Origin of the sequence: Lactobacillus apis, assembly GCF_003150935.1 — a bacterium.
GTDB lineage: Bacteria > Bacillota > Bacilli > Lactobacillales > Lactobacillaceae > Lactobacillus > Lactobacillus apis.
In genome coordinates this window covers 1-115,343 of record NZ_CP029476.1, presented here as the reverse complement: position 1 = coordinate 115,343, position 115,343 = coordinate 1, and the positions used below count along the sequence as shown (strand labels likewise).

General features: G+C 37.6%; 97 protein-coding genes, 4 tRNA genes and 3 rRNA genes (1 of these 104 running past the window's edge). 37 read left to right on the top strand and 67 right to left on the bottom strand.

Annotation, left to right across the window (positions count from 1 at the left end; all coding sequences use genetic code 11):
• Window positions 1–680: the 5' portion of a helix-turn-helix domain-containing protein gene (locus DKL56_RS00520; RefSeq protein WP_239440583.1), read on the bottom strand. Its footprint begins 259 nt before the window's first position; 680 of the gene's 939 nt are visible here — the first part of the coding sequence; its start codon is at window positions 678–680; the stop codon falls past the left edge of the window.
• Between the two features lie 304 nt (window positions 681–984).
• Here DKL56_RS00520 and DKL56_RS00515 point away from each other — a divergent pair, with 304 nt between their 5' ends.
• On the top strand, window positions 985–2,340 hold the full coding sequence (locus DKL56_RS00515) for an ATP-binding cassette domain-containing protein (protein ID WP_109715013.1): 1,356 nt from the start codon (window positions 985–987) through the stop codon (window positions 2,338–2,340).
• 8 nt (window positions 2,341–2,348) lie between these two features.
• Window positions 2,349–3,002 carry an energy-coupling factor transporter transmembrane component T family protein gene (locus DKL56_RS00510; protein ID WP_109715012.1) on the top strand — a complete coding sequence of 218 codons (654 nt, stop codon included), beginning with the start codon at window positions 2,349–2,351 and terminating at the stop codon, window positions 3,000–3,002.
• A 41-nt stretch (window positions 3,003–3,043) separates the two neighbouring features.
• Here the strand turns inward: DKL56_RS00510 and DKL56_RS00505 are convergent, their stop codons facing one another.
• From DKL56_RS00505 to yycF, 10 genes are all read right to left on the bottom strand, one after another.
• Window positions 3,044–4,624 (bottom strand): ATP-binding cassette domain-containing protein, encoded by a 1,581-nt coding sequence (locus DKL56_RS00505; RefSeq protein WP_109715011.1) that lies wholly within the window; start codon window positions 4,622–4,624, stop codon window positions 3,044–3,046.
• Window positions 4,614–6,212 carry an ATP-binding cassette domain-containing protein gene (locus DKL56_RS00500; RefSeq protein WP_109715010.1) on the bottom strand — a complete coding sequence of 533 codons (1,599 nt, stop codon included), beginning with the start codon at window positions 6,210–6,212 and terminating at the stop codon, window positions 4,614–4,616. Before DKL56_RS00500 ends, DKL56_RS00505 begins: the two co-directional genes overlap by 11 nt.
• 249 nt (window positions 6,213–6,461) lie before the next feature.
• A complete protein-coding gene (locus tag DKL56_RS00495; RefSeq protein WP_420812392.1) occupies window positions 6,462–7,877 on the bottom strand; it encodes a glycoside hydrolase family 32 protein in 1,416 nt (471 codons plus the stop codon).
• Between the two features lie 127 nt (window positions 7,878–8,004).
• Window positions 8,005–8,484, bottom strand: coding sequence for a 23S rRNA (pseudouridine(1915)-N(3))-methyltransferase RlmH (gene rlmH / locus DKL56_RS00490; RefSeq protein WP_074426100.1), 480 nt, complete (start codon window positions 8,482–8,484; stop codon window positions 8,005–8,007).
• 490 nt (window positions 8,485–8,974) lie between these two features.
• A complete protein-coding gene (locus tag DKL56_RS00485; RefSeq protein WP_109715008.1) occupies window positions 8,975–10,189 on the bottom strand; it encodes a S1C family serine protease in 1,215 nt (404 codons plus the stop codon).
• Between the two features lie 57 nt (window positions 10,190–10,246).
• Window positions 10,247–11,044, bottom strand: a complete 798-nt coding sequence (locus DKL56_RS00480; protein WP_074426102.1) for an MBL fold metallo-hydrolase — start codon at window positions 11,042–11,044, stop codon at window positions 10,247–10,249.
• Window positions 11,045–11,059: 15 nt separating this feature from the next.
• Complete coding sequence (locus DKL56_RS00475; protein WP_046305830.1) at window positions 11,060–11,881, bottom strand: two-component system regulatory protein YycI; 822 nt, start codon at window positions 11,879–11,881, stop codon at window positions 11,060–11,062.
• 1 nt (window position 11,882) lies between these two features.
• Complete coding sequence (locus DKL56_RS00470) at window positions 11,883–13,202, bottom strand: hypothetical protein (RefSeq protein WP_109715007.1); 1,320 nt, start codon at window positions 13,200–13,202, stop codon at window positions 11,883–11,885.
• Window positions 13,192–15,048: a cell wall metabolism sensor histidine kinase WalK gene (gene walK / locus DKL56_RS00465; RefSeq protein WP_074426126.1), complete on the bottom strand. Its 1,857-nt coding sequence runs from the start codon at window positions 15,046–15,048 to the stop codon at window positions 13,192–13,194. Before walK ends, DKL56_RS00470 begins: the two co-directional genes overlap by 11 nt.
• Before the next feature lie 63 nt (window positions 15,049–15,111).
• On the bottom strand, window positions 15,112–15,828 hold the full coding sequence (gene yycF, locus DKL56_RS00460) for a response regulator YycF (protein ID WP_046305826.1): 717 nt from the start codon (window positions 15,826–15,828) through the stop codon (window positions 15,112–15,114).
• Between the two features lie 137 nt (window positions 15,829–15,965).
• On the opposite strand from yycF, the gene DKL56_RS00455 reads away from it, so the two are divergent.
• The 14 genes from DKL56_RS00455 (at window position 15,966) to DKL56_RS00390 (ending at window position 27,519) form a co-directional block, all read left to right on the top strand.
• Window positions 15,966–16,038 (top strand) — tRNA-Lys (locus DKL56_RS00455).
• Window positions 16,039–16,428: 390 nt separating this feature from the next.
• Window positions 16,429–16,504, top strand: a tRNA-Lys gene (locus DKL56_RS00450).
• Window positions 16,505–16,699: 195 nt separating this feature from the next.
• A complete protein-coding gene (locus DKL56_RS00445) occupies window positions 16,700–17,023 on the top strand; it encodes a PadR family transcriptional regulator (RefSeq protein WP_109715006.1) in 324 nt (107 codons plus the stop codon).
• Window positions 17,007–17,630 carry a DUF1700 domain-containing protein gene (locus tag DKL56_RS00440; RefSeq protein ID WP_109715005.1) on the top strand — a complete coding sequence of 208 codons (624 nt, stop codon included), beginning with the start codon at window positions 17,007–17,009 and terminating at the stop codon, window positions 17,628–17,630. The genes DKL56_RS00445 and DKL56_RS00440 overlap by 17 nt, the downstream gene beginning before the upstream one ends.
• 2 nt (window positions 17,631–17,632) lie before the next feature.
• Window positions 17,633–18,490: a DUF4097 family beta strand repeat-containing protein gene (locus tag DKL56_RS00435; protein WP_109715004.1), complete on the top strand. Its 858-nt coding sequence runs from the start codon at window positions 17,633–17,635 to the stop codon at window positions 18,488–18,490.
• A gap of 22 nt (window positions 18,491–18,512) precedes the next feature.
• Window positions 18,513–19,421 carry a DUF4097 family beta strand repeat-containing protein gene (locus DKL56_RS00430; protein ID WP_109715003.1) on the top strand — a complete coding sequence of 303 codons (909 nt, stop codon included), beginning with the start codon at window positions 18,513–18,515 and terminating at the stop codon, window positions 19,419–19,421.
• Window positions 19,422–19,561: 140 nt separating this feature from the next.
• Window positions 19,562–20,284 carry a DUF4097 family beta strand repeat-containing protein gene (locus DKL56_RS00425; RefSeq protein WP_109715002.1) on the top strand — a complete coding sequence of 241 codons (723 nt, stop codon included), beginning with the start codon at window positions 19,562–19,564 and terminating at the stop codon, window positions 20,282–20,284.
• A gap of 359 nt (window positions 20,285–20,643) precedes the next feature.
• The gene (locus DKL56_RS00420) at window positions 20,644–21,810 is read left to right on the top strand and encodes an SLAP domain-containing protein (RefSeq protein WP_109715001.1); all 1,167 of its coding nucleotides are present in this window, start codon (window positions 20,644–20,646) and stop codon (window positions 21,808–21,810) included.
• A gap of 488 nt (window positions 21,811–22,298) precedes the next feature.
• Window positions 22,299–23,060 carry a lysophospholipid acyltransferase family protein gene (locus DKL56_RS00415; protein WP_109715000.1) on the top strand — a complete coding sequence of 254 codons (762 nt, stop codon included), beginning with the start codon at window positions 22,299–22,301 and terminating at the stop codon, window positions 23,058–23,060.
• A 15-nt stretch (window positions 23,061–23,075) separates the two neighbouring features.
• A complete protein-coding gene (locus DKL56_RS00410; RefSeq protein ID WP_109714999.1) occupies window positions 23,076–23,921 on the top strand; it encodes a glycosyltransferase in 846 nt (281 codons plus the stop codon).
• 24 nt (window positions 23,922–23,945) lie between these two features.
• Complete coding sequence (locus DKL56_RS00405; protein ID WP_109714998.1) at window positions 23,946–24,893, top strand: glycosyltransferase family 8 protein; 948 nt, start codon at window positions 23,946–23,948, stop codon at window positions 24,891–24,893.
• Window positions 24,890–25,777: a lysophospholipid acyltransferase family protein gene (locus DKL56_RS00400; protein WP_109714997.1), complete on the top strand. Its 888-nt coding sequence runs from the start codon at window positions 24,890–24,892 to the stop codon at window positions 25,775–25,777. Before DKL56_RS00405 ends, DKL56_RS00400 begins: the two co-directional genes overlap by 4 nt.
• Before the next feature lie 73 nt (window positions 25,778–25,850).
• Window positions 25,851–26,081 carry a cytochrome b5 domain-containing protein gene (locus DKL56_RS00395; RefSeq protein WP_109714996.1) on the top strand — a complete coding sequence of 77 codons (231 nt, stop codon included), beginning with the start codon at window positions 25,851–25,853 and terminating at the stop codon, window positions 26,079–26,081.
• A gap of 250 nt (window positions 26,082–26,331) precedes the next feature.
• Window positions 26,332–27,519 (top strand): metal-dependent hydrolase family protein, encoded by a 1,188-nt coding sequence (locus DKL56_RS00390; protein WP_109714995.1) that lies wholly within the window; start codon window positions 26,332–26,334, stop codon window positions 27,517–27,519.
• Window positions 27,520–27,614: 95 nt separating this feature from the next.
• Here DKL56_RS00390 and DKL56_RS00385 read toward each other — a convergent pair whose 3' ends face one another.
• Window positions 27,615–28,961, bottom strand: a complete 1,347-nt coding sequence (locus DKL56_RS00385; RefSeq protein WP_109714994.1) for a uracil-xanthine permease family protein — start codon at window positions 28,959–28,961, stop codon at window positions 27,615–27,617.
• The gene (locus tag DKL56_RS00380; RefSeq protein WP_109714993.1) at window positions 28,945–30,339 is read right to left on the bottom strand and encodes an amidohydrolase family protein; all 1,395 of its coding nucleotides are present in this window, start codon (window positions 30,337–30,339) and stop codon (window positions 28,945–28,947) included. Before DKL56_RS00380 ends, DKL56_RS00385 begins: the two co-directional genes overlap by 17 nt.
• Window positions 30,340–30,498: 159 nt before the next feature.
• Between DKL56_RS00380 and citG the strand changes: the two genes are divergently transcribed.
• The gene (citG, locus tag DKL56_RS00375) at window positions 30,499–31,323 is read left to right on the top strand and encodes a triphosphoribosyl-dephospho-CoA synthase CitG (RefSeq protein ID WP_109714992.1); all 825 of its coding nucleotides are present in this window, start codon (window positions 30,499–30,501) and stop codon (window positions 31,321–31,323) included.
• Between the two features lie 70 nt (window positions 31,324–31,393).
• Here the strand turns inward: citG and DKL56_RS00370 are convergent, their stop codons facing one another.
• Window positions 31,394–33,274 (bottom strand): flavocytochrome c, encoded by a 1,881-nt coding sequence (locus DKL56_RS00370; protein ID WP_109714991.1) that lies wholly within the window; start codon window positions 33,272–33,274, stop codon window positions 31,394–31,396.
• Between the two features lie 118 nt (window positions 33,275–33,392).
• Here DKL56_RS00370 and DKL56_RS00365 point away from each other — a divergent pair, with 118 nt between their 5' ends.
• Window positions 33,393–34,319, top strand: coding sequence for a LysR family transcriptional regulator (locus DKL56_RS00365; protein WP_109714990.1), 927 nt, complete (start codon window positions 33,393–33,395; stop codon window positions 34,317–34,319).
• Between the two features lie 54 nt (window positions 34,320–34,373).
• Here DKL56_RS00365 and DKL56_RS00360 read toward each other — a convergent pair.
• The 4 genes from DKL56_RS00360 to DKL56_RS00345 form a co-directional block, all read right to left on the bottom strand.
• Window positions 34,374–34,446 (bottom strand) — tRNA-Asn (locus tag DKL56_RS00360).
• An 11-nt stretch (window positions 34,447–34,457) separates the two neighbouring features.
• Window positions 34,458–34,574 (bottom strand): 5S ribosomal RNA (rrf, locus tag DKL56_RS00355).
• 86 nt (window positions 34,575–34,660) lie between these two features.
• Window positions 34,661–37,568 (bottom strand): 23S ribosomal RNA (locus DKL56_RS00350).
• 222 nt (window positions 37,569–37,790) lie between these two features.
• Window positions 37,791–39,356, bottom strand: a 16S ribosomal RNA gene (locus DKL56_RS00345).
• The 16S, 23S and 5S rRNA genes sit together here with 1 tRNA gene alongside, the layout of an rRNA operon.
• Window positions 39,357–39,936: 580 nt before the next feature.
• Between DKL56_RS00345 and DKL56_RS00340 the strand changes: the two genes are divergently transcribed.
• Entirely contained in the window at window positions 39,937–41,064 is a 1,128-nt protein-coding gene (locus DKL56_RS00340; protein WP_109714989.1) for a serine hydrolase domain-containing protein, read from the top strand.
• Window positions 41,065–41,110: 46 nt separating this feature from the next.
• Here the strand turns inward: DKL56_RS00340 and DKL56_RS00335 are convergent, their stop codons facing one another.
• Window positions 41,111–43,960, bottom strand: a complete 2,850-nt coding sequence (locus DKL56_RS00335; RefSeq protein ID WP_109714988.1) for a DEAD/DEAH box helicase — start codon at window positions 43,958–43,960, stop codon at window positions 41,111–41,113.
• An 82-nt stretch (window positions 43,961–44,042) separates the two neighbouring features.
• Window positions 44,043–44,870 (bottom strand): exodeoxyribonuclease III, encoded by an 828-nt coding sequence (locus DKL56_RS00330; RefSeq protein WP_109714987.1) that lies wholly within the window; start codon window positions 44,868–44,870, stop codon window positions 44,043–44,045.
• A gap of 325 nt (window positions 44,871–45,195) precedes the next feature.
• Here DKL56_RS00330 and DKL56_RS00325 point away from each other — a divergent pair, with 325 nt between their 5' ends.
• Both DKL56_RS00325 and DKL56_RS00320 read left to right on the top strand, forming a co-directional pair.
• Entirely contained in the window at window positions 45,196–46,206 is a 1,011-nt protein-coding gene (locus tag DKL56_RS00325) for a D-2-hydroxyacid dehydrogenase (protein WP_074426426.1), read from the top strand.
• A gap of 383 nt (window positions 46,207–46,589) precedes the next feature.
• Window positions 46,590–48,167, top strand: coding sequence for an ATP-binding cassette domain-containing protein (locus tag DKL56_RS00320; RefSeq protein ID WP_109714986.1), 1,578 nt, complete (start codon window positions 46,590–46,592; stop codon window positions 48,165–48,167).
• Window positions 48,168–48,253: 86 nt separating this feature from the next.
• Here DKL56_RS00320 and proC read toward each other — a convergent pair whose 3' ends face one another.
• The 3 genes from proC to DKL56_RS00305 form a co-directional block, all read right to left on the bottom strand.
• A complete protein-coding gene (proC, locus tag DKL56_RS00315; RefSeq protein WP_109714985.1) occupies window positions 48,254–49,018 on the bottom strand; it encodes a pyrroline-5-carboxylate reductase in 765 nt (254 codons plus the stop codon).
• A gap of 24 nt (window positions 49,019–49,042) precedes the next feature.
• Entirely contained in the window at window positions 49,043–49,906 is an 864-nt protein-coding gene (locus tag DKL56_RS00310; RefSeq protein ID WP_109714984.1) for an aldo/keto reductase, read from the bottom strand.
• Window positions 49,907–49,971: 65 nt separating this feature from the next.
• Window positions 49,972–50,679 carry a YjjG family noncanonical pyrimidine nucleotidase gene (locus tag DKL56_RS00305; RefSeq protein ID WP_109714983.1) on the bottom strand — a complete coding sequence of 236 codons (708 nt, stop codon included), beginning with the start codon at window positions 50,677–50,679 and terminating at the stop codon, window positions 49,972–49,974.
• A gap of 181 nt (window positions 50,680–50,860) precedes the next feature.
• On the opposite strand from DKL56_RS00305, the gene DKL56_RS00300 reads away from it, so the two are divergent.
• The 5 genes from DKL56_RS00300 to DKL56_RS00280 all read left to right on the top strand — a co-directional run bounded on the left by DKL56_RS00300 (window position 50,861) and on the right by DKL56_RS00280 (window position 55,022).
• Window positions 50,861–51,046: a hypothetical protein gene (locus tag DKL56_RS00300; protein ID WP_046305789.1), complete on the top strand. Its 186-nt coding sequence runs from the start codon at window positions 50,861–50,863 to the stop codon at window positions 51,044–51,046.
• 253 nt (window positions 51,047–51,299) lie between these two features.
• Window positions 51,300–53,534 carry a ribonucleoside-triphosphate reductase, adenosylcobalamin-dependent gene (gene nrdJ / locus DKL56_RS00295; protein WP_109714982.1) on the top strand — a complete coding sequence of 745 codons (2,235 nt, stop codon included), beginning with the start codon at window positions 51,300–51,302 and terminating at the stop codon, window positions 53,532–53,534.
• Window positions 53,535–53,568: 34 nt separating this feature from the next.
• On the top strand, window positions 53,569–53,958 hold the full coding sequence (locus DKL56_RS00290; RefSeq protein WP_109714981.1) for a DUF4430 domain-containing protein: 390 nt from the start codon (window positions 53,569–53,571) through the stop codon (window positions 53,956–53,958).
• A 9-nt stretch (window positions 53,959–53,967) separates the two neighbouring features.
• Window positions 53,968–54,483, top strand: a complete 516-nt coding sequence (locus DKL56_RS00285; protein WP_074426419.1) for an ECF transporter S component — start codon at window positions 53,968–53,970, stop codon at window positions 54,481–54,483.
• Entirely contained in the window at window positions 54,480–55,022 is a 543-nt protein-coding gene (locus DKL56_RS00280) for a cob(I)yrinic acid a,c-diamide adenosyltransferase (RefSeq protein ID WP_109714980.1), read from the top strand. Before DKL56_RS00285 ends, DKL56_RS00280 begins: the two co-directional genes overlap by 4 nt.
• A 79-nt stretch (window positions 55,023–55,101) precedes the next feature.
• Here the strand turns inward: DKL56_RS00280 and DKL56_RS00275 are convergent, their stop codons facing one another.
• Complete coding sequence (locus DKL56_RS00275) at window positions 55,102–55,965, bottom strand: NAD(P)-dependent oxidoreductase (RefSeq protein WP_109714979.1); 864 nt, start codon at window positions 55,963–55,965, stop codon at window positions 55,102–55,104.
• Between the two features lie 63 nt (window positions 55,966–56,028).
• On the bottom strand, window positions 56,029–56,877 hold the full coding sequence (locus DKL56_RS00270) for a helix-turn-helix domain-containing protein (protein ID WP_109714978.1): 849 nt from the start codon (window positions 56,875–56,877) through the stop codon (window positions 56,029–56,031).
• A 187-nt stretch (window positions 56,878–57,064) separates the two neighbouring features.
• On the opposite strand from DKL56_RS00270, the gene DKL56_RS00265 reads away from it, so the two are divergent.
• Entirely contained in the window at window positions 57,065–58,810 is a 1,746-nt protein-coding gene (locus tag DKL56_RS00265; protein WP_109714977.1) for a 1-deoxy-D-xylulose-5-phosphate synthase, read from the top strand.
• A 29-nt stretch (window positions 58,811–58,839) separates the two neighbouring features.
• Window positions 58,840–59,703: an alpha/beta hydrolase gene (locus DKL56_RS00260; protein WP_109714976.1), complete on the top strand. Its 864-nt coding sequence runs from the start codon at window positions 58,840–58,842 to the stop codon at window positions 59,701–59,703.
• 3 nt (window positions 59,704–59,706) lie between these two features.
• Here DKL56_RS00260 and DKL56_RS00255 read toward each other — a convergent pair whose 3' ends face one another.
• Complete coding sequence (locus tag DKL56_RS00255) at window positions 59,707–60,060, bottom strand: MerR family transcriptional regulator (protein WP_046305774.1); 354 nt, start codon at window positions 60,058–60,060, stop codon at window positions 59,707–59,709.
• Window positions 60,061–60,282: 222 nt separating this feature from the next.
• Here DKL56_RS00255 and DKL56_RS00250 point away from each other — a divergent pair, with 222 nt between their 5' ends.
• Complete coding sequence (locus tag DKL56_RS00250; protein WP_109714975.1) at window positions 60,283–61,170, top strand: LysR family transcriptional regulator; 888 nt, start codon at window positions 60,283–60,285, stop codon at window positions 61,168–61,170.
• Between the two features lie 19 nt (window positions 61,171–61,189).
• On the top strand, window positions 61,190–61,876 hold the full coding sequence (locus DKL56_RS00245; protein WP_109714974.1) for a carboxymuconolactone decarboxylase family protein: 687 nt from the start codon (window positions 61,190–61,192) through the stop codon (window positions 61,874–61,876).
• A 184-nt stretch (window positions 61,877–62,060) separates the two neighbouring features.
• On the opposite strand, the gene DKL56_RS00240 is transcribed toward DKL56_RS00245, so the two are convergent.
• The 8 genes from DKL56_RS00240 to DKL56_RS00205 form a co-directional block, all read right to left on the bottom strand.
• On the bottom strand, window positions 62,061–62,840 hold the full coding sequence (locus DKL56_RS00240) for an ABC transporter permease (protein WP_162542489.1): 780 nt from the start codon (window positions 62,838–62,840) through the stop codon (window positions 62,061–62,063).
• A complete protein-coding gene (locus DKL56_RS00235) occupies window positions 62,840–63,610 on the bottom strand; it encodes an ABC transporter permease (protein WP_109714972.1) in 771 nt (256 codons plus the stop codon). The genes DKL56_RS00240 and DKL56_RS00235 overlap by 1 nt, the downstream gene beginning before the upstream one ends.
• Window positions 63,610–64,554, bottom strand: a complete 945-nt coding sequence (locus tag DKL56_RS00230) for an ABC transporter ATP-binding protein (protein ID WP_109714971.1) — start codon at window positions 64,552–64,554, stop codon at window positions 63,610–63,612. The genes DKL56_RS00235 and DKL56_RS00230 overlap by 1 nt, the downstream gene beginning before the upstream one ends.
• 171 nt (window positions 64,555–64,725) lie before the next feature.
• Entirely contained in the window at window positions 64,726–65,619 is an 894-nt protein-coding gene (locus tag DKL56_RS00225) for an EamA family transporter (protein WP_162542488.1), read from the bottom strand.
• A 156-nt stretch (window positions 65,620–65,775) separates the two neighbouring features.
• The gene (locus tag DKL56_RS00220; protein ID WP_109714969.1) at window positions 65,776–66,999 is read right to left on the bottom strand and encodes an ABC transporter permease; all 1,224 of its coding nucleotides are present in this window, start codon (window positions 66,997–66,999) and stop codon (window positions 65,776–65,778) included.
• Window positions 66,992–67,888, bottom strand: a complete 897-nt coding sequence (locus DKL56_RS00215; protein ID WP_109714968.1) for an ABC transporter ATP-binding protein — start codon at window positions 67,886–67,888, stop codon at window positions 66,992–66,994. Before DKL56_RS00215 ends, DKL56_RS00220 begins: the two co-directional genes overlap by 8 nt.
• A gap of 212 nt (window positions 67,889–68,100) precedes the next feature.
• Entirely contained in the window at window positions 68,101–68,778 is a 678-nt protein-coding gene (locus DKL56_RS00210; RefSeq protein ID WP_109714967.1) for an SDR family oxidoreductase, read from the bottom strand.
• Window positions 68,779–68,914: 136 nt separating this feature from the next.
• Complete coding sequence (locus DKL56_RS00205; RefSeq protein WP_109714966.1) at window positions 68,915–70,900, bottom strand: PTS sugar transporter subunit IIABC; 1,986 nt, start codon at window positions 70,898–70,900, stop codon at window positions 68,915–68,917.
• Between the two features lie 200 nt (window positions 70,901–71,100).
• On the opposite strand from DKL56_RS00205, the gene treR reads away from it, so the two are divergent.
• Window positions 71,101–71,832, top strand: a complete 732-nt coding sequence (gene treR / locus DKL56_RS00200) for a trehalose operon repressor (RefSeq protein ID WP_162542487.1) — start codon at window positions 71,101–71,103, stop codon at window positions 71,830–71,832.
• Complete coding sequence (treC, locus tag DKL56_RS00195; protein ID WP_109714964.1) at window positions 71,829–73,481, top strand: alpha,alpha-phosphotrehalase; 1,653 nt, start codon at window positions 71,829–71,831, stop codon at window positions 73,479–73,481. Before treR ends, treC begins: the two co-directional genes overlap by 4 nt.
• A gap of 450 nt (window positions 73,482–73,931) precedes the next feature.
• Here the strand turns inward: treC and DKL56_RS00190 are convergent, their stop codons facing one another.
• The 3 genes from DKL56_RS00190 to DKL56_RS00180 form a co-directional block, all read right to left on the bottom strand.
• Window positions 73,932–74,246, bottom strand: a complete 315-nt coding sequence (locus DKL56_RS00190; protein WP_109714963.1) for a MazG-like family protein — start codon at window positions 74,244–74,246, stop codon at window positions 73,932–73,934.
• A 21-nt stretch (window positions 74,247–74,267) separates the two neighbouring features.
• Complete coding sequence (locus DKL56_RS00185; protein ID WP_162542486.1) at window positions 74,268–74,552, bottom strand: DUF2087 domain-containing protein; 285 nt, start codon at window positions 74,550–74,552, stop codon at window positions 74,268–74,270.
• A gap of 133 nt (window positions 74,553–74,685) precedes the next feature.
• Window positions 74,686–75,300 (bottom strand): Type 1 glutamine amidotransferase-like domain-containing protein, encoded by a 615-nt coding sequence (locus DKL56_RS00180; RefSeq protein WP_109714961.1) that lies wholly within the window; start codon window positions 75,298–75,300, stop codon window positions 74,686–74,688.
• A gap of 237 nt (window positions 75,301–75,537) precedes the next feature.
• Here DKL56_RS00180 and DKL56_RS00175 point away from each other — a divergent pair, with 237 nt between their 5' ends.
• Complete coding sequence (locus DKL56_RS00175) at window positions 75,538–77,718, top strand: BspA family leucine-rich repeat surface protein (RefSeq protein ID WP_162542485.1); 2,181 nt, start codon at window positions 75,538–75,540, stop codon at window positions 77,716–77,718.
• 185 nt (window positions 77,719–77,903) lie between these two features.
• Here DKL56_RS00175 and DKL56_RS00170 read toward each other — a convergent pair whose 3' ends face one another.
• The 3 genes from DKL56_RS00170 to DKL56_RS00160 all read right to left on the bottom strand — a co-directional run bounded on the left by DKL56_RS00170 (window position 77,904) and on the right by DKL56_RS00160 (window position 82,051).
• Window positions 77,904–78,875, bottom strand: a complete 972-nt coding sequence (locus DKL56_RS00170; protein WP_109714959.1) for an amidohydrolase family protein — start codon at window positions 78,873–78,875, stop codon at window positions 77,904–77,906.
• Between the two features lie 189 nt (window positions 78,876–79,064).
• Window positions 79,065–81,011, bottom strand: a complete 1,947-nt coding sequence (locus DKL56_RS00165) for a M13-type metalloendopeptidase (RefSeq protein WP_109714958.1) — start codon at window positions 81,009–81,011, stop codon at window positions 79,065–79,067.
• Between the two features lie 182 nt (window positions 81,012–81,193).
• Window positions 81,194–82,051, bottom strand: a complete 858-nt coding sequence (locus tag DKL56_RS00160; RefSeq protein WP_109714957.1) for a helix-turn-helix domain-containing protein — start codon at window positions 82,049–82,051, stop codon at window positions 81,194–81,196.
• Between the two features lie 125 nt (window positions 82,052–82,176).
• Between DKL56_RS00160 and DKL56_RS00155 the strand changes: the two genes are divergently transcribed.
• Window positions 82,177–83,433, top strand: coding sequence for an MFS transporter (locus DKL56_RS00155; protein ID WP_109714956.1), 1,257 nt, complete (start codon window positions 82,177–82,179; stop codon window positions 83,431–83,433).
• Between the two features lie 44 nt (window positions 83,434–83,477).
• Here the strand turns inward: DKL56_RS00155 and DKL56_RS00150 are convergent, their stop codons facing one another.
• The 7 genes from DKL56_RS00150 to DKL56_RS00120 all read right to left on the bottom strand — a co-directional run bounded on the left by DKL56_RS00150 (window position 83,478) and on the right by DKL56_RS00120 (window position 90,301).
• The gene (locus DKL56_RS00150; protein WP_162542484.1) at window positions 83,478–83,723 is read right to left on the bottom strand and encodes a hypothetical protein; all 246 of its coding nucleotides are present in this window, start codon (window positions 83,721–83,723) and stop codon (window positions 83,478–83,480) included.
• Between the two features lie 224 nt (window positions 83,724–83,947).
• A complete protein-coding gene (locus tag DKL56_RS00145) occupies window positions 83,948–85,414 on the bottom strand; it encodes a DUF4874 domain-containing protein (protein ID WP_162542483.1) in 1,467 nt (488 codons plus the stop codon).
• A 14-nt stretch (window positions 85,415–85,428) separates the two neighbouring features.
• Window positions 85,429–86,856 carry a DUF4874 domain-containing protein gene (locus DKL56_RS00140; protein ID WP_109714953.1) on the bottom strand — a complete coding sequence of 476 codons (1,428 nt, stop codon included), beginning with the start codon at window positions 86,854–86,856 and terminating at the stop codon, window positions 85,429–85,431.
• Between the two features lie 14 nt (window positions 86,857–86,870).
• A complete protein-coding gene (locus tag DKL56_RS00135; RefSeq protein WP_074426136.1) occupies window positions 86,871–87,881 on the bottom strand; it encodes a LacI family DNA-binding transcriptional regulator in 1,011 nt (336 codons plus the stop codon).
• A 272-nt stretch (window positions 87,882–88,153) separates the two neighbouring features.
• Window positions 88,154–88,987, bottom strand: coding sequence for a PTS system mannose/fructose/sorbose family transporter subunit IID (locus DKL56_RS00130; RefSeq protein WP_074426137.1), 834 nt, complete (start codon window positions 88,985–88,987; stop codon window positions 88,154–88,156).
• Window positions 88,977–89,807: a PTS mannose/fructose/sorbose/N-acetylgalactosamine transporter subunit IIC gene (locus tag DKL56_RS00125; RefSeq protein ID WP_109714952.1), complete on the bottom strand. Its 831-nt coding sequence runs from the start codon at window positions 89,805–89,807 to the stop codon at window positions 88,977–88,979. Before DKL56_RS00125 ends, DKL56_RS00130 begins: the two co-directional genes overlap by 11 nt.
• 2 nt (window positions 89,808–89,809) lie before the next feature.
• Entirely contained in the window at window positions 89,810–90,301 is a 492-nt protein-coding gene (locus DKL56_RS00120) for a PTS sugar transporter subunit IIB (protein WP_074426139.1), read from the bottom strand.
• 165 nt (window positions 90,302–90,466) lie between these two features.
• On the opposite strand from DKL56_RS00120, the gene DKL56_RS00115 reads away from it, so the two are divergent.
• Window positions 90,467–90,862 carry a hypothetical protein gene (locus DKL56_RS00115; protein WP_109714951.1) on the top strand — a complete coding sequence of 132 codons (396 nt, stop codon included), beginning with the start codon at window positions 90,467–90,469 and terminating at the stop codon, window positions 90,860–90,862.
• An 85-nt stretch (window positions 90,863–90,947) separates the two neighbouring features.
• Here DKL56_RS00115 and DKL56_RS00110 read toward each other — a convergent pair whose 3' ends face one another.
• The 5 genes from DKL56_RS00110 to DKL56_RS00090 all read right to left on the bottom strand — a co-directional run bounded on the left by DKL56_RS00110 (window position 90,948) and on the right by DKL56_RS00090 (window position 95,051).
• Window positions 90,948–91,904: an NAD(P)-dependent oxidoreductase gene (locus tag DKL56_RS00110; protein ID WP_109714950.1), complete on the bottom strand. Its 957-nt coding sequence runs from the start codon at window positions 91,902–91,904 to the stop codon at window positions 90,948–90,950.
• Window positions 91,905–92,147: 243 nt separating this feature from the next.
• Window positions 92,148–92,864, bottom strand: a complete 717-nt coding sequence (locus tag DKL56_RS00105) for a MurR/RpiR family transcriptional regulator (protein ID WP_074426142.1) — start codon at window positions 92,862–92,864, stop codon at window positions 92,148–92,150.
• Window positions 92,865–92,882: 18 nt separating this feature from the next.
• Window positions 92,883–94,181, bottom strand: a complete 1,299-nt coding sequence (gene celB, locus DKL56_RS00100; protein WP_109714949.1) for a PTS cellobiose transporter subunit IIC — start codon at window positions 94,179–94,181, stop codon at window positions 92,883–92,885.
• A gap of 363 nt (window positions 94,182–94,544) precedes the next feature.
• Window positions 94,545–94,617 (bottom strand) — tRNA-Thr (locus DKL56_RS00095).
• A gap of 233 nt (window positions 94,618–94,850) precedes the next feature.
• Window positions 94,851–95,051 carry an immunity protein gene (locus DKL56_RS00090; protein ID WP_109714948.1) on the bottom strand — a complete coding sequence of 67 codons (201 nt, stop codon included), beginning with the start codon at window positions 95,049–95,051 and terminating at the stop codon, window positions 94,851–94,853.
• Between the two features lie 241 nt (window positions 95,052–95,292).
• Here DKL56_RS00090 and DKL56_RS00085 point away from each other — a divergent pair, with 241 nt between their 5' ends.
• Together DKL56_RS00085 and DKL56_RS00080 are read left to right on the top strand one after the other, a co-directional pair.
• Entirely contained in the window at window positions 95,293–95,994 is a 702-nt protein-coding gene (locus tag DKL56_RS00085; RefSeq protein ID WP_046305725.1) for an MgtC/SapB family protein, read from the top strand.
• A gap of 119 nt (window positions 95,995–96,113) precedes the next feature.
• On the top strand, window positions 96,114–97,313 hold the full coding sequence (locus tag DKL56_RS00080) for a DUF2974 domain-containing protein (RefSeq protein ID WP_109714947.1): 1,200 nt from the start codon (window positions 96,114–96,116) through the stop codon (window positions 97,311–97,313).
• A gap of 70 nt (window positions 97,314–97,383) precedes the next feature.
• Here DKL56_RS00080 and DKL56_RS00075 read toward each other — a convergent pair whose 3' ends face one another.
• The 15 genes from DKL56_RS00075 to dnaA form a co-directional block, all read right to left on the bottom strand.
• Window positions 97,384–97,542, bottom strand: coding sequence for a YtxH domain-containing protein (locus DKL56_RS00075; protein WP_101138738.1), 159 nt, complete (start codon window positions 97,540–97,542; stop codon window positions 97,384–97,386).
• 157 nt (window positions 97,543–97,699) lie between these two features.
• Window positions 97,700–99,085 carry a replicative DNA helicase gene (gene dnaB, locus DKL56_RS00070; RefSeq protein ID WP_074426146.1) on the bottom strand — a complete coding sequence of 462 codons (1,386 nt, stop codon included), beginning with the start codon at window positions 99,083–99,085 and terminating at the stop codon, window positions 97,700–97,702.
• A 39-nt stretch (window positions 99,086–99,124) separates the two neighbouring features.
• Window positions 99,125–99,580, bottom strand: a complete 456-nt coding sequence (gene rplI, locus DKL56_RS00065; protein ID WP_109714946.1) for a 50S ribosomal protein L9 — start codon at window positions 99,578–99,580, stop codon at window positions 99,125–99,127.
• A gap of 14 nt (window positions 99,581–99,594) precedes the next feature.
• The gene (locus DKL56_RS00060) at window positions 99,595–101,616 is read right to left on the bottom strand and encodes a DHH family phosphoesterase (RefSeq protein ID WP_109714945.1); all 2,022 of its coding nucleotides are present in this window, start codon (window positions 101,614–101,616) and stop codon (window positions 99,595–99,597) included.
• A 157-nt stretch (window positions 101,617–101,773) separates the two neighbouring features.
• Complete coding sequence (locus DKL56_RS00055) at window positions 101,774–102,406, bottom strand: ABC transporter ATP-binding protein (RefSeq protein ID WP_109714944.1); 633 nt, start codon at window positions 102,404–102,406, stop codon at window positions 101,774–101,776.
• Window positions 102,403–104,502 carry a hypothetical protein gene (locus DKL56_RS00050; protein ID WP_109714943.1) on the bottom strand — a complete coding sequence of 700 codons (2,100 nt, stop codon included), beginning with the start codon at window positions 104,500–104,502 and terminating at the stop codon, window positions 102,403–102,405. Before DKL56_RS00050 ends, DKL56_RS00055 begins: the two co-directional genes overlap by 4 nt.
• 347 nt (window positions 104,503–104,849) lie before the next feature.
• Complete coding sequence (gene rpsR / locus DKL56_RS00045; protein WP_046305698.1) at window positions 104,850–105,089, bottom strand: 30S ribosomal protein S18; 240 nt, start codon at window positions 105,087–105,089, stop codon at window positions 104,850–104,852.
• Between the two features lie 22 nt (window positions 105,090–105,111).
• Window positions 105,112–105,633 carry a single-stranded DNA-binding protein gene (gene ssb, locus DKL56_RS00040; RefSeq protein ID WP_109714942.1) on the bottom strand — a complete coding sequence of 174 codons (522 nt, stop codon included), beginning with the start codon at window positions 105,631–105,633 and terminating at the stop codon, window positions 105,112–105,114.
• Between the two features lie 52 nt (window positions 105,634–105,685).
• On the bottom strand, window positions 105,686–105,979 hold the full coding sequence (gene rpsF, locus DKL56_RS00035; protein WP_074426152.1) for a 30S ribosomal protein S6: 294 nt from the start codon (window positions 105,977–105,979) through the stop codon (window positions 105,686–105,688).
• Between the two features lie 200 nt (window positions 105,980–106,179).
• Window positions 106,180–108,675, bottom strand: a complete 2,496-nt coding sequence (gyrA, locus tag DKL56_RS00030) for a DNA gyrase subunit A (RefSeq protein ID WP_109714941.1) — start codon at window positions 108,673–108,675, stop codon at window positions 106,180–106,182.
• A 9-nt stretch (window positions 108,676–108,684) separates the two neighbouring features.
• Window positions 108,685–110,649: a DNA topoisomerase (ATP-hydrolyzing) subunit B gene (gyrB, locus tag DKL56_RS00025; RefSeq protein ID WP_109714940.1), complete on the bottom strand. Its 1,965-nt coding sequence runs from the start codon at window positions 110,647–110,649 to the stop codon at window positions 108,685–108,687.
• Entirely contained in the window at window positions 110,633–111,778 is a 1,146-nt protein-coding gene (gene recF, locus DKL56_RS00020; RefSeq protein ID WP_109714939.1) for a DNA replication/repair protein RecF, read from the bottom strand. The genes gyrB and recF overlap by 17 nt, the downstream gene beginning before the upstream one ends.
• 5 nt (window positions 111,779–111,783) lie before the next feature.
• Window positions 111,784–112,005 (bottom strand): S4 domain-containing protein YaaA, encoded by a 222-nt coding sequence (gene yaaA / locus DKL56_RS00015; RefSeq protein ID WP_074426251.1) that lies wholly within the window; start codon window positions 112,003–112,005, stop codon window positions 111,784–111,786.
• A gap of 217 nt (window positions 112,006–112,222) precedes the next feature.
• Window positions 112,223–113,353, bottom strand: a complete 1,131-nt coding sequence (dnaN, locus tag DKL56_RS00010) for a DNA polymerase III subunit beta (RefSeq protein ID WP_109714938.1) — start codon at window positions 113,351–113,353, stop codon at window positions 112,223–112,225.
• A gap of 175 nt (window positions 113,354–113,528) precedes the next feature.
• Window positions 113,529–114,896, bottom strand: coding sequence for a chromosomal replication initiator protein DnaA (gene dnaA / locus DKL56_RS00005; protein ID WP_109714937.1), 1,368 nt, complete (start codon window positions 114,894–114,896; stop codon window positions 113,529–113,531).
• Window positions 114,897–115,343: the final 447 nt, after the last annotated feature.

The following is a 115,343-nucleotide window of genomic DNA, read 5'->3' as shown; positions in this document are numbered from 1 at the left end:
AAATGTTTGGCTGCTTCATTCAAAGTAGCATCGGCAAAGTTCTCATCAATGTATTGTTCCAAGGCTGTTTGTGCAAATTTAGGTGCTGCAGTCGGCGCCTTTTCAAAGTCCTTGTTTCTAAGTGCTGCTACAAATAAGATACTAAGCTCGGCAAGCACCATGTTTTCAACAAAAAGATCCTGATTAAGATATTCATCGATAATCTTTTTCATTATTTGTGCAGAGCGCGACATTGCTGAACAGTTCAGATTTAATAGTCTATTTGTTGTCATTAGCTTACTGATGTGATCAATTACAGCTTTTTCTTGCTCACTAAAGTACTGTTTCTTTTTTAGAGTAAATTGTTCGGACAGCCTTTGACTAAGTTCTATTTTAACTAGTAAATCTTTTTTGCCCTGCTTTTCCACTTCATATTCACTCTTTTTTTGCAAAAGAATAATATTACCAGCAGAAATCGTGAACGCCTGACCGTTAATTTTGGTTTTTGTAGTCCCAACAGCTTCATAAAGAATCGTTAGTCCTGTTGTTTGATAACGATGGACCCCGCCGTTATGATTTTCGAGGTTAATTGTAAACAAGTCAAAGTCATTACTGCCTGGACTCAATCTTATTTCATTGGAATCAGAAGTAGTTGCATCAATTACACTTGTTAAATACTGTTCCTGTTTTACCGTTGCCATAGTTATCACCCGCCTATTAGTATCTTTTTTTCATAATTTTATTATATCGTAATTTTTAGCACTAAGTTGGACTTGAACTATCATTTTTAACAAAAACCCGTATGCTTTTTTCACTTCTTGCTGCAATCTAGACAAGTACTAGGTTCTTTTTGTATAATAATCATGAATATACTAAAGGGGTGCCGTTAGGCTGAGAACATACCCATTGAACCTGCTTTGGACAATGCCAGCGAAGGGAAACTAATTATTTTGCGCCGTTGAACATCATTGTTCAATGGCTTTTTATTTATCTTGGTAAGAAAAATTGATCAGAACAAACCAGCTCTCATTTTCATATGACGAGCAACAGCAAATACTTAATAACATTACACTCGAAATTCCAACCGGCAAATTTTCACTACTCATTGGGCCTACTGGCTGTGGTAAGTCCACTTTATTAAAAATTTTAGCCGGACTTTATCCTAAATATGCTGGTAAAGTTAGCGGAACAGTTGAATTAGATGGATTACGTTCCGCGATGATGTTTCAAAATGCCGGTGAGCAGTTCACTATGGCAACACCACGAGAAGAAATAATTTTCGCTCTCGAAAATTTACAACTAAGTCGTGATCAATATCTAGAGCGGCTCAACGATGCAACAAAATTTACGCAAATTGAACAGTTGCTAGATCAGAAAATAACGACACTATCGGGTGGTGAGCAACAACGAGTTGCACTAGCTGTCTTAGTCGCAATGGATGTTGATTTGTTTTTACTTGATGAGCCGTTTGCTAGCTGCGATCCTGAAGCACGTCAATTTTTAATTACTAAATTGGCGCATTTAAGGGATAAAGGAAAAACGATTATTTTAACTGACCATGTTTTGACCGGCTATGAAAACATTTGTGACTACTTGTTTCAATTTAAACGTGATAATGTCACGCTGCTAGATGAAGCAAGTAAAAATGAGTTATTACATGATAGTCAACAGGAACACACTTATACTTTTGCCCTTCCTGAAAATGAAACACCATGTTTTGTTTTAACTAATGCTCAAGTTGAACAAAATCGTATTCTGTTAAAGCAAGACCATCTAAACATCATTGCTGGCAAAACAACACTAATTACCGGTGCCAACGGTGTTGGCAAGACTTCATTATTTAATGTTCTGACTAAAATGCTCCCATACAGAGGAAGTGTTACCTACGACAAGCGTGAGATCCGTAACCAGACGACAAGAAAATACTTACTAGAGGTTGGGCAAATTTTTCAAACCGCAACCGACCAATTTATTGCCGTTTCGGTTGAAGACGAAATCAAGCTCAGTCTGAAGCAAGCAAAAGATAGCTACTTTACAGAAGAAAAAATAGCCGAAATGTTGGATTATCTAGACTTAAGTCAAACCAAAGATCAAGTTGTCTATTCTCTTTCAGGCGGTCAACAAAAGAAGTTGCAGATTTTATTAATGTTAATTTCCAGCCAAAAAGTGTTACTGATTGATGAGCCATTGAGTGGCTTAGATCATGAATCGGCACAAAAAGTCATGAACTTATTGCATGAGAGTCAGAAACAGCGTCACCAAACGTTGCTTATTATCAGTCATGAATTAACTAATCTTGCCGACTGGTGTGACTACCATTTAGTTTTTAGTAATCATTATTTAACATACAGTAATAAGTGAGGTAAAAGATGAATCCTAGTTTCAAATTTCTTTTAGCACTGATCATTTCAATTGAGTTATCGCTTAAAACTAGTTTAACAACTAACTTATTGGTAATTGTTTTTGCCGTTGTCTATTTACTTACGCAAAAAATCAAATTTAAAAGTCTATTATTTACCCTGCTTACGCCATTAATTGCGGCATTCACCATTTTTGCGACTCTTTACTGGTTTGCCCCGCAGCCTAACCTCGAAAATGCACTCAGTCTATCTAGCCGTATTTATGTCTACACACTAACAATCTGTTGCGTATCGATCAAAACAACTGCAGAAGAATTAGCCCGTTCACTCGAACAGAATTTTCATTTACCAAGTAAGTTTGCTTATGGTGTCTTGGCTGCATTAAATATCATCCCCCAAATGAAACGAGCAGTTAAGCAAATTCGCATTGCTGGAATGATGCGCGGAGTTTACCTCAGTTTTTGGTCACCTGTTTTATACTTCAAAGCCATCTTGGTAGCGCTGAATTCAGCTGAAAATCTGGCGCAAGGAATGGAATCTCATGGCTACGTCGAAGGTGCGAAACGCTCGGTGATTGTTGCAGTGCCACTTAAAACCAGTGATTGGCTATGGAGTGGCGTCATCTTAATATTAGTCAACCTTGCACTGTTTACCTTAAAGTAACAAAAATAGTTCCATCAAGTTAATACTTTTTGGAACTATTTTTATTTACTCAAATGAATTTCTCGATCAAACATGCTGTTCATATGTTCATTGAAGTTATGTGCAATGAAAATAACGGTGTTGGGCTTCTGCAATAGTTGTTGCAAGATTTCCAGTGTTGCTGTTTGATCAATCGCGCTGGTTCCCTCGTCAATTAATAAAATATTACTATCATGGACCTGTGCACGTGCCAAAATGATTTTTTGTCTTTGACCACCGGAAATATTCAGCTTTTGCAGATTAATTTCAGTATTAAGCCCTTGTGCAAAAGATGATGTATCAGTGAGCCCTATATTTTGCCCTACTATTTCAGCCAGGCCATCCAGCTGATCGTTAAACATTGTAATATTACTTTTAATAGTGCTTGGGAACAAAATAGGATCCTGTGCAATATAACCGATCTTAGTAAGATCAGGTTCAATAATTTCACCTGCTTGATTCATAAACTCAAGTTGCCCAGAGCTAGGCGCAAGAAAGTTTAGAATCAATTTAAATAAGGTTGATTTACCTGCTCCACTATCACCAGTAAGTAAAATTTTCTCACCATACTTGACCTCAATATCTGGAAATTTTAGGGCTTCACCATTTTGAAATTTCACTGCTAAGTCTTTTGTCCTGAAGGCGTAGGGACTTTCATGAATTTCAGTTTCACTATGCTCTCTTACAGGTAAAGTTTCCACGGTAATCTTGTCTCTTAATGAACTAGTGCCCTTAATTAAGCCTAGATAAAATGGTAAATATTCAATTCCAGTAGACATGTACGTACTAAAATTACCGATAACAGCAATCGCACCGAAAGGAGCCATATGCCCTTTAATTAGCACCCCTGTCCATATAAATAAGGCAAAAATCATTATTTGCGAAATACTCCCAGTAATAATTGATAAGACTTGCTGTTTCGCAGTTTGGTTTAGTTTTGCCTCCTCCAACTTTTTTGCACCTACATGCATCACCTTCATTAAGTGTTCGCCCGCTGCATAACGTTGCAATTCGGTAATTCCACTGAGCCATTTTTCAATCAAATCTAAATATTGACTATTTTTAAGCGACACATTCTCCATTGCCTTTTGAATTGGCTTATCAATTAGTTTAGGCAAAAATATTGAGCATAAGACTGTTAGTAGAGTTATCACTAACAGCGTCCAATTAATCGTCAACAATGCAATTACGGAAAAAATAATATAGCCAAGAAAATTGCAGATAGTTGGTAGCAAGTTAAAGTACTGATCATTTGCCATGTTCAAATCATTTGTCAGTTGATTCTCAACTTCAGCGACTTGATACGTTCTTTTTTCATCATAAAGATGCCTAAGAATCTTGCCCCTTAATTGCTGATTAAATTCCCTAATATGAGTAGCTAGTAGATAGTTGGACACCATATCAAAAAAGTTGGAGAGCAAGTAGCCCAGTAATGAGGCAAGCAGGATTATTAGCCAAGCCTTTTTATTATGGTCTCGTAAAGTGTTAATTTCCAACATATTAAGGTAAGCAGCAGCAATTAAGACAAAGGGCTGCATTAGACTTGAAAAGGCAATTACCCACACCCGTAAGCGATTCGTCCGATAAAATGTTTTAAAATTCATCTTTTTCCTCTTTGTTGCTTACTAATTTAATTTCTTTATCAAACATTGCCTTAACTTTATCGTTCAAATTATGAGCAATTACTACAATCGTTTTGTCAGAAGTAGTCAGCTCGTGCATGATTTTCTCTGTAGCAGCACTATCAATTGCACTCGTAGCCTCATCTAACAGAACAATGTCATTTTTAAAGATTTCTTCCCTTGCCAAAATAATTTTTTGCCGTTGACCACCAGAAAGGTTGCCTTGATCTAAGTCAACTTCAGTATTGATCCCTAGCGGAAAACTGGCCACATCTGATGTTAGTTGAACTTTGTTAAGAACGCCTGGTACCTGATCTAAAAGTTGCTTTTTGAACATCGTAATATTGTCAGCAATCGTACCAGGAAATACTCTGGGATCTTGTGCTAAATAGCCAATTTCATTTGGAGCAGGTGAAAATTGCTTGCCTTCTTCCGTTTTAAAAATAATTTCACCGTGATACGGTTTAATTTCACCTAAAATTGCTTTAAACAAGCTGGACTTACCGGTGCCACTATCACCGGTTAGCAAAACTTTTTCACCCTTGCTGATAACAAAGTCGGGATAGTGTAGCTCCTTTTTTGGCCCATATTTCAGCGCCAAATCGTGGATTTCAATTTTATTAATCGAACTGTTTGAAACAGGTTTGCTCTGCACTTTTTCGGTCAATTGCTTAGTCTGATGATTGACGCTCTGCGTGGATCTAATTTTGACTGTAGCAGCCGTGATAGCCATAACTGCAGAAAAAACATTGTATGCAAAGGCTGTAGACGATAACACTGCACCAATTTTGATATATCCAGCAAAAAACAAAACACCCGCCAGAAAAGCAATTGAGATTTGACCAGCTGTATTGCCAACACCATTTATTGCACTAGAGTACATCTCTACTTCGGTCCGTTTCACTTTAGACTTTTCTAACTTGTCTGAATATTTACTCAACTCCCTGTTTAGCATTGACCACGAATTATACCGTCGCAATTCATTTAAACCAGCAATCCAATCGCCGATTACGGTCAAAAGTTTTTCGTTTTGTTGGGAGACTTGCATATTTGCTTTAGCAGTCCGCTTTGCCATAACCTTAGGCAAATATAAGTCAAGAAAAATGAAGAAAGCCGTCACTATGGCAAAAATCCAGTTAAGGTTAAAGAGTGCTCCCACAGACATTAAAATAATGAATAGGTTACTCAAAATCTCAATCCAAGGTAGTGCATATTTACTGGTTAGTAAATCAAGGTTACTTTGTAACTGGTTTTGCATCTTCGCGGTAGTCAAATTGTTGGTTACATAAAAGTGCTTAACCATTTTGGTTCTTATTTCATCTACATATTCTTGAATTTGTTTATTAAATAAATAAGTAGCGATTGGCAAAATAAAAAAGCCAGAAATAGTAGGAATTAGTTCAATTACCTGCCAGTAAATAAAGCCGCCTAGGTTACCACTTCCCAAGTTGTTGATGGCGTATTGATAAATATATAGATCAAGCGTTCCAGTAACAGCGTATACGAAGTACAGCAAAATCACACAAAGAGCGCGCTTATTATTGACTTTAATCAATCCTGATAACGTCATCGTGTTGCCTTTCTAATAAAATTAAATATTTATTAAATAAAAATAATACTATAGAAGAATCTGCTGTTTGTAAATAGATCTTGGCTACTTATTTTTTAAACGCAACAATATTCCATCATGCTGCCCTGAGAAATTGCACCTGAATTAAGGCTACACTAAAAGGCCTGATGCCGATTGAGTATCGACACCAAGCCTTAGTAAATAATCATCAATATTGTTGATTCAATTTTTAGACCAATAAGCTTAATACTATTTGCTTAAATTATACGCAGTTATTTGAGTCATAACTGGCTTATCTGCAGTTAAAACTATCCTTGGTTCATTCTTAGTATAGTAGCGTTCTGAAAAGACTAATTCCCCATCATTTATAAAGAACTCAACCGAGCTTGTATCGATAAAAATGCGGAGTTTAAGTTCATCACTTGTATTCACCTGGCCAAAGCGCTTAGCGTCATTGGGCTCTTTATCGCTGCGCTTTATAACGACTTCATTTGTAGCACTATTAAAAGTGAGCGTTAAGATGTTGCCCGCGCTTTCTTTCAAAGTAAATACTAGCTGCTTACCTTTCCAATTTTCTAATGAAAAGTTTAACAGTAGTTCTACATGTTGGGCGTCAAAAACATTGATCTGTTCATTTTCCACAGCAAGTTTCTGGTCCACTTCTTTTTTCTGCCGCAATGCTATTAGTTCTTCCACCGGTGTCATCAGCAAGCGATTATCTTTTAACTTCAGTTCACGCGGCAAAGTTAATGCTCCTGACCACCCGTCTGCTTGCTCGGGAAAGTTTGAATGCCACATGTCCATCCAGCCAAATAAAATTTGCCTGTTATCTGGCGTGCGCATTGTTTGTGCAGCATAAAAATCATGTCCATGATCTAGTTCGGTAAAGCAGCCATGTTCAAAGCGATTATTTTGATAATCCATCTGGCCAACAAAATAACCTGTTTGGTGGCAATTTAAGTACTTTTTACCGGCTGACTCGATGCCTTGTGGTGAGCAAAGCAAAATATCCTTACCATTTAAAGAAAAGAGGTCAGGGCACTCCCACATATATCCTTCTTCAGCAACATTTGTGGCTTCAGCGATTGGCCCTAAATATTGCCAATGGTATAAGTCATTTGACTGGTAGGTCAAGACTCGTCCCAGTCCTTCTTTATTTTGACTTCCTATTACCAAATAAAATTTGTCGTTATGGCGCCACACTTTAGGGTCACGAAAGTGTTCCGAGTTATCAACAGGAGCAGACTCAATAACCGGGTTATGGTCATACTTTTTAAAATGCACACCGTCTTCACTAAAGGCCACATTTTGCGTTTGACAGAATTGCTCGTGCTTATTGTCACAGTAGCGATTTCCGGTATAAATAAGAAAGAGACGACCATCTTTTTCGATTGCACTTCCTGAATAGCAGCCGTCACAGTCTGGTTCGCTGTCAGGAGCAAGCGCAATTGGTAATTCTTCCCAATGCACTAAGTCCTTACTGCGATAGTGTCCCCAATGCATTGGTCCCCATTCAGCTGAGTAAGGATGATATTGATAAAAAATATGATAGTAGCCCTTAAAATAAGAAAAGCCATTTGGATCATTCAACCAACCTGCAGGCGTTGAAATGTGATAATTTAAGCGATAACGCTCGTTTGTTACTTGGACTGCTTTTTTCATCATTTACTCCTTTCAACCGAATAAATTCATTCACCGTCATTAAAACAGAACTTTATTAATTAAACAAATAAAAAGGGAACAAAATAATTTGTTCCCTTTTAACGTAGCAATATCCCTAACTCAGCTAATACTACTTATGATAAGGACTGCCATTATTAATCATAAACCCGCGGTAAATTTGCTCAATCAGCACGACGCGCATTAGCTGGTGTGGCAGAGTTAATTTGCCAAAGCTAATCAAATCATCCGCACGCTTATTCACAGCCTGACTTGTTCCGAGACTACCACCAATTACAAAAGTTACATCCGAATGACCATAAAGAGCCAAGTCACTCAGTTCTTTTGCAAAGTCCTCACTAGTACGTTCCTTACCCTTAATTGCAGTTACATAAACGTACTCACGCTCCTTTATTTTGCTTAAAATTCTGTCACCTTCAAGCTCCTTGACTTGCTCCTGCTGTGCCTCACTGAGCTTCTCAGGTGCCTTCTCGTCTGGAACTTGCACAATTTCTATTTTTGCAAAGCGACTCAGTCTTTTTTGATATTCCGCAATTGCGTCCTTGAAATACTTTTCCTTTAATTTGCCTACGCATACAATCTTAATATTCATGATTCCTATTTTATCCCCTAATTCGCATTGTTTCCACCTAGTTTTTCCACACCTGTGAATAAACTTTTTCTATATTTTGTGCCTCTTTTGCAAAAGGGACCGATACCTAGTGCTACTTAAAAAAATTTGGCTCGGTTTGTCAAATTTACTCACATTTTGCCTTTTGATAATTATTATTCACAAACTTTAGGCTCTAAACGCTGTTGCACCGGTTTGAACAGTTGTTTGTTTTAACTACTTAGTGTTATTGTTTACACACAAGTCACAGGTTATGCACAGTGATCTTACAACTATTACCCCATATTTATGCACAATCCACAAAGTTTTCCACAGTTATCAACAAGTTTTTGCAAAATAGTTTTTTCTTGACAGCCTAAAAAGTCGAACTATTTAGTGTTTCGCAATTATTTTGTTAGCAAAAAGGCTATACCAGCAATTAAAATCGCTTAATATAGCCTTTTTTATCTCTAATTAATGAATATTCTCAAAACTAGTTGGATTCAAGTTTTGCACGTAAATTAATTTCTTTTCCACCACGGTTAACGGTTAAAGTGACCGTATCACCAATTTTGTGATTATACAAAATGGTGTGTAACGATGCCACATCTGAGACTGTTTTGTTGTCAACCTTAATTATTACATCGCCAACTTTAATTCCTGCATGTGCGGCAGAGCTATTCTTATTCACAGTTGCGACATATATTCCGTCCTTTAAATTGGACTTAATATTGAGGTGTTTGCGATAACTTGAAGGTATTCCTTGAAGAGCAATGACCTTAACGCCAAGTTGTGGTCTAACGATCTTACCCTTTTTAACAAGTTGGTTAACAATGTTGACTACTTCGTTTGAAGGAATTGCAAATCCCATTCCTTCAACTGAAGTACCATCACTTGATTGCGAAAGTTTCATTGAGTTAATCCCAATCACTTGCCCAGCAGAGTTAACTAGCGCACCACCTGAATTACCTGGGTTGATTGCGGCATCCGTTTGAATAACTGTTTGTTGGTTAGCAGAAGAGGTTGTAATGCTACGTGCAGGCGCTGAAATGATCCCCTGCGTAACCGTTGAGGCATATTCACTGCCCAGCGGTGATCCAACTGCAATAACTGTTTGTCCAGCCTGAAGGGTCTTAGAATCGCCAAATTCAGCAGTCTGGGTGACGTAGCCGGCATCGATTGCTAAAACTGCCAAGTCAGTTGTTGCGTCAGTTCCAACAATTCGCGCGTCTACCGTTTTACCATTAGACAACATTACCTTTACCTTGTCACTACCTGAAACAACGTGGTTGTTAGTGACGATATAGCCTTTATTCCCCGTTTTCATGTAAATAACGCCGGAACCTTCACTATAGGTTTGGAGCTTGCCACGCTCTTTTTTACCATCATCTTGGTCATCGCCAAAAATATCAAAAATTGAGTTACTACTACTACTTGATTGGCGCTTTAAGTTAATGACAGAAACAACAGCTCCTTTAACATCATTATATGCAGGAGTCATTGTGCCACTTGTTTTAGCACTATTTTTCGAAGTCTTTGAACTACTAGAAGTAATACTTGTTTGTGCATCATTACTATTTAAATTGGCATTATTCATCTGATCAATGGCAAAGTAAGAAGCTCCACCACCAATTAGTCCCGCAACAACGCCAACGATAGCCGTCTTAACTAAACCATTTTGTCTATGTCTAGGGTTTCGATTGTCCATTTTTTAATCTCCTTTAAGTATTTAATCTAGTATACTGAAAATTGTTATTCAATAACCTTAAATTTGTTCTAAATTCGTCGGTTTATCTGCGTCGGTCATGATGAGCTGAACATCGGATGGCAAAGGAGCATCGCCATTTATTAAAATCTGCTTAGCAGCATCATATGCTAGCTTGGCTGTGTTGTTATGTTGACTGCGGTGTGCCATGTAAATACGCTTTGTCTTGCTTGAAACAACATCTAAGAGTGCCATGGCAGCATCCTCATTCGACAAGTGACCAACATCAGACAAAATACGCTGTTTTAGATTCCAAGAATATGGTCCATTACGTAGCATCATATCATCGTAGTTGAATTCCATCATATATGCATCAGCGTCGGAAATGACATCCTTCACCTTACTAGAAACATAACCCGTATCTGTTAAAAAAGCCATTCTTTTGCCACCACTAGTGAAAACATAATACTGTGGTTCAGCAGCATCATGACTAGTTGCAAATGCAGTTACATCAAGGTCACCAAACGTCTTTGTTTGCCCCGGCTCAATAACATTTATTTGTTCGACCGGAATTTGACCAATTTTCTGTGACTCAGTCAAATATGACCAAGTTCCACTATTAGAAAAAGCAGCAATTTGGGGATAGCGTCTCATTAAGACACCTAACCCTTTACTATGGTCTGAATGATCGTGACTCAAAAAAACCATATCAATCTCTTTGATGTCAACTCCAACATCTGCCAGTAATGACGCAATCTTTTTTCCTGACAAACCTGCATCCATTAAAACTTTATGCTGCGGTGTTTCAATCAGGCTGGTATTGCCTGTTGAACCGCTAGCTAAAACAGAAACGCGCACACGTTTTTTTCCTTTCTAATTTTTCTGCACATTATACGATCCACTCTGTAAAATCTGTGCCGTAAACGCATTGACGCGTTTAACCGTAACATTTTTAGTCGTTTTGTTTTCTACTAGAATTAACCAAGTTGGCAACAAAATGGTACTACCCCGAACCTCAGTTAACTTGGAATAACCCAGTTTAACTTGAATCACACGTGAATTATTGGCAATTTCACGATCCGTATACATTGCTTTAACTGCGTGCCATGCACTAATAATTAGCTGCGGTTCGCGCACGGAACTAACTGGTCCCATATAAGAAATTGTATAGTTAGTGATTTGACCATTGTGGACGTTAATAGTTAATTGGGCATCACTATCATAAATTTGCCCATAGCTGGTTTTTTGAATGTAACAATATGCGCCTTCACCCGACATGCTGGCGTCATAAGTAAAGTCCTTACCATAAGGAACATTAGCGGGATCGTCTTTAAACTGTTCTAACTGCTCCAAAATCTTTTTATGGCTACCGTTTAAAAGCACCGCTGTCTTCGGCGTACCCGTCAGCGAATTATCGCTCTTAGAGTAGTGCGTTGATACCTGTGTCAAACTATTTGCTGTATGTGAAAGATGATCACGGTTTTTAGCAGCTAAATAGTAGCCTGATTGTTGCTTATGCGAGAGATGAACTGGAATATCTATCCCATCTGCACGCATTTCCGCACGAATACTAGTAGAAGCATTACCGGCTGTGGTACTCAAGCTAATTGGTGAACGCCAAATCTCAATTCCAAGATACAAATCGATTAATAAGAAAACAATGAAGAAGAGCCATTCAATTCTTTTTCTGTCCATCTTACTTCTTTGCCTCCTGTCTCGCTAAGCTAGCGATATCTGTCTGCTTCCATTCCTCGACACTCTTCCACTGATCATAAGCTTTGACGAAGTAGACAGGGATCAAGTTAACCAAGTTGTCGTGGCTGCTGTCTTTTTCTACCCTAAAAGCGACAATAACGCGCTGAATTTCCGCTTTCTTTAAGCCGTTATTTACGAGTTGCTGAACAACTTCATCCGTTGGCTCCAGTGTCCGCGTTTGACCATCGAACGGAATCGGTATTTGCAAATCTAGATTGTTAAAAGCAACTTCTACAGTATCCTGCGTCAATTTTGTACTAATTTGCGGATCATGCTGGCCCATAAAAACTGGCATCCCTTCAATATAGTTACTGTAGCAAGTAATTTCATTTGAAGAGTCAAAATATCTTAAATCCTGTTCACTCAAGCCCAGTTTATGTACCAGCTCAATACTATTTAGTAAGCGATCGTTGACCGTCATTTCCTTTTGCTTTTCATAACGGGTATAAAGTAAATCATTACGTTCACTTGCTGCACTTGGCACACGTAACTTCGTGTAGTAGTTAAGTGAATAAGTTGTCCAGCCCTTTTTGCTAGCACGTGAAGTTACATTTGTTGTACCTAGCAAACGCGAAACAAAATAAGAGTCGGTCTGCTTAGTCGTTAAGTAGCTGTATACACGCCAATTTTCTTGTTTTGTGTAAAAAGTTTCGTAGCTATCTTTCGTGCGCACGAATTTAATTGGCTTTTTGCCTTTGATATTATCGGCATAATCACGAAGACGACTAAAATCAGCGTTAATTAAGTTAATACGATAGATCGTTGTTGTTTTATCATTACCAAGATAAAGGGAATCATTACTTGCTGAAACAAAAGCACGTCGAAACTTTTTATCCTTATTTGTTAGCTCTCTTTTAGTAAACAAATTAACGCTAATTTCGTTAGGAAAAGTTAATTGCAAATAGCCCGGATTATTGAGCATCTTTTCATAAGATTTTTGATCTGAACTAATTGTTTTAATTCCTTCGAACTTAACGTTTTTAAGTTCTTTGGCAAATTCCAAGGGTAAGTTCTTTTTGGCATCATATAAACGATTTGGTTGTCCATTTTCAAAGCCATACGAGCTGGTTGGTACATACAAATTATCAAATATCCGCCCGCGCTGGCTATGTGCATGTTGAGTAACATTGCTAGTCTGATCGATGCGACTAAAATATTGGTCATTTGTCATAATGAAGGTCCACAAGACAATCGAGAGCACAAAGACAATGACCGTTCCTAGTGACAACAGTAGATCACCGATTTTGAATTTAGACTTCATCCCAATCATCCCCCTCACTCATTGGTTCATATGGCAAGGAAATGTAAAAAGTTGAGCCCTTACCTTCACTACTGTTAGCCCAAATCTTACCATGATGCTCATTAACAATTTCTTTAGCAATGGCAAGGCCAAGACCTGTTCCGCCTTGCTCACGTGATCTTGCCTTATCAACCCGATAAAAGCGATCAAAAATCTTACCAAGATCCTCACGCGGAATCCCCAGTCCTTGGTCACTGATACTGAGAACAATTTTTTGTTGCTCCTGTCTTAATTTAACAGTAATTACACCACCATCAGGCGAATACTTAATTGCGTTGTTCATAATATTATCGATGACCTGCGCAAATTTATCAGTATCAATTTCAACCCACAGAGCCTGTGATCCAAGCTTCCGTTTAATGGTATATTTTTTCTTACCTTCTTTTGCATCTGTTTTCACGATCATATCAAAACGATCTAAAATATGAGCCACAAAATCATTGAAGTTAACCCATTCCACGTCAATCTTTGAAACACCACGGTCCATTCGTGACAGACTTAGCAGCTCATTAATCATCCGTATCATACGCTCAGTTTCTTCTTGGGTAACCTGTAAAAATTGCGGTGCAATGTCAGGATCTTTCCATGCGCCCTCATTTAACGTTTCAATGTAAGCATGTAAACTAGTTAGCGGCGTGCGCAACTCATGCGAAACATTGGAAACAAATTGCTTTTGTGAATTTTCATTTTTTTGCTGTTCCGTAATATCGTGTAAAACACAAACACTACCTGAAACAAAGCCCGTTACTCGCTTAATAAGGGAGAAACTCGCATGCAAAATTACCTCGTCACGCGTTCCTTTATTAATAGTAATAACCTCACCTTTTTGACTGGCAATTAAATCTTGCGAAGTTTCATCTAATCCTAGAACGGAAGCGATAGGTTTATTAATAATTTCTGCTTCAGTTGTGTTTAAAAAGCTAAGTGCCATTTGGTTAACGACATTAACGTTGCCGTGACGATCAGTTGCTAGCACGCCATCACTCATGTGGGACAAAACGCTATCTAATCGTCGCTGCTCACTTTCGGATTCTTCTTGCGATCGTTCAATTCGAACCGATAACGTATTAAAAGCCTGGCCCAATTGACCCAACTCATCATTTGAATAGATCTTAACCTGGCTCGAATAATCACCATCAGCGATATTAAGCGCTTGACTCTGCATTTCTTCAATTGGCTTCGTAATCGCATGCGAAACAACCAGCGATAAAACGGCACCCATTACCGCGGCAATCAACGATGTTACTAGGAACATCAAAGAAATATTCCGGAGATCATTAAAGACACCCTGCATTGAGGCACGGACATAAATTGCGCCAACAGTGTTAGCGGAGCCGTTCCCCGCATTAAGCGGCGTCACTTGAATCATGTAGTCACCATGATCACTAACTACCTTAGTTGCTTGCCTGCCAGTTGAAGTTACTTGCTTGACCAAAGTGTTATTTACACGCTGCCCTATCCGGTTTTTATCATTAATATTAGAAACTGCACGAATAATGTCTTTATTGTCGACTACAATAATTTCACTAATGGTACCAATTCCGTTACTGTAATCACTAACAATCCGGTTAAGGTTACTATCAGTGTGCTTATCATCTTTTAACAGCTGCGTAGACAACTGATTACTGACAATTGGCAGCACCTGAATTGAAGATTGAAAGTTTTCAATACTATTTTGTTCCAATTGCCTTGTAAAATAGGCACCAATTACTTCAATCGTAGCAATAATCATCGCCATAAAGACAGCGGCTAAAGTAGTATTAATCGAAATCGTTAAATGTTTGAACTTATTTTTTAATTTTTTCATATTCATAGAAAGCTAAATATAAAAAGAAAGCCGCGCATAAAGTAGTTCTGCGGGCTTTCTTCATTATTCCTCAGTAGGCTGTTTTACATAGTAGCCAACACCACGACGAGTCACTAAAATCTGCGGTTGGATTGGGTTATCTTCTATTTTTTCACGTAGACGGTGAACAGTTACATCAACAGTGCGGACATCACCAAAATAGTCGTAGCCCCAAACTGTTTGTAACAAGTGCTCACGTGTCATTACTTGGTCCATATGCTGAGCTAAATAGTAGAGTAACTCGAATTCACGGTGAGTAAGTTCGATTTTCTTACCCTCTTTTTCTACTATATAAGCATCTGGCATAATCACTAAGTTACCAATTGTAATATTTTTTGTAGAAGTATCTTCATTAGTACTTTCTACTTTTTCAGCGATATTGCGGCGACGCAAATTAGCCTTAACCCGAGCAACAAGTTCGCGGTTAGAAAACGGCTTGGTAACATAGTCATCCGCACCCATTTCTAAGCCGAGCACCTTATCGATCTCCGTGTCTTTGGCTGTAACCATGATAATTGGCAAATCATGAGTTTGCCGAACTTCACGTGCAACATCTAAGCCATCCTTTTTAGGCAGCATTAAATCCAAAATCATTAAATCTGGATCATATTCATCTACTTTTTTAATGGCTTCTTCTCCATCATAGGCAGTGTCGACGTCGAAGCCCTCCTTGGTCAGATTAAACTTAATAATATCTGATATTGGTTTTTCGTCATCGACAACGAGAATTTTCTTTGGCATCGAAAGCCTCCTTTGCTTACCATTATACTGTTTTTTCCCTTATTAGCCAAAAAAGTCACAAAAACTTAATAAAAAGTCTTGCATTTTAACCAATTTAATAGCATAATAGTCCCCGTCGGCTGTACAAGACAGCATTTGGGTGGCTAGCTCAGTTGGTAGAGCAACGGACTCTTAATCCGTGGGTCCAGGGTTCGAGCCCCTGGCCACCCATCATAAAGGAAAAAGCAACAATTGCACAGAATTGTTGCTTTTTTGTTTTCTAATAAACGGACTATGCCGCACTTTTTAACACGGTCAAATATCCAGCCAAATAGTAATTGGGCTATAGTTAAACTTAGTTTTTAATTACATACTTACCTTTATTTGTGTGTAGTTTGCGGCAATAGTCCTGACTTATTGCTGCTTTTAGCAGCTGCATTATCTTATTACCTTTGCCAAGTGCTAGTCAATTTTTTAGCTTACGCATTTCAGCAAGTTAAGACACTCAGTTATTACATACAAAAAAATAGGTCAATTAGCGCAAAATTCATAATTATTTTTGCTAAACCCCTTGTCAAAGTATGAAATAGTTGCTATTATATTTAACTGTCGGTAAGACATGGGTGGCTAGCTCAGTTGGTAGAGCAACGGACTCTTAATCCGTGGGTCCAGGGTTCGAGCCCCTGGCCACCCACCATAATGGAAATGGCACTGCAAGTAGTCGGTGCTTTTTTTATTTTCTTTTTTAATTAAACAAGTATCAGACGGCTAATTAACTTAGTCGTCTTTTTGTTTTCAGTCTTTTTATAGCATAGTAGTAATTTATGCTTGCCTACGAATCAATACTAAATTAGAATATTATATAGCATATAATATAAGGAGGGAGCAAAGCATGGCAATCCAAATACCAACACGTTTATTGGATGGTGCTGTTTTAGCTTTTTTAAAGCAAGATGACTTGTATGGCTACGCTTTGACACAAAACGTTCAAAAAGTTTTCGATATCTCCGAATCAACCATTTATCCGGTATTACGGCGCTTAAAGAAAAATAATTATTTAACAACTTACGATGAACCATACCAAGGGCGTAACAGGCGCTACTATCACATCACTGATGATGGCATTGAATTACTCCAAACAATCCAAGATGAGTGGCAGGGTTTTAGTACAAATGTTGATCAAGTGTTAGGAGGACAAAATGACCAAAGTAATTGATGATTATATTTTTGAGCTGGAACAAGACCTAAGCGGCTTACCAGAAAAAGAGCGTCAAGACGTGCTCGAATTTTATCGTGAATTTTTACTTGATGGCGATTTTGTCAGGCGCTCAACCATTGAACAAGAGCTAGGTACACCAAAACAGTTATCAATTAAAATACTAGCCGACTATTCAACCAATAGCGATTCTGCTTCAGTTAAAGCAACGGCGCCTCGGTCAAATTTAAAAGCAATTTGGTATATCCTGCTAGGAATTTGTGCCGCCCCTATCGGTATCCCGCTAATTTTATTGATTTTTGCCTTCCTTGCCGTTTGTTTAGCTTTTTTAGTAACCTTAGCAGTTATCGTCTTCACATTCTTCCTTAAACAAGGCTTTCTCCTAGTTAAGGCCATTGCTCTTCTGTTCACGGGTAATTGGGCCGCTGGTAGCCTTTATTTAGGACAAGCACTAATCGCAATCGGGATTGTTCTTTTACTTTTACCGTGGCTTGTCAAGCTTGTCGATTTTCTTATTGCCAAATGTACAACAGCAATGCGTAATTTAGGGAAAAATGTTTTAAAGAAAAACTATTTTCAGACCAATAAAAATCATAAAGAGAATTAAAAATGAAGAAGCTTTATAAAATTGGCGGGTTACTTATCATCATTGGGCTATTTTTATTTGGCATAAGCAAAGTAGTAACCAGTCATTCACCTCAGCCTACACCAGCTCGTCGACAGCAACGGCAAAGTAGGAGTCAGGGTCACACTTTTAACGTGAATGAGTTTGATCGAATTCAGCTAAAATGTTATCGCCCTGATATCAGAATTGCAACGGGGAAAAATTTTCAAATTACAATTAGTGGCAGTCATGGTGCAGACATTAAGAAAATAAAAGCTAAAGTTAAAGATCAGCAATTAACTATTTATGACCAACCCGAGCATCATTATAATGACGGCTTTTACCAAGTTAACATTTTCGTTCCTAAGAGATCCTCCCTGAAAAAAGTGGCCGGTTTCTGTGACGCTGGAGACATGCAACTAACAAACTTAGACTTGTCTACCATGGAACTAAAAATAAACGACGGCGATTTAGTTATCAATGATGCCAAAACAAACAACTTACAAGCTCAGGTAAACGACGGTGATTTTAAAATAGTCGATTCAACTATCCTAGCTAGCAAGCTAAAAGTAGCTGACGGCGACTTAGCAATTGCCAACAGCAAACTTCAAACTGCCACTAAGCTAGCTGATGGTGACATTAAAATCAGACGTTCAGAATTTACCAATGATAGCTCATTCAAGTTATACGATGGTGAGTTCTTAATGACTGACTCACCTAAAATTAGCTACGTACTTTCGACTAGCTCTGACGAGAATATCCGCTTTTTTAATAAATACTATTCAGGACGCTTTTCTCAAAAAGTTAAAAATAAACCTGCTCTTCACGTTAATAGCACAGATGGAAGTATTTTAATCCATTAAATTTTATAAGGAGCCCTTTATAATGAAAAAAATCTACGTAATTGGTATTACTGTTCTTACATTAGGTCTTGCCTTACTCATTATTGGCAAGGTAAATCATGGTGAGCAAGAGGCCGACCTTGCCAATTCAGGAAAAAGGTCTTCAATGATTGAGCGTGCTAGCAATTTCTTCACTCATGGTGAGCAAAGTACCCATAAAGTAAAGACTGTTACTAAAATCACGCAAGTTAAGCCCTTTTCTAGCATTAAACTCAACGTCGATCAACCAGATGTGCAAATTGCTCACGGTGAAAAATTCCAAGTCACGGTTGTCGGCCACAACCCTAAAAAAGTTGGAATAGAAGTCACAGACCATCAATTAATTATTACTGACAATGGTTCATATGATGATGACTATCGCATAGCAATCACTGTTCCAAAAAATAAGGACCTAGAAAATATTGATGGCTCTTGTTCTGAAGGCGATTTTAGTCTACGTGATCTGACTATTGGCAAAGTTGATTTACAGCTTCAAGACGGCGACGTCACTGTTAATAATGTTAAAACCAAAAACGCTAACTTCTATCTCGATGACGGTGACATGATGCTTACCGATTCATCTCTTTCTCAAAGTATCCTCAACTTAAATTCTGGCGACCTAACTGTCACAAATTGTCACCTTAAGACAACTGCTTCACTTGATGATGGTGACGTTAGCATCAACAACTCAAAAATTATTGATGACTGTTTATTTAACTTAAATGATGGTGATTTTCAGGCAAGCCAAATTTCTAAAACCAGCTGCCGTCTTTCAATTGCCTCATACGACGACGATGATGATGAAAATATCAACTATCATGGCCATAGTTACAGAAAGTACTTTAGCGAAATCATCAAGGGTACTCCACTTCTTAAAGTAGTCTGCTCAGATGGCGGAATTAAAATTAACTAAGGGTGTTTTTCACCAAGTCAAAGTCTTGCACTAGTTTTTTATACTTGTACAAGGCTTTTTTATATTGCTCAACCACTGCTTTCAATGCTATGATTAATTAAAATAATAATTAAATTAAAATTAAATAGAGGTATTCACCTATGAGCAACTGGTTTGAACACGGAAACAATTCTCAAAATAGCAATTTTAAATCTTACCATATTGATTTACCCTCATTCATCAATATTAAGGCTAGCCTTTATCTTTTTAGTGTTAATATCCATGCAGGTACAGACTATCAGGCAACAGTTTATGATAAAGATCAAAGTCGAATCAGTTTTAGTGTTGAAGACCAAACACTACTTATTAAAGAAAAAGATGAAAATAGAAAGCAGAAAAATATCCATCTGTCAGACATCCCTAAGTTAATTATTACTATTCCTAATGGGACTTCACTTGATTCTGTCAAAATCGGAAATAATGTAAGTGATATTAACTTAGCCGGTTTTAGTATGCAGCAACTTGACTTGTACTTATCTGCTGGATCATTACAGCTAACAGAAATTACCGTAAAAGACCGTGCTAAAGTCAATCTTGAAGCTGGCAGCTTAAACATTTCACACTGTAAGACAAACTTGAATGCAACACTTTCTGCTGGATCGGTTAAAATAGAGCAATTACGCGGAAACAATCACTTTGAACTAGCCGCTGGCTCATTAAAAGCAACTACTGATGATGATCAAGAAACAGAGTATAATCTCACAACTGTGGTAGGTTCGATTAATTATCATGGCCACAGAAAGCTGCACCATTTTTATCGAGAAGGTGCGGGCAAAGATTACTTAACGGTCCAAAGCGCAGTAGGATCAATCAAGATTATATAAAAAGAAGTCTTACTTTAACAAAAACAAGTTAAAGTAAGACTTTTTTATGTCTAAAAATTAGCGTTGGACATCAATGACAAATGAATTAATGTCTCCACGGTACTTGATGTATGTGTGCATAAGATTACCATATCATGCAGAAAAGCCGTGTAAAAAATAGAGCTACGCTCAGTTTCACTGTTTTTACTAAATTTCAATTGAACTAATATTATCTTTTCCAAATCGCTTTTTAGTGAATTAATAACTTTTACATTCTAATCAAGCTATATACCTTGATACAATTGTGTTTCCAAACTATACAGGTTATTATAAGCATATTGGATATGAGTGTATAAGTTATTATCTAACAGGTGTTGAAAATGAAAAAAATAAACAGAAAAGTGCTGACTAGCATTGCAGGTATTGTGCTACTAAGTATTGGCTCTGTTAGCTTGAGCAGTGAGAGCAGTTCGATAGCTTCAGTGCAAAAATTAAATGCAGCTACTACAAAGGTACAGCTTAAAAGCAATGCATATGTATATACTAAGCGAGGCGTTCGGAAACGTGTAAAAAGCCTAAAAAAGGGACGAATTCTCAATGCATATAGCTTAGTGACAATTAAAGGGAAAAAATACTATAACATAGGTAAAGGACGCTATATTAAAAAGACAAACGTGCAAAAAACCAGTAGTAACACAGCTAGTTCAGCCTTTTTAATTCAGTTAACGAAAACGTCTCCAATATATGACGCAAATGGCAGGTCAACGAGGAATACTTTCAAAAAGGGTCTAGTCATAGCTGTAAAAGACAAAAAGCTAATCAATGGTGGTCAATTCTATGCTCTAAAGGGTAATAAGTACATTAGTGCAAGCGACGCAATTGTTCTTGGAGAAACTACACCTATTAAACCAGGAAATAGTAATGATAAGGACAATAACCAACTTGAAGATACCGCAAGCAGACGTGATAAGCCAACGCAAAAAGAAATAGATAAGTTGTTAGCAGATAACAGTGACAAATTAGGATATGCCGTATATTTTTCGGATAGTGAACTTGCGCAAATTCGAACATCTTTGTGGCAAAAAATTCAAAATTATAGAAGTTCCAATGGATATGCTCCGTATAAATCTAGCTCCGAATTAGATACATTTATTGCAAAAGTATCTTCTTCTACTGATAATATGTTTTTGTATTCAGAAGATATTAATAATGGAGACGTAGCCCAGTATCTGCCAACTTTAGCAAGTAATGGAATGAGCGCTGTTCAAGCAGTAGACCATTACAAGTATTATGGTAATTATCTTGGAGCTCCAGCAGTTTTTAATATCAAAGACCGCAATCCTGAGCATGTTGCTACAGAAATCTTTAATAGTTTGAAAAATGACCCATTTTATGAATGTAAAATTTTAGGTTTATTTGATGAAAGAGCCTATGGTGCACTTGGTTTAAACTATAACTGGGACGGAGAACGTTCTACAGTGGGCTTAGTCTTTATCGAAGTAGCTGGAACAAGTTCTGATTGGACGAATTACTATAACGCTAATTAAAATAGTTAAGAAGGCATTACTTATAAGTAATGCCTTTTGTCTATAAGAACAATCTGGTTACCGATTAGTGGCTACATTAATTCTGTCATTAAGTTTGGTAACAGGAGACAATTTTATTTCTCTATAATTCCTCGCACAAAACTTAGATTGTACTTCACTAGTTTCATTAGCACATAAGTTAGTATGATCAATCAAATGCGCAAAGTCGTCAATTGTATATTTAATTGTTCCCAACTTTATGTTATTACATATTATGATTTTGATACACCTATATTCTGGCTACTAAATAGAAACCAATTACTACTTTCAAACCATGTACTTTAAAATTTCAGCAACATGTTTTAAGCGTCTACTAAATAATAAAAGTAACTAGCTAGTTATATTTTGATTAAACTCAGTGATAACTTTTTTATAAAATATTAACATCTTTTTATTCTTACAAGATTCATGATAAAATTGTTTAATATTGTTATTGAAAGAAGGGTTTCATGGGTAAGCATACATACTACTACCAACACGAAACTGATGATTTAGTCGATAGCCATAATCAGAGTTATCAATTGCCTGATGACTATTCAATTTTTCCTACTTCTCGCATGGGTAAAATTTGGTCGGTCATTGTGCGTCCACTCGCACATCTAGTTAGCTTTGTTTACATTCGCCTAATCCTCAATGCCCGTATTGAAGGCAAACAGAAGCTGACAACAGCTGGCAACCAAGGCTTTTTTCTTTATGGCAACCATACCCAAGCATTTGGTGATGCAGTTTTGCCCCTAAGCATTATTGATGCTAAGCGCTACTACGCAATTGGAGCTCAGGCAAATTGGGGCATCCCAATATTAGGAAAACTCGTTTTGCCTTATTTTGGTCTGCCAATCGGTGAAAACCTTGACCAATCAGGTAAATTAATTCGTGCTGTTTCCACTGTTATTAAAACCGGTAAGGTCGTAGTCATTTATCCCGAAGCTCATGTTTGGCCCTACTACACCAAAATTAGGCCATTCTCTTCTACTAGTATGCACTTTCCGATTGCTGCAAATGCTCCTAGCTTTTGCATGACGACGACCTATTCAAAGCCTAAACATGGCTCTAGACCCAAAATCACTGTTTTTATTGACGGTCCTTTTTACCCAGATACTAATCTTGATAAAAAAGAGCAGCAACAAAAACTGCATGACCAGATCTTTTCTGCGATGCAAAAACGTGCAGAAAAAAGTAACTACGAATACTGCACGTATCACAAAATTTAGTTTAAGGAGTTCAACATGAATATTCTTTTTTGCGGCGATCACAACGCTGAAAATGGCATTCTTATTGCTATTCTTTCTTTATTAAAAAATAGCGGCTCAGAAGAACTCCATATTTATATTCTGACAATGTACACTCAAAGCTTTAAAAAGAAGTTTAGTCCGTTCAGTAAGCATGCGGCAGACTATTTAAAGTCACTCCTAGTTAAGCAGAATCCCAATAGCACTTTAAAATTAATGGACTGTACGGGCCTGTTTGTCAGAGAACCATTGGTAGCAAACATGAGCACGCGCTTCACGCCCTATGCAATGTTGCGCCTCTATGCTGATGAAATACCACAGCTACCAGACAAAATTCTTTATCTTGACGCTGATGTAATCGTCAGACAAAGCCTTGCCGAGTTTTACCATCAAGACCTAACAGATACTGAATTTGTTGGCGTACTCGATTACTGGGGACGTTTCTTTTTCCATAATCTGCACCAGCATCGCGCCTTCGACTATGTCAATTCAGGGGTTCTTCTACTTAATTTGCCAGAAATTAGAAAAACTAACTTGTTTGCTAAGATCAGACACCTCTTGCAAACCAGAACGGTTCTAATGCCAGACCAAACTGCACTTAATCGCTTTGCGAGCGAAAAGAAGCTTGCACCACGGCGCTATAACGAGCAATACAAATTGCAACCTGATACGGTAATTCAGCATTTTACAACTAGTTTCCGCTTTTGGCCCGTTTTTCACACCCAAACAGTCAAACCGTGGCAAGTTGATCAGGTTCACGACGTGCTGAAATTGCATGAATACGATGACATTTTGACAGAGTACCTTGACACCAAAGATAACTTGGTTAAAGATAAAGACTAAATTTTTAAAATGGAGAAATTATAAATGACAATTCCAGTTTTTTACGCAATCAGCGATGACTTCACTAAATATGCCGCTGTTTCACTAAATTCATTAGTAAAACATGCAGACTCTCAAAAGGACTATACTGTTTACTTCCTGAGCCAAGACCTCTCTGCTGAGCACAAGCAAGATTTGACTGATCTAGGTTCAGACAACGTCCATATCGAATTTTTCAAAATTAATGATGAAATTGTTGCGCCTATTCAAAACAGAAGCGAAAACTATTTACGTGCTGATTTCTTCACCATGTCAATTTTTTACCGTCTCTTTATTCCTGACCTATTTCCACAATATGACAAGGCTATTTATATCGACAGCGATACCATTGTCAACGATGATATCGGTAAGTTATATGACACAGAATTAGGCAATCACCTTTTTGGTGCATGCACAGATACATCCATTCAATTTGTTCCCAAAATGATTGCTTATATTAAAGATGTTTTGGCACTTGATCCTAAAAAGTACATTAACTCTGGAATGTTAGTTCTTAACTGTAAGGCATTTCGTGATGAAAAATTCATTGAGCATTTTATGGATCTGCTTGAAACATACCATTTCGATTGCATTGCGCCAGACCAAGACTACCTCAACGAAATGGGTGACGAGCGTATTCTGCACCTTGATTCTAAATGGGATGCGATGCCAAACGAAAATACAGCTCCGCTTGCTAATCCAAGTTTAATTCACTACAACCTGTTCTTTAAACCATGGCGTTTTACCAATGTTCAATACGAAAAATACTTCTGGGACAGTGCAAAAGAAACCAAGTTTTATTCTGAATTGAAAGCAGAACTTGATAATTATACTGAGGAGCAGCGTGAGCAAGACCGTGGCAAGCTTGACCACATGTTGGCCAAGGAAGACAAAACGGTTAGGGACCCGAACAACTGGGCACAGGTTAAAAAGCGAGGATCAGTTAGCTTATGATTATCGGCGACGATCGAGTAAGAGTAATTAAGAACATTGAAAAAGCTGTTACCAAAGGGGATTGGAGTGCCAAAGTAGAAGTTGGTGATCCGGTTTTATCATTGGATGAACGTAAAAATCTAGTTAATAACTTTTGGGCTGAACAAAGCACTTTTAAAGGCAAAGCTAACGACAAGCTGGGCCACCTTTTATTCAATACTTTAGCTAGGGTTCTAACTTCCGACACTACTTTCACTGGTCTGGAAAATCTCAATAATCTCCCTGACGGTGGAGCAATCATCACAGCTAACCATTTCAATCAAATTGACTCTCTTCCGATTAAGCACTTAGCCAATAAAACTCACCATCACATGGCAATTGCAATTGAGGACACCAACCTTAAACTTCCTGGCATCTTAAGTTACCTGATGAATTACGTTGGCACCATTCCACTAATCAAAAGCCCAAGCTACATTGGTACTGAATTTCCCAAGCATCTTCATGATGAGTTAGCAAAAAATAATTGGGTTTTGATTTTCCCTGAACAAGAAATGTGGTGGAACTATCGCAAGCCACGCAAACTTCAACGTGGTGCATATTATTTTGCCGCTCAACAAAATGTCCCGATTGTCTCAACTTTTGTTGAAATTCAAGAAAAAGATAAATTGGAAAAAGATCATCCTAATTTTTATCAAACTAAGTATATTGTTCACGTTTTACCAACAATTTACCCAGATGTTAAATTAAGTGCTAATGAAAATTCTAAAAAGATGCTTGCTCAGGACTATCAACAAAAAGTTAAGGCCTTCGAGGAAGCTTATCACCGCCAATTAGACCCAACTTTCACTCCATGGGACATTGCTGGTTGGCGCTATGACTATCAAAATAGCAAAGCAAAGAAATAGACTTAATTGTTTTTAAGGATTATCATATAGTAATAAACTAAATTATTTTAGTTCTAGAAAAGGGGTTTTTCTGATGGAGAAATTTACAAAAGAATCATTGGCAAAATTTGATGGTAAAAATGGTAATCTAGCATACGTCGCAATTGACGGCGTCGTTTACGATGTAACTGGTAACCCACACTGGGCTGAAGGTGAACACCACGGCAATTTAGCTGGTCAAGATTTGACTGTTGCAATTGGCCAATCACCTCACGGTAAAAGTGTTTTAGGCAACTTAAAAGAAGTTGGTACCTACGAAGGTTAATCTTCTATTAGGTTCAAATTTTAAAAAGTAAAAAGAACACAATTTTCGCAAAGAAAGTTGTGTTTTTTTGTTATGGCAAATTGTAAAGTTTAATCAAACTTCTTATTCATATAAGTTTGACTCACGCATGCGGATAACACCATATATCCACATATTTTTAAAATTATAATTAAAATAAAATTGACATATTATTAAATAGTTATTACAATGTGCAATTATAGCGCAGTTACTAATGAAAAGGAGATAGATTATGACGAAAACACTTTTTGCTAATTTTTCATTATTTGATGGCACCAAAAATGAAATCCAAGATAACGCTTGGTTATTAGTTGATAACGTCACCGGTAAAATCACAGAAGTTGGAACGGCTAACCCACCTACAGCCGATGAGAAAGTCGATTTAGCTGGCAAATACGTTATGCCAGGCTTAATCAATTGCCACACACATGTGACTATGAACCCCAATCCCAGTGATGGCGACACTATAGCCAATGTAGTTGCCTCAACCGTGCGTGGTGTTAAAAATTTACATACGCTTTTGAAATCAGGCGTTACTTATATTCGTGAGTGCGGGAGCATTTTTGATATTGATATTACCTTAAGTAAGCTAATCGACGCTGATCTAATTGAAAAAACTCCCGAGATTTTACCTTCGGGGCGTCCTTACTCAATGACTGGCGGTCACGGTGACTTCCCTAACTTTGGCCATTTGGTTGATTCTCCAGACGAAATGCGCAAAGCTGTTCGTCAAGGACAAAAAATTGGTGCCAAAGCAATTAAAGTTATGGCTACTGGTGGCGTCATGACCGAAAATGACTTCATGGATGATCCACAATTAAGTACAGAAGAAATCAAAGCTGCTGTCGAAGAAGCCCATCATAAAGGTAATATTGTTGCTGCCCATGCCGAAGGTAATCCGGGTATCATGAACGCAATTAAAGCAAATGTTGACTCTATCGAGCATGGTTTTTACGTTAATGACGAAGAAATTGATTTAATGCTTGCACAAAAAACCTACCTAACGCCAACAATTGTCGCTGATTGGGCCATTCCAAAATTTGGTGAGGGCCTTTTACCTGATTGGGAAATTAAAAAAGCCGCTGATGCACTAGACGATTTATGCAAAAATATCGCTCACGCTCATGATCGCGGTGTTGCAATCACTTTAGGGACAGATGCTGGGACACCGTTTAACGACTTTTCAATGACTCCAGTAGAACTGCAACTAATGGTCAAAATCGGCTTTAGTGATTATGATGCACTAATGACTTCATGCCAAAATTCTGCCAAGCTACTAAAAATTGATAATGAATATGGTACTCTTGAGCCAGATAAGTATGCTGACTTCTTAGTTTTAGATGATAATCCATTGGAAAGCGTTAAAGCCGTCCAACAGGAAGACAAAGCTGTTTATAAAAAGGGCCAACGTGCTTACTAATTACTAATAATTAAAAACCTTCTAGTTTGAACAAATGTGTTCGGTTCTAGAAGGTTTTTTATCGTAAAAATTAATCAACTGTTAAATAATTTATACTATTTTTGGACACTGGCTTTTTCTTCAGCCCTGCCAAAATGCGTATTAAATGCTAAATTCAAAACAATTGCTGCCAAAGCGCCAATCGTAATCGGTGACTTCAAGAAGTATTGCAAGAATAATGGTGCTTGAGCAATTACTTTAGCTGGAATAAGAACTAAAGCAAAAGTTAATACCATTGGAACTCCTACCACGTAAATTTGGTTACCGTTAGCTTCAGGAATAGACTTTAAGCCATTCAGCATAATAATCACACAGATAATCGCAAAAATTCCACCAATTACAGGACTCGGAATAGCTGCTAAAAAGGCTGAAAGCTTACCAACAAAACCTAAGACAACAAACCAAATTCCGACTGATAAAAATACTTTACGGCTAGCCACCCCAGTAATTGATACAACCCCTGCATTTGTGGAATAGCCTGTCATAGGCGTGCTTCCCAGTAAAGCGGCAACTAAACAACTTAGACCTTCACCAACTAGACCACGATCCCATTGTTTTTTCGTGATTTCGATTCCTGTTACATTGCTCATCGCAAACCAGGTACCCATTGTTTCGGTTGTTAGAACTATGTAAATAATTACAAAGGTAAGAATTGCGCTGAGAGAAAACTTAACACCATAATGCAAAATCGTAAATTGTGGCCATGAGAACCAGGCAGCTTTTTGTACGCTCTCCCAGCTGAACATGTGCATACTTGCCGCTGCAACGGTCCCAACGAACATCGCAATAACAATCGAACCTGCTTTTAACATGTTCTTTAGACGACCAGCATAATTGCTAAGAATGAGCACAATTAGTAATGACCCCATTGTAATTCCAGCTAAAGCAATATTTCGATTTAAATTACCGCTAGCTTGAAAGATATTGTCATTGAGTGCTGAAGGCATGAGTGAGAGGCCCACACAAGCAATAATTGTACCACCGACTACTGGTGGTACCAGCTTATTAACAACCTTCTGATAAACGCCACTTAAACCCAGCAGTACTACAAGCAAGGCACCAACAATTGTTGCCCCTAGAACCGTTGCCATTCCGCCATTAGGACCACCATTAGCCAAATAAACGCCAACTACTGCACCAACTGGTACATAAGAAGGTCCCTGAGACATTGGCATTTTCATCAAAAGTCCTGTTTGGATTAACGTGCCGATTCCACAAGCTAAAAATGCAACTTGTAAAAACCCTGTTTTTTGTGCAGCTCCCATTGATAATAAGCCTGCGATGATTAATGGTGGCACATAGACGTCCATTGCCAAAACATGCTGCAGACCCAATAGGCCAGCTTCTAGAGTAGGAACATTATCATCTGGACCGTAAATTAATCCATTATCTTTCGTCTGCATTATTTTTCTCCTTGCTTGCAGCTACTTGGCCTTGTACCATGACCTGATCAATATTTTCTTTAGTGGTTTGATAAAGCAACTTTTCAAAGCGCATTTGTGGACTTTCATCTTGAAAGGCAGTCCAATTTTGATGAACAACTTGTAAGTCGGCATAACAGCCAGCTTTGATTTCTCCTGTAGGCAGTTGTAAGCTCAAAGCTCCTCCAACCGTAGCCAGATAAAAAGCATTTTTCATCGACAATATATCGTCTTTGGTACCGCGAACCTGCGGATCCAATTCAGCATCAACTCCCTCGTAGCGCTGGTGTGAAGAGACCACTGCTTGGCGGATGTTTTGATAAATGCTTGGACTATAGCCACCAGAAATATCGGTTCCTAAACCAATCTTATTACCATTTTGTAAGATTTGTTTAGCAGGTAAAACGGCATTGCCAAAGTAGACGTTTGAAATTGGACAATGCGCCAGCCCAACCTCTTTTTCTCTAAATAAAGCTATATCATCATCATTTAATAAAGTGCCATGCGCCATTACGGACTTATCTGTCAATAACCCAAACTGATCTAAAACTTCAGCATCTCGTTTATTGTAATGTTCTAACGCATAGCCATTTTCCCAATCGCTCTCACTACAATGAGATTGCACTTGAAGATCATACTTCTGCGCCAATTGCCCTAATCCAAGCAGTGCCTCATCTGTACAGCTTGGCAAAAAACGTGGCGTAATAACAGGTGTAGCTGGAATAGTCTCATTTTCATTTAGCTCAAAAACAGCCTTGATAAAAGATTCAGTTTCAGTTAGCGCTTGTGCAGCAGTTTGGTCACGATAATTTTCAGGCGTTTGCTCAGGATTATCCATCACAACTTTGCCGACAAATCCACGCTGGTGGTACTTTAAACAAGCCTTGACCAATTCCAAGTTACCAGAATTGTGAACTGAACCAAAATAAAGAGCGGTGGTGGTTCCCTGAGCCAGTAGTTCCTGAACTAAATCCTCATAGACTTTTTGCGCAAAATCCGAACTTTTATATTTTTCCTCTAATGGAAAAGTATAAACGTTGAGCCAGTCTTCCAGTGGTAAATCCAATGCTACTCCCGCATTGGGCCATTGTGGTGCATGAATATGTAAGTCAATAAAACCTGGTAAAATTACTTGATCATCGTCTAGTTTTAGTAAGCAGTCTCCCTTACTTGCTGTATCTTTAACTTCTTGATAGTTAGCATCCCCTGACTGAATAATTTCAGCAATATAGCCCTGACTATCAATACAAATTAGAGCTTTTTCTTGATACTCAATCTCATCTGGACTGATTGCAGTATAATAATTTCCTTGAATAACAGTTGAAAAATTAATGGTTCTCTCCTCCTTAATATCGAACATTTTTGTTATGTTATAGTTTTAATATTCGCATATTTATTGTAACAAACTAACTTAGCAGAGGACAACTTTATTTTCAAAAGTTATTCATTACTATAAACCAAGTGGCGTATACTGATTGTGACAAAACATTAAACTTTAAGAAATACAGTAAAATCTACTATGACTAATTCAATTACTCAAAATGCCCTTCGGGCGCTTTTATACGAAGTTGTTACACAACCTAAACCAGGTCTCGTCGATCCCTTAAGCCAGGGACCGCATCCCGATATGAATATTTATACTTTTATTGATAGTAGCTTGAGCTTAGAGCACTATTTTTCTGAAGCAGTTGAGATCGGTCAAACCTTTCAGTCAACTGATTTAACGCAAATGTTTCAGCAATTGAGACAACAAGGTATTTTGGCTGAAAAAGAGATGTACACCGCTACTAAAGGAATAAATACTCATAAAGGTGCTATTTTTTCTTTAGGTATTTTTGTTTGTGCTGAAAGTTACAGTAAGAAAAATCAAACTGAAATATTTACTACAATTAAACGGATGTGTCATGGCTTAGTAGAGCACGATCTAATTAGCAACAATAAACTGCAAACTGCAGGCGAAAAAGAATACCAGCAATATGGTACAGGCGGTGCGCGCCAACAGGCTGAACAAGGCTACCCTATCATTAGCGATATCGCCTTACCTTTTTTAAAAAATAGTTCTGGTAGTTTACAAGTGCGTCTTCTAGACACATTGATGAAAATTGCCACAATTACTGTTGATAGCAATTTAATCAAGCGAGCGGGTAATTATGATGCTGTTAAATGGCTTCAGAAACGCGCTCTTAGGTATTTAGAACTGGGAGGCTATGATTCTCCATTAGGTAAAAAAGAACTCTTAAAATTAAACCAGGAGTGCTTGGAAAAGAACTATAGTTTAGGAGGCTGTGCCGACCTATTAATTGTGACTATCTTTTTGGGTTTAGAAAAAGGCTACATTGTCTAGAACAAAAAAATACTAGCTAATCTATTTAGATTAACTAGTATTTTTCGTTTAAGTAAAAATCACAATATGATTAATGGTGTGATGCACCACTTACTGCATCAGTATCTTCAATTTCACTGCATGCTGTATCGGCAGCAATACGACCAAAGGTAAAGATATCAGCCAAGGAGTTACCGCCAAGACGGTTACCAGCGTGCAATCCACCGGCAACTTCACCGGCCGCATATAAGCCAGGAATCACTTGATCTTTTTCATTAAGTACTTGTGCCTTTGGATTAATCTTTAAACCACCCATTGTGTGATGAATTGCTGGTTTACGTGGTGTTGCATAAAATGGTGCAACTTCACACTTAAGGTTGAATGCACTTTTACCAAATTCTGGATCATTTCCGGCATCAACATATGAATTATATTTCTTAATAGTATTAACTAATGTATCTGGATTCATGCCAGCTTTTTCAGCTAATTCTTCTAATGTATCAGCTTTTAGAAGAGTGCCTGCCTTAACTTGAGCTTCGAGTGATTCTTCTGTGGTATTGTAGGCTGTCTTTTTAATTTTATCGTCTGCAATTAAGTAAAATAGGGTTCCATTAGCAATCGCAGCTTTGGCAAGGGTGTCACGTTCTGCAAACTCGTTAACAAAACGTTCACCTTTTTGGTTAACCATAATAAAGTTTTCTGGTGGTGTTTGAATTCCAGTAAACAATTCACCTGTCTTAGGATCTGAAACTGGCATCAATTGAATAAAGCCCATACCAACTAAGTCTGCACCTGCTTCTTTACCTAAGGCGATACCATCACCGGTAATTGCTGGCGAGTTAGTTGTCGCAATATCATCATCAATGTGTTCCCAGTATGTATTGTACTTTTGCACCATTTTGGTATTTGCACCAAAACCACCAGAAGTCAAAATAACCTTCTGCGCATGAATAGTGATCTTATTGCCGTTACTACCTTGTGCAACGACACCAGTCACTTCACCATTTTCAATGATTAAATGTGTTGCCCTTGTTTCAGTTAAAACTGTAGCACCATGGTCTTCAATCCAATCACCTAAAACATGAATAAAGGCATAACCCATTGGCTCAACAGGCTTGTGACCACGACGCCACAATGCCCCAACTGGCATTGTCACGTCTGAACGATCAAATTTAACACCTAAATCTGTTAGCCACTTAACTGAATCAAGTACATTGTTAACAAGTTCAGTAACTAAAGCATAGTTACCGTGAATTTCATTGCCATTTAAGTCTGTTCTTTTACCACCTAAATAAGTTTGAATTTCGTGTAGTAAAACTGAATCAAACAAGTAGTCGGCGCCAGATTCAACATATTCATTAATTTGTTGTTGTAGTTTCTTAAAATCTTCCTGATATTCAGGATCAATTTCTTCAATTGGAGTTTGAGCAAGCTTTTCAAGACTTTCTTTTTCACCAGAAAGGGCTTTAAATTGATTTTGCCATTCTGGCTCAGCCGCATTAAGTGGACCACCTGCTCTTGTAGTATTACCACCAATTTGAGGATACTTTTCAAGCACAACAACTTTTTTGTTATTTTGAATTGTTCGTGCTGCTGCAGTTAAGCCTGCACCACCAGCACCAATTACAACAACATCGGTATTATATTCCTCATCTTGTCCTGCATCTGCACTAGGCTTAGGACGATTAGCCCATTCTTCTGGATCGCCGCCGGCCTCTTTGATTGCTTGACTGACGCCATCAACAAGGCCATGACTTGAAATTGTGGCACCACTGACAGCATCTACGTTTAAAGTTTGATTATTGATAATTTGTTCTGGTAAACGTTTAAAAACTTCGTCTGCTACACCCTTGGTTTCACCACTTGAATCGACTGTTATTTCTTCAATCCGATCTTGTGAAAGTGTAACTTTCATTGGCATAAAACTTGAGCCATGTCCCTTAGCTTCTACAGCATATGTACCTGGTTTCATTTCGAGTTATTCCTCCTTATTTACATCTTTAATAACTAAATTTTACTAGCTTTCAATATTTAGTTGAAATACTTTTATAGCAAGTAAGCTATAATAAAAATGTTATCGGAGAAAGAATATGAAAGATCCAGAAATTTTAATCCATTATCTTGACGTTTTATTAAAGAAAAGTAATTTTACGCGCGCAGCACGTGAACTCTATATTTCTCAACCTTATTTAACCCAACTAATTAAACGGATTGAGCGCAAGCTAGGTACTAAAATACTAAATAGAGATGTTGCACCCTATACTTTAACCAAAGCTGGCGTAATCTATTATAAGTATCTTGAAACAGCTATTACTAATAACCAAAAGCTAGAAGATAAACTTACACCTTATACTGATCCGAACAAAGAAATCGTTCGAATAGGGATACTGGAGAGCCTAGGCACCTTTTTATTGCCGGAACTCTTACCTGAATTTCTTGCTCAAAATCCTAACATCAAGGTTCAACTAACAGAGACTTACCCTAGAAAAAGTGAAGCTCAACTTCTAGCTGAACAAGTAGATTGCTACATTGGCCAAACACCTGAATCACTAAGCAGTGGGCTAGATTTTTATGTTAATGGTGGTGAAAACTACTACATTATTATTTCGCCAAAATCAAAGTACTTTAAAAAAGGGCGCTTTATCCTTGAACCAGATGAATATGATATCAAAACAATTATCAAGGAACCTTTTGTTGTCAGTTCTTCAAATTCCGCTATTCGTCACCAAGTTAATGGTGTATTTCAAAAATTTCATGTCAAACCAAATATTGTATTAGAAACTAATAGTATTCTAACCGCAACTAACTTAGCCATTAAAGGAGTTGGCTTAACTATTTCAGCCGCAAGTATAATCAAGCGTATGAACCAAACACCAATTAACCTTTTACCCTTAAATGAAAACATCATTACCGTTAAGTACTTTATTGCAGTAAAGAAAGGGATTAAACAAAAAGAAGGTGTCAAAAAACTAATTGCGAAGTTTATGGAAAAGAGTATTCAGCCAAATATCCGATAAATATGAATACAACAAAAAAGAGGATCAATTAAGATCCTCTTTTCTTGTACTTTGCTCCGGCTGTCAGACTCGAACTGACGACATCTTGATTAACAGTCAAGCGCTCTACCAACTGAGCTAAGCCGGAATATTAAAAAAGCACGGCAGCGTCCTACCCTCGCAGGCAGTCTCCCACCAACTACTCTCGGCGTGAAGAAGCTTAACTGCTGTGTTCGGCATGGTTACAGGTGTTTCCTTCTTGCTATTGCCACCGTACTTTTTTCCTTTGAGCTTTTACACTCAAAACTAAATATAATCCTCTTTGAAAAACCTATCCGCTCTCTTCCAGATCGCTCAAGCTTGTGGTCAAGTCCTCGACTGATTAGTACTAGTCCGCTCCAAACCTCACGGCTCTTCCACTCCTAGCCTATCTACCTCTTAGTCTTTGAGGTGTCTTACTACTTTCGTATGGGAAATCTCATCTTGAGGGGGGCTTCGCACTTAGATGCTTTCAGCGCTTATCCCTTCCATACTTAGCTACCCAGCTATGCCTTTGGCAAGACAACTGGTACACCAGCGGTATGTCCATCCCGGTCCTCTCGTACTAAGGACAGCTCCTCTCAAATTTCCAACGCCCACGACGGATAGGGACCGAACTGTCTCACGACGTTCTGAACCCAGCTCGCGTGCCGCTTTAATGGGCGAACAGCCCAACCCTTGGGACCTACTTCAGCCCCAGGATGCGACGAGCCGACATCGAGGTGCCAAACCTCCCCGTCGATGTGAACTCTTGGGGGAGATAAGCCTGTTATCCCCAGGGTAGCTTTTATCCGTTGAGTGATGGCCCTTCCATGCGGTACCACCAGATCACTAAGCCCGACTTTCGTCCCTGCTCGAGTTGTCGCTCTCGCAGTCAAGCTCCCTTATACCTTTACACTCTGTGAATGATTTCCAACCATTCTGAGGGAACCTTTGGGCGCCTCCGTTACTCTTTAGGAGGCGACCGCCCCAGTCAAACTGCCCATCAGACACTGTCCCATACCTCGCTTAGAGGTCCTGGTTAGAGCAGCCATCAAACAAGGGTAGTATCCCAACATTGCCTCTGATAACACTGGCGTGCTATCTTCTCTGGCTCCTACCTATCCTGTACATGTTTAACAGCTACTCAATATCAAATTGCAGTAAAGCTCCATGGGGTCTTTCCGTCCTGTCGCGGGTAACCCGCATCTTCACGGGTATTATAATTTCACCGAGTCTCTCGTTGAGACAGTGCCCAAATCATTACACCTTTCGTGCAGGTCGGAACTTACCCGACAAGGAATTTCGCTACCTTAGGACCGTTATAGTTACGGCCGCCGTTTACTGGGGCTTCAGTTCGTTGCTTCGCTTACGCTAACAACTCTCCTTAACCTTCCAGCACCGGGCAGGTGTCAGCCCCTATACGTCGTCTTTCGACTTTGCAGAGACCTGTGTTTTTGATAAACAGTTGTTTGGGCCTATTCACTGCGGCTGGCTTTTACACCAGCACCCCTTCTCCCGAAGTTACGGGGCTATTTTGCCGAGTTCCTTAACGAGAGTTCTCTCGCTCACCTTAGTGTTCTCCACTCGACTACCTGTGTCGGTTTGCGGTACGGGTACGTTAGCTCTCACTAGAAGCTTTTCTTGGCAGTGTGACTCTTGAACCTTCGCTACTTTAATTTCGCTCCTCATCACAACTTGTGCTTTCTAGATAGAAGCATTTAACTCTTATCTACACTTATTGCTTAAACATGGATATCCAGCACCATGCGTTCTTTGCCTCCTGCGTCCCTCCTTCGCTATTAACGATCTAACGCAGTACAGGAATTTCTACCTGTTGTCCATCGACTACGCCTTTCGGCCTCGCCTTAGGTCCCGACTTACCCTGGGCGGACGAGCCTGCCCCAGGAAACCTTAGTCTTTCGGCGGATAGGATTCTCACCTATCTTGCGCTACTCATACCGGCATTCTCACTTCTAAGCGCTCCACTTATCCTCTCGATTAAGCTTCGCCGCACTTAGAACGCTCTCCTACCACGTGTATTACTACACATCCACAGTTTCGGTACTATGCTTAGCCCCGGTAAATTTTCGGCGCAGCGTCACTCGACTAGTGAGCTATTACGCACTCTTTTAATGATGGCTGCTTCTAAGCCAACATCCTAGTTGTCTACGCAACTCCACATCCTTTTCCACTTAGCATAGATTTTGGGACCTTAACTGGTGATCTGGGCTGTTTCCCTTTCGACTACGGATCTTATCACTCGCAGTCTGACTCCAGTGCTTTGATATATGGTATTCGCAGTTTATCTGAACTCAGTAACCCTTGATGGGCCCCTCATCCAAACAGAGCTCTACCTCCATTATCATCCTCGCACCAGGCTAGCCCTAAAGCTATTTCGGAGAGAACCAGCTATCTCCAAGTTCGTTTGGAATTTCACCGCTACCCACAACTCATCCCCGCAATTTTTAACTTACGTGGGTTCGGTCCTCCAGTGCGTTTTACCGCACCTTCAACCTGGTCATGGGTAGGTCACTTGGTTTCGGGTCTACATCAACTAACTATCTCGCCCTCTTCAGACTCGCTTTCGCTCCGGCTCCGTCTTTTCTGACTTAACCTCGCTAATTAACGTAACTCGCCGGTTCATTCTACAAAAGGCACGCCATCACCCTTTAATGGGCTTTGACTACTTGTAGGCACACGGTTTCAGGTTCTCTTTCACTCCCCTTCCGGGGTTCTTTTCACCTTTCCCTCACGGTACTGGTTCACTATCGGTCACAATTTAGTATTTAGCCTTGCGAGATGGTCCTCGCTGCTTCAATCGGGATTCCTCGTGTCCCGACCTACTCAGGATTCTGCTCGGCGTCTCTTGGATTTCGCTTACGGGGCTCTCACCCTCTCTGGCTTACCTTCCCAGATAATTCTGCTATCCGCCTTACTACCTTCTTGCAGTCCTACAACCCCATATGATAAATCATATGGTTTGGGCTCTTTCCGTTTCGCTCGCCGCTACTTGGGAAATCGATTTTTCTTTCTCTTCCTGCAGCTACTTAGATGTTTCAGTTCACTGCGTCTTGCCCTATATACCTATCTATTCAATATATAGTAATGCATCGCTGCATTGGGTTCCCCCATTCGGAAATCTCCGGATCATTGCGTACTTACTGCTCCCCGAAGCCTTTCGTGGTTCGTCACGTCCTTCTTCGCCTTATTGTGCCTAGGCATTCACCGTGCGCCCTTCTTTTCTTGACCTTTCCTTAAGTCATTCGTTCTTTTCGAACTCTCTCGGTCGCTCTTGCAATCTGTTCTCTTTGATTGTTTCTCGGTTTTTCTTGGATTATATTCAGTTTTCAATGTACTAACTCTTTTGAGGTACTACCCTCAAAACTAAACAATGTTCTCGCTACTCATGTGCTTCCTGCTTTACAAGACTTCTGCTAGTATCTCTACTCTCCGTCTTGCTTGCTTCCTTAGAAAGGAGGTGATCCAGCCGCAGGTTCTCCTACGGCTACCTTGTTACGACTTCACCCTAATCATCTGTCCTACCTTAGACGGCTGACTCCTTTACAGGTTATCTCACCGGCTTTGGGTATTACAAACTCTCATGGTGTGACGGGCGGTGTGTACAAGGCCCGGGAACGTATTCACCGCGGCATGCTGATCCGCGATTACTAGCGATTCCAGCTTCATGCACTCGAGTTGCAGAGTGCAATCCGAACTGAGATTAGCTTTAAGAGATTCGCTTGCCTTCACAGGTTCGCTCCTCGTTGTACTAACCATTGTAGCACGTGTGTAGCCCAGGTCATAAGGGGCATGATGACTTGACGTCGTCCCCACCTTCCTCCGGTTTGTCACCGGCAGTCTCATTAGAGTGCCCAACTTAATGCTGGCAACTAATAATAAGGGTTGCGCTCGTTGCGGGACTTAACCCAACATCTCACGACACGAGCTGACGACAGCCATGCACCACCTGTCTTAGTGTTCCCGAAGGAAACACCCTATCTCTAGGGTTGGCACTAGATGTCAAGACCTGGTAAGGTTCTTCGCGTTGCTTCGAATTAAACCACATGCTCCACCGCTTGTGCGGGCCCCCGTCAATTCCTTTGAGTTTTAACCTTGCGGTCGTACTCCCCAGGCGGAGTGCTTAATGCGTTAGCTGCAGCACTGAGAGGCGGAAACCTCCCAACACTTAGCACTCATCGTTTACGGCATGGACTACCAGGGTATCTAATCCTGTTCGCTACCCATGCTTTCGAACCTCAGCGTCAGTTACAGACCAGAGAGCCGCCTTCGCCACTGGTGTTCTTCCATATATCTACGCATTTCACCGCTACACATGGAGTTCCACTCTCCTCTTCTGCACTCAAGAAAAACAGTTTCAGTTGCCGTTCCTCGGTTAAGCCGAGGGCTTTCACAGCTGACTTGTTCTCCCGCCTGCGTTCGCTTTACGCCCAATAAATCCGGACAACGCTTGCCACCTACGTATTACCGCGGCTGCTGGCACGTAGTTAGCCGTGACTTTCTGGTTGATTACCGTCAAACATAGATCAGTTACTACCCATGTCCTTCTTCACCAACAACAGAGCTTTACGATCCGAAAACCTTCTTCACTCACGCGGCGTTGCTCCATCAGACTTGCGTCCATTGTGGAAGATTCCCTACTGCTGCCTCCCGTAGGAGTTTGGGCCGTGTCTCAGTCCCAATGTGGCCGATCAGTCTCTCAACTCGGCTATGCATCATTGCCTTGGTAAGCCGTTACCTTACCAACTAGCTAATGCACCGCGGGCCCATCCTTTAGTGACAGCTCGAAAGCCGCCTTTCATAGCTTGAGCATGCGCTCTTACTTCTTATTTGGTATTAGCACCTGTTTCCAAGTGGTATCCCAAGCTAAAGGGCAGGTTGCCCACGTGTTACTCACCCATCCGCCGCTCGCGCTATTAAATTCCTACCGAAGTATTCCTTTAACTTTGCTCGCTCGACTTGCATGTATTAGGCACGCCGCCAGCGTTCGTCCTGAGCCAGGATCAAACTCTCATTTTTAAATGTTTGTTTGAATGTTTGCTCATTCGTTCCAAGATTTGCATCTCGGATTTATTTGCTTGCGAAATTGACTTCGCTCTTTTGTTTTGGGTTCTTTAAACCCGCACATTTTTGCGAAAACATTGTTCAGTTTTCAAGGTACTACCCGCTACTTATTGCAGCGCCTTAGATATTTAATCAGAACTTGTTCTCTTTGTCAAGAACTTTTTTCTAACATTTATCTTCGACTTGCCTTAGCAGCGTTTGTCATCTTACTAAACCTGCTAACTTTTGTCAACTGGTTTTGCTCGATTTTTTTGTCGTTCAATCGCTTGAGCTGTTGTGCCCTGTGTCCTGACGACAGTTATTAATACTAGCAACTATTTCTCTTTTTGGCAAGTACTTTTTGCTATTTTTTTGTAGCACTTAAAAAAACCATATGCTCGTAGTGGTTTCCCAACTCTTGCAAATATTACATTGTTGCTTTAATAGTTTTAAACTTTATCCGCTTTGTTAACGAAAATTAACCTTTTTCACATATCTTTGTTAAAGCGAACGTTCTATAATACATCTTAATAACTGTAAGGGAGAATATTATATCTTGAAACGTAAATTTATCGCTTTGGCTGCAGCATTAGTTATTGGTGCTTCTGCGTCAACTGCTCTTTCTACTACTTCGGTTAGCGCGGCACCTACAACTAACAGTCAAACCGAAATGTACAATTTTGTTAGGAATACTTTTAAAAAGCATCATGTTCGTGGCATCGTAACCGTGGTAAAAGATGGTGTGCCACAAACAATTAGTTATGGCTATGCTTGGTACGGCAAGCGCATCGGTAATGGCAGTAAAAATGTTACCTATCCGTCCGCTTCATTACAAAAAGTAGTCACTGCCGCAATGATTGTTCAACTAATTAATGAAACCAAAAATACGGATCAATCTTTTACCCAAAACACAAAGATTTCACGTTGGTATCCTAATTTAAAAAATGCTAACAATATTACAGTTGGCAATCTAATGTCACATACTTCTGGTATTACGGCTACGCAAACCGAAATTGATCGGGGTGTTGTTTATTCCGAAGCAGATTCAATTGACTGGGTTGTTAAAAATATCAACGCTTCTAAAGCAGATAGTGTAGGTAATTATCATTACAATAATAGTAACTACATTTTGCTTGCTGGCATCATTCGCCAAGTTACCGGAAAGTCTTATGAAGATAACTTTGAAAGCCGCATCGTTAAAAAACTTAACTTGCAAAGAACATACCTTTACCAAGGCATCCCTAAGGGAATAACAGATCCCATTTCTTACTATTCAAATGGTGGCAAGAACTACCAGCAATCTAGTTACGTTAAAGCCAGTCTTGCCTCCCAAATTCCTGGTGCCGGTAACTTATTTACCACAACAGACGAATATTACAAAATACAGGTTGGTCTAAGTGACGGTAGTATCCTAAGTAAGGATGATTTTTATTACTTAACTCACTTGAAGAGTAAAGTTACCGATTACTGCGGCGGAATGTATTTAAGGAATAAAGAAACTCTCAAATCCGCTTATGGTAGTTTATATGGGCTTCACTTTGGCACCTGGGTTCAGTTAACAACCGATAATCAAAACGGCATTGTCATGTTTTTAAATCAGACTAATGATGTTGAAAACGACGAAAAAGATGTAGGCTACGAAATCCTTCAGCACATCAAGCCTAATACATTTGTTTCAAGATAAATTATCTATTTAAAAAAGCTTCTTTAATCATAAAGAAGCTTTTTTCTTATTCTTCAAATAGTAGTTCATACATTTTGGCTTCAAGTGGATGTTTAAGTAGCAAGTTCATCCCAACCGCAGCCTTTTTCTTTGGACCTAACTGCTCTTCTTTAACGGTTCTTTTTTGAATTTCCGCTTGGCCAAGATAGAAAAATTGTTTACCAATTGCATCGCTTTTCTTAACAAATAGGTGAAGCTTCATTTCGGGTGTATTCAATAATCTCTGAACTTCATCAGAATCTATATGACGTGGCGAACGCGTGTACCATCTTAAGCTGCGACCGTCTTCTAGAGTATTGTTGTACACAGCATTCCGCTTTTTTGATGAGTCTTTTTTATAAGTAATAAAAATCGGCGTTTCATCTTTATCAACACGATAACCGTACATTGGTGCAGAAACATCCTTCGGCCAATTAAGCAGCCTACAAGCATCTTTTCGATCATATTGCTCGTAAAGCGTGAATTGCTTTTGGTTATCATACTTTTGGTTAAGCGCCAAACCAGTTTTAACAACATCGGTAAACAATTGCTTAAACTGCTGGTTATGATTAAGTGCTTCCTCTAATTGCGGCGCTAGTTGATAAGTGAATAAATCTGGTCGTTCAATAAGTGCTTGATCACCATATTGCTCTTTCTTGGTAGTCTTTCCTTGCTTAATATCAAAGAAATTCAACGTCAAAATATCATCAACTGAGTTTAAAACGGCAGAATTAACATACGCACCATAATCGCGCAGCACCTGCTCGTACTCAGTTTGGCTGACTGACTTGTCTGTCAATAATTGTTTGAGCAGTAGCAGTTCATGCGGTCTTTTTCCATTCAGCAATTCTTTCGTTACAAACGATAAAACGGCACTCTCATATTCAGTCAACTTTATCGGCTCACCCATTTTAGCTAAAAACTCACCGTAATGAGCCAAAGCGTGGTTGTTAGCAAAAACTTCAGGCGAAGTCGAGCCATAACGATAAAAATCATATAAAAGCGGCGGTCTACCCGTTTTTTCTTTTAGCTCAATATAAGACTGACGCAGTTCCTTTATGCTATCGAGCTTTATTCGGTCGAGCGATGCTAATATTTTGCTGGAAGCAACTTGCGTAAAGTTAATTGTTGAAACATCAATAAATCCAGGCAAAGTACTCTCTTCGCGTACACGGTCAATGTCTCTACTGTCGTCTTGATTCAAAGAAATCGGAATTAGGTAATTATTTTTATAGTTACCAATAAAATCAATGACGGTTACATAGTCTTTTCCAGGATACTTACGTAGACCTCGGCCAAGCTGCTGAATAAACACAATACTTGATTGCGTATTACGCAGCATCACAATCTGATTCAGTGCTGGAATGTCAATTCCCTCGTTAAAGAGATCAACTGTAATAATATATTCAATTTTTCCCTCTTCGAGTTGGCGCACGACTTGCAGTCTTCTTTTTTCACTATCTTCATTAGTCAGCGCAATTGCTGGATGTCCTTTAGCTGAAAAAATTTCTGCTAGCTCGCGTGCTTCTTCTTGTCTACTGCAAAAAACCAATCCCTTAGCTTGGTCACCGCAGTAGCCATAATAATCAATTTGCTTTAAGATGTAGTCCACTCGTTTTGGCGCTAATAAACGGCGGAGATTGGCCGTTTCATCAATGCTTTCGCCATCGACTTCGTAATCCTCAACCCCAACATAATGAAACGGTGCAAGCATTTTTTCTTCTAATGCCCCACGCAAGCGAATTTCATAGGCTAAATTGTAATCGAACAGCTGATATACATCCTGGTTATCCATACGCTCAGGGGTTGCAGTCATTCCCAGCCAAAACTTAGGCGTGAATTTATCAAAAACACGTTGGTAACTCGGTGCAGCCGCTCTATGTGCCTCGTCAATTAAAATGTAATCAAATTCAGTTGCCTGCAAATTATCCAGTACTTCTGGTTGGCTCAACGTTTGAACTGTTGCAAAAGTATATTGGCAATTTAAATCATGCTTATGACCTGTCAATAACCCATAATTTTTTCGTTCCCCGCCAATAACCTGATAAAAGCTATCTAGTGCCTTTTTAGCAATTTGTTCACGGTGCACTACATACAAAAATTTATGTGGTTTAAAATTACGCACAGCAAAAGCACCCAAATAAGTTTTACCTGTTCCAGTCGCTGAAACAATTAACCCTTTATTTTTACCCTCTTCAACTAAACCATCTAATTCCTGTAACGCAGCCTTTTGCATTTGATTTGGCTCAATTGGTTGACTAGAAGCTACTTTTTGGGATTTTCTTGACTGATATTGAGTAGGTTTTACCCAATTATCTTCATAATTTTTCAGCCATTCCAGTGATAGCGGCTGACTCTCTTGACTTAACTTTTTCAGTTCAGTTGCAAGCTGTTCCGCTAATGCAGCATTTTCCTTGGAGCTGACTTTTAACGCCCATTCATAATTACTGAGTAATGCCGAACGAGTAAAGTTTGCACTACCAATGACAACTGTTTGCCAATTTTCATGCTGGAAAAGGTAGCCTTTGGCATGAAATCCCCTTGGAGAAGCAACTTTTACCGTTAAATTCTCAATTTTTAAGAGCTCATGGAAAACTTTTGGATCGTTGAATGCAAGATAATCACCCGTAATTAAGGTACCCGAGACACCCTTTTTAGCTAAATCAGCCATTACTACTTTGAATGGCACAAGCATATCTTGCGTGATAAATGCAACCGCCCACGTAAAGCCTTGGCAGCTCAAAAGTTCTTGCCTGATAGTTAACCAGATATTAGAGCCTTTTGTATTCTGCAAAAGCTGGGGATTGAGCAGTTCATGCCCCGGATACGTTTGATCATATAAGCCATTAAGAATCGCATCTTGCAACGGTTTAGTCATCTAATTTCCTCAAAACCTTCTATATGTAATAAATAAAAAGAAAAAGAAATCCAAATTCATGGATTTCTTTTAATCATATGTTTTACAAATCAATATCCAGCAAAATTGGACAATGATCGGCACGTGCGCCAGTATCCATCATCTCTGAACGCTTTACCTTGTCAGCAATTCTGTTACTTGTAATCCAGTAGTCTATTCTCCAGCCAGAATTATTGGCTTTGGCAGTTCTAATTCTTTGGGCCCACCATGAATAAACACCTTCAACATTACCATTAATTTCTCTAAAAGTATCAGTGAAGCCAGCATTAAGCAATTTAGTAAAGCCTGCACGCTCTTCATCGGTAAAGCCAGCAGAATGATGGTTATTATCTGGATGCTTCAAATCAATTTCTTCATGCGCACAATTATAGTCGCCACTTGCCAAAACTGGTTTTTTATCATCTAAAGTTTTTAGGTATTCAGTATATTTTTCGTCCCAAATTTGACGCTCTTGTAATCTTTTCAGACCATTACCAGAGTTTGGTGTATAAACTTGGGTAACAAAATACTCTGGAAACTCTAATGTAATAATGCGACCTTCTTGGTCCATTGGCTCTGGAGCACCAATTTCTGGAAAAGTCACTTCGGGCTTAAGTCCCTTTTTGTATAGATACATTGTTCCGGCATAGCCTTTACGTGCTGGCTCTTCTGAAGAACGCCACACTATTTCATATTCAGGAAATTCCGTTGCTAAAACTTCTAAGTGCTTTTTAGTTGGACCAGTTGCACGCAATTTAGTTTCTTGAATTGCAATAATGTCTGCATCCTGATCATGTATTTTTGCCAAAACTTTGCGTGTTTCCTCAGCTCTTGAAGAGGTCCCCGTTAAAGCGGCATTCAATGAATCAATATTCCATGAAATTAAGATCATTTTTTTCTCCTTTTAAAACCGTCTTCTACATTATATAGTTTTTTATGACTGGCACAAAGATTCATTGAAAAATTTACCTAATATTATTAATAGTTGCACTATTTACATAAAAGAAAAATTGTTACCAATTTCACGACTTTTAGAAAAACTTATTTAAATGAGTATTCTAGCTTAATTAGTTGGTACTCAATAAATGTAAGCGCTTATTGAAAAATCAACTTTTTTCGAAAATTATCTTTTTCACATTTTTATATTTTTAATTCAGTTAGCACAAGTGTATAATAGCACAAGAGAAAGTAATAACGATTTTTGGAGGTTAGATTTTATGACTAAAATTTATGCTTATGCGATTCGTAAAGACGAAGAGCCTTATGTTCGCGAGTGGAGCGACGCTCACAGAGATGTTGATGTTGAATACACTGATCAACTTTTAACACCTGAAACTGCTGAATTAGCTAAGGGTGCTGACGGTGTTGTTACTTACCAACAATTAGACTACAAAGCTGACACAATTGAAGCTTTAGACAGACTTGGTATTCGTAACTGGTCAATCCGTAACGTTGGTATCGACAACATTGACTTAAAGAAGGCTAAGGAACTTGGCTTTAAGTTAACTAATGTTCCTGTATACTCACCAGATGCTATTGCTGAACATGCAGCTATTCAAGCAGCTAGAGTTTTACGTCAAGATAAAGCTATGGACGAAAAGCTTGCTAAGCATGATTTACGTTGGGCTCCTACAATTGGTCGTGAAGTTCGTGACCAAACTGTTGGTGTTGTTGGTACTGGACATATTGGTCAAGTATTCATGAAAATTATGGAAGGCTTTGGCGCAAAAGTTATTGCCTACGATATTTTCCAAAACCCTATTCTTAAGAAGAAGGGCTACTATGTAGATACTTTAGATGAACTTTACGCTCAATCTGATGTAATTTCACTTCACGTACCTGATGTTCCTGAAAATATCCACATGATTAACGACGAATCAATCAAGAAGATGAAAGATGACGTTGTTATTGTTAACGTATCACGTGGTCCTCTTGTTGATACTGATGCAGTTATTCGTGGCCTTGATTCAGGTAAGATCTTCGGCTTCGTAATGGATACTTATGAAGGTGAAGTTGGTATTTTCAACGAAGACTTCTCTAATAAAGAATTACCTGACAAGCGTTTAGCTGACTTAATCGCTCGTCCAAATGTTTTGGTAACTCCTCACACAGCATTCTACACAACACACGCTGTTCGTAACATGGTTATCAACTCATTTGACAACAACTTGAAGTTAATCAAGGGCGAAACTCCTGACACTCCAGTTGATTTGGATAAAGAATTTTAATTTCATAAAAACTTATTTCCCTTCTTAAACACATTTAATGATTTGACTTTAATAAAAAGGCACCGATTTTACTTACTCGGTGCCTTTTTTGTCTTTCATTATTAAGTAATCTTGCTAAGAGCAGTTAAAAACAGTAAGTACATTATATAAAATTAAAAAATATTTAATTTTTAATATAAAGAATGGTATTATATTAAAATGATGAATTTATTATCAGCTTTAAAGAAGGTACTTTTAATTATCGGAAAGATTTCTACAATAATTTAGAACAACTTATTCTTCTTCTCCTAATCACTGGATAGGAGCTAGTGAATACCGAAATTTAATTATTAGTTAATGATTTAAAATAAGCAATTACTACTAATACTAGGCAAGGAGAAATTATGATTGTTAGATATTATAATAAATGGAAGCTTGCAGCGCTTGTGGTACTTGGCATAATTGCTAGCACACAAAATATCGTGATGGCTTACGTGTTAGAAACTATGACAAATGCATTAGCGGATAAAAACTTGCATGCACTTCCTCACATGTTTTTAGTTGCCCTAATTTTATTCTTAATCGTTTTAGTAGCTGAGTTAGGCTACAATTATTTAAAAAATAATGCTGTTCAGGAAGTCAATACCCGTTTGCGAACCAAAATTCTCGCAGGAATGTTAGAAACGTCTAAAGAAGATAATGCTTCAGCTTTAGGTTTTTTAACCAATGATTTTAAATTGTTAGAAACTAACCGATTTAATGCCGAAATTAATATTGCCTTTTATTTTGTGACAGTTGTGATTTCATTAATTTACGCATTATATATTAATACGATTTTGACGATATTTTTTCTAATCGGTTCTGCTCTTCCAATACTAGCTTCAGGTTTATTACAAAAGCCGATACGTAAAGCTTCAAATCAGTGGACCGAAGCTAATAGTAGGTATGTTAGTCAAATAAAAAACTTCTTAGCAGGAACCGATTCATTAAAGCTATATCACAAGCAAGCTAATGCTGTTGCTTCAAATTTACCCAAAGTTTCAAAATTAGAAGAAGCTCTGTGTAAGATGAATTTGCTGAGTAATAATATTCAAACAATTGTCGGCTTTGTAGGAATTTATGGTACGTTTGTTATTCCAGCCTATTTAGGTGGGTTAATGGTATTACACGGACAAACAACGATGGGTGTCCTATTTGCAATTGTTCAGTTAGCAAATTCGTTTATTAAACCAATTATGCAAATTTTAGAAGAACGCAATCATTTATCTACGACTAAAGATATTGTGAAAAAGGTTAATTATTATTTAGACCTGGCAGATACCAAAGAGTTATCAGTCAACTGCACTTTCACTAAACAAGCAAGTTGGCAAAATATCTGTTTAGAAAGGGACAAAAAACAACTTTTCGGTGGACTTAATTTAACTATTAAACCTGGAGAAAAGATAGCAGTTATTGGACCTTCTGGTAGTGGTAAGTCCACTTTGCTGTATTTTATGATGTCTAATAAATTCGGAACAGCAGCAAATATTTTAATTGATAATCAAAAAGTAAAAGCTGATCAAATATCTAATCTATTTGCATATTCCAGTCAATCACCTGTTATTTTTGCTGATACACTTTGGTTCAATTTAACGTTAGGTGAAAAACTACCTGTGGATGAAGTTGAGCAAGTTTGCAAGCAATTAGAGTTAGATACCATGGTAGAAGAGAAAGGCTTTGATTACCAATTAGGGGATAACGCCGACAAGCTATCTGGTGGGCAATTAGCGCGAATTGAATTAGCAAGAGCAATTTTATCAAAACGTCCAATTTTGTTACTTGATGAAATCAACGCTTCGCTTGATCAAGCCACTTCAGCCGCAATTCATCAAATATTATTGGATTCAAATTTAACCTTTGTAGAAGTAATTCATCACTATCAAGTTGCTGATTTAGACAAGTATGACCAGGTAATCAATTTAGCAGATTACCAAGATAAGTAAACAATAGACAAAATAAAAAGGCACCGATTTTACTTACTCGGTGCCTTTTATTTTGTCTTCCTATAATTAAGTGATCTTGCTAATTTTTACTTAGCCGAAGCATTAAGTGCCTGAATTAATGTTCCACGAAAACCCTTTTCTTCTAACTTATTAACGCCTCTGATGGTAGAGCCACCAGGAGTAGTAACCTCATCTTTTAATTCTTCAGGCAACTTACCACTAGTTAATGCTAATTTAGCAGTCCCTAAAAGCATTTTTTCAATGATTTGGTAGGATTCTGCTCGTTTTACCCCATTTTGAACAGCGGCGTCGCTCAATGCCTCAATCATTAAATCAACATATGCTGGAGTACAACCTGCAACAATACCATAAATGCCTAATAAGTTGGCCGGTACAACGTAAACATCACCCATTTGTTCAAAAAGAGCTTTTACAGTCTTGATTACTTCAGGCTTTTCACCTGCAGCAAAACTAATTGCTGTAATTCCTTCACCGATTTGAACTGGTGTATTTGGAACAATTTTGACAAAAGAAGAGCCATTAGGTAACTCATGGTTTACCTTTTCTAAATCACCACCACCAGTGGATAAGATAATGCCATGGTATTTTTGACCAAGTTCTTCAAAAATAGTTTCCACTACTGAACCGCCCACTGCAACAATGACAGCTTGGCATTCTTTAAAGTCTGCATAGTCATTAATTAAATTCAAGTGCAATTCAGCTGCAACTTTTTCGGCTGATGGATGTCCACCACCAAAAACATAAATATCTTGGTTAGCGATATCTCCTTGCAATAAGCCCAAAATAATTGCTTTACCTATTTTACCGGTACCTATGAATCCTATTTTCATTGCTCTTCACCTTAATTGTTAACTTTAGAAGTTTGTTTTATCAGGATCAGTTGCAAGGTCAGCAGCACCATGCAACCCGTCCAAAGTCTTCATATCTTCTTCATCGATTACAAAATCAAAAATATCTACATTTTCTTTTATTCTATCAGTATGAACAGATTTTGGAAGTGGTGCAAACTGATGTTGAAATGACCAACGTAAGAGTACTTGAGCAGGAGTTTTACCATAATGCTCAGCCACTTCACTAACAGTTTTATTTCCAATTAAGCCGCCTGTTCCTAATGGACTATATGCTTCACTTAAAATGTTAAGTTCATTATTATATGAAACAACGTCTTCTTGCATATCACTCGGATTTAAGTAGATTTGATTGACAGCTGGACGAATAGAAGCGGTTTTTAGTAATTCATCCATGTGCTCACGTCTAAAGTTTGAAACCCCAATCGCACGAAGCTTTCCTGCCTTGTACTGATCTTCCATTGCGCGCCAACTCTCTGCGTTTAATTCTGCCCAGTGATCACGCACTGCTTTTGGATTTGGCCAGTGAATTAAGTACAGATCAAGATAATCTAACCCTAGTTTTTCTAAACTTTCGTCAATTGCTTGAATTGTTTCCTGATAGCCATGCTTATCATTCCACAATTTAGTTGTAACAAATAAGTCATAACGGTTAATACCACTTTCCTTAATGCCCTTACCGACACTCTCTTCGTTGCCATAAGCAGCAGCAGTATCAATCAAACGGTACCCCGCATTAATTGCATCAATAACGGAGTTTTTAGCAACATCACCGTCTGGTGTTTGCCAAGTTCCGAAACCTATAGTAGGCATCTTAGCTCCGTTATTTAAAAAATATCTATCATTTAAAGAACTAATTTTGACAGTCATTATTTTCACCTCTGTTATATTATATCGAATAATATATATGCTGCCACATCAAATTTAACAAATTGCTAATTAATTCTTTCAAAGTTATTTTTTAACAGTTTCACGAATTCGGGATATGTTTTCACTTCGCACAAAGGATGTAAATTCATGTTATTTTTTCTTCTGCGATGGTTGTACCAGACACTGCTAAAACCATAGTTTTCTGCACCTAAAATGTCTGATTGTAAACCATCTCCAAAAAATACTGTTTCTTCAGGACCATATTCCGCCCGGTCAAAAAAGTAATCAAAAATTCGAGCATCAGGTTTTGAATAACCTGCTTCTTCAGAAGTAATAATTAAATTAAAATAGTTCTTAATTCCAGCTAGCTCTAAGCGGTGGCGCTGCATATAGGCTTCACCATTACTTAAAATGGTTAACTCGTACCCACTCTTTTTGGCAAAGCGAAGCGTATCTTCTACACCAGGTAGCAACTTATAAGCTTGACTGAAGTATGAACGATATTCATCCATAATGGCAAGTCCATCAACATTAATATGATAGTTTTCTTTGATAAAATTATGAAAAACCATTTCACTCAATTGATCATATGTTAATGCACCAGTTTCAAGCTGACGCCATAAACTTTGATTATATGAGTGGTAACGGCGCTGCAAGTCCTCTGTTAGTGGCCAGTGATGCGCGTTAAAAAGGCGATGGAGCGCGAAATTCTCCGTATCCGCGAAATCGATTAGTGTGTCATCTACATCAAAAATAATTTGTCTAAAACGCAAGTATTTTTCATCCTTTCCAATTATTTCCCGGGAAATAAATACTGCTACGGAAAAATATTATACCAGTAAATTACTCATAAAAAACATAATTATCTTTTTGTTAAATTTAGGTAAAACTCATTTTAAGTAACTGCGCTTGAGGTATAATTGCTTACCAAATAAATCAGGAGGAAATACTAGTATGCTTACTTTATTACTAATTTTTGCATTGATCTGGGCACTGGCTAAACTAGGTGTTGGGATAATTAAAATTTTATTATTTATACTGGCATGCGGTTTAATCTTCATTTTCTTTATTCATTTACTAATTCCTTTTGCTATTTTGGGAGGAATACTTCTCCTGCTCTTCACAGCAATTGGTCGTTAACTCTTTTTTATTAGTCTTTTTGAAGCACAATAAGCTTTTTTTAGTTTATTGTGCTTTTTCGATACGCTGATTGCTATATGATTTTTTTGAAAATCTTTTTCTCCTACTGCCGCCTTAAATCATCTTTTTTTGTTCGGATTTGACTGCTGCATATCCGCTGGTAAATACAAGATATTGTGTTATAGTCTTTTTAGACACCATACATGATGTGTATGTGAAACAAAGTGTTATTTTATGAGGAGATATTTTGTATATGAAAAATGCAAGAATAAGCTTGGATCAGGCTTATATTGATCAAGTGAAACAAAATGTTTCGCCTCACTGGGGAGAACTTGGCTGGGTCACGTACAAGCGGACTTATGCACGCTGGCTTCCTGAATATAATCGCGCTGAAGAATGGGACGAAACAGTTAAGCGTGTTGTGGAAGGCAACATTAACCTTGATCCACGCTTAACTGATTCGCCTTCTGAAGATGTGGTTGAGGAACTGACAGACGAAGCTAAGCGTTTATTCAAGCTTATTTATGGCCTTGCTTCCACTCCGTCTGGACGGAACTTGTGGGTTTCTGGGACTGATTACCAAAGACGTAATGGTGATTCCTTAAACAATTGCTGGTTTATTGCTATCAAACCACAGAAATATGGTGATAGTCATATCGTGCCTGACTATTTGGACAAAAATCAAGAAGCTCTTTCAATGCCATTTTCTTTCGTCTTTGACCAATTGATGAAAGGTGGCGGCGTTGGCTTTTCCGTCGTTCAGGACAATATCCAAAAAATTCCCTCAGTTGACAATAAAATCGATTTAACGATTGTAATCGACAAGGCTAGTGCTTCTTATGACGACTCCGTTAAGCTTGGAGCAACTGATAAAAGTGAGTGGGTAAAGCAAAATCAGAATTCGGATGACTATATCTATTACGATTTACCTGACACCCGTGAAGGTTGGGTTTTAGCTAATGCTCGTTTAATTGATATGCACTTTAAGGAGACCAATCCTGAAAATAAACAGAAGTTGGTTTTAGACATCAGTGGCATTCGGCCTTACGGTGCAAAAATTCACGGTTTCGGTGGTACTGCTTCTGGTCCAATGCCATTGGTGGAAATGCTGTTTGAGATTAACGACATTATCAATAACCGTGTTGGTACAAAAATCACCTCAGTTGATGGTACAGACATTTGCAACTTAATCGGTAAAACTGTTGTTGCAGGAAATGTTAGACGGTCCGCTGAATTAGCATTAGGCTCTAACGATGATCAAGATTTCATCACAATGAAGCAAGATAAAGATAAGCTATATCATCACCGTTGGGCTTCAAACAATAGTGTTGCGATTGACGCTAAATTCGATGGATACGAACCAATTGCCGCTGGTATTAGAGAAAACGGTGAACCTGGTGTTGTTAACTTAGACTTGTCACGTAATTACGGCCGTATTATTGATGGCTATCAAGAGGGCATTGATGGTGAAGTTGAAGGAACAAACCCATGCGGTGAAATTTCACTAGCCAATGGTGAGCCATGTAACTTATTTGAAGTTTTTCCTTACATTGCTGAAGAACAAGGTTGGGACTTAAAAGAGGTCTTCAAACTGGCTACCCGTTATACCAAGCGTGTAACTTTTAGTGAATACGACTGGGAAGTTTCCCGCAACATCATCTACAAGAACAGACGAATCGGTGTTTCAATGTCAGGTATCCAAGATTGGCTCTTAAATGATTTAGGTCATCGGGTTGTTACCGGCTTTGAAGACAGTATCGACGAAGAGACAGGCGCAAAAATTAAAAAGCCAATTTATGATCCTAAGGGAATCAAAATGGTCGAAGAAGCATATCAAGCAGTAATTGATGCCGATCAAGACTACAGTAAGGCTTTAAATTGCAATCCTTCTATCAAACACACCACTGTTAAACCATCTGGTACTGTTGCTAAACTTGCAGGTGCTTCTGAAGGTATGCACTTCCACTACGCTGGCTATCTAATTCAAAGAATCAGATTCCAAGCCTCAGATCCTTTACTCAAGGCCCTTGATGCTTGTGGTTACTACTCAGAACCAGATATCTATTCACCAAATACTATTTGTGTAGAATTTCCATTAAGAGCAGCTCATGCAGACAGCAAAAACTTTGCTTCTGCAGGTACTGTTTCAATTGAAGAACAGTTTGCAACTCAAGCATTTTTACAAACCTACTGGTCCGATAATGCGGTTAGTTGTACTGTCACTTTCCAAAGCAATGAAGGTGACAAGATCACCTCTTTATTTAAGCAATATCGTAACGTCATCAAGTCAACGTCTCTTCTGCCTTACTATGGTGGGTCTTTGGAGCAAGCACCAAAAGAACCAATTGATAAGGAAACATATGAGGAGCGCAAAGCCAAAATATCTGGCGATGTTGCTACTGTCTTTGCTGAACAACATGATGATCAAAAAGACATCGAGCTAGTTGATCAAACCGATTGTGAATCGGGCGCTTGTCCAGTTAAATAATCTAAATTTATGTATTAAAAATAGGAGTTTTATCATGAAAAAAAATAAATTATCAGTTCTTGCCGGAATCGCTACTATCTTTACTTTCACTATTGCCGGTTATGGCAGCACCCAAAATGTTCAACAAGTTGATGCTGCTAGCAAAGTTCGCGTTACTTATACCCTTAAAGTAAATAATAAAAACTACAAGACTAAAAGCGTAAAAGTGCCTAAGCACTCAACTGTTATGCAAGGTCTTAAGAAGCTTTGGAAAGTAAAGAGTACTGATGGCTTCATCACTTCAATCGATGGTAAGAGTCAAAATAAAGCTAAAAAGGTTTACTGGACTTACACTATCAACGGCAAATTTGCTTCTAAAGGTGCTGCAGAGCAAAAAGTAGCTAACAAGGATAAGGTTAAATTTACTTTAGCAAAGATGGACTAATCAGCCATCATGCATGATTCAACCAAGAAATTAGCACTGCTTGCTATTTTAACTGCCATGTGCGTAGCCTTACGCATTTTTAAAATTATTCCAGTTCCAAACGTTCAGCCAGTCACTGATATTTTGGTAATCGTAACGTTAAACATGGGCTTTACTTTCGGCTTTGCCCTAGCCATTTTGACCATGGTGGTCTCTAACATTTACTTAGGCTTCGGCATTTGGACCATCTCACAGGTCTTAGCCTATGGCGGCTGCGTTTTAACTGTTGCATTACTGGCAAAATTTACGCCATTAAAAAAGCACTTTACTTATCAATTAGTCGTTGCTGTCTTTTTAGGTTGGGAATACGGCTGTTTCGTAGACTTCGGGATGTCGATTTTTGGTGGCTTTAATGCATTTCTAGCCTACTGGGCTGGAAGCTTAGTTTTTGATACTTACCATGCAGTTGGCAACTTAGTCTTCTACCCCATTCTATATAAACCACTTAATGTTGCATTAGATCACTACAAACGGAGGCTTTTATGACCATCAAAATTTATACCAAAGTCGGCGACCAAGGTTACACCAAGCAAGTCACCGGCAAAATGGTACCTAAGTATGACCTACAAATTGAAGCACTTGGTGACATCGACGAACTAGATTCTTATTTAGGTGTTGTAATTGCTAACTTATCCGATCAGTGTCAAGAATTGCTTAACCCACTGCAAGATCGACAACGTGATTTATATGAATTAGAAAGCGACATTGTTGTTAAAAGACACGAAGAAATAACGGCTACTACAGTCGAATTCCTTGAACAACAAATAGACGAGCTTAATCAAAAAATTCCAAAAACTACCCACTTTATTTTGCCAGGCGGTTCGATTACCGCGACCCATTTGCATTATGCTCGTACGGTTGCTAGGAGAGCAGAACGTGCAATGGCTAAATTAAACGATGAACAGCAAAAATTAGCCCCTGCTTGTTTAAAATACATTAATCGTTTATCAGACTACCTTTTCATTTTGGCACGCTATGCTAATGTTTTAGACGGCGTAGAAGAAGTCAAAAGTAAAATCAATTAACTTAAAATTCACTTATACTTACTCATAAAAAAGAGCAGTTCCAAATCTGAAACTGTTCTTTTTGTTTTTGAACTAAATATTAGTTCCACCATAATTTAATCAAACCCTGTGTGCCCAAGTCACCTAGACCACGCTCATCAACCAAGGTTTCATACAATTTTTCCGCCTCTTTAGTAGCTGGCAACTCAAGATCCATTTCTTTGGCAGTTTCCAAGGCAATGCGCAAGTCTTTTAAGAAGTGCTTGCTGAAAAAGCCAGGTGTGTAATCATCCTTCAAGATACGTGGACCATAATTGCTCAAACTCCAATTAGCAGCACTACCTGCTCCAACTGTCTCTAGTACAGATTCAAGATCCAAACCTGCTTTTTTGGCATAGACGAGCATTTCACACATTCCAGTCATTGTTCCAGCAATCATAATTTGATTGGCCATTTTTGTATTCTGACCTGCTCCTGCAGCACCAAAGTAATGCACGGTTTTGCCAAAGTCTTTAAAAACTGGTTCCAAATCTTGATAAGCTGCTTCATCGCCACCAACCATAATTGTCAAAGTGCCATTTTTGGCACCTAAATCTCCACCTGAAACCGGTGCGTCCAAAACTTTTGCTCCTTGTTGCTCTCCTTCACGGAAAATACGCTGAGCTAATGCAGGCTTTGAAGTGGTCATATCAACTAGATATTTGTCCTTAACAGCGGCCTGAAAAATACCTTCATCACCGAAATAAACTTTTTCAACATCAGCTGGAAAGCCAACCATCGTAAAGATTAATTCGGCATTCTCAGCAACTTTTTTAGGGCTCTCACACCAAGTTGCACCCTGAGCAACTAAGTTATCAGTCTTACTCTTGGTTCTGTTATAAACCACTAAATCATGACCAGCCTTTAACAGATTAAGGCAAATTGCGTTACCCATTACACCTGTTCCAATAAAACCTATTTTCATAAAATCATCCCTTCTATGCTCAAGCTTAACTATTTTATTCTTATCTTAGCACTATTATTCATTTTACTGATATTCGTTAAAAAAACGTTCTGCTTCTTTACCATATTCAGGCATTCCTAGTAAGTCGAAATTTTTGATTGCCCATTGGCATTTAGCCACATACTCTTCTTGATGGTCAAAGTGCTCGTTAATCATGTTTTCTAAAAAGACCAGCATGTTCTTATAAAAGAATAGTTTTGGCACTGTTCTGATATGTTCGGCAGCTTGAACAAAATATCCAGTTTCGTCATAGGCTCCTTGCTCAATACACACAATCAAGATATTGATAATAACACCTAAGAGCTCCTCCTGTTTCCGCGTTTCTGTTGTACCTTTTAATTTTTCTGCTACCTTTTTGCCAATCTTCAAGTTGCTTTTTAAATCATAAATTGGGATAAAGTTAATGTACATACGTAGAGTTTTTTCATCAAAATCATCTTGTTCAAAAAGCCAATTCCTTAACTGCGCTTTTTTCGTATCACTCAATTCGGCTACATTATTCAGCGTATCAGCCAAATTAAAATCGATCAGTAGCAGTAATTTGTCCTTATTCTCAATATCGCTATTCTCCACGTATTGGCGAATCTCTTCAATTTTTTTAGGATTGTTTTGATAATATGCTCGATTTACTTCTTCTTCAATTTCATTAAATGCAACATTCCGCGCTTGTTGATTTTCATCTAATTGATTAAAAAATTCCCACGGCTTAACGTGATTAATTCGCAAAATTGCAATCAAATCCTCTGCTGTTATACGATGCAGGTTTTTCTCAACCTTTGAATAATAAGAGGGCGTAACCACTCCCGCAGCCCATTCTTTTTGCGTTTTCAATTGCTTAACGCGAAACTTCTTCAGTAATTCACCAATTGTCATCTTCAATTCCTTAAATGTGTCACATTATTATTTCCATCATTATAATAATTATAGTTTAAATCGAATAAAGTTAACTTTTAATTATAAAAATTAATTTTACATTTGACTTAGAGCTAACTTTAAGTATTAAACTTTTATACAGTTACTGGAATAAGCTGGCTGACTAGCACAGCAAGGAGGCACTTATATGAACAAACATGAAGATTTTTTGTTAAATAAAATTACGGGACCAAAAGATGTTAAAAAATTGAGCATCCCCGAAATGGAAAAATTAGCTCAAGAAATCAGGACATTAATCGTTGAAAAAGATGCAGCTGAAGGTGGTCACTTAGGGCCAGATCTCGGTATTATAGAAGCTACCATTGCCTACCACTATGTGTTTGATGCTCCAAAAGATAAACTGGTTTGGGACATTTCCCATCAAACATATCCACATAAAATGTTAACTGGACGGGCCAAAGCTTGGCTCGACCCTGACCATTATGAAGATGTAACACCATATTCAAATCCTGACGAAAGTCCATATGATTACTATGCTGTTGGGCACACCTCAACCTCAGTCGCTCTGGCTACTGGAATGGCAAAGGCACGTGACTTAATGGGACAACACGAAAATATTATGGCTTTAATTGGTGACGGCTCACTGACAGGTGGCTTGGCTTTTGAAGGGCTAAACAATGCAGCGATTGAGCCACACAACTTAGTGGTTGTAGTTAATGATAACCAATGGTCAATTGATAAAAACGTTGGTGGCGTGGTAACCTCACTGAAAAAGCTGCGTGATTCTAACGGCCAAACAGCAGAAAACCCGTTTAAGGCAATGGGCTTTGACTATCGCTACGTTGCAGACGGTAATGATCTCTCTGCCATGATAGATGCTTTTAAAGCTGTTAAAGATGTTGATCATCCTATTTTATTGCACATTAATACGCTTAAGGGAAAAGGCTACGAGCCTGCAGTCAAAGACGAAGAAGCACATCACTGGGTCTCACCATTTAATTTGGAAGACGATCAGCCTCTTGCCGCTGAAAACCAAAAACCTACATCCAAGTCGGTTGCACTTGACGTTATTAAAGAACAAATTGATGCAGGTCAAAAAATCATGGCCATTAATGCCGCTATTCCTGGTGTCTTTAATTTAGATGAATTTAAAAATGAATATCCAGCTAATTACACTGACGTTGGTATTGCCGAGCAAGAGTCAGTTGCTTTTGCGACTGGTTTTGCCAAAGAAGGCGGTATTCCGGTTTTGATGGAAAATTCAACCTTCTTACAACGTGCTTTTGATCAATTATCACACGATACTGCTGCCAATGACTTACCGGTGGTAATGCTTGTAGCAGGTGGCACTATTTCTAGTCAATCGAAAACTCACCTTGGTATTTTTGATCAGGTAATGATTTCTAATTTGCCTAACTGGATTTACTTAGCACCAACAACTTTGGCTGAAGAAAAGGCAATGCTTGAATGGGCCATCAAGCAAAAGAAGCATCCCGTTGCAATTAAAGTTCCTGGCGATGTTCCAGAAACTGATCACCAAACTGTTATTACCGACTACTCCACCATTAACTACCAAGTTAAGCCGGGTAAGGAAGTAGCAGTTATTGGACTAGGCGCTTTTTATCAATTGGGTGAAAAAGTAGCAAATAACCTCGGTGCCACTCTTGTTAACCCACTTTCAGCTAATATTTTAGATGAAAAAGCACTAGACCAACTAGCCGCTAATCATAAGGTAATCGTCACCCTTGAAGACAACATTCTCGACGGCGGATTCGGCCAAAAAGTAGCTTCTTATCTGGGTAACAAAGACGTTAAAGTACTCAACTACGGGCAAAACCGTGTTTACACTGACCAAACTCCTGTAGCAGAAATTTATCAACAAAATCATTTAACTCTTGAACAAATCGTTGCAGATGTTCAAAAAAGTTTATAGGATTCGCTAATCCTTTTTAGGAGTCGCCGATGACCAAAAAACATAAAGCTTTCGGGATAAGTGCAATTATCGCTGCCTTACTATTAATACTGGGCTTTTATGTAATTAAAAAGCCTGGCCAGCAACAGCATAAAACAGCTATTGCCACGCCAACCCTCTTTGTTCACGGCTGGGGCAGTAGCTACCGGGCGGAAGAAAGCATGACTAATTACGCTAAACAGCACAATTTTACCAACTCAATTATTCGTGCAGATGTTAGTCCTGCGGGTAAGGTCTCTTTATGGGGCACCATTAAAAATGGTGCGAAAAATCCCATCATTGAAGTTAATTTACTCAACAACAAAAGCCTTTCTACAGGTGAAACTAACCAAGCCGTCGCTTTCAAAAAGAGTAGTAATTACATCAAAAACGTTATCACTGCTTTGCAAGCAAAATATCAATTCAAACAAGTAAATCTTGTGGGCCATTCAATGGGTAACTTACAAATTGCCTATTATCTACTAAACAATGCTGATAATCCGCACATGCCCCGTTTAAATAAACAAGTTTCTATTGCAGGGCATTATAACGGCTTTTTAGGCCAGCAAACTGCACCTAAAAAAATAGTTTTAGAACCTAACGGCAAGCCCACGCAAATGGATACGGGCTATCGCGGACTTTTAGGCCTAAGAAAAAAGTTTCCTACTAATGCTGCTGTATTAAATATTTACGGCGATACAGGTAAGGGGAACGATGGCTCTGTGGCAGTAAATTCAGCTCGTTCCTACCGCTATTTAGTGGAAAAGCGTGCCCGCTCATATCAGGAAAAAGAAATAACTGGGCCTCAGGCACAACACAGCAAGTTACATGAAAATACTAAAGTTGATCGTTTACTAGTCAACTTTTTATGGTGAAACCTACTTTAATTCTCCTTGATCGTATAGACTGATTTTGTGTTTTAGTCTATTGATAGTGGAATGAACGGCCTGCTCTTGTTCTTCCAAGCGATGTAGTTCTTTGACCAAAATTTGTCTTCTTGCCTTTTTAGTATCAGAACCCTGCTGCAGTAACTCGGTATATTCCAGTAAGTCTTTTACTGGAATGCCCACATTCCGCATACATTTGATAAAACTGATCCAGTTAAGATCATTTTCACTATAGTTTCTGACACCGTGCTCCTTTTTTACTTCTGGAATAAGACCCATTTTTTCATAGTACCTTAGAGTTACTGGGGTTAAATCGACTTTTTCTGCAACTTCTGATATTTTCATTTTATTTTCCTTACTAATTTAAAAGTAAAAGGGTGACCTATAATCGTGTTTATTATAGGCGCTTTTTATGATTTTTTACTTGTCTATCAAAATAACATTAGGTGGCCTATTACGTATTGAATTTTTTCTCAATAATACAAATTTTAACTGTAACTTTTTCTTCAGTGAAATACTTATTAACAATCAGTCAACATAAACAAAATGCATTAAACAGGAGGTTATATGGAACTACGCGTTTTAAATTATTTCGTTGCTGTTGCCCAAGAGGGTAACATGACGCGTGCGGCTAAAAAGGTCTTAATTTCGCAACCAGCACTTTCCAGACAAATAGCTGATTTAGAAGCAGAACTCGGCGTCAAATTATTTGACCGGCAAAAGCGCCGTTTAACACTAACTCCTGCAGGCCATTACTTACTAGAACAAGCACAAGAAATACTAGAATTAACTTCTAGGACAAAAAGAAATCTTGAAACTACCTCTTTTATTAGTGGTGACCTAACAATTGCAGCAGGTGAAAGTATCGGGATGCAACAAATTATGAACGTAATTAGCCAAATCATCAAAGATCATCCCACCGTTAAAATTCATCTCTTAAACGGCGATTATAGTTACGCCGAAAGAAAGCTAAATAATGGAACTGCAGATTTTGGCGTAATTATTGGTGACATTTCATTACCCAGCTACGCCTCTTTAACCTTATCTGAAAAAGATACCTGGGGTGTATTAATGCCAAGAGATGATATACTAGCAACTAAAGAAACAATTACGCCGAAAGACTTGTGCGGTCGCTCCCTCTTGACTTCGCAGCAAGCCCTGCAAACTCACCTTTTTCAAAACTGGTTAGGTAATTATTACGATAACGTGAATTTTATTGGTGACTATAACCTTAACTTCAACGGTACGTTAATGGTCAAAAATCATTCAGCATTAATGTTAACCCTGGATAACTTGGCTGATACTTCAGAAAGTTCAGGGCTTACGTTTAAAAAATTATGCCCTAGTCTGCAACAAACGATTAGAGTAATTTGGAAACGAGAAGTTAGCTTATCGCCAGTTGCTGAGCTGTTCTTAAAATCATTAAAAGAAGAAATTTATAAAGATTGCAGATAGTATTAACCCGGAGGTTTTCATGAATAATCAACTAGAAAAGCAATTTCAAAAATTAAGCCAGAGCTACCTTAACGACGTGGACAGTAACTGCGCTCAACACTTACAGAAAGATCGTTTTATCATTCCATTAATCGCTAGTGTTACGCAAGGAATAATGACAGCTGTTCCAGAACAGGTGGCTAACATTTTAGATGCTAATATTGCCCCTGAAGTTCTTTTAGAGGTGCTTTATCAATTAGCACCTGTAATTGGTACCCTGAAGGTTAAACAAGTTTTAGAGCAGGTAAATAGTGTATTTGAAGAACGTAAAATCACTTTGACATCCGTAGAAAGTGAAGCAGATGAAAACTATGGGGCAAAAATTCAAGCACAATTATATGGCACTGAAATTAAAAATCTGCTGAAAGATTTGCCAGACAATGCTGGCTCATTCATCCCCCACGCATTAACAGAACACTTTTTCAACGATTTTTATAACCGAAAAGCACTAGATGTTCGTGACCGTGAGCGCTATGAACTATTAGCACTAATTACCATGAACGTTGAATTTCAAATCAAGGCCCATGCTCGTGGAAGTTTAAAGGCCGGTAACAACGAAAGTGAACTAATTTGGTCAGTAATTCAATTGCTACCATATATCGGCTTTCCATTTGTAATTAATAGTGTGCAAGTAATTCATCAAGAAGCACAGACATTAAAAGAATAATTGATAAAAAAGCCATACAGCTCTTCAGTTGTATGGCTTTTTTATGCCAATATTTAGCTAAATTTATTTTGACTGTCTATCGGCTAAATTGTAATCTGTTAGCCGAATAGCAAAAGCAATAAAAATAGTTAGCAGCACCTTTGTACCGCTAACCATTTTGTCAATATATTTATAATAGTCTTCTCTAGCTACCCGTACTCTGATATTTTTCCAGAAATACGCGCCAGAGTTGATAAATCACCACAAAGAACAGCATGCAGACAACTGGAATTATCAATAACCATATCCATTCGTGCTTAACGGCAATTCTTTCCTGTGGAATTGATGCAACCCAACCAATTGGCAGTATAAAAGTCATAATTATTTTAAATCCCATCGAATAAATAGCCATGGGATATTTGCTCATATCAAAAAAGTCAAAGGTTGTTTCAGCCAAATTAGCTAAACCGTTAGATAAAAGTGAAACAATATTACCTAAGATTGCTAATGCCAAGAAAATTAAGGACGTAAACAGTGAAATAAAGATAAACATAATCGTGATATACCAAGGATTATGTAATTGCACATCAACCACAATTAGCAGAAGCAAGGCAACTAATAAATCGCCCCAAGAGTCTTCATCTACACGTTCATTAACTAGTTGAAATAGCGGATTGACGGGTTTAATCAAAATCGTGTCCAATGAACCATTATGGATGTAATCCGAAATATTTAAGGCATTAATGAAAAAGCAGCGGAATATTGAAAAGGATAACGTTGCTAATGCATACGTTAGTAGCAACTGGCTGAAACTGTAGCCACTAATTCGCGGCACAATGTTAAAAATAAACCTTAATGCAACAATGTTTAGGATATTTTGGACTATCATGCCAATAATCGCAAAATAAAAATCAAGATCGTAAACGGCTAATGATTTTAAATTTACTTTGAAATACGTAAATAATAATTTTAAATATCGCATCATTAACCTCCTTGAATAACTGTAGCGTTAGCTGAATGCTTAAAAAGCAACTTAAACAACAAGTTAAAGGCAACGATGTAAATTAACTGAATTACGACTATTTTAATAAATAAATTCCAGGCGGGATGCTGGGCCAATGTCCCTATTGCGCCATATGAATATTGAAAGGGCAAATATTGAGCAATCTTTTTAAGCAAGCTGGGATAAAAATTAGCTGGAAAGGCATTTCCAGCCAGTACAAGCAAAATAGCTTCTTTAAAAGTAGTAATCCCCCAAATGCTGTAGGTATAAAAAGAAAAAGTTCCGAGTACCAGCTCAAGTTCAAAGTATAAAAAATAACCTAAAATAGCTGTTACGAGAACCATTAATATGGTGCTAAATGCAATTTTAAAATCCAAGAACCAGAAAAAGATTAACATATCAACGACACCAATTATGGCAAATTTGACTAGTGAATAACCTATTCCTTCCCATAGTAATTGCGTTGAAATAGATAGTGGCTTAAGAAGATCGATTGCAATATCTCCGGAACGTACTTTATCGTTAAGTTCATAGCTAGTCTTAGGAAACAAAACTGTTAAAATTTGCATTAACACTAAATAACTAATTGTTTCTTGAAATTCACGATTTGGTTTACCAATCAGAACTGCTTTCCATAAAAAATACTGGACAGTGGTGGATATTAGTATGGAAAAAAGCCAAAACAAGAGAGCATATTTCGATGCTAAACCTTTTTTGACACCAATTTTTACTAACATTAATCTATACTTCATTAGCACACCTCCTGTTTGGTTAGGTGTGCTAGCAAGTACTCTAACTTGTTATTTTTAACCTCAATGCTATCGACTTCGACACTCGCCGTAATCATAGACAAAGTGGACTTAAGCTCTTCCTGCATTATGCCTGTAAGTTGATACGATCCGTTTTCTAATCGGTTAATCGTAGGCCATTTTGCAGTAATTGCTTCACTTAAAGACTTTTTGCTAGTAAATGTCACGGTTGAAGGCACGTCAAGTTTGGCCAACTCTTTGCTACTTTTATCTAATACCAGCTGGCCATGACTTAAGATTAGCGTTCTTGAACAAACCTTTTCGACCTCATCAAGATCATGTGAAGTAAAAATAATTGTTTTATTGGTCAATTTTTGTAAAAACTGTGTGATACTATTTTTCGATAAAACATCAAGCCCAATTGTCGGCTCATCTAAAATAATTAAATCTGGATCATGAATAAGGGCCGCAATAAATTCAGCTTTCATCCGTTGTCCCAGACTAAGCGTGCGCACTGGTTGCAATAAAAAATCAGTCGCATCTAACATTTCAGCTAGATTTTTCACTCGTTTATCAAAAATCTCTTCCGGCACTTGATAAATCTCACGATTTAACTTGAATGTGTCCATTGCCGGTAAATCCCAACGGAGTTGGCTTCTTTGGCCGAAAACAACTCCGATTTTTTGTGCATTTTTTTGTCTATTAGTTAGTGGATCCATGTCAAAAGTTCTGACACTTCCACTACTTGGCTGTAAAATGCCTAAAATCAGCTTAATTAGGGTCGATTTACCAGACCCATTCAAACCAACTAAGCCAAGGTGTTCGCCCTGCTTGAGTTGAAAATTAATATTTTGAAGTGCAACAAAATCACGATACTCTTTATGAAATAATTTTGTTGCTTTCACTTTTTTATATCGTTTTACCAAGCTTTTGGTTTCTATTATCATTATGTCTCCGCTCTTAATATCAGCGATAGCATTTCCCCAAATAAACTATCAGTATCTATCTTTGAGCCAGTCATAAAAAGTCATAGTTAATTATATACTTTTTTAATAATTAAAGCATTTTTTAATCTGTTGTATAAAAATAGGTTTGGTGTCAGCCAATAGGTGTCCTTTTTACTTTGAAAATAATGCCAAAACAAAGATAAGGACTATCACCAAGATATCTGCAAACTTCATCTTCTCTTTTAGGAAAATGTCGCCAAAAATCACACTGTAAAGAGAAGTCATGTTTAAAAAGATCCACGCAATGCTGGAGTTAGGCGAAGAGGTTGCCAAAGTATAGGTTACTTGCGCAAGAAGGGTTAAAACGGCGCGACTACCATAAATAAGGAAAACTCTACCTGTTAAGTTTTCACCATTAATTTTGAGGGAATGGTTTTTATAGATAAAAGTAATTAAGGAAATTAAGCAGCGAACATAGATTGTCATAATCGTAAAAAAGACCAAATCAATTGGCTTAATTAATCCTTTAGTCAAAAAAGGCGAAAATGCCGCTTGCGCAATTAGCAGTGGCGCAATAACTGTAAATGTCTTCGCCAAGTTTTTCAAATCCAAATTATCTTTGCGCTGTTCAAAGGCAATATAAATGACAACTATGATAGTTGAGATGATCGAAACTAAGTAAGAAGATTTACTGAAGTAGCCCATTGTCAGCAAAATTGCCAACGGAATAAACAAATCAGTAATTTTACTTAGGATAACCGATTGCATGATAGTTACTTTTTTAAAGACATAACTATAACCATATGCCACTATTTGTGCTAAAAAAGCATACAAAAATACCCTAATTAAGTAATTGTTTGTAATGCGTGGACTGGGGTAATTATGCAATATAACCAGCAACATAAAAGTTACTAAAACTGAACTACAAATATTATTTAAAAAGTTAACATCAATTGAGCTTTGTTTGCGATAACCCATTTGGTAACGGTCAATCACGGAAATTATCCCGCGTGAAAAAGATGAAATAGTAGCAAAAATAATCAACCATAGATTGCTAGCAAGCATAAATGCCTCCATGTCACCATGTAAGAAATACAGTTTGAAATTATTATTTATATTATAGTCCACTATTAAAAACAGAAAATATTTATAATTTAAAAAACTAATAAACCATGTTTTGCTTACACTGATTTATTAGTTTTTTAGCTTGAATTATATTACTTATGCTTTACTATATGCCAGGCCCCGCTTTAATCTCTTCCAAAAGCTGGTATCTTCAGTTTGTAATATTACTCCTTGATAGATTTTACTAATATATGCTGTTAAACCAACAATACTTACTATTAAAATTACCAGCGACAAAATAACTTCTATATTACCAACATGACCATTAATTATACGAATTGGCATCATGAATGAGGAAAAGAATGGCACGTAAGATAATACTTGCGGCAGAATTTGCTCTGGATTAGAAATAAATGCAAACGACAGAAAAAATGCAATCAAAGAAAGCATCGCAGTACTTTGCGCGGCCTTTGAAGAATCTTCAGGTTTAGCTACTAAAGCTCCTGAAAAAGCTGCTAATATCGTATAAATAATTACACCAAGAATCAGGAAAATGAGATTGACATTTACCAAATTGCCCAAAATTTTATTTATTACTACCTGATTGTTATGCATGAAAGAAGCCGTAATTTTTGCATGCAATGCCCAGCGGTAAGTTGCCCAGCCGCCAACAATATAGATTAAGAGTTGAGTAATAATTACGGCGAAAATACCCAAAATTTTGCCTAAAAAGTATTTTGCAGCAGTTGTACTGGAAAAAATGATTTCCATAATCTTCGTGCCCTTTTCAGAAGCTATTTCTTGAGCTGTAATGCTACTGTAGGAAGCCAAAATCATGTAAACGACCATAATCACAATGATTAAAGACAACATTTTTACCGATTTATCTCCCTGATGATTTTTCTGGAGTACTTCGCGATATTTTGGCTGCTGCTGTAAGGCTTTAAATTGACTGGGCGCCAATTGCGCTTGCTGCAAATTAAGCTGACTCTGCAAGACTTGTAAATAGCTTTTTACTTTGGGTTTCAATTCATCATCAATAGGTGACGCTCCGTGATAAACTGCCTTAACCTGATTTTTTTGCATTTCAAATACCAAGTAGCCATCAACCTTTTCTTTTTTGACGGCCTCTTTAGCAGATTCAACGGTTTTAATTTTAGCATCAACGTATTTGCCATTGTTTTTAATAAAGTTTTGGCGAACTTGCTCATTGGAACTGATAACTGCAATCTGACTGTCTGGATCAGAATTAGCACCGATAGCTCCTCCTAAAACGCCACAACCAATTATGAAAAATGGACTCAGAATCAAAAGCAGAAAAGACCAAGACTTAACTTGATGCCAATAAGTTTGCAGCGTTATGGTCCATAATTTATTCATGTTGTTCACCAGCTTCCATTCTGAATATTTCGTCAAGTGTTGGCGGTTGCTGACGGAACTCTTCAACATATTCGCCATTTGTCAATGCGTCAAAGACTTCAGGACCACTATTTTCATCGTCAATCCGTAAAAGATATTGACCATGTGCTTTCTTTTCTACTTTTTTAACGTGAGGCAGCTGCTGCAATTCTGCAAGCGACTTAGTTGTTTTGCAGTAAATTTCCGTTTTACCAAATGAGTCACGAACGGCATCAACTGTACCACTTAAAACAACTTGCCCTTTTTTCAACATAATTAAACTATCGCAAATTTCTTCAACATTTGACATATCGTGACTGGAGAAGATAATTGTTGCATTTTTCTTTTTTGCTTCTAAGATTGCGTTTTTGAGCAAATCTGCGTTTACCGGATCCAAACCACTAAAAGGCTCATCTAAAATAATTAATTGGGGCTGATGAATCAAAGTACAAATTAACTGTACCTTCTGCTGATTACCTTTCGAAAGTGTTTTTATTTTGTCGCTTTTCTTGCCCTGAACCTCAAAGCGTTTCAGCCAATCATCGATTTGCGGTTTTATCTCTTTTGCTGGGCGGCTTTTTAGCTCCGCCAAATAAACAATTTGTTGCTCAATAGTCATTTTAGGTAGTAAACTGCGTTCTTCCGGCAAGTAGCCTACCGTATCAAAAGTTTTTTCAGTAATGGGCTGATCTTCCCAGGAAATTTTTCCGTCGTAATGAAGAAAATTTAAAATGCTGTGAAAAGTGGTGGTTTTCCCTGCACCATTTTGACCAATCAAACCCATAATTTCACCAGGCTGAATGGTAAAGTTAACATCTTGAAGCGCTGGAAAAGTATCAAACTTTTTACTTAAATGTTCTACTTTTAGCATAGCTCCCTCCTTTGTTTTAATAATAATATAATCAAACTTTACTATATTGATTCGTGTAAAAGCAATAATTTTCTAATTTAATCAGACTAAAAGTAACAATGTTGGTCATAATCTGTCATTTAACTAAGTCTTAACTCAAAATAAAAGGCTAATAAATCATGTTAGCTAGACATTAATTTATTAGCCTATTAAAATTTGTAATCAAAATATTTTTATTGGAAGTTTGAAATTGCCTGTGCAATAGGTACTTCGCCATTGGCCAAGTCAAAGTCTTTTCGATGCAGCTTATCTTTCTCGATAATTTCTGCAATTACTTCTGCTACATCTGCTCGGGTAATTGTTATTGCAGAAGCGGGCGCTGTTATGTGTTGTGCTATTTTGACTTTTCCAGTTGCTGCAGTGTTGAGTAACCTAGCTGGCCGCAAAACTGTATAATCTAATGAACTGTGGTAAAGCCATTGGTCGGCATAGTATTTAGCAGCATAATAATAGCTTTGTGGCTCTACTGCTGGAGCATGATCTGACCAAAAGCTACGGTCATCTGACTTAATCGAACTAACCATAATAAAGCGCTGAATGTTTGTTTTTTCAGCTGCATTAATTGCCTTAACTGCTCCATCAAGGTCAATCATCATAGTTGCATCAGCACCAGTTTTTCCACCTGATCCGGCAGAAAAAACCACAATGTCAACCGTTTGCATCACTTGTTCTAGTTGCTTTTGCGGTTTTGTTAAATCAACAAAAGCAGTTGCAATTCCTTGTTCTTGATAAGTCTTCTCCTGTTCAACCGACCGCAAGCCTGCAATAACTTCACAGCTTTGGCTCTTTTGTAAAATATGAACTAATTGTTGCCCAATTTGTCCGTGTGCACCTATTACTAGTACTTTCATCTTCAATCACTCCAATTTTGCTAGTTTTACAATTAATTATCGCAATTTTTAGTCTAAACAACTAGCTGAAATTTAAAAAGCTTCTAACTAATATAGTTAGAAGCTTTTTTATCCTTAAAATATCAAAATTCAGCAATTATAAATCTGCCAAAGTCTTCTTTTTTGGAGCATCCTTAGGGCTATTAGCATCGTTTTCCTTATAACCAAAGAAGTAAGTTAAAGCAAAGGCGGCAATAATAGTCACAATTGATGCAATCCAGAAGTTTAACAAGTTATTAGGATTGCCCTGTCCAGCCTTAGGAACAAATGATGGGAAACCGATTAAACTACCGGTAAAACCATACATATCAACTTTGAGCAAACCATTAACTAAACCACCAATAGCTGCACCGATACTTGAGGTCATAAATACACGACCGTATTTCAAGTTAACACCATACATTGCAGGTTCAGTGATACCAACTGCTGCAGAGATAGCTGCACTCATCGATAATCCCTTTAGTTCAGGATTATGCTTAGTCTTAAACCAAACTGCAAGTGCACCAGCACCTTGAGCAACCATTGTAATTGAGATGATGCCGTTTAAGACACTGTGTCCTGTTGCAGCAATGTCGTTAGCAATTAACGGAATTACTGCCCAGTGCAGACCGAAAATAACCAGTATTTGATATAGTCCACCAATAATCAAACCAGATAATGCAGTGTTAACTGTGAGTAACCATTGCAATACTCCGGCAATACCTTCTGAAATAAAGGAAATAACTGGACCAACAATAATTAAGACTGTCATTCCGACTAAAAAGATTTCTACTAATGGTGTAAAAATTTGTCTCAATGTAACTGGCATCCATTTTTTAATCCAAGGTTCAATTTTTGCTGCCATCCAAGCTGCAAAAATCATTGGGAAAATAGAATAAGTATATTGTGGAATATGAATTGGAATACCAAAGAAGTTAGCGTTAATACCAACACCTGCTAGGAAATAGCTAAACTTCCCACTGGCATATATTTTTACCAAGTCAGGATAAATCAAAAAGCCACCGATTAATGAAACAATGACAGGATTTGATCCCAGCTTTTGAGCTGCAGTAAAACCAACAATTATTGGTAAGAAATAAAAGGCTGCATCCCCCATTGAATTAATAATCGTGTAAGTTGGTGATGCTGTCGACATATGACAAAAGTTAGTCAAGATATTGAGAATACCTTTTAACATTCCGCTCGCTGCCAAGAGTCCAATTACGGGCATCATTGAGCCAGTAATAACACCAATCAATTGGAAAAAGGCATTTTTGATTTTGCCACCAAAACTTAAATCTTGGTTATCCTGTTCGCTATTGTTGCTATCAGCTGCTTCTTGGCCTTGCCCCGCATATTGCGGTCCCAAAATCCTAATGACCTCATCATAAACATCATCAACAGTTTGTCCGATTACTACCTGATATTGATTATTGGCACGAGCAACGTCCAGAACTCCGCTAATTTGGTTAACCTGATCATCATCAGGAATGCTGTCATCTTTCAAAGAAAAACGTAATCGCGTAAAGCAGTGAATTACGCTTTTTATATTATCGCTTCCACCAATAGCTTCAACTACCTCTCGCGCAGTTACCTGATACTTATTTTCTTTAGCGTTAGCAGTTGGTTTGGTCTTAGTGTCCTCTTTTAAAGTGACTTCTGCTGCCACTTGACCAGCATCAATTTTGCCTAGTTGGACGTCAATACTACTCAGAATTTCTGCAGTATTAGTTACTGCAACAACTACTACATCATCTTTTCCAGCGGCTTTGATTGCAGCAAGGTCCATTGTTCCAATTTTTTGACCTGCTTCAACCTCATCTCCAGCTGCTACCTCGGCTGAAAATGGTTTACCTTCTAATTCAACTGTATCAATTCCCAAGTGAATTAGTACTTCCATGCCAGTAGCTGTTTTAAAGCCAATCGCATGTTTTGTGTCAGCAACCATCATAATTTTGCCCGTTACCGGTGAAACAAGCTGTGTTTTCTCTGGCTTAACTGCAAATCCTTCACCCAATGTTTTTTGAGCAAAAACTGGATCATCAACTCCGCTGAGATTAATGACTTCACCACTTATGGGAGCCAATAAGTTCTCTTTTTTCATAATTTAAACTCCTTCAATAACTTTGTATCCTTTTGAAATCGCTTTCCAAGAAATTATATTACTTGTATAGACAAGTGTCAAATTTTTGTTTATTATTTGTTTAATTATTAGTCTTACTTTGAACTAATAATTTGTCTAGATAGGTTAAAATAGTAAAGAAGGTGCTATGATTAAGTATAAAAAAACGAGGATTACTGATAATGACAGCCAAATATTTGCAAATTGCTGCGGACTTAACTAATAAAATTAAACATGGTCAATACAAGGCTGGCGAACTCTTACCAAGTGAACCAGTTCTCTCAGAATTATATGGAGTTTCACGTGAAACTACTAGAAAGGCACTTGCCGAGTTAATGTCTGCGGGCCTAATTCAAAAGCTTAGAGGCAAGGGATCGGTTGTACTTGACCGTGCAAGATTTGCATTCCCAGTTTCAAACATTGAAACTTTTGACGAGCTCAATAAGCAAGAACAAATGCACGCAACTACAGAAATTTTGCAATTTAGCAACACTAAAATGCCATCATCTATTACCGATCAGCTAGATATAACTGAGCCTGCATCAACTTTTGTTGAGCGATTGCGTTCGATCAATCATGAACCAGTTGTTATTGATCAAGACTATATTTTAAAAAAATATGTTCCGCACCTTACAATTGAGCAAGCACAAAAATCTCTCTACTCCTATTTCGAGCGCGACTTAGGACTAGAAATTGATTACGCAACTAAGACAATTACAGTTGAACCAGCTGATAAAAAAGTAATCCAAAGTTTGCAGCTAGAAGACACCAATCTGGTTGTAGTTGTACGCAGTTTAACCTATCTAAAAGACACATCATTTTTTCAATACACAGTTTCTCTGCATCGTCCCGATAAATTTAAGTTTGTCGACTTTGCACGTAGAAAGGCACAACACGGGAGAATTATTTTATGAGTTTTGAGGACAAAGTTATCTATCAGATTTATCCAAAATCTTTTTATGATAGTAACGGCGACGGTTTAGGGGATTTAAGAGGTATCATCCAAAAGATTCCATACCTGAAAAGACTAAATATTGACATGATATGGTTTAGTCCTTTTTTTGTTTCCCCCCAAAACGATAATGGCTATGATATTGCCGACTATTATGCAATTGATCCTAGATTTGGAACAATGGACGACTTCGATGAATTGGTTAAAAAGCTAGCAGAGAACCATATCGATGTGATGCTTGATATGGTTCTAAATCACTGTTCAACAGAGCATCCTTGGTTTCAAAAAGCATTAGCTGGCGACGAATACTATCAAAAGTTTTTCTATCTTCGTGATCCAAAGCCTGATGGTAGTTTACCTAATAACTGGACTTCCAAGTTCGGTGGTCCAGCTTGGGCACCATTTGGAGACACAGGCAAATACTACCTTCACTTATATGATCAAACACAAGCAGATCTAGACTGGCATAACCCTGAAGTAAGAAAGGAACTATTTAAAATGGTTAACTTCTGGCGTGATAAGGGTGTCAAAGGTTTTCGCTTTGATGTAATTAACGTTATTGGTAAGGACGAAGACCTAAAAGACGCACCAGAAAATGTTGCAAGCAAGTTAATGTATACTGACAAGCCAATTGTTCACCAGTACCTGAAAGAATTAAATCAAAGTACCTTTGGACAAATGCCTGATTCAATTACGGTTGGCGAAATGTCTTCAACTTCCATTCCTAATTCTGTAGCTTATACAAATAAGGATAACCACGAACTATCAATGGTCTTTACCTTCCATCACTTGAAGGTAGATTATGAGAATGGGCAAAAGTGGACTAAGGTTCCTTTTGATTTTGCTGCTCTCAAGAAATTACTCAATGACTGGCAATTAGGAATGAGTCAAGGCGGCGGGTGGAATGCCCTCTTTTGGAATAATCATGATCAACCTTGGGCTTTGAGCCGCTTCGGTGATCCAATTCACTACCGTGAAAAATCTGCAGAAATGCTAGCAACCGTGATGCACTTATTACGCGGAACGCCATACATTTATCAAGGCGAAGAAATTGGAATGATTGATCCTAATTATGAGCAAATATCCGATTATGTTGATGTTGAAACACATAATGCGTATCACGAGCTGAAAAAGCATGGCGTAAGTGAACAAGATGCGCTGGCAATTATTCAAGCCAAGTCACGCGATAACAGTAGAACACCAATGCACTGGGATAGCGGTCCTAATGCCGGGTTTACTACTGGTACACCTTGGCTGAAGCCTAAAGACCAGGAGCGAATAAATGTCGCAGCAGAACTAGACCACGGAGAAATTTTTTCCTATTATCAAAAATTGATTTACTTGCGTAAGCAGCTTCCAATTATTGCTAAAGGCAGCTATCAACCAGTTGATTTGGATCATCCGCAAGTTTTCGTTTATCGCCGCGATTATAATGGCCAAACATTATTAGTTATTAACAACTTTTACGGTCACCCTGTTACCTATCAATTGCCTGAAGCTTTCCAAGGACAAAAGGCAGAAACACTGATTACTAATTATGAGCAAAATATTACCGAAGTACCTAATGCGCTCAATTTACAACCATATGAAGCAATTGCATTACTAATTTAGCTGTAGAACTTAAAAAGTGCCCATGGTCTTGTTACAATAGCGTTAGAGGCAACGTCCTATCTTATAAGGATAGGAGGCGGTTCTAATGGATCTAGCTAGATTATTTATACAATTTTTCCTTGATTTAACTAGAGAACTAATAGTTTTCTTAGCTAAAAAACGCTAGCTAAACGGAAAGAGGAAAAAAGAAGTAGGTTGCCTTCCTTCTTTAATAATTAGCACGCAAAAAAGCTCTATTATCGGGATAGAGCTTTTTGTGTGATTCCAATGGAATCGCTAAATTATTTATACACACTTATTCTAGCATGGATTTGTACAAAAATTTCGAAATCAAAGCCAAAGTAGTGAAGCAATCACCCAGAAATTGCTCTGCCAAGGTTGCTATCATGGTCTTCATTTCACTTCTCAATTAATCCAAAAGCAGTCATGCCTTGGATTACTTATATATAATCATTTAGTCACATTTTCATCTTCTAGCGACTTAACACCATTTTTATAAACGCGATTTTCATTGATCTTCATTTTAGCAACTATATCTGCCCCCAAGTCACTACCTAGCATCTCAGAAATGCCTAATAAGAAGATTGCCACATCTGCCAGTTCTTCATCAATATTATCTTTATCATGCTTCAAATAAGCTTGAAAAAGTTCATTAACTTCACCATATAAACACAATAATTCAAATTTGATATCAGTCGTATTAAAACCATGATTTTCTTTATTCTCAACAACTTTTTTCTGCAGTTCTTTTGTATCAATAATCATCTTGGCACCTTTTCTTTTAACCTAATTTTTACTGCTTGATGCATCGGTATTTAGCCAATACATTCTGCCATCATCGGTTCGAGTTAAAAGATGATTTTCGACTAAATCTCGTCTCCTGGTGACATAATCAGAAATATACTTCATCAAAATTAGGTTTACTTCTTGTTCAGAATACTTTTTGGTAGGTTCAAATTTTGTCGCTAAATACTGCAGAATTAGGAAGCGATTTTTAGCTTTGGCAGGCCACGTCTTAACAACTCCATTGTCGTCAAGATAACGTGCTATTATTTCTTTATTTTCCATCATTTGATTTCCCATTATTCAATTTAAACGGCAATTTTTATTAGTTTATTATCTCATACATCAGATATACATGAAAATAAAATTAAAAAAGACTCTATTTCTAAATAGAGTCTTTTCTTTGCTATTTTATTAAGTTCTAAACTATTTTATAGTCTTTATCACTAGGTATAATTGCTTGATTATTATTAATCGGAACTAAATTCAATTTATCATTATACACTGCAAGTATTTCATCATCTGCTTCCGCAAATGGTTCCTCTTTATAGTGCGGTAAAGTATAGAACTTAGTCTGATTCAAGGCGCTATAGTCGGTCAAGTCTTCTGCCAGAGTTGCATCGTCCATAATACCGCAGTATTCGATGTCCGGTGCCATAATGATTGCACCAGCAGACTCTCCTATATATGGAGTTCCAGAATCAATTTTTTCATTAATCAGTGGCAGCAATTCCTTTTTCTTTAGTTCTTGTAACAGATAAAATGTATTACCACCTGTTACAAAAAACATCTCGGCGTCTTTTACTTTATTAGTGGCTATATCTACTGATTCATTTGTAACATCGAATTTATCAACTACATAGCCTAACTCTTCCAGAAGCTGTTTTTCTTCGTCAACATATTCTGTATATTCTTCTACATCACTAGCAGTTGGAATAAAAAGGATTGTCTTAGTCTTGATTTTATTATGTTGAACAAATGTCTTAAATTGTTCGGCCACGTTTGCAAAGTAAGAGGCTAAAAATATTTTTTTCATGCTTTCTCCTAGTCAATATGCTAACTATCCCTATATCTAATCGCTTTTAATTATAAAGTTTATTAAATAGATCCTCAAGATTAATCCGTTCAGTCGAATACTAAATAGCTGTCCTCATTTTTTCACTGATGCTTAGGTTTTATACAAGTGCGTTTCATTAGTAATTACTATATTAACCGTGCTAGACTCAAGTTGTATAAACAGTACGTTATTTTTTACTATATGAGGTTAAGAATAATGAATAAAAATAAGGAGAAATTATTATTAGTTGGTGTTTTGACCACCATTGGTCTATTAAGCGCTAGCCCACAGATTGCAAAAGCTGATCAGCTTGCAGCTTCTCACTTAGCGGCCAGCAATGTAACTAAGTCAACAAAAGCTGCTGAATCTGTAGCTAATCAACAACCAAGTACATCTGATGACAGCAGTTCATCGATGCCGTCAGTTCCACCTGCTAGCAATTCATCAACTACTGATAACAATGAACCTGCTAGTAATGCAAATCAGTCTGACATGCCTCCTGCAATTACACATGATGAAAATGAACAGCAAAGGATTGCTACAAAAGCCAATTTAATATCATCTGACATTAATGGTGCCCATCTTACATATGATCCTGATCAAGGAGTTGCTACTATTTCTGGTAATGTAACAGCTGCTAGTAATGATGTGCCTAGATCAATTAGTCAATTCTTTCTCACTAATAAACCTAAAAAGATCGTTATCGACGGACCTTTAACTATCAAAGGATCTGCCGCTGGTCTTTTCAGTGATTTAAACGACTTAGAAGAGTTTGAAGGTTTATCTAACTTTGACACAAGCCAAGTTACGAATATGGCTTCTATGTTCTCTAATGATAAAAATTTAAGAAGTCTAGATTTGAGTAGCTTTAATACTAGTAATGTAATTGATATGAACAAGCTTTTTAAGTCTTGTTCTGCCTTAACAAATCTCGATGTTAGCTCGTTTAATACAGCAAAGGTTAAAGACATGAGCACCATGTTCAATCTTTGCACAAGCTTAACCAACTTAAATCTGAATAATTTTGATACTAAAAATGTTGAAAACATGAATTCTATGTTTTATGCCTGTCGAAACTTGTCGTCTCTGAGCATTAGTAACTTCAATACAGCAAAGGTAACGGACATGACTGCTATGTTTGGCATGTGCTTTAAATTATCAAATTTAAATGTTGCTAGCTTTGATACCAGCAACGTTAAGCAAGCTGTGGGCATGTTTTTATATTGTATGAGCTTGAACCAATTAGATGTTAGCCACTTCAACACTAGTAATATTACTAGCACAAACGGAATGTTTGCCTTTTGCACCAATTTAACAAAGATAGATGTTAGTCACTTTAACACGGACCAGGTAACTGACATGATGGAAATGTTTTCAGGAGATAGCAGCTTAACCAGCCTTGATATCAGTAATTTCAATATGGACTCTGTTACCAGTAGCGATAATATGCTAAATGGACTGACAGGCTTAAATTACTTAAAACTAGGTGCTAAAAATTCTCTATCAAATACTGGCTTAGATACGCCCGGAATCTGGGTTAACGTCGGTGATGGTACAACAGAGCATCCTCAAGCACTTAAAGATAAGCGTTGGACATCTCCACAACTTTTAACTAACTATAATCCGGCTAAAGACGCCGATGCCTATGTTAGATACAATGCGGCTGTTATTACACATTATCAAGACCAAGAGGGCAACCAATTAGCACCTAATGATGTACAAACTGGTGGATTAAACACTCCATACACCACAAAGCCGAAAGATATTACTGGCTACACTTTAGCAGAAACTCCTGCTAATGCCAGCGGTAGCTTTGCAGATAACACTATAACTGATGTTGTTTATCTCTACAAAAAAGCTCCTACCAAGCCACCAGTAAATCCTGTTGTCCCAAGTAAAGCTGCTAATGTAATTGTTCACTATCAAGATGAAGATGGTAATTCTCTTACTTCCGACATTGTTTTAAGTGGTAACGTTGGTGATGGGTATACTACTGATGCAAAAGAATTTACTGGGTATCACCTAAAAAGTCGGCCTACTAATGCCACCGGCTTCTTTAGTACACAGGCTCAAGATGTCACCTATATTTACGCAAAAGATAGTAATACTCCTGCCGAAAATATGCCTGTCAACGACAACCATCATGGTAAAAACCCTACTAAACCGCAAACAACTAATCATCTACGGCCTCAATCACCTCAAAGCCCTTCAAAACAGCATTTAACTAATAATCATGTTGCCATACCAAAGTCACCTACTGGTCATCAAGCTAGCAACAAATTACCACAAACGGGTAAAAACCAAACGCAAAATCTACTGACTATTCTTGCTGGTCTTCTGTCCGCAACATTTGCAGCTGTATCTGGTTGGTTCATTCACAGACATAAAGAAAACTAATTAAACACTCTATGAAAAATCTGGGAAATGTAATTTCTCAGATTTTTTGTGTTCAATATCAAGAAAAGCGACTGCCACCTTCTATGTATGCCTTAGATTATTACCTGGGGAATAGTAACAGTCCATATCAAATAGAATCAGAATGGGAATGTAAAATAATATTGTGATGCTTCTCTTTGTTATCTCTATATATCTTGAAAAACTGGATCTTCACTATCACGCATTGCTTGCACATTTTGCTGTTTAAAATAGATACGATTGGCATTGTTATACATAACATCTTCAAGTTCCGATTCCGTAAAGATGTCCGTTTCTTCTAACCAAGTAGCTAAATTGTGGTACAAATTAAATGTTGATGACCATGGTGAATCAGTGCCCCAAAAAATACGCTTAGCACCAAGAACCTTTTTAGCTAATGCAACGTCCTTTTGGCACCGTGGAAATGGGAAAGTCGTTTCTTTTTCAATATCTTGAATTGCTGAAATTTCGGTGGCGATGTTTTCATATGGCTCCCACTGTTCCAAAGCATTTTCCAAACGATTCAAGTGGTCTGCATTAGGGAATGATAAATGGCAAACAACAAAGTCTAATTTAGGATAGCGACGAGCCAAGTTAACAATTGCTTCAGGTTCGTAGCTGAATTGAGTGTAATCACCGTAGTCAACTGTGATGACGAAGCCTGGATAGTCAGCAAAGAAATGGAAAAGCTTACCTAGTTCTGATGAAGTATCTAAACGGAATGGATGATGATATCCGTGTAAACCTCCACCTTGGCTAATTTCTAATTTAATTGCTCTAAAGCCTAAGTCTTCTACGTGACGTCTAACAATTTCCATCGCGTCATCAGCAAATGGGTCAACAGAAAAAGCTGCAATAAATTTATCAGGATATTTCTTTGCTGCTTGATAAGAGTAATAGTTCTGGAAGCCATATAGACTGCCCTGAAGCAAAACTGCTTTTTCAACTTCATTATCTTCCATAACCTTTAGAGCTGATTCTGCAGTGAAATCATGGTCGCCCCAGCCTTCAGGTATTAGATTAAGAAACATTCCGTTGTCCCAAATCGCTTTACCATTGCCTAAAGGTGTCATTCGGCCCTTAGCAGATAATCCTGCAAGTGAACGTACTAAATGTAAATGCCCGTCTATTTTTTTCATTCTATTTCCTCCTTGTAATTAGTATTCATATAAAAAGGAATTATACTTCATCTATATTTAGCAATCAAAAATACCTAGCAATGTTCAATTCACGCTAGGTATTTTAATATCCTATTTAAGATGTTCTGGAGTATGAAGCTACTAAAAGCAATTGGTTTATAGAGCTTGTAGCTACTCCCTCAAGTGTAATTACCAGACTTGTACCCGCTTATCCGGATCAAGCCACATACCGTCACCTTCTTTAACATTGAAAGCTTGATAAAACTCATCTTGACATTGGGCCTGCACATTTGCTCGAGCCTGGGAAAGAGCATGAACATCAGAAGCGGCGATTAATTTCCAAAATTCAGGCTTAGCGTTTGTTGCCCAAATTCGCGCATAGTTTTCAAACAAGGTTTTAGCGTCTCCACCTTCTTGCTCATTAGCCGCAACGGCCACTGTTAGACCACCCTGATCACCAATATTTTCTGAAACTGTTAATTTACCATTGATTTTGCTTGTACCAACTTCAACGCCATCAAACAGCTTAATTTCAGCTTTGATTCTTTTATTAAATTCAGCCTGGTCTTCGTCAGTCCACCAGTTTTTCATATTACCCAACTCATCAAACTGCGAGCCGTTGTTGTCAAACGCATGCGAAATTTCATGTCCTACAACTGTACCAAAACCACCATAATTAGCTGCACGATCCTGATGTAGGTCATAAAAAGGCTTTTGGAGTAAAAGTGCTGGGAAAGTAATGTCATTACTTTGCGGATTATAGCAAGCATTTGGTTCTACCGCCGACATCATCCAAAGTGATTGATCAACCGGTCTGTTGATATCCGCAAAGTTATCCTTAAGTTTAATTTGACTATTTGCTTTAACATTACTATATAAACTGCCGCCTTCTGTAGCTGGCGTTACTTTGAACTCGTCATAAAATCTTTGAACATGCTCTGGATAACCGATTTTTAAGACTAAAGTGTCTAGCTTCTTTAGCGCCTTTTTCTTAGTTGTATCTGACAGCCAAGAATTCTTTTTTAAATGATCTTGGTAAACCGCAATCATATTTTTAACGACTTTAGTAGCATCGGCTTTGGCTTCAGCACCTAAGTATTTTTCGCCATAGTATTGGCCAATGACATCTCCAAATAATCTGACCGTCTCATCATAAGCAAAGCGCTCATCTGCATCTAAAGAATCTACTCCGTACATTGCTTTTCTTAGTGGTAATTGGGCCTTTCTAAATTCACGTGACAAATATCCAGCTGCTTGATTAATAAAATACCCGATTAGCCAGCCTTTTAATTCAGCAAAATGTTCTTCATTAAACAATTCATCAAATTTATCTAAATAGCCTGGTTCAGTAACATTAACTTTCTTAGCGGCTTCAAGTCCGGTTTCTTTCAGCACAGCAGCTAAATGAATATTTTTACTATGATTTTCAAATTCTGTCACACTCATTGGATGATATATATTTTCAATCTCAGAATTATATTCTGCTGATTGATAAACCTGCGCCAAACGCTGGTCCAGCGTAACTGCTCCTGCGGCGTATTGCTCAGCTTTATCCTGCTGAACGCCACTCATTACCAGCAAATTAACGGTTTGCTTTTGCCAAACATCAAGCAAGTTAGCGGTTTTTTCATTACCGTAATAACTGGTATCGGACAAAATCAAATTTTGCCGGTAAAAAGTGACAATATTTAGTTGTGCATCCTTAAAATCTGGTTCCACTTCGAATTTAAATGGCAAGTTGTCGGCTAGCAACAAATTCGCCAAGTTCTTATTGATATCTGCTAAATTGTCGAGTCCGGTTAAAAAGGTCAAGTCTTCCTTAATTGGAGCAGCGCCGTCATCAGCTCTTTTTTCTTCATCTTCAGCTACCCGGTAAAATTCAACTGCTTTGTTAAAGTTCTTAACTCCGGGAACTGGGCTTTTACCAACAACAAAAGCAGCAAAATCCTTCAATAGATATTTACGCGTTTGTTTATCTGCTATATCAAAACTACTAATCCACGGCTGACCTGCAGGAAAAGGGTTCTCTTGTAACCATTTTGAATTTACAGCCAAGTAAAGGTTATCTTGCTCACGGATATTTACATCAGGTTTAGTAGAATCACCAAAACCACCACGAATATTAAATTTAATCATTTGTTTTCCTCCTCTAATTTAATCTTTTTCTTATACAGATAATACCTTCAAGGAGTGAGACAAGTTAAAAAATGTCATATATGAAACAATATTTTTTCGTATGGTGTTTTTTTAAACTTTATAACGATTTACCGAAGACACTAAAAAGCGTATTTGAATTCTAAATATCAAATACACCTTTTTTAATTCCTTCCATATTTATCAAAAAAACCTTTCACATCTTTACTATACTCCGGCATGCCCAACGAACTAATGTGATCAATTGCCCTTCGAGCCTTATTTAAATACTCATCCTTTCTTTCATAGTGATAATTCACTATATTTTTAAGTATAAAAATGCAGTTTTTATAAAAAAACAAGTTCGGCTTAGTACTAATTTGATCAGCTGCTTGAATAAAAAATTCTGTTTCTTTATATCTATTTTCCTCAATACACATAAATAAAATGTTAATCACTATTGCTAATATTGTTTCTTGAACATTCGAATTCCCCGAATAGCGAAATTGTGTAATTACTCGCCGACTTATTAACAAATTGTTATCAAGATCATAAAGTGTCATAAAGTTACAATATAGAGCCAATTTACTTTCGTCAAAATCAGAAATATTAAAAATCTTTTCTTTCAACTCAATTTTATCTTTTTCATCAAGATTTTCTACGTTATGATTACCAACTAAGGCTATAACTGCATTTATAAATAACAACTGATCTTCTTTATCAGCTATTTCGCTATTTGCAATAACATTTTTAATATCCTTAAGCTGATCCTTATCATTATGATAAAACGCTTCATTCATTGCCTCGCCAATATCTCTGTTTTCGTCATATCTTACTTTATCTTCTTGACTAAGCTTGCCAAAAAATTCCCACAATTTAATGTTATTAGCACGCAATAATTCAATCAAATCCTCAGCTGTAATTCTATGCTGATCTTTTTCAACTTTTGAATAATATGATGTACTAATCGTATTACCAGCCCATTCTTTTTGTGTTTTCGAGCTCTCAATTCGATATTGCTTTAGCAATTGTCCTATTGTCATTAGTGCTCCTCCTTAATTTCATTCAAATTTGGCGTTTAACATTCAAATGTGACATTTTTGATAATCCTTATTATATCCAAGTTATAACTTAATATATATAAAATTTTATTTAGGAGTTATAAATTATGGACATTTTTATAAAGAATAAGGATTATAGAAAATTTACAATTGCCAGTTTTTTATCTGGTGCAGGCAATATTTTGTTTTACTTAGCACTTATTACTTATGCAAGTAAATTAAGAAATTACGCCTTGGCTATTTCATTGATTTCAATTTCAGAATCAGTACCTCAAATTTTTCAAGTTCTTAGTGGATATTTAGCTGACCGTACAAAAAACAAATTCAAGTTAATGGTTTGGTTAGCCGTTATACGCTTTGGACTCTATCTAATCGTCGGCTTACTTTTCGCTAGTGGTTTTGCTGGCTGGAACCTAGTTTTAGCTGTTATTGGCATTAACTTAGTGTCAGATATTGCCGGTTCATACTCTGGTGGCCTTCAAATGCCTCTAATTGTTAACATTGTTGGAAATGATGAAGTTGCTGAAGCTGAAGGATTTGTTAGTGGAATCAACGGTATTATCAATATGATTGCACAATTCATTGGCTCTGGTTTATTACTTTTCATGTCTTATTCAAGCCTAGCAATCTTCAATGCCTTAACATTTCTAGCAGCAGGTGTCCTTTTTGCCAGCGTCGGTCGCAATTATTACAAGACTCGTCCTCAAGAAGAAACTGCTTCAGTTAATGAAGAGGGATTCTTTAAAACAATTGCTTTATCATTCAAACAAGTAAAAAAAGCAAAGGGATTATTGTCGGTCGTTCTAGTAATTGCCTTACTAAATGGAGTCTTAGGAACAATTGAGCCTTTAATTTCAATCGTAATCGCTGGTAATAAGTCTTCTATGGTCATTGGAACTTACAGTTTCACGATTGCCCTAATAGGAGGTGTAATGACTGCTGGTATGGCACTTGGTAGTATTGTAGGCACAAAATTATTCAAGAAAATGTCATTATTCACTATCGCAATTATTTCAACAGTTCTAAGTATCGCAGTTATTGGTACAATGCTTATTAAAAATATTTTTATTTGCCTACCTATCATGGCAAGCCTTGCAGTATTTATTGGTACAGCTAGCCCTAAATTAACACAGTGGCTTGTTGAAGCCGTTGATCAAAATATTTTGTCATCAACTATGGGAATGCTTAACACTATTTTAGTTGTGACTGTACCAGTTGTGACAACTATTTTTACTACAATTACTGCTTCGCTCGGTATTACTATCGCATTAACACTATTATGTGTAACTTGTTTAATTGTTTTGGTAACAATAGTAAAGGTAGTTTATTCTACTAATAAAAAAGAAGCTGCTAATGCGGCATAACTAGAAATAACTTCATTTTACAATTTACCCATTATTATTTATTCTTAAAAAACAAAAATAGCCACAAAATTGAGAATATAAACTAAATAAATTTGTGGGTCACCTAAAACTTCCCGATTTTGCAAACTGAAAATACAGCCTTCCTGGGAGTTTAAATTGTCATAAGTTTCTTTCTTGTTTGCGTAATATACTGCTGTCAAAATAACTAATATTAATCTCAATAAAATCATAGTATGATCGCCACTAGCGGTAGTTATCCCCCCTAAATTTTGAGCTTCAACAACTAGCACAAAGGGATCATGAATAGAACCAAGTGCCCATTAACAAAATGCTTTTCTTTGCTTTGCGTGTAATAGTAAAATTTGCTTTAAAACAAGCTCGACACAATGCATCAATGCTAATTGGGATCAAAAAAATAAGTAAATTTTGTCTTTAATTTTTATCGTAAATAAAAAACCGATAAATTATCGTTTTGAGAAACGTAATTTATTGGTTTTTGTCTTTTTATAACTATTTATTTAAGTGTCAGCAAATAATTATATCCCTTAGCAAAAGCTATATTGTTTGCCAAGCGGTTTCCTGTATTACTATAGCCAGTAAACTTGAAAGCTAAATATTTTGCTTTTTTGACCAGCGCTTTGTCTACTTGCCATTCAATTGGCAAAACTTGAAGCGATTGCAAATGTGCAACATCTGTTATTTCTTTAGTAGCCACTGCCTTTTTAGATGCATTCAGTAATACCAATTCTGCTTTATTAATTAAAACAGGAGCAGCCAGGCCATAATTAGTTAAATTAACTTGATAGTCAATACTCTTCTCATCTGCTTGATAGCTAATATCTTTAACTGCTAATCGGTAACCCAGATAATCCCTAATATATTCATACCAAGAACGGCTTATTTCATTATCATTAGTGTCTTTAAACCATGATTTTTGATACGGTAATTTATATTGCTCTAAAAGAGTTGGTGTTACTAATTGCCGTTTCCAAGAACTCAAAGAATAGTCCTTGCCATCTTCTTTGTAATTATGAGCTATACTCAATGAAGTAAAATGATCAACTGCAAGGCGGTGAGCAATCAGTGGTGCAGAAATTAACTGACCGTTATTGTCTGATGCATTGGCAGAACCCCAAATCATTTCACCGTCAACCGGTACAGTCTGAGATTGTTCTGCCATCGCCTTCCATTCAGCAGAATTAGGATCTGCACCTGCGGTATTCCACTCGTGAGGGCGACCAATCAAGTAATCATCATGAAATCCAACTCTTTGCCAGTCAGAACTCTGCGGATCAATATTCCGCGACTTGATGTTGTAATATCTGACTTGGATAAATAAGTCTTTAGGGGTATTAGCTAATAATGCCTGCAGAATTGCTTTTTCATTCATGCGACTGCGTGCTCCGCTGTCCCATTCCCCCCAAGCTCCAATAAATCCAGCTTGTAAATTAGCTATTTGATCGCGATGCTGAGCAATCCAAGGAGCTAGCTGCTTAATATGTGCAACCACTTGCTCAGTTGTAGGTTCCTGAGATTTGGGATGAGCATCATCCCAAATATATGCAAAACGTAATACAGCCTGTAAATGGTTTTGCTTTAACTTTTTGAAATATTGATTCATATTATTAAAGGCAGTTTTATCTAGTGGCTTATTTTTATAATCAGTCAGATAAAAATATACTTGTGCAAGTCGCGGATTATCATCAGCAAATGTAGCTGTCGCATTTTTCATTTGCGCTATTCCTGTTTTATCCGCATTGCCCCATAGTCCCATGCCGGTTTTAACATTTAAATTTAACTCTAACCGAAAGCCGCGATCGGTATTGTTTGCCATTTCTTGATTTTGCTGCTCGGTTAAGGGCTTTTCATCATATCCAGTAACGGCTACAGCCTTTACTGAAGATAAACTTTGCTGGCTTTGTAAAAGAAACAGTCCTAAAAATACAGCTATTAAAGTTGATTTTTTAAATACTTTTTTCATGATGATCCCCTCAGTCATAATTTAAACCAGTTGATGCCATCTGCCCACTGACACTCATTAGCCAGACGTGCCGTACTACCATTAGTGGCAAGTAATTTAACGCCGACTTTGTCAGGCTGTTCAGATTTAGTCAATGGAATAACTGTAGTTACTTCTCGGTTAGTTTGTAAAGCACTTTTTTCCACGAAAGCTTTACCAATAATATTCTGTTGTTGATCTGCAGCAAATAACTCTATTTTCTGCAAAGCCAGAGGAGCGGCAAAACCGGTATTCTTCAGTGTGAGATAAACGGCAGCATTTAAAGTGGAGTTATAACTTATTTGTTTAACTTCTAAACGGTAGCCTAAATAATCACGTAAATATTCAAAATAATTACGTTCAATTGTCTGATTCTTTTGGTTCAAAAACCATGATTTTTGATAAGGCCAGTTCTTTTTATCTAGTAAATCTGGCGTAACAGGGACATGTTTCCAATATTCAAATGAGCCCATTTGAGGAAATTTTAGACCCTCGGGTTTGCCAGTTCTTTTTAATTCATTTTCTAAAGTCACATTATAATATGAATTAGTTTTTATCTCATGGTAATTATGTGCAATACTTAAGGTAGTAAAATGATTTTCAACCATTCTTTGTGTGGTCAATTCAGGATCTACGTATTTTGTTTTTAAATACATAGGATTGGCAAATAGCCAGATACTTTCGCCATCAACAATTGTTTTTTTTGAATCTCTTATTAATTGTTGATACTCATTTGAATCATAATTTTTACCCGCTGTGTTCCACTCATGTCCAATGCCAATTAAAAAGTCATCATGAAAACCAATTCGTTGTTCATTCTCTTTTTCAGCAGCACCTATATTGCGATTTTTTATATTTAAGTAACGTACCTGTACAGTTAGATCCTGAGGAGAATTTAACAGCAAACTATGCAGAATTGCTGATTCATCAGTTGTTTCTCGAGCATGGGCAGACCATTCCCCCCAAGGTCCAATAATGCCTGCCTGCAAAGCATGAATTTGCTGGCGATGTTCCTGGAGCCAGCCAGATAATTGCTCCAAATGTTGCTGTATTCTCTGCAAACTAGGAGCCTGTCTATAAGGTCTTTTATCTTCAGAAATATAAGCAAAACGAAGTAATGCTTTTAAATTTAATTTAGCCAGCTCCTCAAAAAATGCACTCATGTGGTCAAAAGCTTGTGCATCTAAAGGGGCATGCTGGTAACCAGTTAAGTAAAAATAGACTTGTACTATTTGTGGCTGATCATCTGTATACAGTGATGCTTCTCTTTTTAACGCGGAAATAGCATCTTCCTTCGCATATTCATATATGCTTTTACCCGTTTTTACATCCAAATAAACTTCAAAGCGAAAACCACGATCAGGATTTGTGAGTAAAATCTTCGTTTGATCTCCACTTAACTGCTCAGGATAATAATTTTCCATTTTTTCCTCCCAAACTAATTACCAGTACTTTCTCGCAAAATTAGTTCAACTTCCAGTAGCGTAGTAGCAGCACGCGACTTATTCTCTAATATATCTTCTCTAATTAAATGGACAGCAGTTGTACCTAGGTCCTTTTCCGGAACTGAAACTGATGATAATCTTGGAATATAATATTTGGACATTTGAATATTATCGAATCCAATAATATGGTAATCTTCAGGAGCACGAAAGCCTTTTGTGTACAATTCTCTCATTATTCCGATTGCTATTTGGTCATTTCCAGCCAAAATTCCCTTAGGAAAAATAGGTAATTGGACAATTTGTTTGCCAGCTTGAACCCCATCTTCAATACTCCAACCAGAAGTACTGATTGAGCATTCATCCTGATCATGCAGCTTCATCCACTCTCGGTAACAATTTAAACGAACTTCACCTTTTGCCTGAGTTTTTTCTCCTTGCAAGTTAGTCATATAACGCGGACCGCCAACATATACGATATTAGTTTGAGCAAACTTTTCAAGCTGTGCTAAAGCTTCTTTTACCCCAGCAGTTAAATTAGCATTAACTAGTTTTACTGAGTTACTTTTATATCTTGCCTCAATAATTACAATATTAGAGTTCAATTTTTTTAATTCAGTAATGGCTGATTCGGATAAACTACCAATAACAATTACGCCGTCCCAATAATATAATCTGTCCCAAAATGAACTGTCCAAAGATTTATTCAAATAGTAGATCGAACTTAACGTCATTTTCTCTTTTTTAAGTTCTTCAATAATCCCCTGCTTTATTTGCTGATAATATGTATATTCTGCTACTTGGTCTAAATTCATAGTTGTCAGCACGCCAATGACGGGACTCTTTTTACTTTTATTTTTTGTATGATAATTCAACTTTTTAGTGGCTGCCAAAACTTTTATACGCGTTTGATCAGTTACACTTAGGGAAGTGTCATTATTTAAGATTCGTGAAACTGTACCAGCCGAAACACCTGCCAATTGAGCTACCTGTCTGATATTAGCCATTTTATTTTATCTTCTCATCTTTCATATTTGGTTATTATACAGGTGCTATTAAAATTTGTTTTAAAAATATAAACTTTAGAACCTGATAATCTAAACATAATCTGCTATTACAGCATTTTTTGCAATTATGCTATCAAATATTCTTTTGTAAATCAAAGAAAATACGGTTGTATCACTATTGTCAATCCATCCGCGTTTTCTCAATTTACCTGCTTATTTTTGCAACAGGCTTTTTTCAGCAGATAATCTGACTATATTTAAATTTCTATGTTTTATGCAACAATTTTTAAATTGAATAAAATAATAGCCAATACTAGAACAAACCAAGTTGCTCTAGTAGAGTTCATATGTTTACGATCTAGCAGCCAATAAATAAAGGCAACTAGTAAAACTGGCAACAATGATGGCATTATCTGATTAAAAATATCCTGCAACTTCATTGAAACTTTTCCAGCTCTAAAGATTAACGGGATTTTTAAAGTAATAACAGTTGGAATCAAAGCTCCTACAACCGTCACTCCTAGCAGGGTTGCTGAGTCAGTCAATGCGTTAAGCTTAGAACTCATTGAAGTAACTAGGTTGACCCCTTGTTTATAGGCAAATGGCATCCAAGTATAAGACCAAATGTAGATAATACCTAATGCAACCATCCATAAAATAGCACCAAACGGGTTACCTTTAAGAGCCATATATGATGCAATCGCACCAAAAATAGTGGATTGAACGGTACCTAATAAGGTGTCACCTACAGCAGCAAATGGTCCCATAAGGCCAGTTTTAACACCTCTTATACCATCAACTGAATCAATACCCTCTTTTTCTTCTAGGGCAATGTCGACACCTTGGATAATGGAGCCCATATGCGGACTGGTATTAAAGTACTCAGACTGCACACGCATCATTTTCTTCATATCTTCAGGCTTATCACCATATAACTTACGTAAAATTGGCATTTGTGAACCAACATAGCCTGGAGCCATCATAGTTTCGTAGTTCCAGCTTAGTGCAGAGGTAAAAATCCAGCGTAAATTAGCGCTACGAATATCTTTTTTAGTTAACTTATGACTCTGCGTTGTCGGAGTTTTTTCTGTAGTATTATTCTTCATCACCTGTAATTACTCCTTTATCATCAACACTCATTTCAGCAGCTTTTTCTGTATTTAACCCATTACCGCTACCAGACTGGTTTTTATCATGAATAATAGAATTATAATGATTAATGGCAAAGCCGACTCCGACAAGTGCAACACCAAGCATCGGTATGTTTAAATAAGCAGCGGCTACAAAGCCAAAAATCATATATGCACCAAATTTTTTAATAGGCAAATAATGCATTAAGATAGCAATACCAACTGCTGGTAACATGCTTCCGGCAGATTTTAATCCACCCATTAACCACTGTGGCATATAGTTCAGTACATTTTTGACAAATGCTTCGCCAAAAATCAACACTAACAGTACAGGAACTGATCTTGAAAGCCCCCACGGAATAGCGCCATAAAGACTATTTCGTACAACAGCTTTATCATCGTTACGATCGATTGCCTTATCTATTCTGTGTGCAAAGTAGGTATTAGTAAAACGAGCCAAAATATCAAGTTGCACCATCAATAGACCAACTGGAATAGCAACACCAATACCATAGTTAATGCCTTTTCCTGAAATATGCGCAATTGCAGTACCTATGATTGCTCCAGTGGCATAATCAGGAATCGAAGCACCACCAAAAGTACCGACACCTAATATCATTAACTGCAATGTTGCTCCTACGGCCAAACCTAATTTCACATCACCAACAATTAGTCCTGCAATTAATCCAGCATTAACTGGGTTACCAAAACCGATACCAACTGTGATAATTTCATTGATTTGGAAGAAAGCAAACAAAGACAGCAAAATTATTTGAACTACACTCAATGAATTCATTATTATTTCTCCATCCGTTTATTTAATTCAGACATAAAGTCTTCTCTAGGGTCGTTCGGTACCATCTGGTGATAAAGCTTTACTCCCCGAGCATCAAGTTCCTTAAAAGCCTTTATTTCTTCGTCATTAACTCCCACACTCTTGAATAGTTGCAGTCTGCCCTCACCACTTGGCAAATTACCAACATTAACTTCTTTAATCGGTACTCCTGCTTCGACCATTTCAACCAGAGCCTCTGGTTCACGAGTAATAATAAATATTTTTTGGTCCGCATAGCGTCCTTGAACAATATTGTTACTTGCACGATCTGGTGGCAAAATACTTAAAGCTGCTTGAGTGGGACGAGCTAATTTTAAAGCTGTTTTTTCCAAGTCATCTTTAGATACTTTGTCGCCAACGACCATTAAGCGCTCTGCACCTAATTGCCCAGTCCATACACGAGCCACCTGACCATGAATCAAACGGCTATCAACTCTCACATTAACCAATTGCACGATTTTTCACCCCTTTTTGTTAACGCTTACATTAATTTACAACAAAATTATAGTTTATATATTTTGTTTTGTAAACATATTTTTTTTTACTAAACAAGATTGACATTGAATTGTTTTATTAATAAGCTAATCTTAAATATCTATTATTAAAGAAAGTGTAACGGTATGATTACAGTTCAACGATCAAAAAGTAATATTTCAATGGGCAAGCCTACAACTGTAATAGTTAATGGTTTAAGAGTAGGAAGTATTGCAGCTGGCTATGCTTTAAAATTAAATTTAAAAAAAGGGGACACGCTACAACTGGCTCAAGACGGACTAAATCGCTCAGCAAAAATGATTATTAATAATACTGACGCTCATTATAAAGTTATTCCGAACCCAAAGTCTGCACTCTTAATAGCTTTCATGATTGCTGCTTTATTATTAATTCCGCCTATGATTAAAAGCTATGTACCTTTTTCACAAAATGCTTCAGCAGCTATTATCTTTTTAGTATTTTTACTTATTGAATTAATTTTTAATTTCCGGAGTGGTCTGGTTATTGAAGAAATTAAATAAAGATGCTACCCCAAAATTCAGTTAATGATTTTATAGACAGACAAAAACAGCCAAGTAATAACTTGGCCGTTTTTCATAATCTTGTTTATTCATTAACTCGATTCAAAGCTTTGTGGTCACACAAATAAGAAATAAGGTTTCTAGACGCTTCTTTAGCTGTCTCCGTTCTAGCCTCTAAAGTTCCAGTACCTGCATGAGGAGCTAGAACCACGTTGTCTAATTCACATAAAGTTTGTGGAACTTGTGGTTCAGTTTCATAAACATCTAGTCCGGCTCCAGCTATCTCTCCATTTTTTAGCGCTGATATCAAATCATCTTGGTTAATTAATTGTCCACGCGCAGCATTAATAATATAAGCAGTCTTTTTCATTTGCTTAAACACTTTCGAATTAAAGACGCCAGTTGTTGAAGGTAAAGCTGGCGCATGGAGTGTAATAACATCTGATGTTTTAACTAGCGTATCAAAGTCGACGTAGCTAACATGCTCCGCTTTTTCAACCTCAGACGCTAATTGATGTCTGTTATGATAAATGACTTTCATCCCAAATACTTGAGCATATTTAGCAACTTCAGAACCAATTCGCCCCATACCATAAATACCAAGTGTTTTTCCTTGAAGTCCTGTTCCCATATTTTCTGGTTTAGAAACATTGACCCATTTTCCTTGGCGAATATTTTTATCATAAAAATGCAGCCGCCTTACAGTTGCTAATAATAGGGCAAATGTCATCTCAGCAGTTGGAACCAGAACACTCTTAGGGCAATTCGCAACAACAATTCCCTTTTGCTTAGCATAATCAATATCAATGTGGTCATATCCTACACCACTAGCTGTAATGATTTTTAGGTTAGCTCCCGCATCTATTAGCTCTCGGTCACCTTTCATCCCAATGAGTATTAAGCCTTCGTATTCAGATAAATGTGCTAAAACCCATTTTCTAGTCTCATGTTCAGGCGCATGAACCACTTCAAAATTTTCTTTTAATTCTGTTAATCCTGCTTCTGGAATAATGCCAGTCACCAAAATTTTTGCTTTATTCATCTTTATTATCCCTTTTAATAGCTAAAAATTATTAATAACTATTATTATAGCAATTACAATGTTTTGTGAAGCAATAGATCTTGCTATAGCCGATTTTAGCCTTACCAAGCTTGGCTTATAACCTTCATATATTGTGATGACACCCCCTTAGCCAAAATATAATTAACAGTAGTTAAGAACTGGAAAAATGCAAAAGGACCAATTCCTGCAATAAAGCTGGAATTAGTCCTTCAATAAAATTTGTTACTTATCAACCCGCAGTGCACGCGACAATCGTTCAAGTAGATAAACAACTGGAACTTGTGATGTTAAGTTGATTGTTTCACCGATTATTTTGAATTCTAAGTGATACGCAAAGTTCAAATCCGATAAGCCTGCAATGGTATTATCTTCATTATTAGTGATGCTGACAATTGTCGCACCTTCTTGCTTAAAACTTTTTACTTGGTCAATTGTTGGTTGACCCTCACCGCTGACTGATAAAACTATTACAGTCTTGTTTTTAAAACGATCGCGGCTTAATTCAACCGGGTAGTATGGATCATCAATCGAAAATGCGTTACGCCCATTATTAACAAATTGACGCGCACCATAATCACACAAGTCACCAGATGAACCAATTCCAAAAAAGACGAAATCTGTCGTTTTTCTAGCAATTTCTTGAAAAGTAACAATTTTTTGATCGTAATCTGCTAAAAAAGCTTGCGAAAAGTAATATTGTGCCTGATAAGTGATATCATCAACCACTTTATTTCTGTTCAGCTCTTCTTTAATTTCGTTTTGCAAATCATAGTAATGCTGATAGCCCAGTGCTTCTAAAGTACGGACAACAGAAGCCGGTGAAACACCTAATATACTTGCTAACTCACGCAGAGTTATCTCTGTTATTTGTTTTTTATTCGCAACAACATAATTATATATTTTTAGCTGCGTTGCTGTTAGCTTCTGCCTTGTCTGCACTTCTACTCCTACCTAATACTATTGCTTTGCTGCTTCTTGCTCTTCTTTTAATTTAGCACGATCCATGCTTCTGAAGAAGCCATAGTAAATTAATGTATCCATAACAATATTAAACAATTGCATTATACCACCCGAGATGTGCCCAGTGGATAGAATACCAGATAAAATTGCTGGTGTTGTCCAAGGAGGATAGATTCCGATTGTTTTAGCAACCCAGCCTAGCTTCATTGCAGTGTATGTTGCAATAATGTTGGCAATTGGAGCCAAAATAAATGGAATAATAATCCGATAGTTTAATACAATAGGTGTTCCAAAGACAATTGGCTCATTGATATTAAAAATTGACGGACCAATAGCAAGTTTACCTAGTGCCTTCATTTCTTTGTCTTTAGCAAAGAAGGTCATCAAGATAACAAAGCCTAATGTAGCACCACAGCCTCCAATTCTAACAAAGTTATCAAAGAAAGTTTTGGTAACAATGTTTGGAATAGCCTGATGAGCTTTAAGTGCTGAAGCATTAGCAGCCAGCGCTGCATACATAATCGGGTCAATGATACCTGAAATTGCGTTGGCACCATGAATACCGAAGAACCAAAGCGTACATACCACTAGCTCAATAACAATTGCACCACCTAAACTATTGGTTACCTTGCTCATTGGGTCCTGTAGGAAGAAAGTAATTACGTTTGGAATGCTCTTCATCGGTGTTGCTTCAACACCAATCCTAATTAGCCAAACTACAAATAAAGAAATTGCACCCGGAACCAGTGCCGCAAATGAATTGCTTACAGCTGGTGGAACTGTATCTGGCATCTTAAAAACCAAATTCTTGTGCATTAACCAAACATACAAATCAGTTACAAACAAACCAACTAGTAGGGCTGTAAAAAGACCAGATGAGTCAAACTGTTTTAACGGAATTAATAGTCCGCCGTCTTTTCCAATTTGCATTGGAATCGTTAAGATAAATGCACTTATTGCAACGATCATTGCTGAAAATGCATCAATGTTTTGGTAACTTTTCGCCAAACTATAGGAAATCCCAGCTACGGCTATTAAACCCATAATATTAAACGAGGCATTTGTCACATATTGCACAACAGTTGACCAATTAGGGCCAAAAATATGGGCCATAAAGTCTAAATAGCCCTTTACTGGAAACTGACCAATAATCATAAAGATTGAACCAATGATGATCATTGGCACAGCTGCAGTCATCCCGTCTCTTAATGCGACCATGTGCCTAGCACTTGATATTCTATTAAAAAGTGGAATTAGCTTCTCGTTGAGAAAGTTATTCTCTTTTTTCTCCGACATTTTATTCACTCCTACTGCTTATTTATAATTGCACCAATTTGCAATCGCTTACAGATAAATATTAGCATTTTGTTTCAAAAAGTCAATATTTTTATGAAACATGTTTCATTTTTAACATTAAAAAATTGCCAGCTTACATCAAGGTACAAAACTTACAGACATAATAATGTTGTGCTTTGCAAAATGAAAAATTATTGGATTACTCATCTAAAAGTCTACCTAAGAGTTTTTGTACGGAACAGGGGCAAAAATGTGTTCCGTAGCGTGTGCATAATTCTGTTTTACGCAAAAAAATTAACCTTAATTTATCTGCCTAAAATTACTGATAAATCAAGGTTAATTACTTTAAATGATTCTTCTAAATGCTGACTAGAGGATTCGAACCTCCGACCTCATCATTACTAGTGACGTGCTCTGCCAACTGAGCTAAGTCAGCATTGTCAACTCGACAACGATATTTATTAAAACATATTAGCTTGGTTTGCGCAAGTATTTTTTACGATTTTCTATACCTTACCACATTATTTTTGCTCAGTAGTAACAGAATGTAAGATATCATGTCATGCAAATTTTGGCAAGAAAAAAGCGCAGAAAGCAAAAATCGCTTGTTGCAATAGTTGCTTCTGCACTAATTAATCTTATTGATGAGTTTGGCGCTCAATGATTCGCCTAATACACCTTCATGACTAGTGCTATGCCAATCCCTATAAAAGCTAAAGCTAAAACCACTCCGCTCCATAGAGCCAATGGTAGAAAGGTAGACGTGCTTTTATTTCCACGCTGCTTAGTATCCTTAAAAGCCTTATAAACAGCATATATTTCCCAAATCCCAAGCAGGATTCCTACAACACCTGTAAGTTGTTCCATCATCTTATTTTCTCCGTTATAATTATTAGTAACCGACAATCTCAATCCAACTATAGGATAAAATTCTTTATACTTTCAGTATTACTAAATGTTGCTAATAGTTATAGCACATAAAGAGTAAAGGTAAATATTTTTTCAATAAATATCTCAAACTTAATTTTCTATACTTTACCAAAAAATACCTCTCTTTTAACACTTTTTAAGTGTATAATATTAACTATTGTTTTTTCAAAGGAGTGAGATAATGGTAGATATATCACCGATTAGTGCTCAACTACCTTGGATATTACGCCTAGTAATAGCTTCCTTATGTGGTGCTTTAATCGGCTACGAACGTGCAATTCAGAGAAAAAGTGCAGGGGTCAGAACCCACATTGTAGTAGCTTTTTCTTCTGCGTTATTTATGATTCTTTCTAAATATGGGTTTGCTGACTTGATGAAAATTTCCGGGATGGAATATGATGCTTCTCGTATAGCTGCACAAATAGTTTCTGGTATTTCATTTATTGGTGCAGGAACTATTTTAGTTAAGAAAAGTCAGATTTCCGGTTTGACAACCGCTGCCGGTGTTTGGGCAACAGCTGCAATCGGCATGGCGATTGGTTCCGGGTTATACTTTTTGGGCATTATTGCTACTGCGATTCTCTTCATAGTTCAAATGATTTTCCATGATGATACTATAATTAATAAAATCATCATGCATATTCGCTTCAACATTCAAATCGAAGCGGTCAACAAACATGGCATTTTGAAGACAATCGAAAAAGAATTATCGGCCAATCATGTTGAAAATGTGTCAGTTAAAATTTTATACGTTAGCGACGAAAAAATAATTTTCTTCGTTGATGGCATTATCAATAATAATATTGATGAAAATAACATTATTATGGCATTACGCAAATATCCTGACATTAAACGAATTAGCTACACTAGCTTAGGCAAATAATGTCTGAAAAATAAGTAGTAGCGCTAACTAGCTGGCTGCTTATTTTTTTGTACTAAAAAACTAAATCAACTACAATAATACTTAATTACAAATTTCAAGTTCTAGAAAGGGGTATTTTCATGTCTGGATCTCTTGATTACTTACGCTGGCGTGGTGACCTCAGTTATAAAGAACGCCGCTTTAATAGTATCGATGCTGCACTGCTAGCGTCCATTGTTTACCTTCCCGCAGACGCTTCTGCTGTCGGGCATACATTATCTGATGTGGCAACAAAACTGCGTGCGCTGCCCTCTTTTCAACATCAGATGCACTCCGAAACTGCAGCTGAAATTATTCTCCTGCCTGATAGTCCACGAATTGGTGGAATGAAAATTCTGGATTGGACAGATAGATTAGAAAAAGCACCTTATCCGTTACAATTTAATGCTGCCACATTTCTCATTGATGATACTTCAGTTGCTATTGCCTTTCGTGGAACCGACGGTTCAATGATTGGCTGGAACGAAGATATGCGTATGAACTACTTATCCGAGATTTATGGCCAAGGAGTCGCAGCCAAATATCTTGAAGAAATTGCCGAAAAGTTTCCGGATAAACAAATTTATCTTATTGGGCACTCAAAGGGAGGCAATTTTGCCCAGTATGCATTAAGTGCCGTTGCTCCAGAAATTCAAGATCGTGTAATTGCAGCATTTAGCTTTGACGGTCCTGGCTTTTTCCGCAAGGTTTATACTACTCCAGGTTTTGTACGTGCAATGCCTAAGATGAAAACTTATATCCCCCAAGGATCGATTTTTGGGGCAATGCTAGATCATCCAGAGCGAACTCTCGTCGTAAAAAGTACTGCAGCAATGCGTAATCAACATGATCCAAGACGTTGGTCAGTCGGCCGCGATAGTTTTACTCTCGCTGATGGCTTAACAGCTAGCAGCCGCGTCATCCGCCATGCCTTAATTAACTTCAACAATTCAATTCCAGACGAAAAACGGAATGAAACCTTTTCCGATTTGTTTGAAGCATTTGAGAACTCAGATATTGAAGAATTACACCAATTAACCAATAACAAATTGGTTGGAACTTATCGTCTTAGCCGCGTCTTCATGACTTTGGAACCAGAAGAGCGTAAACTAATTACCCAAATTTTTACTAATATTTGGAATTCATTTAAAGATAGTGTTAATCTGCCGCTCTTAACTAGTAATTATGAACTTTATCCTAAAAGTAATGATTCAAGTAAAGCACCTGTATTCTACGAATTTTATGACTCAGATGAGCCTAATTTAGAATTACCAGATGAAATAAAAAAGAAACTGCGTTAGCAAATTGTTTCATGTGTAACAAAAAAAGATGACTGGAAGTGAATAACTTCCAGTCATCTTTTTTATTCAGTTATTTTTTCATATTTTCTTTAACGTCATCAACTTTGTCCTTGACGTTATCAGTTGCTTCTTGTGCCTTATCCTTAACGTCGCCTGCTGCTTGTTGCATCTTGCCCTTAAGTTCTTTAGCTTTACCAGCAACTTTATCTTTTAAACCTTTGTCAGCCATAATTATCGATCCTTTCACAAAAAACTACTGCTAATTAACTATTTACACCTTCATAGTACAAGCTTCGCTGTTTAAAGTCACACAATACGCTTTATTTTTTGCTAACAAAAAAGCCATGAGCTATTCATTAATAGTTCGTGGCTTATATTATTTAATACTACCCTGGTTGATCATGACTATAATCCAAGTTGGAAAAGCGATTATAAGGTTTGGAGAACATCAATTTAATCGTGCCACGACTACCTGACCGGTTTTTCTCAATGATTACTTCAACTTCACCATTGTCATCCTCAGCTCCGACTGCTTCATGATCTTCACTACTGCCTTCCTCATTTTCTTCGCGGTAATAATCATCCCGGTATAAAAATGAAACAATATCGGCATCCTGCTCAATAGAGCCAGATTCACGAATATCTGATAAAACCGGTCTTTTATCCTGACGCTGTTCAACAGAACGTGATAATTGCGATAGTGCAATTACAGGAACGTGCAATTCTTTAGCCAATTTTTTCAATTGACGTGAAATTGCAGAAACTTCTTGTTGACGCGATTCACTACGCGGTCCTTCAATTAGCTGTAAGTAGTCAATTACAATTAAGCCAAGATTTCCTTTTTCTTTGGCAAGACGGCGTGCTTGTGCCCTAATTTCACTCATCTTAATTCCGGGTGTATCGTCAATGTAGATGCTGGCATTAGCCAGTGAACCAGAAGCAACAATTAACTTGCGCCATTCTTCTTCATCAAGCTGCCCCGTTCTCAGGTGCTGCGAATTAATCAATCCTTCTGAAGCAAGCATTCTCTGTACCAGCTGTTCGCCGCTCATTTCTAGTGAAAAGACGGCGACCGTTTTATCAGTATGAAGGCCGACGTATTGGGCCACATTCATTGCAAAAGCAGTTTTACCAACACCTGGCCGAGCGGCAAGAATAATCAGCTCATCAGCGTGAAAACCAGTGGTCATTTTATCTAGCTCAATAAAGCCTGTGGGCAAGCCCGTGACCATCGACCCATCTTCAGGAATATTATTAATTTCCTCAATTGCAGCATTAACAATATCCTTGATTTCCCGAAAACCATTTGCGTTGTTTTCGGAGGAGACATTCATAATCTCGCTTTCGGCGTCATCCAAAATATCAGTGACATCGTCCGAATCCTGCATTGCGTTAGAAATGATTTTTTGACTGGCAGAAATCAGGTGCCGTAAGAGTGCCTTCCGGTGCACAATTTTGGCATAGTAGCTAACGTGTGCAGCTGTCGGGGTAGCAATTGCTAGTTCCGAAACATAAGCAATTCCACCAATATCATCTAGTTGATTTTTCTTTGTTAATTCATCCTGCAAGGTTAACGGATCAATTGCATCTCCGCGATCCGAAAGGTCCAACATTGCCTGAAAGATTAGTTGATTGGCCTTTTTGTAAAAATCACTCGACTGAACTTCAGAGCTTGCATCCGCAATTGCTTCAGGGTCAATAAAAATCGCACCTAAAACAGCTTTTTCTGCTTCATCATCATGCGGTATTTGTTGTGAGACAATATTATCCATTAATCATGACCACTTCTTTAAAATAGTTTAACCAGCGTCTTAATCTTGTTCTGTGATGTGTACGCGAATTTTGCCTTCTACGCCCTTAAAAAGTTTAACAGGTACATTTGTGTAGCCTAATGTTTTAATCGGCTCAGAAAGGACTAATTTACGCTTATCGACCTTAACACCAAATTGTTGTTCTAAGCCTTCAACAATTTTCTTACTGGAAATTGAACCGAATAAACGTGAATCGGCACCAGCTTTTGACTTAAAATTAACGACTGTTTCGTCTTTATCAAGAACAGCCTTAACCTTTTCAGCTTCAGCCTTTTCACTTTCGTAAGCAGCTTTTTCATTGGCTTCAACGCGTTCTAAAGTATGCATATTCGCTTTATTAGCTGCCTTAGCTAAGCCGCGCTTTAATAAAAAGTTTTGAGCATAGCCATCTGGAACTTCTTTAACTTCTCCGCGTTTTCCACGGCCTTTGACGTCTTTAGTAAAAATAACTTTCATTTTTCTGCTCTCCTTTATTCATTTTCTTTCTCATAAGTATCAACTGCATCACGTAGCTTTTCAAGTGCTTCTTGTACAGTGACATTTTTAATTTGTGTTGCTGCATTAGACAAATGTCCGCCGCCGCCTAATTTTTCCATGATTACTTGTACATTAATGTCGCCCATTGAACGTGCAGAAATACCTATCATGTCTTTGGCACGGCGAGTTATCGCAAAACTAGCTTCAACATTTTCTAGGTCTAATGCAGTATCTGCTGCCTGCGCCGTGATAATAGGATCAACAATTTTGTTATCATCCCCGCACAAAACAGCCATTTCTGGTCCAATCATTTTTAGACTGCTGACCAATCGTGTCCGCTGCAAGAAACTATCAATGTCTTCTTTCAATAGTTCACTTACTCCAACCGAACTAGCTCCAATTGAGCGTAAATAACTAGCAGCATCGAAAGTTCTTGTACCTGTACGTAACGAAAATTCACGTGAATCAACCGTAATTCCCGCAAGCATTGCAGTTGCTTCAATATCAGTCAATACTCGCTGACCGGAATTAGGCTGTTGGTATTCTACCATTTCGGTAACCAGCTCACAGGCTGATGAAGCATACGGCTCAACATAAGTTAACATTGGATTTTCAGGGAATTCTTCGCCGCGCCGGTGGTGATCAATAACAATAATCCGGTTCCTTAAGCGATCATATAGCTCTTTTGAATATGTAATTGAGTATTTTGAGTGATCAACCATAACTAGCATAGATTTGTCGGTCAGGCTTTCTAAAGCTGTTTCTGGTGAAATAAACATTTCTTGATCATCTTGGGTTTGTTGCATTTTGGCAACTAGCCGACCCACATCATAATTAGTTTTATTAACATCTAGAACAAAATTAGCTTTGACATCATGTAGACGCGCGATTTTAACAACGCCGATGCCACTACCAACAGAGTCCATATCTGGGTTAGCATGTCCAACAACGAAAACCCGATCAGCCTCCTTGAAAAGCTCACTAATTGCCTGGGAAACCATCCGTGCTCTGACCCTAGTCCGCTTCTCCATTGGATTTGACTTGCCACCATAGAATTTAGCGGCACTACCTGGCTGACTCAAAACTACCTGGTCACCACCACGGCCAAGGGCTAAGTCAAGGTTGGACTGTGCCTGATCAGCTAGCTCAGTTATTAGGCTACTACCATAAGCAATCCCGATTGATAAGGTCAACGGGGTATTGTTACGACTAGTCTCTAAACGAAGTTTATCAAGAACTGAGAACCTGTCTTGTTCCATTTGCGTCAAATCCTGCGTATGTAGTAAAAGCAAGAAATGGTCTTCATCAATTCGCTTGAGGTAGGCATGATATTTTTTAGCATAATCACTTAGTGTATTTTGCACATAAGAGCTTGTGGTTGTCAGCTCTTGATCATGCATCGTTTCACTTAATTCATCGTAGTTATCAATAAAAATCTGTCCAACTGCCAGCAATTCGTTATTATATTTTTGCTCAATTTTGGCGTAGCGTGTTATGTCTAATAAATAAATAACCCCAAGATTGTCCTGAACAACCATTTCAAATTGGTGATTATCCCAATTAACAACTTGGTTTTCCGCTGTTTTAGCTTTTAGTGAATCATCAATTAATTTATCTAAATCTGGATCAACCGACTTAATCGTATGACCAACTAAGTCATCATCTTTTAAATAAAGCTGTAAATAGGGGTTTACCCACTGAATCTGCCTGTCTTTGTCATAAAGTAAAATCCCAAGCGGCATTTTAATCATTGCCTCTTGTTCACTGCGCTTAATCCGATAGGACAAACTGACAGCAAAGTTATTGGCATTACCAGCGAGGATATAAGCGCCATAAACGATGCAGACAACAGTTAGGATAAAAATCACTACCATCGCCAGTCCAAATAACGGATTCATAATCATTGCCACGATACTGCCTAAAAAAGACAAGGCGAGGATAATCACAACCGCAGCTGTTAAGCGCGAATCTTTAATAAAAGCAGGAAATTCAAGCTTACGTAAAAAATCTTTCATGTAAGATCCTTCCTAAATTAATGTATAGTACATCAGTATTATTATACCTTGGTTTTACTTGATAAGAAACCTTTGCCTCATTCTTCTAGATGATTGCATATAGCAAATACGGAAAGTTAAACTTTCCGTATTTGTTGTTTGACCTTACTATGTCCAATTACTTAAGCTCTAGTACCCGATGGCACTTTTCGGCAACATGACTATCGTGAGTAACAACGATAACTGTTTTACCAGCATCATTAAGTTCGAGGAGGAGCTTGATAATTTCATCACGATTTTTACTATCCAAAGAGCCAGTCGGCTCGTCTGCTAATACCAGTTCACTTGGTTTAATGATTGCTCTTGCAACAGCTACTCTTTGTTGCTGACCACCTGATAGTTCATAAATTTTACTGTTCAAGTATTCTGATAGTCCTACTTTTTGGAGTGCAGCGGTAATGATTTCCGTTTTTTCTTTTTTACTTTGCTTGACGTACTTTAATGCTAAGAGCAAATTTTGTAAGACCGTATCTTCTTCAATTAAGGCAAAATTTTGGAAAAGGTAACTAATTTTTTCCCTGATAATCTTTTGGGCTAGTCTACTATTAGGCTTAATGTTGGTATACTGCTCAAATTGATAATCACCATCATCAACTTTATCAATTAGTCCTAAAATATTGAGCAATGTGCTTTTGCCAGAACCACTTGGACCTATAATTGCGACCATCTCATTCTGGTCAATCTGCAAATTAAAGTTAGCAAACACCGTTTTGTTTTCAAATTTTTTAGTGATATTTTTCAATTCGATCATGATAACCCTCCTTTAAGTAAGAACGACAAGTCACGCGCTTCCACATGCTGGACCACTAAGCTAAATACTAATATGTCCGCTAGCATCATTAAAACTGCTAAAAGTATTGGAATTAGTGATACTTTAAAACAAATTAATGTAATTACTTCACCTAGTCCTAGACCAAGCAGTATCAATGTTTCTGCTCGATAACGGTCAAATTTGCGATAGCCCAACAGGCGCAGAACTGATAGCTTCTTTTGCTGATTAGAAATTACATAAAGAAGTAAAAAGATAGTCGCAAATAAGTTAATACCAAAAATAATAAGTAAAACAACGATAACTACTTGCAAGCCCTTGTAAGCAGAATCCGAACTAGTTGCCAAAATCTGATTTAGAGACACAAACTTCATCTGCAATCGTTTGACCTGCGGTTCTTTGCTTGTCTTTTTTAATAACTCACTAGTTTGAGGGGTGTCTTCAATCTTAATTGGACTTGTCTTATCTGTATTACTTAGGGCTATTGATTGCCAGAAAGTCAAATTATGGTCCTCAACAACCTCAATAATTGGATTGGTAAAACTCTTTTTTAGTCGAACATTATAAGTGATTGGCTGTACATCTTCATGGTAATACTTAATCTTTATCTTAAGTTGTTGAGGGTTTATTTTGCCCTGTTGAGCACTGCTTAGATTGTTATAGCTGTAATTTTGAAGAAAATATTTTATTTCTTGCGGATGTTTTTGATACTTAGAAGGAACAAGAAAAGCATGCTGAGTTGTATCTAAATATCTTTTTAATTCTGGCAATTTTGCTCTAATAAAGTTGCGGTTGACTGACATCAAATCGTATTTTTGTTCCGGTTTCTTATTTGCTTCATTTTTTGGTAAAACATTTTTGGTTGAGTAAGAACCACTTTCTACATAATAAACGCCCTTGTTCTGAGCCATTTTACTAAACCAAGCAGCCATCGTTTTAGTTGTCTCTTTTTCATCAGTAATAAATACCGGGCCAACACTATTAACAGTTTTTAGTTTGCCTTCTTTAGCCCATTCCTGTTGTAACTGGTAGCTTGCCACAGCTTCGCTAATCTCCGTTGACATATTAATCAACAAGAATGTTGAAACAACGCTCATCAAGATTTTTATTATCAAGGCAAGACTGATACCGTAACCAAAATGAAACTTTCCTTTTAATAAATCCCCGATAGATATACGTTTAATTATTAAATAAGTAACAGAATTAGCTAATAAATACAGGAATAAAATTAGTGCTTGCACTAGAATACATGTCAAAATAAAGCCATTTGGTCGGTATGAAAAAATCAGAAGAGTTGTAAGATTAATAATGATTGATGTTACAACAATCATTATTATCCCCTGCTTGATCATTGCTAGAAAAATGTCCTTGTTTTTCCAGCCATTCAATTTTTTAATCCCAATTGAACTTGATTGTGAAATCGGGTAATAAACGTTAACTAGAATAAAGACTAGACTTGCTAGAACAAAAATGAAACTTAAAACCCAGATTTCCCTTGTAAAATATACTTGTTTTCGTCCTATTGTTTGTTTTAGGAGTTGATCACGTGAAACTCCGTAAAATTGAGAGAATTGCTTAAGAAGTTCTTTTCGATTAGATTTTCCCGGAATAATCGTGTAGACTCCATCGACTGTTTTTTTGTTCTTAAAGTATCGTGTCATACTTTGTAAGACAATCTTGTTACCCTTAACAAAAACAGGAATTTTCCCTTTTTGCTTAGCACTGTTAGTTTTGAAACTTGCATAGAAGTCTTGATCATTTTGTAAATCAACTTTATCTAATCGAAAAGACGCAACTGGAAAGGAAGTAGGACTAGCAATCACTGATTTTTCAACTACATTATTTTGTTCCCTGGTAGTCAAAATAACAGATATATCGTACTTCCGAGAAAGTTCTTTAAAAAAGCTAATCTGACTGTCAGGATTAACTGAACTATCTTGCAAGTATATTTGAAAAGAATCACTTGTTTCTCCCATTTTAGCTATCTGGTCATAATCACGTGATTGATAGAAATTAATAACCATCATGTAGGTTAAAATGTTAACAATAGCTAGACAGGCAAGAACTATTTTTTTCATAAGAATCTCCATAAAAAATAAGCATAGCTGACAGGTAATCAACTACGCTTACAATTACTTAGATAGAACGTTAATATACATCCTAGTAATAAGATTAACCCTGTGGCTGATACCTTGAGGTACTATGTACGTGCTGCATTACCACATAATGATAGCTTATACTACAGTACTTAAGGTTCATTTTATCGTATGCTTTCTTTTTTACTAATATATTTTTTATTATTAATTAATTTTTAAAATATAAAAAGTCTCAAAAACACTAAGCTTCTGAGACTTTTCAATTTTTTAAGCATTAAAAACCCTCTAGCCAAAACTTAATCTGGTTAAAGGGTTCAAAACTATTTATTTTAGTCTTCAGTAACGAATGGCAACAAGCCCATAATGCGAGCTCTTTCGATTGCCTTAGCTACCTTACGTTGGTTCTTAGCGCTGGTGCCAGTGACACGACGTGGTAAGATTTTACCTCTTTCAGAGATAAAACGTTTCAACAGATCAACGTCCTTGTAGTCAACGTAATCAATATGGTTGGCTGCGATAAAGTCAACCTTACGACGACGGTGGCCGCCACCTCTTCTTTGTTGAGCCATATCCTCGATCCTTTCTTAGAAATTAGAATGGAAGATCATCATCAGAGATATCAATTGTATCACCCGAACCAGCAAACGGATCCTGCATAGAATCTGGCTGATTACCTACTGGGCTATTCTGATTAGATGTTCCCATATTTTGCGGATTATTGGTATTTGAATTACCAAAGTTTCCGTTGTCAGTTGGTGTAAATCCACCATTTTGACTACGGGCTTCACGTTCTTTGCGTGATTCAAGCAATGCGAAGTTGTCTACGACGACTTCAGTTACATACACTCTTTGCCCATCATTATTATCGTAACTTCTGGTTTGAATTCGGCCGTCAATACCAACAAGCGAACCTTTAGATGTAAAATTGCAGAAGTTTTCTGCTGATTTTCTCCAAATGACACAGCTGATAAAATCCGCACCTCTCTCGCCTTGAGCATTGGTATATTGACGATCAACAGCAAGAGTAAACGTAGCAACCGAGATTCCACTCCCAGTAGTACGTAATTCAGGATCACGTGTTAAACGGCCAACAAGTACAACTCGATTAATCATACTTCAGGTCCTTCCTTTCCTAAATCACGAAAACGATAAAGTTTTTGTTTTATTATCCAACTTTAACAGTCATTGAACGTAAAACAGCAGTGTCAATTTTAGACAAACGGTCAAATTCATTAACTGCATCAGCGTTTTCTGCAGTGAAAATCATAATGTGATAAATTCCCTCACGATATTTATTGATTTCATATGCGAAATGACGCTTTTCCCAGTCTTTTGACTCAACCATCGTACCACCGTTATCGGCAATAACCTTATCATAGTTTTCAACTAAAGCTTTCTTTGATTCTTCATCAATATCAGGCTTGATAATGTAAGTTATTTCATACTTAGTAGTTGTCATTACTAGTGCACCTCCTTTTGGACTAAATGGTTCTTGCTAAAAATCAAGAACAAGGAGTAATTCTTTTTTATTACTCGCAATCTCTAATTCTAGCACAGAAACAAAAAATTACCAAACTATCTTCACGTGATCCTCCGAGAATTTTGTATTCTCATAATAGTAAATACGTAAGACAATCTGATAATTTTTATTTGTTTTTATTAATTATTTTCTTCAGTTGGTGTCTCAGTTTCTTCTGCATCGCCAACTTCTTGATCTGCTTCGGCTGGAACAACAGCAAGACTAGCTACTTTACTGTTGTCGCCAACTTTAATCAAGCGAACACCAATTGTGCTACGGCCAGTTTGAGAAACATTATCAACCTTGAAACGAATCATAATTCCATCGTCCGTAATGACCATAATGTCCTGTGTTCCATCGATTACAGTTACACCAGAAAGTGGTCCATTCTTTTCTGTAACATTAGCGGTCTTAATTCCTTTACCGCCACGTCCTTTAGTTGGATATTCACTAGCTGAGGTGCGTTTACCATAACCTTTTTCAGAAATAACAAGAACTTCATCGCTATCCTTAACAACACCAGAACCAACAACATAATCATTTTCACGTAAGTTAATTCCGCGTACACCAGCAGCAGTTCGGCCCATTGAACGAACCGCTGACTCGTTGAAGCGAACAGCATAGCCTAGATGGGTTCCAATCAAGACATCTTGTTTGCCATCAGTTGTCAAAACATTGCTCAATTCATCCCCATCACGCAAAGTTAACGCAATTAAACCGCTATTCCTAATATTAGCAAATTCACTAACACTAGTGCGCTTTACTGTTCCCATCTTGGTAATGAAGAAGAGATATTGATCATTAGCATCTTCTGCAACATTGATAATGGTCTGGATCTTCTCACCTTTTTCAAGCTGAAGTAAGTTAACTACTGGCAACCCCTTCGCTGTTCGACCAAATTCTGGAATTTCGTAGGCTTTCTTCGAGTAGACTTTTCCCTTGTTAGTAAAGAATAGGAGCATATCGTGGGTACTTGAGTAAATCAACTTTTCAATAAAGTCGCCGTCCTTAATACCCATTCCTTTGATGCCTTTACCACCACGGTTTTGTGTCTTAAATTCGTTAATTAACATCCGTTTGATGTAGCCGCTGTGTGTCAAAGTTAATAAAACGTCTTGTTTTTCAATTAGATCTTCATCTTCAATTGAAATGACTTCACCTTCACCAATCTTGGTCCGACGCTCATCACCAAACCGCTTTTCAATATCAAGCAGTTCTTCATAGATGATTTCGTTAATTCGCTCTGGCTTAGCTAAGATATCCTTGTAATCGTCAATCTTAACCTTTAATTCGTTGTATTCAGCTTCAACTTTGTCACGTTCTAATCCAGTCAAACGAACCAGACGCATGTCCAAAATAGCTTGTGACTGCTTGTCGTCTAAGCCGAAACGACTAATTAAGGCAGCCTTAGCAATATCACTTGATTCACTTTGACGAATAATATGAACAATTTCATCAATATGGTCAAGAGCAATCTTCAAACCTTCTAGAATGTGTGCTCTTGCCTCAGCCTTAGCTAAGTCAAACTTAGTTCTGCGTGTAACGACGTCTTCTTGATGCTTCAAGTAGTATTGCAGCATCTCTTTAAGACTAAGGAAATGTGGCGCACCATCAACGATTGCAACCATGTTCATTCCAAAGTTAGCCTGCATTTGAGTTAGCTTAAATAAATTGTTCAAGATAACACTTGCACTAGCATCACGACGAACGTCGATTGTGATTCTCATCCCAGACTGGTCGGATTCATCACGAACACCGGTAATCCCATCTATTGTCTTAGAACGAGCTAGATCAGCAATTTTCTTAACCAATTCAGCCTTATTTACCAAGTAAGGAATTTCGGTTACAACAATTCGTTCACGACCACTTTTTTCAGTTTCAATTGTTGTATTTGCTCTAACAACAATGTTGCCTCGTCCTGATTCATAGGCCCGGTAAATTCCACCACGGCCCATAATGGTACCACCAGTTGGGAAATCTGGACCTGGAATTGCCTTCATCAGTTCTTTAGTTGAAACATCTGGATTATCCATCAGCATATGAATGCCTTGAATAACTTCTGCAAGATTATGTGGTGGAATGTTGGTTGTCATTCCGACAGCAATTCCACTGGTTCCGTTAACTAAAAGATTAGGAATTCTGGCTGGTAAAACAACCGGCTCGTTTTCTTCATCATCATAGTTACGTTGCCAATCAATCGTATTTTTGTTGATATCGCGCAACATTTCAACGGCAATTTTACTCATCCGCGCCTCGGTATAACGCATTGCGGCTGGTTCATCACCGTCGACAGAACCAAAGTTACCGTGGCCATCAACCAACATGTACCGATAACTGAAGTCCTGAGCCATATGTGCCATAGCCAAGTAAATTGAGGAATCTCCGTGTGGGTGGAACTTACCCATAACTTCTCCAACAATTCTGGCAGATTTCTTAAATGGTTTATCTGGTGTAACGCCCAGTTCGCTCATTCCATAAAGAATACGACGTTGAACCGGCTTCAAGCCATCGCGCACATCAGGCAAGGCCCGAGCCACAATAACTGACATCGCATAGTCCAAAAACGAACTGTTCATCACATTGGTCAAATCGACATTTCTAATTCTGTGATCTTGACTTTGATTGTCGTTATCCATTTAAACCTCCTAAGCATCCAAATTCTCAACATATTTAGCATTATTTTCAATAAAGCTTCGTCTTGGTGCAACTTCATTACCCATCAAAAGTTCAAAAACTTCATCAACGTTTTTGGCATATTCTGGGCTAACACGATCAAGACGTCTATTTTCAGGATTCATTGTTGTATCCCACAACTGGTCAGCATCCATTTCACCCAATCCCTTGTACCGTTGAACGATTGGTTTTGGACTAGGTTGCAAACTACCTAAGTAGTCGTGCAACTCTTCATCGGTATCAAGATACTTAATCACCTTCCCCTGACGAACTTGATATAGAGGCGGACGTGCAATATAAACATAGCCCTTATCAATCATTGGACGCATGTAGTTGTAAACCAGCGTTAATAACAGGGTTCTAATGTGTGCACCATCGACATCGGCATCCGTCATGATGATTAATTTGTGATAACGAGACTTTGAAACGTCAAAATCTGCACCAAAACCTGTTCCCAAAGCGGTAAACAGTGAACGAATTTCTTCGTTAGCCAAAATTCGGTCCATTGAAGCTTTTTCAACGTTTAATATTTTTCCTCGAATTGGCAAAATAGCTTGTGTTAAACGAGAACGACCTTGCTTTGCAGAACCACCGGCTGAGTTACCCTCAACGATAAATAATTCTGAAATACTTGGATCGTTACTTGTATTATCTGCTAACTTACCAGGTAAATTGGCAATTTCCAGCCCAGATTTCTTTCTCGTAACTTCACGTGCTCTTTTGGCAGCAGTTCTGGCTCTTTCAGCCAATTGCGCTTTTTCAACAATCTTGCGTCCTACCTGCGGATTTTCCATCAAAAACGAGGTGAATGTTTCTGAAAAAGCACGGTCTACAGCTGTTCTAGCATCGGAGTTACCAAGCTTAGTCTTGGTTTGCCCCTCAAATTGCGGATTCGGGTGCTTAACTGAAACAATCGCTGTCATCCCTTCACGAATGTCCTCACCTGACAAGTTATCATCATTATCTTTTAACAACTTAGTCTTGTGCGCATAGTCATTAACTACACGGGTTAAAGCGGTCTTAAAGCCCGCTTCATGCATCCCACCTTCATAAGTGTGAATGTTGTTAGCAAAGGTCATTAAAGTTGTTTTATAGCCTTGCGTATATTGCAACGAAACTTCGACATTAATGTCATTAAAGTCCCCTTCAACATATATCGGTTTATCAAACAAAACCTCTGTGTCGCGATTCAAAAATGAAACATATTCTTGAATACCACCTTCATAGTGATAAACGTCTGTTTCTGCACTGTCCTTACGCTTATCCGTAAAGGTTAATTTTAGACCCTTGTTTAAAAAGGCAAGTTCGCGAATTCTGTTCTTTAAGATTTGATCATCAAAAGACGTGGTTTCAGTGAAAATATCAGGATCTGGATAAAAATGAACAATTGTACCATGCTCTGAAAGTGGAACCGAACCTGTCATTTTCATTTCATGGTCTACGCGTCCATGGTTAAAGTCGATATAGTACTTTTTGCCATCACGCATTGTTGTAACATCAAGCTTTGTAGATAAAGCGTTAACTACTGAAGCCCCAACACCATGCAAACCACCAGAAACCTTATATCCGCCACCGCCGAATTTACCACCGGCATGAAGAACTGTAAAAACAGTTTCAAGCGCAGGACGACCAGTCTTCTTTTCAATATCGACTGGAATACCACGTCCATCATCTTGAACGGTAACACTACCATCTTCGTTGATGGTAACTTCGATTTTTGTCGCAAAACCTGCTAAACTTTCATCGATTCCGTTATCAATTATTTCCCAAACTAAGTGATGAAGGCCTTGAGAGCTAGTCGAGCCAATATACATACCGGGCCGTTTACGAACAGCTTCAAGTCCACCTAATACTTGAATCTGACTGGCATCATACTTATCGGCTTCTTTTTCATATTTTTCTATTTGATTGAGGTCTTCGTTATTTTTGTCTGCCATTCATTTTCCCCTCTTCTAAATAAATCTCTCCAGATTTAATTCGGTATACCTTTGGCTTCTTAATTATTTCCCAGGAAATACCCTCAAGATCTGTTGTTGTAATAAAAGTTTGTGTCTTGCCGTGGATATAGTTAAGTAAGGCACTTTGGCGACTATGATCTAGTTCACTCATTACATCGTCAAGTAAAAGTAATGGATATTCACTAGTCAGATGGTGAACTAGCTGGATTTCAGCGAGTTTAACACTCAAAGCAATCGTACGCTGCTGTCCTTGCGACCCATATAAATGTGCATCCTTACCATCCAATTCAAATTCGATGTCATCCCGATGTGGGCCACTTAAAGTTGTCTTCTTAAGCAGCTCCATTTGCTTGTTTTTCTGAAAACTAGCAAGCAATTTTTGATAAACAATTTCTACGTCATCGTCCTCTGTTATATCCCTAACTGAAGGTCGATAATTAATCTTAAGTTTTTCATTGCTAGAACTAATGCTCGTGTATGCGTTTTGCGCGTAATGATCTAAGAATTTCAAAAATTTGAATCTGCGCACAATCACTTCAGCTGCAACGCCTGCAAGTTGATCTGATAAAACATCTAAAAACAAGATGTCATGCGCAGCTCCACTTGCCAACTGTTTCAGGTAATTGTTTTTTTGCTGCAAGACTTGCTTATATTTACCAGCAAAATACAAATATTCCGCATTAATCTGACCGAATTCTTGATCCATAAACCGGCGCCTTAATGAAGGCGCACCTTTGATTAAATCAAGATCTTCTGGTGAAAACAAAATGGCGTTTAGTTGTCCGACATATTTGGATAACTTAGCCTGTTCCACTCGATTAATCCAGACCTTCTTACCTTTTTTGCTTAGTAAAACACGCAACGAGACATCAATTTGGCTCTTGTATACATGACCAGAAATATTTGCAAAATCTTTGCCAAAAGCAATCAGCTCTTTATCACTACTCGTCCTATGCGATCGTGTTAATGCTAAAAAATAGATTGCTTCAAGTAGATTAGTTTTTCCTTGTGCATTTTGCCCAATAAAAATATTGACATTAGGATCAAAATCAACATCGAGCTGTTCTAAATTGCGATAATTTTGCGCAATAAAATGCTTGAGATACATTAAAATTACCGAAACTGATATGTTTCGTGGTCAACCTCAATCTGATCGCCGGGTCTAATTTTTTTACCACGCCGATTTTCTTTTGCTCCGTTAAATAGCACAGGATTATCTTGCAGATACCATTTGGCCTGACCACCAGAGGAAATAATACTCTCCTCCTTCAAAAATTGACTAAGAGTGACATACTCACCCTTTACCTTAAATTCCTTGATAATATCCACCTTCATCACTTTAATTACTATAGTTAGTATAGGCTTTTGGGACCCAAAATACAACTTCAAACGCAATATAACGCCCTAGAAACGTTTTTTTCTCAAATAAAGACATCACGGCAGTTGACACCAAAAATAAAAGAACAGCCTTTTTGGCTTGTTTTTGAAAAAATGGGCAAAGAAAAAGCCATCGACCGATGACTTTTTCTTTTTATTTAGTCTAAATAATTTCTTAGAAAGTTCTAACTGGTGTAATTAATTGAACAAAATCAATTTCGTCCTTATCTGGGTTAACAGTAAACGGACGTAATGGTTGGGTGAAGTCCATTACTACTGCATCAGTAACAGATGCACGCAAAGCGTCACGTAAATAGTCTGGGTTGAAGGAGATCTTTAAGTTCTTACCTTCAAGCTTTTTGAAGCTAACATCTTCTTCAACGTTACCAATTTCAGCGGACTCACCTGACAATTTAGCAGTTTGGTTTTCAGTGTCTAGGGTCAAATCAACCACGTTATTACGGCCAGCATGTGTCAACAAACTTGCTCGATCAAGCGCACTGGATAATTCAGCCAAATCAAATTCAACTGTTGTTGTACTCTCGGTTGGAATTAAGCGCTCAGTGTCAGGGTAGCTACCCTCAAGTAAGCGTGAATAGAATAAAATGTTGCCAATTTCAAACAGTACTTGATTTTCACCAGGACAAACTTTAATTTCTGGATCTGTTTCGCCAATAATACGAGCTAGTTCTAGCAAACTTTTTCCTGGGATAATCAAATCTGTCTTAACTTGCGGACCATTTTCCAAAGTTAAGGCACGACTCGAAAGACGGTGCGAATCTGTTGCAACAGCATAAATTTTATCAGAACTAAAGTTGAAATGAACTCCAGTTAAGACGAGACGACTTTCTTGAGTAGCAACCGCAAACTGAGTTTCATTAATAATTTCACGGAATGTTTTTCCAGAAATGACAAAAGAGGACTCGTCAGCAATTTCCGGTAATCTTGGATAGTTATTTGCATCAAGACCGTTAATTATGAATTCACTATTTTCAGAAATAATTTGAGTTTGGAAACTGTCTTTTACTTCTAAAGAAAATTCCTTACCAGGTAAGCGTCTAATAATTTCGCTGAAGAAACGGGCAGGTAAAACCACTGATCCAGTAGATTCGACTGTTAAGTCTTCACTGACAGGAATATGAATTTCAATTGAAATTTCAGTATCACTACCAGTTAGGATTAATTCATCTTCAGTTAGGTTGAGTTTAATTCCGCTTAATATTGGAATTGTTGCACGTGAAGAAATAGCATGCATTACATTGTTTAGATTGTCGACAAAGAGATTGCGATTTACGGCAAATTTCATTTGTTACCTCCTGAGTTTGTGTCTGTTTTATTTATATTAATTATATATTTAATTAAGTAGTATTAGTAGGTCCTGTGTTTTCTGTTGAAAAACATTAACAGCCCTAAAATAACGTAATCGTGACGGTTAAGAAAATGTGTACAAAAGCAAAAGTTTTCCACATTTCACTATTGAATTAGTGGTCAAGCATTTGCTTCAAATCGAACACTGCAGTCTTAATATCAGAATCAGTTTTAATTTCGCGACTGATCTTTTCGCAGGCATGCATCACAGTCGTATGATCTTTGCCACCAAATTCTTGACCTATTTTAGGTAAACTTGAATCGGTTAGCTCCCGCGAAAGGTACATTGCAATTTGGCGCGGTACCACTATTTGGCGGACCCGCTTTTTTCCTTTCAACTCATAAGTTGAGGTTTGGAAATAATTGGCAACAACTTCCTGAATTTTAGAAATTTGCAATCCCTGATTCTTTTGGACTAACTTCAAATCGGCTAAAGCTTCTCGTGCTAAGTTTACATTGATGTCTTCATGTTCAATCGTTGCGTGTGCCTGGACTTTAACTAGAGCTCCTTCGAGTTCTCTAATGTTGGTGTCAACCTGAGAGGCAATATAGTCAAGTGTACTGTCATCGATTGTCAGATTTTCGGCTTCAGCTTTTTTGCGTAAAATTGCAATTCGCGTCTCCAGATCAGGTGGCGTAATTTCAACTTGTAAGCCCCAAGTAAACCGTGAAACCAGCCTTTCTGATAAATCAGGAATTTCGGTTGGTAACCGGTCACTAGTCATGACAATTTGCTTTTGATCATTATATAAGGTTTCAAATGTATGGAAGAATTCTTCTTGAATACCTTCTTTTTTAGCAAAAAACTGAATATCATCAACTAGCAATAAGTCGCAGGTTCGATATTTCTCACGAAATTGATCTTGCGTCTTATTTTTGATCGAATTAATGAAATCGTTGACGAAGGTTTCACTTTGAATATAAACGACTTTCGCATTTGGTCGCTCAGCTAACATTTGATGACCAATCGCTTGCATCAAGTGCGTTTTACCAAGACCAACGCCACCAAAGATAAATAGAGGATTGTAAAAACTACCTGGACTATCGGCAACTGCTAAGGCAGCACCGGCAGCCAACTTGTTTCCTTCACCTTGAACAAAATTATCAAAAGTATATTTGTCGTTTAGCTTAAGGTTACGGACAAATGTATTATCGCTTGAGGGTTGAATTCTATCTTGCGTAATTTGTGCTTGAGGCTTAGGGGTTACTATCCGTTCGCTACTAGTGTCGCCTTCAATTTGAAAAACGGGAATTACCTCAATATTAGCGTACCCGTACGCAGATTGAATTAACTCTGATGCTAGATTTTTTTCCCAATACCCCTTGGTTACCGGATTTTGGACGGCAATTTTTAATTCATGAGTATTTTTGTCATAAGAAATAGGCTTAGTATTTTTAAACCAAGCATTGTATGCAACCTCGTTAAAGCGTGCACGCATTTCTTCATTAAAATGTTGCCAAAATTGATTGATATCAAACAAAATAAGTCCTCCCGATAACGTTAAGCAAAACTTATTTTACCATTTAATAAAAATGTTTTCCACAAGTGAATAATAATAATCCAAAAGTCACAAGTTGTGGATTATTTTTTGCTTGAAATACACAAAATTTAGGAAAGTGATGTAAAAACTTTAGTAATATACAACCAAGCATGTGGATATTTTTTATTGCAGTAGCAGATGATTAACCGATAATGATATCGAAATATCCACATGCTGTGAATAAGTTTTTAGACAAGTTGGGGACTGTGCATAAATCTGTGCAAAGTTCTGTGCTTGTCTTTCTGTGGATAAAAAACTCAACAAAATTTTAAACAGGTAAAGTTCGTGTTATGAGAAAACTTTACCTCTGAGCAGTGAAACATTTTCGCTTTTGTCATGACATATTATTTGCAGCAAAAAGTGTGTATAAAAAGAGCATCCCAAATG

Coding starts and splice junctions, on each gene's coding strand:
- DKL56_RS00510 (WP_109715012.1), top strand. CDS start 2,349: ATGAATCCTAGTTTCAAATTTCTTTTAGCACTGATCATTTCAATTGAG.
- DKL56_RS00505 (WP_109715011.1), bottom strand. CDS start 4,624: ATGAATTTTAAAACATTTTATCGGACGAATCGCTTACGGGTGTGGGTA.
- DKL56_RS00500 (WP_109715010.1), bottom strand. CDS start 6,212: ATGACGTTATCAGGATTGATTAAAGTCAATAATAAGCGCGCTCTTTGT.
- DKL56_RS00495 (WP_420812392.1), bottom strand. CDS start 7,877: ATGATGAAAAAAGCAGTCCAAGTAACAAACGAGCGTTATCGCTTAAAT.
- rlmH (WP_074426100.1), bottom strand. CDS start 8,484: ATGAATATTAAGATTGTATGCGTAGGCAAATTAAAGGAAAAGTATTTC.
- DKL56_RS00485 (WP_109715008.1), bottom strand. CDS start 10,189: ATGGACAATCGAAACCCTAGACATAGACAAAATGGTTTAGTTAAGACG.
- DKL56_RS00475 (WP_046305830.1), bottom strand. CDS start 11,881: ATGGACAGAAAAAGAATTGAATGGCTCTTCTTCATTGTTTTCTTATTA.
- DKL56_RS00470 (WP_109715007.1), bottom strand. CDS start 13,202: ATGAAGTCTAAATTCAAAATCGGTGATCTACTGTTGTCACTAGGAACG.
- walK (WP_074426126.1), bottom strand. CDS start 15,048: ATGAAAAAATTAAAAAATAAGTTCAAACATTTAACGATTTCGATTAAT.
- yycF (WP_046305826.1), bottom strand. CDS start 15,828: ATGCCAAAGAAAATTCTCGTTGTCGATGACGAAAAACCAATATCAGAT.
- DKL56_RS00445 (WP_109715006.1), top strand. CDS start 16,700: ATGGCAATCCAAATACCAACACGTTTATTGGATGGTGCTGTTTTAGCT.
- DKL56_RS00440 (WP_109715005.1), top strand. CDS start 17,007: ATGACCAAAGTAATTGATGATTATATTTTTGAGCTGGAACAAGACCTA.
- DKL56_RS00435 (WP_109715004.1), top strand. CDS start 17,633: ATGAAGAAGCTTTATAAAATTGGCGGGTTACTTATCATCATTGGGCTA.
- DKL56_RS00430 (WP_109715003.1), top strand. CDS start 18,513: ATGAAAAAAATCTACGTAATTGGTATTACTGTTCTTACATTAGGTCTT.
- DKL56_RS00425 (WP_109715002.1), top strand. CDS start 19,562: ATGAGCAACTGGTTTGAACACGGAAACAATTCTCAAAATAGCAATTTT.
- DKL56_RS00420 (WP_109715001.1), top strand. CDS start 20,644: ATGAAAAAAATAAACAGAAAAGTGCTGACTAGCATTGCAGGTATTGTG.
- DKL56_RS00415 (WP_109715000.1), top strand. CDS start 22,299: ATGGGTAAGCATACATACTACTACCAACACGAAACTGATGATTTAGTC.
- DKL56_RS00410 (WP_109714999.1), top strand. CDS start 23,076: ATGAATATTCTTTTTTGCGGCGATCACAACGCTGAAAATGGCATTCTT.
- DKL56_RS00405 (WP_109714998.1), top strand. CDS start 23,946: ATGACAATTCCAGTTTTTTACGCAATCAGCGATGACTTCACTAAATAT.
- DKL56_RS00400 (WP_109714997.1), top strand. CDS start 24,890: ATGATTATCGGCGACGATCGAGTAAGAGTAATTAAGAACATTGAAAAA.
- DKL56_RS00395 (WP_109714996.1), top strand. CDS start 25,851: ATGGAGAAATTTACAAAAGAATCATTGGCAAAATTTGATGGTAAAAAT.
- DKL56_RS00390 (WP_109714995.1), top strand. CDS start 26,332: ATGACGAAAACACTTTTTGCTAATTTTTCATTATTTGATGGCACCAAA.
- DKL56_RS00385 (WP_109714994.1), bottom strand. CDS start 28,961: ATGCAGACGAAAGATAATGGATTAATTTACGGTCCAGATGATAATGTT.
- DKL56_RS00380 (WP_109714993.1), bottom strand. CDS start 30,339: ATGTTCGATATTAAGGAGGAGAGAACCATTAATTTTTCAACTGTTATT.
- citG (WP_109714992.1), top strand. CDS start 30,499: ATGACTAATTCAATTACTCAAAATGCCCTTCGGGCGCTTTTATACGAA.
- DKL56_RS00370 (WP_109714991.1), bottom strand. CDS start 33,274: ATGAAACCAGGTACATATGCTGTAGAAGCTAAGGGACATGGCTCAAGT.
- DKL56_RS00365 (WP_109714990.1), top strand. CDS start 33,393: ATGAAAGATCCAGAAATTTTAATCCATTATCTTGACGTTTTATTAAAG.
- DKL56_RS00335 (WP_109714988.1), bottom strand. CDS start 43,960: ATGACTAAACCGTTGCAAGATGCGATTCTTAATGGCTTATATGATCAA.
- DKL56_RS00330 (WP_109714987.1), bottom strand. CDS start 44,870: ATGATCTTAATTTCATGGAATATTGATTCATTGAATGCCGCTTTAACG.
- DKL56_RS00325 (WP_074426426.1), top strand. CDS start 45,196: ATGACTAAAATTTATGCTTATGCGATTCGTAAAGACGAAGAGCCTTAT.
- DKL56_RS00320 (WP_109714986.1), top strand. CDS start 46,590: ATGATTGTTAGATATTATAATAAATGGAAGCTTGCAGCGCTTGTGGTA.
- proC (WP_109714985.1), bottom strand. CDS start 49,018: ATGAAAATAGGATTCATAGGTACCGGTAAAATAGGTAAAGCAATTATT.
- DKL56_RS00310 (WP_109714984.1), bottom strand. CDS start 49,906: ATGACTGTCAAAATTAGTTCTTTAAATGATAGATATTTTTTAAATAAC.
- DKL56_RS00300 (WP_046305789.1), top strand. CDS start 50,861: ATGCTTACTTTATTACTAATTTTTGCATTGATCTGGGCACTGGCTAAA.
- nrdJ (WP_109714982.1), top strand. CDS start 51,300: ATGAAAAATGCAAGAATAAGCTTGGATCAGGCTTATATTGATCAAGTG.
- DKL56_RS00290 (WP_109714981.1), top strand. CDS start 53,569: ATGAAAAAAAATAAATTATCAGTTCTTGCCGGAATCGCTACTATCTTT.
- DKL56_RS00285 (WP_074426419.1), top strand. CDS start 53,968: ATGCATGATTCAACCAAGAAATTAGCACTGCTTGCTATTTTAACTGCC.
- DKL56_RS00280 (WP_109714980.1), top strand. CDS start 54,480: ATGACCATCAAAATTTATACCAAAGTCGGCGACCAAGGTTACACCAAG.
- DKL56_RS00275 (WP_109714979.1), bottom strand. CDS start 55,965: ATGAAAATAGGTTTTATTGGAACAGGTGTAATGGGTAACGCAATTTGC.
- DKL56_RS00270 (WP_109714978.1), bottom strand. CDS start 56,877: ATGACAATTGGTGAATTACTGAAGAAGTTTCGCGTTAAGCAATTGAAA.
- DKL56_RS00265 (WP_109714977.1), top strand. CDS start 57,065: ATGAACAAACATGAAGATTTTTTGTTAAATAAAATTACGGGACCAAAA.
- DKL56_RS00260 (WP_109714976.1), top strand. CDS start 58,840: ATGACCAAAAAACATAAAGCTTTCGGGATAAGTGCAATTATCGCTGCC.
- DKL56_RS00255 (WP_046305774.1), bottom strand. CDS start 60,060: ATGAAAATATCAGAAGTTGCAGAAAAAGTCGATTTAACCCCAGTAACT.
- DKL56_RS00250 (WP_109714975.1), top strand. CDS start 60,283: ATGGAACTACGCGTTTTAAATTATTTCGTTGCTGTTGCCCAAGAGGGT.
- DKL56_RS00245 (WP_109714974.1), top strand. CDS start 61,190: ATGAATAATCAACTAGAAAAGCAATTTCAAAAATTAAGCCAGAGCTAC.
- DKL56_RS00240 (WP_162542489.1), bottom strand. CDS start 62,840: ATGATGCGATATTTAAAATTATTATTTACGTATTTCAAAGTAAATTTA.
- DKL56_RS00235 (WP_109714972.1), bottom strand. CDS start 63,610: ATGAAGTATAGATTAATGTTAGTAAAAATTGGTGTCAAAAAAGGTTTA.
- DKL56_RS00230 (WP_109714971.1), bottom strand. CDS start 64,554: ATGATAATAGAAACCAAAAGCTTGGTAAAACGATATAAAAAAGTGAAA.
- DKL56_RS00225 (WP_162542488.1), bottom strand. CDS start 65,619: ATGCTTGCTAGCAATCTATGGTTGATTATTTTTGCTACTATTTCATCT.
- DKL56_RS00220 (WP_109714969.1), bottom strand. CDS start 66,999: ATGAATAAATTATGGACCATAACGCTGCAAACTTATTGGCATCAAGTT.
- DKL56_RS00215 (WP_109714968.1), bottom strand. CDS start 67,888: ATGCTAAAAGTAGAACATTTAAGTAAAAAGTTTGATACTTTTCCAGCG.
- DKL56_RS00210 (WP_109714967.1), bottom strand. CDS start 68,778: ATGAAAGTACTAGTAATAGGTGCACACGGACAAATTGGGCAACAATTA.
- DKL56_RS00205 (WP_109714966.1), bottom strand. CDS start 70,900: ATGAAAAAAGAGAACTTATTGGCTCCCATAAGTGGTGAAGTCATTAAT.
- treR (WP_162542487.1), top strand. CDS start 71,101: ATGACAGCCAAATATTTGCAAATTGCTGCGGACTTAACTAATAAAATT.
- treC (WP_109714964.1), top strand. CDS start 71,829: ATGAGTTTTGAGGACAAAGTTATCTATCAGATTTATCCAAAATCTTTT.
- DKL56_RS00190 (WP_109714963.1), bottom strand. CDS start 74,246: ATGATTATTGATACAAAAGAACTGCAGAAAAAAGTTGTTGAGAATAAA.
- DKL56_RS00185 (WP_162542486.1), bottom strand. CDS start 74,552: ATGATGGAAAATAAAGAAATAATAGCACGTTATCTTGACGACAATGGA.
- DKL56_RS00180 (WP_109714961.1), bottom strand. CDS start 75,300: ATGAAAAAAATATTTTTAGCCTCTTACTTTGCAAACGTGGCCGAACAA.
- DKL56_RS00175 (WP_162542485.1), top strand. CDS start 75,538: ATGAATAAAAATAAGGAGAAATTATTATTAGTTGGTGTTTTGACCACC.
- DKL56_RS00170 (WP_109714959.1), bottom strand. CDS start 78,875: ATGAAAAAAATAGACGGGCATTTACATTTAGTACGTTCACTTGCAGGA.
- DKL56_RS00165 (WP_109714958.1), bottom strand. CDS start 81,011: ATGATTAAATTTAATATTCGTGGTGGTTTTGGTGATTCTACTAAACCT.
- DKL56_RS00160 (WP_109714957.1), bottom strand. CDS start 82,051: ATGACAATAGGACAATTGCTAAAGCAATATCGAATTGAGAGCTCGAAA.
- DKL56_RS00155 (WP_109714956.1), top strand. CDS start 82,177: ATGGACATTTTTATAAAGAATAAGGATTATAGAAAATTTACAATTGCC.
- DKL56_RS00145 (WP_162542483.1), bottom strand. CDS start 85,414: ATGAAAAAAGTATTTAAAAAATCAACTTTAATAGCTGTATTTTTAGGA.
- DKL56_RS00140 (WP_109714953.1), bottom strand. CDS start 86,856: ATGGAAAATTATTATCCTGAGCAGTTAAGTGGAGATCAAACGAAGATT.
- DKL56_RS00135 (WP_074426136.1), bottom strand. CDS start 87,881: ATGGCTAATATCAGACAGGTAGCTCAATTGGCAGGTGTTTCGGCTGGT.
- DKL56_RS00130 (WP_074426137.1), bottom strand. CDS start 88,987: ATGAAGAATAATACTACAGAAAAAACTCCGACAACGCAGAGTCATAAG.
- DKL56_RS00125 (WP_109714952.1), bottom strand. CDS start 89,807: ATGAATTCATTGAGTGTAGTTCAAATAATTTTGCTGTCTTTGTTTGCT.
- DKL56_RS00115 (WP_109714951.1), top strand. CDS start 90,467: ATGATTACAGTTCAACGATCAAAAAGTAATATTTCAATGGGCAAGCCT.
- DKL56_RS00110 (WP_109714950.1), bottom strand. CDS start 91,904: ATGAATAAAGCAAAAATTTTGGTGACTGGCATTATTCCAGAAGCAGGA.
- celB (WP_109714949.1), bottom strand. CDS start 94,181: ATGTCGGAGAAAAAAGAGAATAACTTTCTCAACGAGAAGCTAATTCCA.
- DKL56_RS00090 (WP_109714948.1), bottom strand. CDS start 95,051: ATGATGGAACAACTTACAGGTGTTGTAGGAATCCTGCTTGGGATTTGG.
- DKL56_RS00085 (WP_046305725.1), top strand. CDS start 95,293: ATGGTAGATATATCACCGATTAGTGCTCAACTACCTTGGATATTACGC.
- DKL56_RS00080 (WP_109714947.1), top strand. CDS start 96,114: ATGTCTGGATCTCTTGATTACTTACGCTGGCGTGGTGACCTCAGTTAT.
- DKL56_RS00075 (WP_101138738.1), bottom strand. CDS start 97,542: ATGGCTGACAAAGGTTTAAAAGATAAAGTTGCTGGTAAAGCTAAAGAA.
- dnaB (WP_074426146.1), bottom strand. CDS start 99,085: ATGGATAATATTGTCTCACAACAAATACCGCATGATGATGAAGCAGAA.
- rplI (WP_109714946.1), bottom strand. CDS start 99,580: ATGAAAGTTATTTTTACTAAAGACGTCAAAGGCCGTGGAAAACGCGGA.
- DKL56_RS00060 (WP_109714945.1), bottom strand. CDS start 101,616: ATGAAAGATTTTTTACGTAAGCTTGAATTTCCTGCTTTTATTAAAGAT.
- DKL56_RS00055 (WP_109714944.1), bottom strand. CDS start 102,406: ATGATCGAATTGAAAAATATCACTAAAAAATTTGAAAACAAAACGGTG.
- DKL56_RS00050 (WP_109714943.1), bottom strand. CDS start 104,502: ATGAAAAAAATAGTTCTTGCCTGTCTAGCTATTGTTAACATTTTAACC.
- rpsR (WP_046305698.1), bottom strand. CDS start 105,089: ATGGCTCAACAAAGAAGAGGTGGCGGCCACCGTCGTCGTAAGGTTGAC.
- ssb (WP_109714942.1), bottom strand. CDS start 105,633: ATGATTAATCGAGTTGTACTTGTTGGCCGTTTAACACGTGATCCTGAA.
- rpsF (WP_074426152.1), bottom strand. CDS start 105,979: ATGACAACTACTAAGTATGAAATAACTTACATTATCAAGCCTGATATT.
- gyrA (WP_109714941.1), bottom strand. CDS start 108,675: ATGGATAACGACAATCAAAGTCAAGATCACAGAATTAGAAATGTCGAT.
- gyrB (WP_109714940.1), bottom strand. CDS start 110,649: ATGGCAGACAAAAATAACGAAGACCTCAATCAAATAGAAAAATATGAA.
- recF (WP_109714939.1), bottom strand. CDS start 111,778: ATGTATCTCAAGCATTTTATTGCGCAAAATTATCGCAATTTAGAACAG.
- yaaA (WP_074426251.1), bottom strand. CDS start 112,005: ATGAAGGTGGATATTATCAAGGAATTTAAGGTAAAGGGTGAGTATGTC.
- dnaN (WP_109714938.1), bottom strand. CDS start 113,353: ATGAAATTTGCCGTAAATCGCAATCTCTTTGTCGACAATCTAAACAAT.